This window comes from Butyricimonas sp. DFI.6.44, assembly GCF_022132345.1.
GTDB classification, from domain to species: Bacteria; Bacteroidota; Bacteroidia; order Bacteroidales; family Marinifilaceae; genus Butyricimonas; species Butyricimonas muris.
In genome coordinates this window covers 173,015-288,357 of the sequence record NZ_JAKNJD010000005.1, presented here as the reverse complement: position 1 = coordinate 288,357, position 115,343 = coordinate 173,015, and the positions used below count along the sequence as shown (strand labels likewise).

Annotated in this window: 91 protein-coding genes (1 of these 91 cut by a window edge); 23 read left to right on the top strand and 68 right to left on the bottom strand. The window is 45.5% G+C overall.

Translation table 11 applies throughout. The features are described 5' to 3' along the window. Positions 1-40 precede the first annotated feature (40 nt). On the top strand, positions 41-808 hold the full coding sequence (locus tag L0M98_RS09145; RefSeq protein WP_227215626.1) for an exodeoxyribonuclease III: 768 nt from the start codon (positions 41-43) through the stop codon (positions 806-808). A 187-nt stretch (positions 809-995) separates the two neighbouring features. Here L0M98_RS09145 and L0M98_RS09140 read toward each other — a convergent pair whose 3' ends face one another. From L0M98_RS09140 to L0M98_RS09040, 21 genes are all read right to left on the bottom strand, one after another. After that, positions 996-1,658 carry an HD domain-containing protein gene (locus L0M98_RS09140; RefSeq protein ID WP_099292887.1) on the bottom strand — a complete coding sequence of 221 codons (663 nt, stop codon included), beginning with the start codon at positions 1,656-1,658 and terminating at the stop codon, positions 996-998. Positions 1,659-1,665: 7 nt separating this feature from the next. Continuing rightward, the gene (pncB, locus tag L0M98_RS09135) at positions 1,666-2,826 is read right to left on the bottom strand and encodes a nicotinate phosphoribosyltransferase (protein WP_227215625.1); all 1,161 of its coding nucleotides are present in this window, start codon (positions 2,824-2,826) and stop codon (positions 1,666-1,668) included. A gap of 1 nt (position 2,827) precedes the next feature. Then, entirely contained in the window at positions 2,828-3,616 is a 789-nt protein-coding gene (locus L0M98_RS09130) for an isochorismatase family protein (protein WP_227215624.1), read from the bottom strand. A 4-nt stretch (positions 3,617-3,620) separates the two neighbouring features. Further along, positions 3,621-4,202, bottom strand: coding sequence for a uracil-DNA glycosylase family protein (locus tag L0M98_RS09125; RefSeq protein WP_227215623.1), 582 nt, complete (start codon positions 4,200-4,202; stop codon positions 3,621-3,623). Positions 4,203-4,240: 38 nt separating this feature from the next. Continuing rightward, a complete protein-coding gene (locus tag L0M98_RS09120) occupies positions 4,241-4,816 on the bottom strand; it encodes a flavin reductase family protein (protein ID WP_186975726.1) in 576 nt (191 codons plus the stop codon). A 422-nt stretch (positions 4,817-5,238) separates the two neighbouring features. Next, positions 5,239-6,471, bottom strand: a complete 1,233-nt coding sequence (locus L0M98_RS09115; protein WP_227215622.1) for an IPT/TIG domain-containing protein — start codon at positions 6,469-6,471, stop codon at positions 5,239-5,241. Between the two features lie 93 nt (positions 6,472-6,564). Next, a complete protein-coding gene (locus L0M98_RS09110; RefSeq protein WP_099292900.1) occupies positions 6,565-7,839 on the bottom strand; it encodes a thioredoxin family protein in 1,275 nt (424 codons plus the stop codon). A gap of 14 nt (positions 7,840-7,853) precedes the next feature. Beyond that, positions 7,854-8,279, bottom strand: a complete 426-nt coding sequence (locus L0M98_RS09105; RefSeq protein ID WP_227215621.1) for a hypothetical protein — start codon at positions 8,277-8,279, stop codon at positions 7,854-7,856. 4 nt (positions 8,280-8,283) lie between these two features. Then, the gene (locus L0M98_RS09100) at positions 8,284-8,976 is read right to left on the bottom strand and encodes a hypothetical protein (RefSeq protein ID WP_099292904.1); all 693 of its coding nucleotides are present in this window, start codon (positions 8,974-8,976) and stop codon (positions 8,284-8,286) included. A gap of 3 nt (positions 8,977-8,979) precedes the next feature. Further along, positions 8,980-10,497, bottom strand: coding sequence for a RagB/SusD family nutrient uptake outer membrane protein (locus tag L0M98_RS09095; protein ID WP_227215620.1), 1,518 nt, complete (start codon positions 10,495-10,497; stop codon positions 8,980-8,982). Positions 10,498-10,509: 12 nt separating this feature from the next. After that, positions 10,510-13,995: a SusC/RagA family TonB-linked outer membrane protein gene (locus L0M98_RS09090; RefSeq protein WP_227215619.1), complete on the bottom strand. Its 3,486-nt coding sequence runs from the start codon at positions 13,993-13,995 to the stop codon at positions 10,510-10,512. A 95-nt stretch (positions 13,996-14,090) separates the two neighbouring features. Next, on the bottom strand, positions 14,091-15,260 hold the full coding sequence (locus L0M98_RS09085) for a FecR family protein (protein ID WP_227215618.1): 1,170 nt from the start codon (positions 15,258-15,260) through the stop codon (positions 14,091-14,093). Between the two features lie 69 nt (positions 15,261-15,329). Next, positions 15,330-15,884, bottom strand: coding sequence for an RNA polymerase sigma-70 factor (locus tag L0M98_RS09080; protein ID WP_099292912.1), 555 nt, complete (start codon positions 15,882-15,884; stop codon positions 15,330-15,332). A 243-nt stretch (positions 15,885-16,127) separates the two neighbouring features. Next, positions 16,128-17,780 carry a metallopeptidase TldD-related protein gene (locus L0M98_RS09075; RefSeq protein WP_227215617.1) on the bottom strand — a complete coding sequence of 551 codons (1,653 nt, stop codon included), beginning with the start codon at positions 17,778-17,780 and terminating at the stop codon, positions 16,128-16,130. A 23-nt stretch (positions 17,781-17,803) separates the two neighbouring features. Then, positions 17,804-19,510, bottom strand: a complete 1,707-nt coding sequence (locus L0M98_RS09070) for a metallopeptidase TldD-related protein (protein ID WP_186975732.1) — start codon at positions 19,508-19,510, stop codon at positions 17,804-17,806. 7 nt (positions 19,511-19,517) lie between these two features. After that, entirely contained in the window at positions 19,518-19,943 is a 426-nt protein-coding gene (locus L0M98_RS09065; protein WP_186975733.1) for a hypothetical protein, read from the bottom strand. A gap of 17 nt (positions 19,944-19,960) precedes the next feature. Continuing rightward, positions 19,961-20,644: a hypothetical protein gene (locus L0M98_RS09060; RefSeq protein ID WP_186975734.1), complete on the bottom strand. Its 684-nt coding sequence runs from the start codon at positions 20,642-20,644 to the stop codon at positions 19,961-19,963. A gap of 4 nt (positions 20,645-20,648) precedes the next feature. Next, positions 20,649-22,229, bottom strand: a complete 1,581-nt coding sequence (locus L0M98_RS09055) for a RagB/SusD family nutrient uptake outer membrane protein (RefSeq protein ID WP_227215616.1) — start codon at positions 22,227-22,229, stop codon at positions 20,649-20,651. 5 nt (positions 22,230-22,234) lie between these two features. Continuing rightward, complete coding sequence (locus L0M98_RS09050; RefSeq protein WP_227215615.1) at positions 22,235-25,714, bottom strand: SusC/RagA family TonB-linked outer membrane protein; 3,480 nt, start codon at positions 25,712-25,714, stop codon at positions 22,235-22,237. Positions 25,715-25,828: 114 nt separating this feature from the next. Further along, positions 25,829-26,992: a FecR family protein gene (locus L0M98_RS09045; protein ID WP_227215614.1), complete on the bottom strand. Its 1,164-nt coding sequence runs from the start codon at positions 26,990-26,992 to the stop codon at positions 25,829-25,831. Positions 26,993-27,066: 74 nt separating this feature from the next. After that, a complete protein-coding gene (locus L0M98_RS09040) occupies positions 27,067-27,603 on the bottom strand; it encodes an RNA polymerase sigma-70 factor (RefSeq protein ID WP_099292924.1) in 537 nt (178 codons plus the stop codon). A 661-nt stretch (positions 27,604-28,264) separates the two neighbouring features. Here L0M98_RS09040 and L0M98_RS09035 point away from each other — a divergent pair. Beyond that, entirely contained in the window at positions 28,265-28,855 is a 591-nt protein-coding gene (locus L0M98_RS09035) for a DUF4251 domain-containing protein (protein ID WP_227215613.1), read from the top strand. A 365-nt stretch (positions 28,856-29,220) separates the two neighbouring features. Here L0M98_RS09035 and coaD read toward each other — a convergent pair whose 3' ends face one another. After that, positions 29,221-29,694, bottom strand: a complete 474-nt coding sequence (gene coaD, locus L0M98_RS09030; protein ID WP_099292930.1) for a pantetheine-phosphate adenylyltransferase — start codon at positions 29,692-29,694, stop codon at positions 29,221-29,223. A 205-nt stretch (positions 29,695-29,899) separates the two neighbouring features. Between coaD and L0M98_RS09025 the strand changes: the two genes are divergently transcribed. The 3 genes from L0M98_RS09025 to L0M98_RS09015 all read left to right on the top strand — a co-directional run bounded on the left by L0M98_RS09025 (position 29,900) and on the right by L0M98_RS09015 (position 32,807). Beyond that, entirely contained in the window at positions 29,900-31,744 is a 1,845-nt protein-coding gene (locus L0M98_RS09025) for a biotin/lipoyl-containing protein (protein WP_099292932.1), read from the top strand. 185 nt (positions 31,745-31,929) lie between these two features. After that, entirely contained in the window at positions 31,930-32,208 is a 279-nt protein-coding gene (locus L0M98_RS09020) for a DUF2089 family protein (protein WP_227215612.1), read from the top strand. A gap of 2 nt (positions 32,209-32,210) precedes the next feature. Continuing rightward, a complete protein-coding gene (locus L0M98_RS09015) occupies positions 32,211-32,807 on the top strand; it encodes a YIP1 family protein (protein ID WP_227215611.1) in 597 nt (198 codons plus the stop codon). A gap of 276 nt (positions 32,808-33,083) precedes the next feature. Here the strand turns inward: L0M98_RS09015 and L0M98_RS09010 are convergent, their stop codons facing one another. The 3 genes from L0M98_RS09010 to L0M98_RS09000 all read right to left on the bottom strand — a co-directional run bounded on the left by L0M98_RS09010 (position 33,084) and on the right by L0M98_RS09000 (position 38,301). Next, positions 33,084-33,497, bottom strand: coding sequence for a hypothetical protein (locus L0M98_RS09010; RefSeq protein WP_227215610.1), 414 nt, complete (start codon positions 33,495-33,497; stop codon positions 33,084-33,086). Between the two features lie 103 nt (positions 33,498-33,600). Further along, complete coding sequence (locus L0M98_RS09005; RefSeq protein WP_227215609.1) at positions 33,601-35,085, bottom strand: RagB/SusD family nutrient uptake outer membrane protein; 1,485 nt, start codon at positions 35,083-35,085, stop codon at positions 33,601-33,603. Positions 35,086-35,097: 12 nt separating this feature from the next. Further along, on the bottom strand, positions 35,098-38,301 hold the full coding sequence (locus tag L0M98_RS09000) for a SusC/RagA family TonB-linked outer membrane protein (protein WP_227215608.1): 3,204 nt from the start codon (positions 38,299-38,301) through the stop codon (positions 35,098-35,100). Between the two features lie 806 nt (positions 38,302-39,107). On the opposite strand from L0M98_RS09000, the gene L0M98_RS08995 reads away from it, so the two are divergent. Further along, positions 39,108-40,268 (top strand): DUF4468 domain-containing protein, encoded by a 1,161-nt coding sequence (locus L0M98_RS08995; RefSeq protein WP_227215607.1) that lies wholly within the window; start codon positions 39,108-39,110, stop codon positions 40,266-40,268. A 192-nt stretch (positions 40,269-40,460) separates the two neighbouring features. Here the strand turns inward: L0M98_RS08995 and L0M98_RS08990 are convergent, their stop codons facing one another. The 4 genes from L0M98_RS08990 to L0M98_RS08975 form a co-directional block, all read right to left on the bottom strand. Continuing rightward, positions 40,461-41,387 carry a hypothetical protein gene (locus tag L0M98_RS08990; protein WP_227215606.1) on the bottom strand — a complete coding sequence of 309 codons (927 nt, stop codon included), beginning with the start codon at positions 41,385-41,387 and terminating at the stop codon, positions 40,461-40,463. A 3-nt stretch (positions 41,388-41,390) separates the two neighbouring features. Next, on the bottom strand, positions 41,391-41,558 hold the full coding sequence (locus L0M98_RS08985; RefSeq protein ID WP_176555097.1) for a hypothetical protein: 168 nt from the start codon (positions 41,556-41,558) through the stop codon (positions 41,391-41,393). A 697-nt stretch (positions 41,559-42,255) separates the two neighbouring features. After that, positions 42,256-43,311: an AraC family transcriptional regulator gene (locus L0M98_RS08980; protein ID WP_227215605.1), complete on the bottom strand. Its 1,056-nt coding sequence runs from the start codon at positions 43,309-43,311 to the stop codon at positions 42,256-42,258. 44 nt (positions 43,312-43,355) lie between these two features. After that, positions 43,356-44,501, bottom strand: a complete 1,146-nt coding sequence (locus tag L0M98_RS08975; RefSeq protein ID WP_227215604.1) for an AraC family transcriptional regulator — start codon at positions 44,499-44,501, stop codon at positions 43,356-43,358. 248 nt (positions 44,502-44,749) lie between these two features. On the opposite strand from L0M98_RS08975, the gene L0M98_RS08970 reads away from it, so the two are divergent. The 3 genes from L0M98_RS08970 to L0M98_RS08960 all read left to right on the top strand — a co-directional run bounded on the left by L0M98_RS08970 (position 44,750) and on the right by L0M98_RS08960 (position 48,005). Continuing rightward, positions 44,750-45,868 (top strand): DUF3575 domain-containing protein, encoded by a 1,119-nt coding sequence (locus tag L0M98_RS08970; protein ID WP_227215603.1) that lies wholly within the window; start codon positions 44,750-44,752, stop codon positions 45,866-45,868. 13 nt (positions 45,869-45,881) lie between these two features. Further along, positions 45,882-47,258, top strand: a complete 1,377-nt coding sequence (locus L0M98_RS08965) for a DUF4270 domain-containing protein (protein WP_227215602.1) — start codon at positions 45,882-45,884, stop codon at positions 47,256-47,258. A gap of 81 nt (positions 47,259-47,339) precedes the next feature. Continuing rightward, on the top strand, positions 47,340-48,005 hold the full coding sequence (locus L0M98_RS08960) for a hypothetical protein (RefSeq protein ID WP_186975746.1): 666 nt from the start codon (positions 47,340-47,342) through the stop codon (positions 48,003-48,005). Between the two features lie 284 nt (positions 48,006-48,289). On the opposite strand, the gene L0M98_RS08955 is transcribed toward L0M98_RS08960, so the two are convergent. Next, the gene (locus L0M98_RS08955) at positions 48,290-48,928 is read right to left on the bottom strand and encodes a SanA/YdcF family protein (RefSeq protein WP_099294640.1); all 639 of its coding nucleotides are present in this window, start codon (positions 48,926-48,928) and stop codon (positions 48,290-48,292) included. 126 nt (positions 48,929-49,054) lie between these two features. Further along, positions 49,055-49,903 (bottom strand): LytR/AlgR family response regulator transcription factor, encoded by an 849-nt coding sequence (locus L0M98_RS08950; RefSeq protein WP_186975748.1) that lies wholly within the window; start codon positions 49,901-49,903, stop codon positions 49,055-49,057. A 181-nt stretch (positions 49,904-50,084) separates the two neighbouring features. On the opposite strand from L0M98_RS08950, the gene L0M98_RS08945 reads away from it, so the two are divergent. Next, the gene (locus L0M98_RS08945; protein ID WP_227215601.1) at positions 50,085-51,245 is read left to right on the top strand and encodes a DUF6051 family protein; all 1,161 of its coding nucleotides are present in this window, start codon (positions 50,085-50,087) and stop codon (positions 51,243-51,245) included. On the opposite strand, the gene L0M98_RS08940 is transcribed toward L0M98_RS08945, so the two are convergent. Continuing rightward, complete coding sequence (locus tag L0M98_RS08940; RefSeq protein WP_099292957.1) at positions 51,242-53,506, bottom strand: cation:proton antiporter domain-containing protein; 2,265 nt, start codon at positions 53,504-53,506, stop codon at positions 51,242-51,244. The genes L0M98_RS08945 and L0M98_RS08940 overlap by 4 nt on opposite strands. Positions 53,507-53,699: 193 nt before the next feature. Between L0M98_RS08940 and L0M98_RS08935 the strand changes: the two genes are divergently transcribed. The 3 genes from L0M98_RS08935 (at position 53,700) to L0M98_RS08925 (ending at position 56,470) form a co-directional block, all read left to right on the top strand. After that, positions 53,700-53,966 carry a GNAT family N-acetyltransferase gene (locus tag L0M98_RS08935; protein WP_099292959.1) on the top strand — a complete coding sequence of 89 codons (267 nt, stop codon included), beginning with the start codon at positions 53,700-53,702 and terminating at the stop codon, positions 53,964-53,966. 201 nt (positions 53,967-54,167) lie between these two features. Next, on the top strand, positions 54,168-55,430 hold the full coding sequence (locus L0M98_RS08930) for a sensor histidine kinase (protein WP_186975750.1): 1,263 nt from the start codon (positions 54,168-54,170) through the stop codon (positions 55,428-55,430). A 101-nt stretch (positions 55,431-55,531) separates the two neighbouring features. Then, positions 55,532-56,470, top strand: a complete 939-nt coding sequence (locus L0M98_RS08925) for a DMT family transporter (RefSeq protein ID WP_186975751.1) — start codon at positions 55,532-55,534, stop codon at positions 56,468-56,470. Positions 56,471-56,481: 11 nt separating this feature from the next. Here the strand turns inward: L0M98_RS08925 and L0M98_RS08920 are convergent, their stop codons facing one another. The 20 genes from L0M98_RS08920 to L0M98_RS08825 all read right to left on the bottom strand — a co-directional run bounded on the left by L0M98_RS08920 (position 56,482) and on the right by L0M98_RS08825 (position 74,383). Continuing rightward, a complete protein-coding gene (locus tag L0M98_RS08920) occupies positions 56,482-56,751 on the bottom strand; it encodes a hypothetical protein (protein WP_099292965.1) in 270 nt (89 codons plus the stop codon). Next, a complete protein-coding gene (locus L0M98_RS08915; RefSeq protein WP_099292967.1) occupies positions 56,723-57,202 on the bottom strand; it encodes a putative signal transducing protein in 480 nt (159 codons plus the stop codon). The genes L0M98_RS08920 and L0M98_RS08915 overlap by 29 nt, the downstream gene beginning before the upstream one ends. Before the next feature lie 85 nt (positions 57,203-57,287). Then, entirely contained in the window at positions 57,288-58,199 is a 912-nt protein-coding gene (locus tag L0M98_RS08910; protein WP_186975752.1) for a transporter, read from the bottom strand. A gap of 82 nt (positions 58,200-58,281) precedes the next feature. Continuing rightward, positions 58,282-60,147 (bottom strand): SLC13 family permease, encoded by a 1,866-nt coding sequence (locus L0M98_RS08905; RefSeq protein WP_227215600.1) that lies wholly within the window; start codon positions 60,145-60,147, stop codon positions 58,282-58,284. Positions 60,148-60,196: 49 nt separating this feature from the next. Further along, a complete protein-coding gene (gene atpG / locus L0M98_RS08900; RefSeq protein ID WP_227215599.1) occupies positions 60,197-61,069 on the bottom strand; it encodes an ATP synthase F1 subunit gamma in 873 nt (290 codons plus the stop codon). Between the two features lie 177 nt (positions 61,070-61,246). Continuing rightward, on the bottom strand, positions 61,247-62,824 hold the full coding sequence (atpA, locus tag L0M98_RS08895) for a F0F1 ATP synthase subunit alpha (RefSeq protein WP_099292975.1): 1,578 nt from the start codon (positions 62,822-62,824) through the stop codon (positions 61,247-61,249). A gap of 40 nt (positions 62,825-62,864) precedes the next feature. Beyond that, positions 62,865-63,416, bottom strand: a complete 552-nt coding sequence (atpH, locus tag L0M98_RS08890) for an ATP synthase F1 subunit delta (protein ID WP_099292977.1) — start codon at positions 63,414-63,416, stop codon at positions 62,865-62,867. Between the two features lie 11 nt (positions 63,417-63,427). Beyond that, a complete protein-coding gene (gene atpF / locus L0M98_RS08885; RefSeq protein ID WP_099292979.1) occupies positions 63,428-63,925 on the bottom strand; it encodes a F0F1 ATP synthase subunit B in 498 nt (165 codons plus the stop codon). Positions 63,926-63,934: 9 nt separating this feature from the next. Further along, complete coding sequence (gene atpE / locus L0M98_RS08880; RefSeq protein ID WP_099292981.1) at positions 63,935-64,192, bottom strand: ATP synthase F0 subunit C; 258 nt, start codon at positions 64,190-64,192, stop codon at positions 63,935-63,937. A 40-nt stretch (positions 64,193-64,232) separates the two neighbouring features. After that, the gene (atpB, locus tag L0M98_RS08875; protein ID WP_099292983.1) at positions 64,233-65,357 is read right to left on the bottom strand and encodes a F0F1 ATP synthase subunit A; all 1,125 of its coding nucleotides are present in this window, start codon (positions 65,355-65,357) and stop codon (positions 64,233-64,235) included. 7 nt (positions 65,358-65,364) lie between these two features. Continuing rightward, on the bottom strand, positions 65,365-65,598 hold the full coding sequence (atpC, locus tag L0M98_RS08870) for an ATP synthase F1 subunit epsilon (protein WP_227215598.1): 234 nt from the start codon (positions 65,596-65,598) through the stop codon (positions 65,365-65,367). A 165-nt stretch (positions 65,599-65,763) separates the two neighbouring features. After that, positions 65,764-67,272 (bottom strand): F0F1 ATP synthase subunit beta, encoded by a 1,509-nt coding sequence (gene atpD / locus L0M98_RS08865; protein WP_099292987.1) that lies wholly within the window; start codon positions 67,270-67,272, stop codon positions 65,764-65,766. A gap of 134 nt (positions 67,273-67,406) precedes the next feature. Then, the gene (locus L0M98_RS08860; protein ID WP_186975756.1) at positions 67,407-67,799 is read right to left on the bottom strand and encodes a hypothetical protein; all 393 of its coding nucleotides are present in this window, start codon (positions 67,797-67,799) and stop codon (positions 67,407-67,409) included. A 160-nt stretch (positions 67,800-67,959) separates the two neighbouring features. Continuing rightward, complete coding sequence (locus L0M98_RS08855) at positions 67,960-69,618, bottom strand: tetratricopeptide repeat protein (protein ID WP_227215597.1); 1,659 nt, start codon at positions 69,616-69,618, stop codon at positions 67,960-67,962. A 17-nt stretch (positions 69,619-69,635) separates the two neighbouring features. After that, positions 69,636-70,574 carry a PstS family phosphate ABC transporter substrate-binding protein gene (locus tag L0M98_RS08850; RefSeq protein WP_227215596.1) on the bottom strand — a complete coding sequence of 313 codons (939 nt, stop codon included), beginning with the start codon at positions 70,572-70,574 and terminating at the stop codon, positions 69,636-69,638. Positions 70,575-70,669: 95 nt separating this feature from the next. Next, positions 70,670-71,494 carry an energy transducer TonB gene (locus tag L0M98_RS08845; RefSeq protein WP_227215595.1) on the bottom strand — a complete coding sequence of 275 codons (825 nt, stop codon included), beginning with the start codon at positions 71,492-71,494 and terminating at the stop codon, positions 70,670-70,672. 3 nt (positions 71,495-71,497) lie between these two features. After that, positions 71,498-72,169 (bottom strand): ExbD/TolR family protein, encoded by a 672-nt coding sequence (locus L0M98_RS08840; protein ID WP_099292995.1) that lies wholly within the window; start codon positions 72,167-72,169, stop codon positions 71,498-71,500. Between the two features lie 35 nt (positions 72,170-72,204). Next, positions 72,205-72,807 carry an ExbD/TolR family protein gene (locus tag L0M98_RS08835; protein WP_099292997.1) on the bottom strand — a complete coding sequence of 201 codons (603 nt, stop codon included), beginning with the start codon at positions 72,805-72,807 and terminating at the stop codon, positions 72,205-72,207. A 24-nt stretch (positions 72,808-72,831) separates the two neighbouring features. Further along, entirely contained in the window at positions 72,832-73,650 is an 819-nt protein-coding gene (locus tag L0M98_RS08830; protein ID WP_227215594.1) for a MotA/TolQ/ExbB proton channel family protein, read from the bottom strand. A gap of 337 nt (positions 73,651-73,987) precedes the next feature. Then, positions 73,988-74,383 carry a hypothetical protein gene (locus tag L0M98_RS08825; RefSeq protein ID WP_227215593.1) on the bottom strand — a complete coding sequence of 132 codons (396 nt, stop codon included), beginning with the start codon at positions 74,381-74,383 and terminating at the stop codon, positions 73,988-73,990. A 403-nt stretch (positions 74,384-74,786) separates the two neighbouring features. On the opposite strand from L0M98_RS08825, the gene L0M98_RS08820 reads away from it, so the two are divergent. Further along, positions 74,787-76,124 carry an MATE family efflux transporter gene (locus L0M98_RS08820; protein WP_227215592.1) on the top strand — a complete coding sequence of 446 codons (1,338 nt, stop codon included), beginning with the start codon at positions 74,787-74,789 and terminating at the stop codon, positions 76,122-76,124. Between the two features lie 106 nt (positions 76,125-76,230). Then, positions 76,231-76,932, top strand: a complete 702-nt coding sequence (pgl, locus tag L0M98_RS08815; protein WP_227215591.1) for a 6-phosphogluconolactonase — start codon at positions 76,231-76,233, stop codon at positions 76,930-76,932. Positions 76,933-77,172: 240 nt separating this feature from the next. Here the strand turns inward: pgl and L0M98_RS08810 are convergent, their stop codons facing one another. The 8 genes from L0M98_RS08810 to ettA all read right to left on the bottom strand — a co-directional run bounded on the left by L0M98_RS08810 (position 77,173) and on the right by ettA (position 86,101). Continuing rightward, entirely contained in the window at positions 77,173-77,523 is a 351-nt protein-coding gene (locus tag L0M98_RS08810; RefSeq protein WP_099293007.1) for an RNA recognition motif domain-containing protein, read from the bottom strand. 293 nt (positions 77,524-77,816) lie between these two features. Then, positions 77,817-78,005 (bottom strand): hypothetical protein, encoded by a 189-nt coding sequence (locus L0M98_RS08805; RefSeq protein WP_099293009.1) that lies wholly within the window; start codon positions 78,003-78,005, stop codon positions 77,817-77,819. Positions 78,006-78,089: 84 nt separating this feature from the next. Next, complete coding sequence (locus tag L0M98_RS08800; protein ID WP_186975762.1) at positions 78,090-78,917, bottom strand: leucine-rich repeat domain-containing protein; 828 nt, start codon at positions 78,915-78,917, stop codon at positions 78,090-78,092. 408 nt (positions 78,918-79,325) lie between these two features. After that, entirely contained in the window at positions 79,326-80,009 is a 684-nt protein-coding gene (locus L0M98_RS08795; RefSeq protein ID WP_227215590.1) for a tyrosine-protein phosphatase, read from the bottom strand. Positions 80,010-80,011: 2 nt separating this feature from the next. Next, on the bottom strand, positions 80,012-82,318 hold the full coding sequence (locus L0M98_RS08790; RefSeq protein ID WP_227215589.1) for a GumC family protein: 2,307 nt from the start codon (positions 82,316-82,318) through the stop codon (positions 80,012-80,014). A gap of 56 nt (positions 82,319-82,374) precedes the next feature. Next, a complete protein-coding gene (locus L0M98_RS08785; RefSeq protein ID WP_099293017.1) occupies positions 82,375-83,142 on the bottom strand; it encodes a polysaccharide biosynthesis/export family protein in 768 nt (255 codons plus the stop codon). Positions 83,143-83,596: 454 nt separating this feature from the next. Further along, entirely contained in the window at positions 83,597-84,415 is an 819-nt protein-coding gene (locus L0M98_RS08780; protein WP_227215588.1) for a hypothetical protein, read from the bottom strand. Between the two features lie 12 nt (positions 84,416-84,427). Then, complete coding sequence (gene ettA, locus L0M98_RS08775) at positions 84,428-86,101, bottom strand: energy-dependent translational throttle protein EttA (protein WP_227215587.1); 1,674 nt, start codon at positions 86,099-86,101, stop codon at positions 84,428-84,430. Positions 86,102-86,605: 504 nt separating this feature from the next. Between ettA and L0M98_RS08770 the strand changes: the two genes are divergently transcribed. From L0M98_RS08770 to L0M98_RS08745, 6 genes are all read left to right on the top strand, one after another. Then, positions 86,606-87,196 (top strand): RNA polymerase sigma-70 factor, encoded by a 591-nt coding sequence (locus L0M98_RS08770; protein ID WP_227215586.1) that lies wholly within the window; start codon positions 86,606-86,608, stop codon positions 87,194-87,196. Positions 87,197-87,281: 85 nt separating this feature from the next. Beyond that, positions 87,282-88,343, top strand: a complete 1,062-nt coding sequence (locus tag L0M98_RS08765) for a FecR family protein (RefSeq protein WP_227215585.1) — start codon at positions 87,282-87,284, stop codon at positions 88,341-88,343. Between the two features lie 112 nt (positions 88,344-88,455). Next, entirely contained in the window at positions 88,456-92,073 is a 3,618-nt protein-coding gene (locus tag L0M98_RS08760; RefSeq protein WP_227215584.1) for a SusC/RagA family TonB-linked outer membrane protein, read from the top strand. 11 nt (positions 92,074-92,084) lie between these two features. Then, entirely contained in the window at positions 92,085-93,542 is a 1,458-nt protein-coding gene (locus tag L0M98_RS08755) for a RagB/SusD family nutrient uptake outer membrane protein (RefSeq protein WP_227215583.1), read from the top strand. Positions 93,543-93,557: 15 nt separating this feature from the next. Beyond that, on the top strand, positions 93,558-94,442 hold the full coding sequence (locus L0M98_RS08750) for a hypothetical protein (RefSeq protein ID WP_099293031.1): 885 nt from the start codon (positions 93,558-93,560) through the stop codon (positions 94,440-94,442). A 40-nt stretch (positions 94,443-94,482) separates the two neighbouring features. Beyond that, entirely contained in the window at positions 94,483-97,146 is a 2,664-nt protein-coding gene (locus L0M98_RS08745) for a zinc-dependent metalloprotease (RefSeq protein WP_227215582.1), read from the top strand. 60 nt (positions 97,147-97,206) lie between these two features. Here L0M98_RS08745 and L0M98_RS08740 read toward each other — a convergent pair whose 3' ends face one another. From L0M98_RS08740 to L0M98_RS08705, 8 genes are all read right to left on the bottom strand, one after another. Then, on the bottom strand, positions 97,207-99,762 hold the full coding sequence (locus tag L0M98_RS08740) for a zinc-dependent metalloprotease (protein ID WP_227215581.1): 2,556 nt from the start codon (positions 99,760-99,762) through the stop codon (positions 97,207-97,209). 16 nt (positions 99,763-99,778) lie between these two features. Beyond that, a complete protein-coding gene (locus tag L0M98_RS08735; protein WP_227215580.1) occupies positions 99,779-101,371 on the bottom strand; it encodes a hypothetical protein in 1,593 nt (530 codons plus the stop codon). A 117-nt stretch (positions 101,372-101,488) separates the two neighbouring features. Beyond that, on the bottom strand, positions 101,489-102,394 hold the full coding sequence (locus tag L0M98_RS08730; RefSeq protein ID WP_227215579.1) for a hypothetical protein: 906 nt from the start codon (positions 102,392-102,394) through the stop codon (positions 101,489-101,491). Between the two features lie 10 nt (positions 102,395-102,404). Then, positions 102,405-103,844 (bottom strand): RagB/SusD family nutrient uptake outer membrane protein, encoded by a 1,440-nt coding sequence (locus L0M98_RS08725; protein ID WP_227215578.1) that lies wholly within the window; start codon positions 103,842-103,844, stop codon positions 102,405-102,407. Between the two features lie 11 nt (positions 103,845-103,855). Then, positions 103,856-107,461, bottom strand: a complete 3,606-nt coding sequence (locus tag L0M98_RS08720) for a SusC/RagA family TonB-linked outer membrane protein (RefSeq protein ID WP_227215577.1) — start codon at positions 107,459-107,461, stop codon at positions 103,856-103,858. An 80-nt stretch (positions 107,462-107,541) separates the two neighbouring features. Beyond that, positions 107,542-108,648 carry a FecR family protein gene (locus L0M98_RS08715; protein ID WP_227215576.1) on the bottom strand — a complete coding sequence of 369 codons (1,107 nt, stop codon included), beginning with the start codon at positions 108,646-108,648 and terminating at the stop codon, positions 107,542-107,544. A 231-nt stretch (positions 108,649-108,879) separates the two neighbouring features. Further along, a complete protein-coding gene (locus L0M98_RS22675) occupies positions 108,880-111,666 on the bottom strand; it encodes a sensor histidine kinase (RefSeq protein ID WP_227215575.1) in 2,787 nt (928 codons plus the stop codon). Positions 111,667-111,759: 93 nt separating this feature from the next. Beyond that, positions 111,760-112,230 carry an RNA polymerase sigma factor gene (locus L0M98_RS08705; RefSeq protein ID WP_186975778.1) on the bottom strand — a complete coding sequence of 157 codons (471 nt, stop codon included), beginning with the start codon at positions 112,228-112,230 and terminating at the stop codon, positions 111,760-111,762. Positions 112,231-112,509: 279 nt separating this feature from the next. Here L0M98_RS08705 and L0M98_RS08700 point away from each other — a divergent pair, with 279 nt between their 5' ends. Then, entirely contained in the window at positions 112,510-114,366 is a 1,857-nt protein-coding gene (locus tag L0M98_RS08700; protein ID WP_186975779.1) for a hypothetical protein, read from the top strand. A 10-nt stretch (positions 114,367-114,376) separates the two neighbouring features. Beyond that, positions 114,377-115,343, top strand: partial view of a tRNA lysidine(34) synthetase TilS gene (gene tilS / locus L0M98_RS08695; RefSeq protein ID WP_227215574.1) — the 5' portion only. 446 nt of this gene lie beyond the right edge of the window; the window shows 967 of its 1,413 coding nt (coding positions 1-967); its start codon is at positions 114,377-114,379; its stop codon lies beyond the right edge, outside the window.

The following is a 115,343-nucleotide window of genomic DNA, read 5'->3' as shown; positions in this document are numbered from 1 at the left end:
TTTTTTTGTAAGTTTGAGGCATAATGCAAAAAAACGAACCATGAAAATAGTTACTTATAATGTCAATGGCCTACGGGCTGCCTTATCGAAAGATTTCACGAAATGGTTGGAAGACGAACAGCCTGATGTCGTGTGCCTGCAAGAAACAAAAGCGCAACCGGACCAGATACCGACACTGGAATTCGAGGCTTTAGGCTACCGTTCTTACTTCTTTTCAGCCAAGAAAAAAGGATATAGCGGGGTAGCGATACTCTCGAAAACGGAGCCGGATCACGTGGAATACGGGATGGGACTCCCCGCGTACGACGACGAGGGACGTTTCATTCGTGCCGACTACGGCGACTTGTCTATCGTAAGTGTATATCATCCTTCCGGAACGACAGGAGATGAACGGCAGGCATTCAAGATGAAATGGTTGGAAGACTTCCAGAATTACGTGGAAGAACTGAAGAAAACCCGCCCGAACCTGCTCCTTTGCGGGGACTATAATATTTGTCACCGCCCGATAGATATTCATGATCCGGTACGCAATGCCAAGAACAGCGGTTTCCTGCCCGAGGAACGGGAATGGATTGGTGGGTTTATCGACTCCGGCTTTATAGATACCTTCCGTTACTTCCACCCGGAAGAGGCAGAAAAATACACGTGGTGGAGCTATCGCTTCAACGCCAGAGCCAACAACAAAGGCTGGCGCATCGACTACTGCATGGCAACCGAAAACTTGAAACCCCGCCTGAAAGACGCGTATATCGAACCGGAAGTCTATCATTCAGACCATTGCCCGAACGTTTTAATAATTGAAAATTGAAAGTTGAAAATTGAAAATGAACTCCTCCGTCTGCTTCGCAGCCACCTCCTCTATAAACAGAGGAGGAGCTGGTGAATCTTACCGAAGATGGTGAGTAATTTAGCTCTCCCTCTGTTTATAAAGGGAGTACCCCGAAGGGGGAGGGAGTTCTTTTCATTTTCAATTTTCAATTTTCAACTTTCAATTGTTACAGCAGTCTTTGTCCGTTGACGATCAGTTCGAAATGAATATCCAAGTACTCGGCAGCTTTGCGGCTCAGAAGCATACGACCGAGGAAAATTTCAAAGTAATCCATGACAGCGGAGATTGACGTGTCGATTTTCAAGTCAAGAATAATAGCCGTGTTGTCCTCGTTGAAGTATATACGGGATTCTTCGACAGCATAGTTTACACGGTCATGTATGTCAAAGTTAGAGAAATCTTGATTGCGTACGCGGGAACGACGTACATCGGTTTTATCCGCAAGAATCAAGGCAGCGGCGATCGGGTTGACTGCCGCAGCTGTCCCCTCGTCATGGTTGCCGATGGCACTGATGACTTGGGCTATCTCATCCGGGTCCATTCCCATGCGGTCGAGCAGGCGGAACGCCATGACTGCCCCGCTTTGAGCGTGGTCGATACGGTTGACGATATTCCCGATATCGTGCATGTATCCCGCGATCTTGGCCAACTCCGCCGTGCGTTTCGGGTAATTCAACGTCAACAGAATCATTTCTGCCATTTTCGCCGTTTTTACCACGTGGGGGAACGAGTGTTCCGTGTACCCCAAGGCAAGCAGCACCTTATCCGCCTCGTTAATATACGTTTTTATACTCTCGTCGTTTCGGATATCCTCGTATGTAACTAACATCTTTTCTTTATTTTATTCTCAACATTCTCAAACATAAATCAATTTCTTCGGGATCCCCCGTGTGCTTGCCCGCCACGTCAGACAATTTGACGGTAGGGAGAAATATATCACTTCCCTTGGGACGGCACTCGAAAAGTTTAATCACGATGTTCAGCGGTGTCACGCCGACGTCGTTCGTGATATACGTGCCAATACCGTAAACATCGTGCAGGCGCCCGGCAACGTACTCTTTGATTCTCTTTACCCCGTCGAGGTCAAGAGCATCGCTGTACACGATCGTCTTGCTCGCCGGGTCAACCCGATGCCGACGGTAATGACGCAAGGCTTTCTCCGTGAACTCGAAAGGATCGCCGCTATCCCACCGCAAGCCGTCAAAGAGCTTGGCATACTTCGTGTCAAAACTATTGAAGAAATTATCCGAAGTATAGGTATCCGACAAGGCTATCCCCAGATAACCGTCATAGACGTCCACCCAGTTTGCCAGCGCCATGGCATTTGCCGAGCGATAGCCGAAATGCGCACCGTGATACATGAACCACTCGTGAGGATGCGTCCCCATGGGCGTGAGATTATATTTCATGGCAAAGTAAACGTTACTCGTGCCGTTGAGCAATCCCTTCATGTTTTCCCGCAATATGCCGATCACCCGATCCTGCACCTCGAACGAGAAGCGGCGACGAGTGCCGAACTCGGAAATCTCCGCGTGCATTTCCGCGAAAGCCTTCGCCTTGGCCATAGCCCTTTCTTCCGTGTCGCGTGCCTCCTGCCCCGTCATCCGGAAATACAATTCCGAAATAATTGCCAGCAAAGGCACTTCCCACAATACCGTCCGGTACCATAATCCCCGCACCTCGACATCCAACCGGCCTCCCGCTTGACTCACCTTGACCTCGTCGGGATTGAAACGGAATCCCTTTAACAAGTCAAAGAAAACAGAGTCGAAGTAATAACACCGAGCACGCAAAAAGCGTTCATTCTCGGGCGATAGCACCAAGGCTGCCATCTCGTCCACTTCCTTCCTTACCGCCTCGGCAAAACCGGGGGGAAAGAGAGTGTTTCCCCTGTTCACGAAGCGATAGACAACCTCGGCATCCGGAAACTTTTTCTGGATAGCGTTCATCGTCGTGAACTTGTAGAGATCGTTATCTAAAAAATCATGTATTATCATCTTAATCTTTATCCAACAATATTGAATCGGATTTGACGAAACGCGCCCCGAGGCGTGCCGCCTTGCCGTAGATAGGTACGGACAATCTCTCGCATCCCGGTATATCGCTCATGCAATCCTCGATGATCACGAGCTTGCGGACAATCTCCGGGAAGTCGAATAACTGTTTTAACGTGTTTGCCACGCAATGGGTTTTAGCCTCTCCCGCCAACCATATCGTATCGTATTGTTCAAACTCTTCTTTCAACTTCACGTTAAAGGCTGTTTCGGGAGCCGAAGCGATAGGCACGTTTGCCCGGAAAGCCCCGAAAAACTCCGTGCCGGGATGTAGTCCTTTCTCGACAATCCCGCAATAACGCCCCTGACGTGCCCAGCGGATGACGGCATCGAACAAAACCGGAATCACGGCAGCCCCCTCGCTTCCCTTGATACAGTGCTCCGGCCAGATCACGTGCTGGTACTCCCCCGTCTCCTTGAGTTGACGCAGGTACTCGACGACTTCCGCCTTGTCGCCGAACGGTATCCACTCCCCGGACACGACTTCCCACCAAGATATGGCGGTGAATGGTTTCGGGTTTTCGCCCTTGGCATTCCGCCAATAGAAAGGATGCGCAATGTCCATCACGTGATGTTGATCGAGCGTAAGGATAATTTTGTCTATCTCTTCCTTCTTCCGATCTATCAATCTCCCCAACCGCTCGGCGTCTTTTTCCGCTCCCGGTACATATAGAGAACCGCGGGGCGAACAAAAGTCGTTCTGCATATCCACGATAAACAACAGTGTCTTCATATCCCTACAACATATCTAAATCATGAAACATTACGCGGTAATCAGCCGCTTTTTCCTCCAACGGTTTCGGATAAGCCCTTGATGACGACGGCATACGGTAAAGCCGCATCGGGCGTCCCTCGTGCACGAACTCGCTATACCCGCCTACCCGGGGGGACGCGGCATCGATCTGTTCCAACAGGGTATCGGTTGCCTTCTGTCCCGTGGTCACGATAGCGCGACACGCGGGAATCCGCACCAATACCCGTTTCAAATCGACCGGGGTAATCACTTCCAGAAACTGGTCGGACGCATTTCCCTTGTGCCGGATGATCTCCATGGCGGTATCGAATAACGCTATTCCCTTCTCGTTGAGGAAGGCGATAATCCGATCCTTGTCAAAGCTTTTCTTTCCCTTCTCTAAAAAATAGTCCTTATCCCCGAAGAATAATACCCCGTAAAGCCGCCACATATCGTTCTGCAAATTGGGGTAATAAAAATCCATCGACCAACGTGCCCGCGGCGGGGGAAAACTCCCCAGCATGAGCAACCGGGCATTACCCGGCAGGAATGGTTGCAACGGATGCTTTTCTATCAGATCATTCATATTCCTATTATATCGTTTACTTCAAATCTTTAGTTATACTATCGTCTTCTCTTTTTCTTCTCCACAGACCAACCAAATTTACCGATTTTCTTGCCCAATTCAAAATATCCGCCGTGTAAATACACCAGAGGTTCGGCGTCCGCCAACTCGAATTTGCCCGTTTCCCCGCTCAAGTAACGGTCATCCGCTTGCACGTTCACGACATCGGCGATAAACATATGATGTGACCCCAGCGGCACAATTTCTTTCACCCGACACTCGATAGACACGGGCGATTCCTCTATGATAGGAGCCTTCACGACCTCTCCCGGCACGGGCGTGAGTTTCATCTCCTCGAATTTATTGTACTCCCTGCCGGAACGCACCCCGCACCAATCGGTAGCATACGCCATATCTTTCGTCGTGAGGTTAATCACGAACTCCATGTTTTTTTTGATGATCGGGTAAGAATTTCGTTCCGGTCGCACGGAGATATAGCACATCGGCGGGTTGGTACATATCGTTCCCGTCCATGCCACGGTCAAGACTGCGTATTCCTCCGGTTCGCTCCCGCAAGTCACCAGCACCGCCGGCAAGGGATAAATCATGTTTCCCGGTTTCCAATTGTGTTTCATTCCAGTTATTTTATCGCCAAAGATAAGCTAAAACACGAAACGGTCAAACTGCTCAACATCCATTTATCTCCCCGGCAGGAAGAAGTGAAACAGAAATAAGGCAGAGAAGAGGTAGAGGACAAGACATAGTTCCATTTTATTCTCAAATCACTTTCAATTCAAAAACGTCCGTGAACGTCTTTGAAACGTCTTTGTATCGAAGGTGAAACGTCTTTGTTCCCTTATTACTCCCTTATCTCTCCGTTATTTCATGGGGTTTCTTCATCAACACTCCGACAAAAATAGGACTACCGGATTCTATCGGCATCACGGGAAATACATGGATATTGTATGAAAAAAGACCGGGTTCTATTCAAACCCGATCTTTAACAACACGACTTAGTCATGAACGATGTCACAACTCCAATACACGTTTTTTGTTATCACTCGACATCTTTGATATATACTAATGCCACGCAACCACTTCCTATCCAAGGATCAAGAGCCTTATTCGTTTTCGGATCGAAAGGCAGAATACCATCGCTCTCATCCCCAAACATTCCGTATATCAGCCCGGTCGTCGGGTCGTACACCTGATCGACAAAATAATTATCAATGGTTGCAATAACCGGATTGTTATAGTCATCGCCATACCACTCGTCTTCCCCAGCAAACTCATGTACGGTTGTTTTGGCTGTAGCGTCCTCTCCTTCATTGTTCTTGAATACATAATGATTATCACCTGTTTTCACAAAACGGAAAGATTTCATCATATCCTCTGCTGCAAGATAATCATAATAATCATCAGTCAAATCCGCAACGATGGATATATGATACGCAACATCCCCCATATCAAGACGCAAACCGGCAAATATATAGCTTTCTCCATATAAGAATGTACCACCCGTGGAATAAAGACGTCTGTAAGGCGCTTCCAATTGATCGGTGTAAGTTTGTAAAGGAGTGACATTTCCATCGCGTTCAACAGAATACAAGCAAATATCATAGCTATCAGTATCATAAGTCAAAGCGTATAATTTTTCACCATCCGTGCTGATAGAGAAACAACGACCGGCATCTGCCCAATCGATCTTTCCGCCTTTACCCGCTTTTATATCGTAATAACGCAATTCATAAGTACTCTTGTTATCCACGAATGTGATGGCTTTATAATACACCATGCCATGATTGTCTGCAACAATACCCTCGATGTCACTATCCAGTGTAAACAACGCCTTACCTCTCCTTTGGGTGGCAACGTCGATCGGGCACACGGAATTTGTCGTTTCATCGGCAAACACGCCATACAAAGTAGCTTCAATATCCGGAGCCTCTTCAAAAGTCAGATCACCCAACTCGTATGATTTCCCGCCTTGTAGCAAAATCACTTTACATTTACCGGTCACTTCTGCCGGAGCCTTAAAGGTTATTCCGGCATCGGTAACTTCGACAATCGCGGCATCGATAGCCTCGGCAACCCCTTCCGGTTTTACCTGTATCTTGCAATCCTGTGCGAATCCCTTACCCGCGATCGTTACATTGTCCCCGACAACGGGATTTACCGTCGGCAGTTGCAAATCAGTAATAGGCATCTTGGGTTCCTCCGGATTATCTTTATCATCGGAACAGGCAATAAAACTCGCCAACAAGCAAAATAATAACATTAATCTTTTCATGGTCTTTCATTTTTTTTCACCTTGTACCCCAAAAGGTTCTGTTAGTGTTAATATGGACGAAGAGGTAGGGTATGAATAAACCTCTTCCTGTAATTATTCTTCTAATTTCTTTACATATTCCTGTACCGCCGCCGACAAACCGGGATTATTGAATTGCAGGGAAATCACGTAAGCCTGATCATAACACTTCTTCGCATCCTCCTTGCTTCCCGAAGCCTTGTAACAATCGCCCAGCATCAGCAAACAACGCATCTGCATCTCCGGCTGCAACTTGCTTTTCAGAGCTTCGTTCAACCAACTGATTCCCTGACGTGCCACTTCCGGCGTGATCTTTTCCCCCAGTACTTCATACAGCGACTCCAACGCCCCGATATAATCCTGAGGACGAATACCTTTACCCAAGCCCGCGAAATATTTCTCCATGTACGAACGGTACTTTTCGACATCCTTCTTGTTGTACAGGTAATACTCCGCATCAAACAGTAGCTTTAAACCGGAATACGTGTCCATCCCCCCGAAATTCATGATAGAATCATACACGACCTTCAAATCTCCCCGCACGCGCTCCAACTCCTCCCGGTAGCTCATATCACCTTTTTTCGCCAACTCTTCCATCCAAGGATAACTCAACATGAACAGGAAATTGGAAACCTCGTTCCGATCAATCACTCGCGCGTAATCATCAAAGTGCAACAACACAAATTCAAACACCTCGTCTTTCTTCCCCATCCCCGTGTGGTATATAGAGAAAATCTTCAAGTCATTCGCCGTGATACAATCTTCCAACGGTCTTTGCTTCCGGTAATCGGCGTATAACTTCTCGATCCGGTATTCCCATTTGTCATGATCCTGACCGGACAAGCGGGCGATATACCCCGGGGCTTCCAACAGAATCTCCTGCATCAGTGTTTGATTCTTCCTGTCCTTCTTCAGTTTCTCGTAAAGCTGGTCCACGGGCAACACTTCCTTCAATGCCAACCGGGCAAAACGGAGAAAACCGTTCTTGTCGGTAGCCCCCAGTTGCCGCCCCAGCACGTTGCCCTCCGTGTCCAGAATCAACATATTCGGGTACGCCGTGACGCCGTATCGCTTCACTTCCGGCAGGTACGCCTTGTCCTCGGCATTAATCTGATAATTGATAAAATGTTCGTTGAAATACTCCCCGACCTCGTCGTCCGGGAATACATTTTTGGACATCAGTTGACAAGGTCCGCACCACGTGGTGTAGAAATCGACAAACACCTTCTTGTTCTCTGCTTTCGCCTGCTTCAAGGCATCTTGGAAGGAACCCTTGAAAAAACGGATACCTTCCCCTCTTGCCCCGGCAGCGAAAATACATATCATTAATAATAACACGCTCTTTCTCATAGTCATTTATTTTACTATTCCACGATAAAAGTGAACACGTCAGGGATTACCTTGGAATATCCCTCGTTCGACACCCTGACGGAAACCACGTAATGCCCCACGGGTACACTTACTTTCAAGGGAAACTCCATTCTTCCGCCTCCCCGGATATTCAGGAAACTCTTGAACATGGCGGCATCGCCGTCCTCGGAAGTCACGTCCACGATCTCGAACAGAACGGGAGCCGTACCGTCAACCCCCTGACATTTCGGGGATACCCAAGGAGCATTGTTCATCTTCCGGTAAGCATCTTTCAGCGGATCCAACTCCTTGCGAATAATCATCGTGTCGGGCACGTATTGCGCGTTACCCGTTTCAAGATACCCCGGCGTGGGGTTGTGACATCCCCACCAAACCAATATCACCCCTATCAAAACCAAATATTTTTTCATCTCTCCCATGCTATTAATGATTAACTATTGCCCAATATCTATCCGTGTACATCTCTCCCAAATTATAACTGTACGGCAACGAATGTACCATCCCGTTCGTCGGTTTCACGCCGATTGTAGCCATACCGATGTCCTTGATTTTCTTGCCCTCGCCGTCAACCGATGCCATTTCCACGATAACCGGTCCCATCTCGGGAATATTCATGTAAGGTTCCTGTATCGTCCACAACCACACCCGGTTACCCCAACGAGTGGTAAAAATATTGCCCCCGCCGTCCATTTTTTGTTCCTCGTTATAGGTAGCCCTCGCGATATCATCGCGGGCGATAATTCCCTCTACCACGTGGCTCAACACGATTTTCCGGCATATTTCGACAGGTACCCGTTGGATACTCTTGTAACCGTGAATCACGTATTCCTTGTCCGTGTTTCCCACGCCACCTATCTTATCCCAGAAAAACCACTTGCGAATGGTGATATTCGTGGGTCCCAGAAAAGTGAAATCCTCCTTTTCGAACATCTCTCGTAATCCTGCGCGATCAATAATCTTCACGATAGAATCCCAATCGTAGTGATTACTCTGCAAGTATTCATACATATTACCCCGGAATTCCTCCTCGCAAACTCCCGTATCGATATAGTCGTATTTTGTACCGCAAGCCGTAAATACACCCGCCACGACCAGTATAAACAGTATCTTTTTCATAGCTTATTTCATTTTTGACGCCCAAAACGTGTTCTGGATCATTAAATCATTTTGTGAAAATGCAGTTTGGGGAACAGGCAGGTAAAGAGCCCCGTCTTTCACGTCCTCAACCGACAAATCGTTAAAACCTCCCTGCAACTCCGTTTTCCAATACCCGTTACGAACCACGTCGTAATAACGGTGTCCCTCGTACAACAACTCCTTCTCCCGCTCCTTGAAAATATCGTATTGCAAATCCCCGCTATCGTTCTCCGCCGGCCACATCTCGGCATTTGCCCTTTGACGGATCACTTTCAGATCGGCTTCCGCTCCCGCCCGGTCATTCATCTTTACCCGACACTCCGCACGCAACAGGTACATATCCGCCAACCGGAAAATAACCCGGTTCACATCCATCCCTTTAAGCCAGACTTCCCCGGCAACCGATGCCCCGTAACGGGCATACCGCCATTTATAGAGATAAGCCAATCCCGCTTCTTGCCATTCCGGATCATCCAGATGGTAGAAATAAGCCTCCCGACGTGCATCTCCTGCCGGGAACAAGGAATTTACTCCCGCTATCGTTATTCCAAAATCCTTATCTTTAATATCCATCTTTTCCTCGGTCTTCACGATCGGGGCGCCAATCATGGAATAAGCGGGTAAAAAAGCGGAGTAAGTACTGGCATCCTGATAATTAATTTCCAACTCAAAAATACTCTCTGCGCTTTTCCTGTGCATCACCTCGGCACAAACCTCTTCCGGGTTCTCCGCGAGAGTATAGACACCTACTTCGTCGCGATACTTTTCCTCTATCAACTTACTCGCCCATTTCTCCGCCTCCTTCAAATCCTCCTGACCACCGACCACGTGAGCCTTCCACGCGTAGAGGTGCGCCAACAAGGCGGCGGCACTTCCCTTACACCCGTATTGCTTCGAGGTCAACGCTTTGTTATTCGAGTTTTTCAGACCACTGAACTTGGGCAACATGTCATACGCCCGTAAAGCGGCATGAATAGCCGTGTCTAAAACGACGGATGCCGGGCTTTTGGCGTATTTATCAATGTAATTGCTTCCTTTCGTGATAACAGCATCACCCCACATCCGTACCAAGTAAAAATAGCACATGGCCTTCACGAATTCTCCCTGACCGCAATAAAAACGTACTCGTTCGGGAGCCACATTCTTGGCTTTTTGGTAATTATCGAAAAACAAATCCACGATAGCAAGCGTGTTGTAATAAGTTTTCCATTGCTGTTGATTAGTAACATTCAACAGATAGTCGGTATTCAACCCGCGTATTTTATTCATATCAGATCCCTGCCTCACGACATCCACTCGAAGCCCCATAAATTCATGTTGAGTCACCCCGGTCAAAGCTGTTCTCAAATTCCCGTGCATTTGTATTACTACCGCTTCCAAATCCTGTTCCGTCGTGAAATAGTGTTCAAACGTCACCCCGTTTTTCGGTTCCAGATCAAGAAGCGAATCACAAGAAGCACACAGCAACACGACCAGTACACTATATAAAAATCTTTTCATAATCTACCTCTTTTAAAAATTTACAGTCAAACCAAAAGTCCATTTCCGCGCCAAGGGATAAGTACGACCGTCATCGAACCCAGTAGCGATATTCGCCACTTCCGGGTCAAGCCCCGAATAATTTGACAACAGGAACAAGTCTTCTCCCGTCACGAAAATCCGAATACCGTCCAACCACAACTTTTTCATGATATGCTTCGGAAGATTGTACCCTATCGTCAATTGTTTCAACCTGCAATAATGCACGTTTTCCAGTGAAGCTGTCGTTTGTCCGGTTATATTGATCAACGTGGAATTGCCATACAAACCGAGAGTCTGGTACTTACTCCCGTCACCGGCATACTGCCAAAAATCGGACAATGACACATCCGCGAAAACGGGATAAACTCCCAATCTTCCCTGAAGGGTACTATACTTGAACTGATTCACCATTTTACGCCCGAGCGTGTAAGTCAACAAAATATTCACGTCAAAATTCTTCCATTTAATCTCGTTCACAAGCCCGCCGTAAGCCTGTGGCAAAGTGGTCCCGGAATAAACCAAATCATCTTCCGTGATCTGCCCGTCGCCGTCAATATCCGCAATACGGCGCATTCCCTTCGTGAAAAAATATTCCTCGTCCCCTTCCGGTGACAACATCTGTTTTTTACCGGATTGATCGAATATATACGGGACATCGGCATCACTCTCGATCATACCCAAATCCTTGAAAAGATAAATCCCGCTCAACGGTTTGCCAATCACCTTGTCATAGAAATCTCTCCCCGAGTAACTCTTCCGGAAACGATTCCAGTTCCGGGATATATTGAAACGCGTACGCCATTTCACTTCCGTGTCTCTCAGGATATCGATTTTGGCGTCCAACTCCAACCCCTCGTTGGAAATAGCCATCGTGTTCCGCCATTGTACCCCGTTGAACCCGTACATATCGCCGGGCAGCGACTCTTTGTTTATCAAGGCACGTGTGTATTTATAGTAATAATCTATGGTCAGGTTCAAGCGATAATTAAAAAAGTCCATATCCAACCCGAAATCATATTGATCCGACTCTTCCCATTTCAGTTTCCGGTTTATCACCCCCTCGGGCTGCATTCCCTGTACCCCGTCAAAGATCGTTCCCGGGGACATCAAGCCCTGTGCCAGATACGGGATCGCGAACTGGCTACCGGAGCGTCCCCAGCTAGCCCGGATCTTCCCGTAATTCAACCACCACGCCCACTTCATGAAACGCTCGGTAGAAAAAGCCCACCCGACCGCTACGGACGGGAACGTAGCCCAACGCACATCCGCACCGAACACGGAAGACCCGTCCCGCCTCACCGTGGCTTCCAACAAGTATTTTTTGTCATAATTGTAAGCCAGACGCCCGAAATAACTCACCATCGCTGTTTCCGAAAAATCGGAACCATAATCTTTTAAAGCACGGTAATCATCCACCCTCGGATCGTATACCAAATCCTGAAAACCACTTCCGACATACTCGATCCGGTCACTCGGTCCCCGCAACCCGTGACCGCTGTTACTCCATTTCTTGCTACCGTCATACGCCAACCCGAACAACAAATCAAAATTGTGCACCTCGTCGAGCGTGAACACGTAACTCAACAAATTCTCGTTCGACAACAACATATCCCGGGCAATCTCTCCCGAAGATTTACTTTCATTATAACCGTTAGGATCCAGATAACTGGGAGTAAACTGGTTCTGGTTCGCTTGGGTATAATCCAACGCCAAAGAAGTCGAAACAGACAATCCCTTCAATATCTCGTACCTCAACTGCAAGTTAGCCCTTAAACGGTAAGAAGTGTTATTTTCCACTTGCCCGTTCAGCATCTGCAACATTTTTTCTTCTACCGCCCCACCCTTCAAAAGCAACGAAGAGGTATAATTGGGATCGACCGTGAAGCTCTCGTACTTGAAAGCATCCCCCGATGTCGCACCCCGGCTTCTGTCCGTGTACGCCAGATAAAAACGGCTGTCCACAGTCAACTTCTTCACGGGATTGAAGGAAAGATTCGTCAACAAATTCACACGGGAAAAGTCACTTCCCGGCATAATCCCCGTTTCCTTGTAATACCCCGCACCAACCATGTAAGTCATCTTTTCCGTACCGCCGCTTGTCTGGATATTAGCATTCAGTATCTTTCCCGTCCGAAAGATATACTTGTACCAGTTCGTGGAATTGTTGAAAAAAGGGTTCAAGGAATCCTGAACCATTCTAATACTCTTTGTTCCCACCCCTAAACCACTATTCCAAAAAGCATCATATATAGCCTCGTTATTAGCAGCCTCCTCGTATGAAGTCGGGTACTTGTAATATCCCTTCCCCTTCACCTCGTAGGCATTTCTTTGCGCCCGCATGACCGCCATATGGTACAGGCGTTCCTCCCGTCCGCCCAACTGTGTCGGGGCTTTCGGCAACACGGAAGCCGAATAGGACAGGTTCACGGAGAACTTCCCCTCGCCCGCACGTCCCTTTTTCGTGGTAATCAATATCACCCCGTTCGCGGCACGTGAACCGTAAATAGCGGCAGAGGCGGCATCCTTCAACACCTCCACCGACTCTATCGTCGAGGGATCAATCTCCGCTATCGTGTTCGTTCCCGTCACCGGGGAAGTAAACGAATGCACGGGCACCCCGTCGATCACGTACAGCGGCGAACCGTCGCCCCCTCCCGCTTCATCCAGCCACAAGGAATTGTACCCGCGTACCGCCACGTTCGTTCCCCCGCCACCGGGAGAACCCGACTGGATATTCACCCCAACACCCGCCATACGCCCCTGCAACAAGGTTTCCAGACTGGCAGCGGGAATCTCTTTTATATCATCCGCCTTGATCGATGCTACGGAAGTGATCAACTCCCGTTTCTTTCTCGACCCGTAGGCGATCACCGTCACCTGATCCAAGTCGGAAACTTCCTCTTCCATCTTCACGACCACCTCCTTGCCGGAAGTCACCGCCACCTTCTTCGCACTAAAACCGATAAAAGAGAATATCAGATTCCCCACCGGCTTATCGATCGCCAACGTGAACGTCCCGTCCGCGGCACTTGCCGTCCCGACCGTCGTGCTATCCAGACGCACGGTGACACCCACCATCGGTTCCCCTTTCGTGTCCACGACCTTACCTTTAAGTATATGCTTTTTGGCAGACACGTCGGCAACCTTCGGTCTTATAATCACCATCACCCCGTCCGTCCGGTACGTGAACGGCAAATCCTTCAACACAAGATCCAATATCTCCAACACCTTCTTGTCTTTCACCTCCAACGTGACCTTTTTCCCCTTCACGTCGTCATAATTGAACATGAATTTATACACGTCCGCCTTTTCCAGCTCCTTCAACACGGAGGATAATTCCTGATCTACAAATTTAAAAGAAACCTTATTTTCCTGAGAGAAACCAAGGAACCCCCATAGCATAAAAAACATCCACAATGTCATTTTCCTCCATCCTTGTCCCCGCCTTAAATAAACCGATCTTCGCTTTTTTTCCATAATTCATTTATTTAACATTCTAAAATTCAAGACACAACAATCCCCTTTTCGAGAGGCTCACGCCTTTCAAATACTTGATTTCCAATACATCATTTCTACTTCTTAAAAACTATAATACAATTATCCCGAACCTCTATTTTTAATTTTCCCATTTCATTCAAATATTCCACGACCTTGCTGAAAGTCGCCTTCCGATCTGCCCAAATCTTAAAACGCAACTCCTTCAATTCCGGTTCCTCGTATACCACGCTGAAATTATACCAACGTCCCAGTTCCGTCAATATATCTTCCAACCGTTCGTCGTCATAATAGAAATACCCTTCTTTCCACGAGGTATACTTCAGTATATCCACCTTCGTCACTTTCAGTTTTCCCTCGCTATACAGGACATTCTCGTGAGGTTTCAACACCACTTCTTTCCTCCTCCCGGTAGCCTTGACCGCTACACTTCCATTCACGAGCGTGATATTTTCTTTCTCCCTTGAATACGCCTGAACGTTAAATTCCGTTCCCAACACACGGGTACGAACCCCTGCCGTCTTCACTATAAAAGGTCGCGTCTCGTCCCGCCGCACTTGAAAATAAGCCTCTCCCGACAACTCCACCATGCGTTCCTTTTCCCCGAACACGACCGGATAACGAAATTCCGTCTCCGCATTCAACCACACTTTCGTCCCGTCATCCAAAATCACGAAATACTCTCCACCCCGGGGCACCTTTAACGTGTGATTCCCTTCCAATTCGGGGAGCGGTTGCCCGGGAGAATAAACCAACCCCTTTAAAGAATCCGCCGTGATAGACCGGATCACTTGGGGCAAACGCTGCACCAAAACCTTCCGGTTCTCCCGGTTCAAATCGATCTCCTCCCCGTTATTCAATACAAGTGTAACCCCTTGGGGGGTAAAATCGTCATTCTCAGGCATCACCATCACGAAAGGCGTTCGCTCCGCGGGCATCGGACTCCTCCACAACCAACCGATTGAAATCACGATACCGATGCAAGCGACAGCCGACGCTACCCTGTAAGTCCAAAGCATCCTTTTCCGCAAAATCTTCCGGTTCAACTTCTTCCATTCCCCATCGACATCCGGCTTCTTTTTATCGACAGCCGCCAAACTCCCTTCCCGGATACGGCGCAATTCTTCCAGCAATTGCCCGTGCTCCTCGTCCCGCAACCATTCTCGCACCAATTCATCGTCCTTCACCAGATGATTGAGCACGTCCATGCCAAATTCTATATCCCGATAATTATACTTTTTATCCATTTTGTCATATTCATCTACCCCATACACGTAGACCCCTGCAAAATGGGTAATGCCAAAAACGACTTTTTTTTATTTTTTTTCGGTAGACTTCCCGAAACACAAGAAAAGCAGTATAAACTCTTCCCCGGAGAATTGTTCCCGCAGTATCCGTAACGCTTTCATAACATGGGCTTTTACCGTGTTCACCGTGATACCGAACTCCGCCCCCGCGTCCTGATATTTTTTCCCTTCCAGAAAACATCTTTTGAACACGTTCCTCGTTTGAGTCGGCAACTGCTCCACGGCACGGTGTATCCGGTCGATCAACAACTCGTATTCCAAATGCTTGCTTTCGTCCACCGCCTCGGGTTCTTCCCGCATATACGCGGCAAAACGTTGCGCTGTCTTTTCATGCCGCAATTCATCCAGACAGGCATTACGGACAAGTTTATATAAAAAAGGAACTAATGAAGTTGAAAATTCAAGGCGGTCCCGCCCCTTCCACACGATCTCGAAAACATCACTCACCACATCTTTCGCCCGCTCGTCATCATTCAAAAAACTTAAAGCGTAGTAATATAGCCGGGAATAACTCTCCCGGAACAATTGTTCAAAATAGCGTTTTTTTTCCAATAATGTAAACATACGCTCCCCATTAGTGCCACAAATATAGAGTTAAAAAACAAAAATGACAAACGGGATGTGTTTTTAGTCGCCTACGGCGAGTTACAAGTTGCAGGTTACATTTGCCTTCGGCAAGTTATTTTACTCGCATTTCGGACTGTATTTCAACTCCTCCTCTGTTTATCGAGAGAGAGCTGAAAATGCCTGTCATTCCTCAATCATTCCGGGGATAACAGACATTTTTCAATTTAAAATCACTAAATTCTATCTCTCCTGCAAAGGATTCTTCAATGCCGGCAGTTTTCTCTTCGGTACATCCATAACAGATATATCCATGTTATTCAACAAAATAGATGAAGGATAAATCATGGATACCAAAGCACCCTTATCCAGTAGAAGATTGTGTACCTTTTCCTGATTACAGATTTCCCGTATATTCTTCAACTTGGACATATTCACGGGGGCAACTTTTCCAAAACGGACTTGCGTTTCTTCGCCCGTCTTCACGTCTACCTTGTACAGGAGTGAAGCGTTGCCCGCCAAGCGGCGAACGATATAAGCGTAACCAGACTTCGCTTCTTTTGCCGCTTTCAACAAGGCTTTTTTCATCGCCTCCGGCTTTAACCCGCCGTCAGCCTTGATATGAAGCGTGCCGGGAGCCGTCACGTAAATCACGTCATTACGGGTGGGAATAAAACGGGAACTCCCGGTCGAGTAACGCACCTTACTCGTGGGAATCTGCCCGTTCAACACCTTTTTCAAAACCCCTTTCTCCACCAGCATCATCTCTTTTTCCGGAACCACGCCTTCGGCATCCACCTCGTAACTTCCCAACAAGGGGATATTCATGTATTCCGTCATGGAACTATAATTCACCACGGACAGGCGGGGATCAAGTAATTTCTTCCCGATCTTATCTTCAAAGGAAGTGGTCGTTTCCTTCACGCCGAGCGGCATCCGGTAAGTACACAGTCCGCCGTTATTCCCCAACAAATTATCCGTGAGGATCTGACGCACCGCCTCGTTCTCGAAAAGAACCGGTCCGTTATACTCCTCGGAAAACACTTCCGCATTTTTCAGGTCGATCAACCGCCGGGCGAAGCCCGCCACCACTTGTTTCAAATGTTCCTGTGAAGGCAATGCCTCCAGTGAAGGAGCTAACAACACGTACGAATCCCGAATATATTCCCCGTTTTTCGTGACAACCGTACCTTCCACGTATAATTCCACGAAATTCAATGGCTGTTTCAACGCCACCTGTTCCGTGGTCAATTTGTAAAACGTCATCTCACTTCCCTGCAATGATACTTTGGAAGCGACGATCTCCTTGTAATCTTTAAACACGGCGGACAATTCCCGTGCCTTCGCCTCTACCCCGGAAATAACGGAAATATAAGGTTGTTTTCCCTGTATCAGTTTCTCCACGGAAGGGGTCGGTAACAAATCCGGAAGATTATCGGGAAGTTCATACGGGTTTGCCTCCAAGTATGCCTTTTTTGCAGAGTATTCCTGCAAAGCCACCTTGTATCCCTGATCTGAAGCCAGCCAGAAGCCTAGGCGAATAGCGTTATAATCAATCTCGCCTCCTACATCCACCCGAAGGAATTGCCCCACGTGACGCAGATCGCTCGTGCGATTATAATCCCCAATCAAGACTTGAGAGGTTCCCATCAAATGAAGGGGCAGATTAACCGAATTCAACACAGACCCCAAGGTTGCCTCCACGGAAAACTGCTGGGAAAGTAGAAGAGCGTAAGAGACATAAAAAGGCTTACTCATCATAGGAAGAGTCAACTGCTCTTTCGTTCTCGCCTGCTCGTCCCCCATCGCCGTGAAAATAGTCACGTCCTCTTGCGTCTGAGCACGCGACAGGCTGACCAGAAATATTAAAAATAACAATATCGTGTATCTCATCATTTTCCTATTTAATATTCATAACTTCATTTTTGCGGTACATACACTCTCGGGAGAACAGGCGGCAACACGCTGGACTTCGCCGTACGCTGGGTTTCCACCTTGTTCACCAAAATCGTCGGCGAAATGGCAGTAACCTGCACACCCCCGGATTCCGCCCCGCAAATACCGACGAAGACACTCGGGTCGTCCCCCGCGCACACGATGTTCGAGAACATGGACAACGGAGTCCCGATCAGGATAACACCCCGAACCAATTCATCCGGTCTGCCGTCCGTGTAGACCCGGTAAACCACCAACGGGGTCACGTTGAACGAATTCGTGCTGCTTGTCCCCGTGTACGTTAAGCCGCTTGTCACTTCTTTGAAGAAATAACCGTATTCCTTGTTTTGCTTTTTCGCCTCCTCGATCAACATCGCCCGCAACTTCTGTTGTGTTTTGGGAGCTTTCGTTTCGATACACAGGTTGGATTGTCGGGACACGGGATCGAACCCGTCACTTGCCCGGGCGTGACCGTTTGTCTTCGGAAAGCCGTCTATCGGCACGCGGCTCATCAGGAAATCCCGTAACTTACCGTCCACCACGACGTTTACCCGTTCGGCACGAATACCCTGATCGTCAAACTTGTAATGCCCGTTCAACTCCTTTCCCGCGTAACTCGTCAACGTCGGATCGTCGGAAACTTGAAAATCAGGAGCCAATACATTTTCTCCCACCATCTGTTTGAAAGTCTGTCCGTCCTCGTCCGTCTTCATCCTCTGCCCTTCCAGACGATGCCCGAATATCTCGTGAAAAAACACACCGCTCGCTGCACCCGACAACAAGGCGGGACCGGTATACGGGTCAGCCACGGGAGCCTCCCGCAAAGCCGCCAATGTCTTGATCATCTCCCGCGTATCCGCCATCATCTGCTCGTCTGAGGGCAAATCAGCCGGATCATGCGCGAAATAGGACAGGTACAAGGGAAGCCGCATCCCGTCCAAAGCCATCACGTTTCCTTGGATCATGACGCGGGCATAAGGCAGGTTCTGCACGACACTCCGTCCCTCCGTGTCCACGAAATAACGACGTTCGACATCATACGTCAAGGTGGCATCGCCCTGCATGATATTCATATTTTCGTTAAAAAGAGCGGAAATCTTCTTCAACCGGGCAATCCATGCCTCCGCATCCACTTTCAACCGATCGGCTGGAAAAGGAGCCTCGTAATAGGACTCCACCGGCGCAGCAGAAAAATAAGGAGCTTTATCTTCATTCTTGACATTCACCTTGGTTTGCGCCTTTGTACGCTCGTAAATATCCACGGCAAAAGCGTAACGGGAAGAAGCCTCCATCCAGATTTCCTGACGGATAGCATCCTCATTGTTCCCGTCATCAATCGGCAGGACGGCGGATGAAATACCAAACTCGGTCACTTCCGATCCCATCGGGTAATATTTGTAATTATCCAACGTCGTGTCACCCAATCGAATATGGGGAATCATGATGCGGGTATGCCGGCTCTGGTTATCCCTCAACGCCCCGAACGAAGTGATGATCGTCGTGCTCCACGTGTCGATAATCCTGTAATTCATGTAATAGGGGGGAAGTTTCTCCCCCTGTAATTCCCGGTAATGTTTATTCAACTCCCCGGAAAGGATATTCAACAAATTGTCTTCCGATTGCGCAGACACACCATGAATACCCGTCATTCCAAGAATACAACAAATACAAATTAACTTTATTCCTTTCATCTGTCTTTCATTTTAAGATAAATGTAAAAGCATTCTTCACCACCTGACTATACCCGGGTCCCGTCAACCGAACCGACACGGTATACCGTCCCGCGGGCGACTTTCCCTTATATGGATAGCGCATAACACCCCCGCCTGCCAATATGGTCAGTTCCTGCATGAAAGTAGCAGCAGCTTCTTCTCCAACAGTTGAAGAGACAGATTCCACGGAAAAATCAATTCGTTCGGTTCCCTCGTAGCCTTGCATTTTCAAAGATTGCCACGGAGATTCATACTCTATCCGTACCGCATCCAATTCCGGGTCCGGCGTAAGACGCACGATCATCGTATCCGGGTCGTAAACAGCATTCTCCGTTATCAAATAACCCTCTTTCTCGTCACATGACACAAGCCCACAGTATATAACACTCAATATAAATAATATCCGTTTCATAACTTTCTCTTTTATTATTACTCAAAATCTTCCCAATCGTCCGGATCTTCCCAATCGTCCATTTCCCCGAAATCCCCTAACGTGAAGTTGTATGACAAAGAATGCACCACACAATGATCCGGTTCTATATTGGAAGAAGCGATAGAAAAATCACGGAACGCGCTTTGTGAATACACGCCCAAGGAAACAGCTCCCACGTCCGGGATTCCCTGTAACGTCTGCTGGTGCGTGTACAACCAAACGGTACTTCCACTCAATGTAGGATAATACTTACCGCCCTCTCCCGGCATAGCTTCATCTTCATCATATTTTCCTCTCGGAACATCATCCCGGTATATTTTGCCATCGATGATGCATTGTAATAACAAATCCTTGCAAACATCCGGATCCATATCCGAGATTCGCTCGATGTCATTTTCCAACATATACCTGCGAATAGAGTGATTCGTCGGTCCAAGAAAAGTAATCTCCGGATGTTCCGTGTCTTTTCCCTCGAACAGACGAACCACATCGGGACCAGCTTGTTCCACCAATCTAGCCGTGGAATCCCAGTCGTAAGAATGCCCCGGGGCTTTTAAATACTCCAACAAGCTACCGTCAAAACGACCGTTATGCAACCCGGATTTAATAAAATTATCCTGTACACAGCCTCCCATGCCTAAAACCAGACATACAAAGCCTAATATCAATATATGTTTCATAGCCCTATTGTACTTTTGTATTCCAATATACATTTTGCAAAATCAAATCATTATTATTCATGGCAGACGAGCCCACCGGATAATATAATGCCCCATTCTGGATATCCTTGTCGGACAAACGGCTGAAGGTTTCAGAAAGCTCCCGCCGCACGTATTCCACGCCATTGCGTATCACGTCGTAATACCGGGTATCCTCGAACAATAACTCCCGCTCCCGTTCCCTGAATATCGCCAACTGTACATCCCCGCCAAAATCATCCGTCAAATCCGCTCCCGTCAACCCGGCACGCTCCCGAATAGCTATCACGTCCTCCATCGCGTCAGGCAACCCGGCACGACAACGACATTCAGCCCTCAACAACATAATATCCGCCAGACGCCAGACTATTTTATACATCTCCATTCCCAAGAAAATTTTCTCTTTATCATTACCCGTGTACGTGTAACTAGGGAAACGAAAAACATTTATATACGCCTTCTCTATTTTCGTGTTATCGAAAACTTTTATCACGTCTTCCATTTCCCACGTTTCAGGATTAAATACCTTAACCTTCACATGGAATTCAGTGGAATCTAGCCCGTAGAAATAACTTTTCCTTCTCAAATCATCACCGGAATAAAGTTCGTTAATCGTGGTTTTGTTAAATTCCAATACATCGGGGTACGAGAAACTCACTTCCATGTCTGTCCTTACCGGCCAACCTGCAAATTGCTCCCCGACATAAGCCAATTCAGTGAATTCCCCGACAGCAGTGAAAGTCCGGTATATTTCCAAAATACTCTCCTCGCTTCCACCTTTGAATACCCGGTTGCACACGTCCTCCGGGTCGGCTCCCAAACCATATGCGCCGACCTTGTTTTCAATAATCATCGTGCAATATTTCTCGGCTTCTTCCCAATACTCTTTTCTGTTCTCAAGACCTGCCCGCCAAGCATAAATATTAGCCAACAAGGCAGCGGCAGCTCCTTTACTCCCGTATTGTTTCGTGGTTCTCTTGTTGCCTGCATAATCTTTCAAGTCTTCATACTTTGGCAAATCCATAGCTTTCAACGCCCATTTTGTCGCTTCTTCCAACACCTCAGTCACACTACTTTTTGCTAATTTAATCTCTATAGACTCGCTATCGGGAACAATAGGCACCTCTCCCCACGCCCGGGCAAGCCAGAAATAACATAACCCTTTCACGAAATAAGCCTGTAAACGATAAATATTAACAATCTCCTCCGACATGGGAAAACGGTAAGCATTATCCAACATCACGTCCGCATCATTAATGGCAGCGTAATAATTTCTCCAATTTGATCTGAAATAACTTACCGGTGCTAATTGACGTGCCCGATAGATTGGCGTTCCCCGGTAATCACTTACTACATTATCCACCTTCAAACCGGCAGCAATATGCAACATATCCGAATTTTCGGCAACACGCACGTTATTCATCATCGAATTGAGCAGAGCTTCAGCATCTTGCCCGGAACGGAAATAATTATTAAAAGTCGTTGAATTTTCCGGTCTTACGTCCAGATAGCCACTACATGACATGGCTAGAAGTCCCACAACAATATATATAAAATACTGTTTCATAATTATTAAAAATTAAGAGTTAACCCAAACGTCCATTTTTCCGGTAAAGGATACGCTTTTCCACCATCTATCCCGTAATCCATATCCACAACCTCGGGATCTGTGCCGGAATAATTTGACCAAGTCCAAATATTTTCACCCGTAACAAACAAGCGGATACCACTAAAGTAGAATCTCTTAGCCCATTTCTCCGGTAAATTATACCCTAAAGTAAGTTGCTTCAATCGAAGCATATTCACTCGTTCCACGTTGGAACGCAACTCCGGGTAAGTCATCGTGGCTCCCAAACGCGGCAAATCCGTCATGTCACCTTCTTTTTCCCAAAACGTAGTCTTGGGCAAATCACGAAATATCGGACCGTCAATACTAAAAGGTGACGAATAACTTACCGCATTGATCATCTTCCGTCCCAAAGAATAATTGAAAAGAATATTCAAATCAAAATTCTTCCACGAAATTTCATTTGCCCATCCGCCATATGCTTTAGGTAAGGCACTACCAATGTAAAACATGTCATCATCATCTATCACGCCGTCACCATTCACATCTTGAATCTTTCTTTCACCTACCATACCACTGATTTCACCTTGAACCCGATTCAAATAAATAGGATAACCTTCGTTATTATAGTAAACCGGGACTTCTTTTTCATTCTGGAAATACCCGTTATCATTGAAAACATATACCCCAAACAACCCTCGTTTCAATACGTTATCAACCATATCCTTGCCGTTGTACGTGTCGACCAATTTGTTCCAGTTCCGGGAAATATTCAATCGGCTTCTCCACCTCACTTCACTTTGCCGGAAAATATCCGCCTTCAATTCCAATTCTACGCCTTGATTGGAAATCTCCCCGGAATTTCTCTTGAAACTATCCAGCACATTCATATCCCCAAAGGTGGGTACATCTGAAATCAACGAGTAGGTCAATTTATTGTAGTAATCAAATTTAACATTCAACCGATACTCGAACAATTCCAGATCCAAACCAGCATTATATTGTTTCGTTTTCTCCCAAGTCAGATCGGGAGCAACCCCCTGCATTGATGTCATTCCCGGTTTACCTTGAAATAATCCGTTTTTATACATCAATCCGTACGCCATGTAGGCTTCTTTAAATATTTGACCGGACTTTCCCCAACTCAAACGCAATTTTCCGCTATTCAGCCATGATACATCCTTTAAAAAAGCCTCATCCGCGAAATTCCAACCGAAGGCTATTGAAGGGAAGTTTGCCCAACGTACATTTGCCCCGAACGTAGACGATCCGTCCCGACGGAAAGCGAACTCCGCGATATACAACTTCTTGAAATTATAACTCAAACGACCGAAATAACTCAACATCGTCTTTTCTTGAAAATCGGAAGAATAATCCGTTCTGGATTCCCAGCGCGGTTCGTAGCCCTCAGGCTGATAATTCGCAACACCTCCGGGTCCGGAATACCAATAGACATTATCATTCGGCCCCTCGTAGCCGATGCCTTTGTTATCAAAGCTCTGCTCTTTAGAAATATTAAAACCTAACAAAGCCTCCACCGTGTGTTTCTGTACGATCTCTACCCTATATTTCAACAATTCTTCATTCATTAATGAAATACTCCGGGAAATTTGTCCCGCCGAAGAATTACGATGAAGCGCTCCATCCAAAGTACTCGGTCTAAATTCATTTACATTGAACTGCGCATAATCTATCGCACCGACACCCGAGAGTGTTAACCCTTTCCACAGTTGAAATTCCAAGTTCAAACTACTGATTAAACGATAATTATCATTACGGGACACCGTATGGTTGATCTTTGCCAGAAATTCGTCGTTGATCTTACCGTGCCCGGGAAATAAAGTAGTCTGTGAAGCGGGATCTACTGTCATTCCTTCTATATTGCGCGAAGTCGTTCCCGTATTATTCAAATTCCGGCTTTTATCCATATATGCCATGTAAACTTGTGCCGCAGCCGTCATAATCGGTGCGGGCTTGGCACTTAAATTCACCATCAAATTCGCCCGGGAATAATCGCTGCTCAACATGATTCCTTTTTCATTATAATACCCTGCTCCTATCATGTATTGTATCTTATCGGATCCTCCGGAAGCCTGAATATTGGCATTAAGAACCTTACCCGTCTGGAAACTATACTTGTACCAATTCGTCTGGTTATTATAAAACGGATTCAAACTATCTTGAAGAACAGGATGATCCATTGCCGAGCCGGAATAACCGTTTCCCCACCATGCATCATATCCGCCATCTCCCTGTCTGTAAGCATCTTCATAAGAGGTGGGATATCTGTTCAACTGCGTGTAATCATCATATATCGCATCCAAACTATGCCGTAAATTATAGATCTTGGTCATTCTCTCCAAACGTCCACCTGTCTGCTCGGGCGTAACCGGCAAAAAAGAGGCGGTATAAGAAAAGTTAACCGAAAACTTTGCCTTTCCGGCTTGTCCTTTTTTCGTCGTAATCAAAATCACCCCGTTCCCGGCACGCGAACCGTAAATTGCCGCCGCAGCCGCATCTTTCAACACTTCCACGGAAGCAATCATCGAGGGATCCAAATCCGATAATGTATTTGTACCTGTAGTCGGGGAATTAAACGAAAACATCGGAACCCCGTCCACCACGTACAAGGGTTGCCCGTCCGTGGCACCTTCTTGCATCAGGGAATTATATCCCCGCACGGCTACCCGGTTACCTCCCGCACCCGGAGCACCCGACTGGTTTACGATATCCACACCTGCCATACGCCCTTGCAACATACTCAATATACTATGCGAGGGAAGTTCCTTCATCTCGTCCGCCTTGATAGAAGTAATCGAACTCACCACCTCTTTCTTGTTCTGAGTTCCGTAAGCACGGATCACCACCTCATCCAGATCCGTCACCTCTTCTTCCATTTTCACGACAACAGGTTTTCCCGCCTCGTAAGCCACTTTCTGGTTTTTGTACCCGATGAATGACAACGACAGCGTCCCCTTCTCTTTTGTCAGGAGAATTTTAAACTTCCCGTCCGAATCGGTAGCCGTACCTATTGTTGTTCCTTCCTGCAACACGGTAACCCCGGGTAACGGATTCGCTTTCCTGTCAATCACTCTCCCTTCCACGATAAATCGTTTACCCTCCGATTCCTTGTACCGGATCATAATATAGATACCTTCCGTCTTGTAAGAAAAAGGTTTCTCCTTTAACACCGAATCCAGTATCTCCAACACGTTCTTCCCTTCCACGTCCAGAGTCACCTTGTAAAGTTTTGTGTCCTCGTAGTTAAACACGAACTTGTAGACATCCGCCTTTTCCAGCGCATTGAATACATCTGACAAAGGCACGTCTTTCCATTTAAAACTCAATTTCTTTTGCTGACCGAACACGACTGACGTCATGCAAAACAAACTTAAAAAAAGAACCAAGTGGACATACATCATGTGTTTCACCCGATTACTCGTTTTTCGCCCTCTGGTATGAGGTGAAATCGATTTTTTTTCCATACATTTGTAGTTAAAATTAAACATGTTCATCTTTCCGATGAACTGAATTATTACAAAGGGGATAGGTTACGACTATCCCTTTTATATTAGAATCAGTCCTCGTCTATTTATCTATTACAAGGAAACGGTTACCGTTTTCCCTCTTACTTCAATTTGCAATTTCCCCGTTTCATTCAGACGCTCCAGTACCTGTTCCACCGTATCTTTCCGATTAGCCCAAAATTTAAACCGGTAATCCTTCACTTCGGGATTCTGATAGAAAACGGTAAAATCAAACCACCGTCCCAACTCACTCAAAATATCTTCCAACCGCACATTATTATAATAGAAAAAACCTTCTTTCCACGACACGTATTTCAACACATCAACGCTTTCCACGTAAAGGCTGTCCCCGTTATATGAAGCGTTTTCACCCGGTTTCAAGATCACCCCCGCACCGTTCCCGTTTTTATTCACCGCGACACGACCTTCAACTAAAGTAATATTCACATTCCCCCTCTCGTAAGACTGCACGTTAAACTCCGTTCCCAACACACGGGTACACAACTCGCTTGTTTCTACCACGAAAGGATGTTTTTCATCGCATTTCACCTCGAAATAAGCCTCTCCCTTCAAATAAACTTTCCTTACTGAATCACGAAACGCCACCGGGTACCGTAATTCCGATTCGGAATTGATCCACACCCGGGTACCGTCATCCAGTACCAATATATACTCTCCGCCGCGGGGAACCTGTATCGTGTGAAACTCCTCCGGACGGATAGTATCGTGTAATATCCTCATGTATTTCAATCCTCCCACGGAATCAATAACAATACCTTGGGACCCCAAAGTATCGCTATCGTTCAGCGTCGAAGAAGCCAAAATATATTCTTCCCCTTTGCCGGTAATCAGTTTCACCACATCTGTTCCTGCGTTTAGAACCAATTGAGGCATTTCCCCGGAAGTATTTTCCTTTTGTTGATAATAAATGATTACACTCGCAACTATCAATATAGTTATTGCGGCAGCAACTCCCGTTACTACATGCCGGATATGATTCTTTCTTTTCCGTGCCACCATTCTCCGCTCCAACAACCGCCATTGGTAATTCTCGTCCACGTTCAGACTTTCCGCTTCCCGCATACCCGCTTCCCGAAAACGTCGTAATTCTTCTAATAGCTCACGGTGATCTTTCTCCTCCAACCAAGCTTTTACCTCCCTATCATCATGACATTCTACATGCTGTAACACGTGCAACGCAAATTCTATATCTTTATCTTTAAAGCCGTCCTGCATACTTCTAGTGTATTATTTTATACTAACACGCTCAACGACTAAAAACGGGTGATGTCAATGACTACTTTTTTTATTTATTTTTTGGAAGAAAGTATAACCAGCAGCAAAGAATAATCGGAATACTCTTCTCGAAGAATCCGTAAAGCTTTGTTTATATGTGTTTTGACCGTATTAATAGAAATCGCTAACGCATCTGCTGTCTCCTGATACTTTTTCCCGTCAAGGAAACACATTCTGAACACGACCTTCGTTTGACCGGGTAGTTTCTCCACAGACTGCCGCAAACGCTCGATCAGAAGTTCATATTCCATATATCCCTCATCCGTCGCTTCATCCTTCAATCGCAACTCTTGATTAAAACGCTCCCTCACTTTCTTATGCCGGAGCAAACTCACGCAATGATTACGTACCAATGTATATAGTAACGGAAGAACAGATTGGGTACGTTCTATCTTCTCGAAATTAACCCACACTTTTTCAAACACATCATTAACAGCATCTTTTGCAGCTTCTTCATCATTCAAAAAACTATAGGCATGATAACACAGGCGAATATAATTCTCCCGAAATAACTGTTCGAAAATCCCTTTATAGTCAACCGATCTTATCATGCATTCTCACATATACGACACAAATATATAAATATAAAATAAACTGAAAAAACTTTTTTCTTTATCACTGTCAAATTGACATCATAAATTCACAAACTTGACACCACTCCCCTGTTTGGCATATCTTTTGTCTGTCTTTGCCCGTGAATAGAACAGCTATTTTCAAATAACCGATTTCTACTCATTATAAATTTATTGTTTTAATTATTAAATTATCAGGAGGATTTATTATGGGTGCCGCAGGTAACAAAAAACCGAAAAAAAGCAAAGACAAAAAACATGTACCATCTTACGTGGCAGAAGAAGCCACGCACGAAACACCGCTGAAAAACAAAAAAAACAAATAGATGCGTGAATCATAAAAAAAAAAAGGTGTGGCGAATAGATTTTTGCCACACCTTTTTTTACTATCTTACGATATCTATATCCCCCGTCCACACGTGAAATATCGTTCACGGACAACCATAAAATCACAGAATCCATAAATTATTAAACTTTTTTTAAAGCGAGAAATTGAACCCTCTCGCTCTTATTGCCGTATATGCCATAGAATTTTGATACTCTATCACTCATTCTTTCATCAGACTAGCGGAAAAGAGGGGGTTGGGATTACGAGAAATTCACAAACTAAACTAATTAAACAAAATAAAAAAGAGACGCTATGAAAAAAGTTATTTTTTTATTGGCAATGACTACATTCCTTTTCAGTGACTTTGCCATGCAGGCACAAACCAAAAAAGAGATAAGGGAAAAGAGAAAAGCACACAGGGCATGTATGCGTATGCACCGGAAAATGGTACGCGAACAACAAAATATGATCGCTTATCAGGACGCAGTAAAAGCCCTCAAGAACAACAGTTGGGTATTACAAGCCAATACCCTATTCAACAACTTCGGGGGAGCCATACCTGTTACCAACAACACGAACTTCGTGGCCATGGACAACAATCAGGTCTCCGTACAGTTGGCATTCAACGGGTTTAATCCCGGACCGAACGGATTGGGGGGAATCACGCTGACCGGCTGGCCTTCCAGTATCAACCAGAGAGTGGACAAAAACGGCAACATCACCTACACGTTCAACGTCATGGGAGCCGCTTTATTCGCACAAGTAACCGTACGCATGAGTTATGGAAGTAACTACGCTACCGCAACCGTAACCTCAAACACGAACGGTCGTGAATTGACCTTCTCCGGTAACTTGGTTCCGTACAGCCAATCGAATATATTCCAGAGCGGATTTAGTTTCTAAACAACTATATAAAATACTCTCGTTTAATATTCAATTACTCAATTTCACACGTGAAGAGGGCGTTTTTCGAACGCCCTCTTTGGTTTATAAAGTTTGTAAGGTTCATAAAGTTTATATGGTAATACTACCCCTCCGCCAGAGCGCAAACAGAACACAAACATAACAACCATACAGGGGAATATAGTTGCTACGTTTGAGCTCTGACAAAGCCACGAAGAAGATAGAGCATTACCCTATAATCAGGTTAGCAATATGTATAATTTAAAACATATGTAACCGACAACAGCCAAACACACCCCGGATCGAGTTCTCCCCGAAACTCAATCTAAAATCCAAAATCATTAAATCCAAAATCCGCAACCTCCTTATTGCCGTAAATCTTCGGTGGTAATATTTGAAGGCAGGAATTTAGTCGCGTCTCCGCCATTCATGAATATATCCCGAACGATCGTGGAACTGATAAAAGTATGTTCGGGCGACGTCAGCAAGAATACGGTCTCCACATTGGAATCCATCGCCTTGTTAATCTGTCCCACGGCACGCTCGTACTCGAAGTCGGCAGCCGTGCGCAGTCCCCGGATGATAAAACCGGCATTCTGCTGCTCGCAAAAATCAACAGTCAACCCGGAATAACTCATCACGCTTACTTCTTTCACGTCTTTGAAGACTTTCTCAATAATAGCGATACGCGTATCGACATCCAAGAACTCCTGCTTTACAGCGTTAATACCGACAGCAACAATGATTTTATCGAAAATTTTCAACCCTCTTCTCACGATCTCCTCGTGACCAACCGTAAACGGATCAAAGGATCCCGGAAACACAGCAATTTTTTCCATGACGTATTATTTATAATTCTTCCGATGTTTAGAAGTAAAACATCCGATCTCAAGTTACAAATTAAAATCATCTTTGTCAATTATCCAAAAATTTGTTAGTTTTTCTTTGATTTTTCATGAGTATTATTAGGAAAACTCTTTTTTTTTGAATAGATTTGAAGCATTAAAATAGAATAAACACATAACAATTAAATTCTTATAAAACATGGCACGAAAATTACTCATTAGAGATTTGACATTGAGAGACGGTCAACAATCTTCATTCGCGACTAGAATGAATCAAAACCAAGTAGACCGCGTGTTACCTTTCTACAAAGACGCAAAATTCTACGCGATGGAAGTATGGGGTGGTGCAGTACCCGACTCCGTGATGCGTTACTTGAACGAGAACCCGTGGGATCGTCTGGAAAAAATCAAAGCCGTTGTAGGTGATGTTTCCAAACTGACCGCGTTGTCAAGAGGTCGTAACCTGTTCGGTTACGCTCCCTATACCGACGAAATTATCGAAGGCTTCTGTAAAAACGCCATCGAGTCCGGTTTAGGAATCATGCGTATTTTCGATGCTTTGAACGACGTGAACAACGTGAAATCGACCATCAAATACGTGAAGAAATACGGTGGTATGGCTGATTGTGCGGTTTGTTACACGATTGACCCGAAATACCCGAAACTTAGCCTGATGGATAAGTTGAAAGGTAAAAAGAACCCGGAACCCGTGTTCACGGACGAGTACTTCTTGAATAAAGCAAAAGAAATGGAAGCTCTCGGGGCTGACATGATCACGATCAAGGATATGAGTGGTCTGATTAACCCGGCACGTATCGCCGAATTACTTCCGCTTTTCAAGAAAAACCTGAAAATCCCGGTAGACTTCCATACCCACTGTACTCCCGGCTACGGACTTGGAGCCGTACTTTCCGCTATCGTGCACGGGGTGGATATCGTGGATACCAATATCTGGAACTTTGCGGGTGGTCCTGCCGCTCCGGCTATCGAATTGATTTATATCTTCTGCCAGAAATTAGGCATAGAAATGGATGTAAACATGGAGGCCGTTGCCAAAATCAATAAAGAGTTGTACAACATCCGGAAAGAGTTGGAAGCATTCGACGCCGTTAAACAATTCCCGAATCCGTTCAACCCGCTCACGGACACGCTTCCTGCTAACATAGACAAGCTATTCGACGACGCTATCGCTGCTGCCAAGAACAACAACGAAGAAGCATTGTTACAAGCTTGCCACGCTATCGAGGCATACTTCAACTTCCCGAAACCGAACGAGCTCGTGAAAAAAGCCGAGGTTCCCGGTGGTATGTACACCAACATGGTAGCCCAATTGAAACAATTGAATTCTATGGATATCCTCGAGGATGCCATGAAGTTGATACCGACTGTTCGTTTAGCAGCAGGTCTTCCTCCTCTAGTAACCCCGACCAGCCAAATCGTGGGCGCTCAAGCCGTGAACTGTGCTTTGGACGTGAAGAATGGAAAACCGATGTATTCCAACACGTCTAATCAATTCGTTGCGTTAGTGAAAGGGGAATACGGAAAAACTCCCGTTCCGGTAGATCCGGAATTCCGTCTAAAAATTGCCGGAACTCGCGAGGAAATCCCGTATGACACTTCCAAATATCAAATGCAGGAAAATCCCGTGTTGACAGAATTTGGTGGCGTAAAACTTGCCGAGAACGAGAAAGAAGTTCTTTTATTGGAACTTTTCCCCGCTGTAGCTAAAACCTTCTTGACGAAACAGAAAGAAGCCCGCTACCAAGCAACCCATAAAGAAGGACAAGCACAACAAAAAGAAGATGTTCAAAAAGACGAGCCTATTACCGGAAAAGTAGTAGAAGCACCGATGCCGGGAAATATCTTCAAGATTCTGGTAAAACCCGGAGATACCGTATCCAAAGGTCAGAACGTACTTGTACTCGAAGCCATGAAGATGGAAAACAACATTACATCCGATTATAACGGCAGAGTAAAACGTATTCTTACCCAAGAAGGTAAATCGGTTAGCGCCGGAGCTAAATTGATCGAAATCGAAATTTGATTAAAGATTCAAATACTGGAAAAGGAGCTGCAATAGCTCCTTTTTTTGTTTAACACCCTCCCCCTCTTGAAGAATGTTTATCTCACTTCAGACAAATAAAATAAAATAAGATATTAATTTTATTCATTTATACATTCATAATATTGATTATTTAATTACCTTTGTTGCAAATAATAATCCGTATTATGAATACATCAAAGAAACGATTACCCCTAAGATGTCCGGCATGCGACTCCACGCTAAAGGTCGGACGACTCTTTTGTGAAGAATGTGACACGGAAGTGTGCGGTTCATTCGAGCTACCGGTATTAACCAGACTGACAGAAAACGAACAACAATTTGCCATTGCTTTCATAAAGTCCAGCGGCAGCTTGAAAGATATGGCAAAAAACATGGGAGTCAGTTACCCCACGGTGCGCAACGTACTGGATGATTTGATTGACAAACTTAATAAAATGGAATAGCTATGAAAAAACAACGACTCAATTTATTGTTCAATCCTTTCGCACGAATAGCCGGCTACTCGGCATTAGGATGGGGTTTCCTCGGTATTGTGCTTGCCACCTTACTCTCCTATTCCACCGGATTACATTATCACGGACTATTACACTTTGGTTGGGCACCCAATCCGGCATGGTGGTGCTTCGCCGCCGAACATCTGGTGATATGGCTTATTCCTGCCATTCTGTTTTACCTCGGGGGATTATTACTTTCTCGCTCCCGCATCCGTATTGTCGATGTCTTGGGAACTGTGGCATTCGCTCAATTGCCTTTCATTATCATGAACCTTTTCTACTTTATACCTTCGCTCCGGTTTATGACACAACTCAACCCGAACGCTCTATCCATACAGGAATTACTTGCACAACCGGAATTTATAAAAGGCGTATGGTTCTCTTTATTTTCCCTGATTTTCTTTGTTTGGGTACTGATATGGATGTTTCACGCGCTACGGGTGTCGTGCAACTTGAAAGGCTATCGTCTGGGAATACTATACGCTATCGCTATTATAGGGGGTGATTTGATCTGCCGGGTGTTAATCAACTTATGCTATAATTCGTAATCACACCTTAGTTTATCTTATTATTACGGTTTCGATGAGGGAGGCAAAAGTCATTTTTTCTAAAAACTCCTCCGTCAGCTTCGCTGCCTCCTCCTCTATAAACAGAGGAGGAGCTGGTGACTCATCCCGAAGACGGTGAGTAATTCAGCTCTCCCTCTGTTTATAGAGGGAAACTGGCGAGTAAGAGAGAACAGACAGAGAGCTTGCTCGTTGTCTGTCGAACGAGAGCCAGTTCGAGTCCGTTTCGGACTCAATACCCCGGAGGGGGGAGGGAGTTTAATACCGGGGAAAACCTATTTCCTCTCCGTCCTCGGCAATATACTCATCCAAGTCTTGACAATCGGTATCCTCGTCTTCCTCGAATTGTATAGAAAGATTGTTTACACGAGCGAATTGGCGACAACTTTTGAAATCGGCATAGCGTTCGTCAATCTCCTCCTCGAATAATTTCCCACGATCTTCCACGGATAAATTTTCCAATTCTTCCTCGTGTTCCTGCAATATATCCAGTATAAATTCAGCTGCCCAACTACCCAATTCCCGTTCCAGAGTCCAATCGGAATTTTGTCGATCCAGAATTTGAAATATCTCTTGTAAATAGGGCGTTTCGCCCCATTCCTCGTACAATTGGATCACGTCGTCCTCTTCCCCGTATTCGGTCTTTAATCTTTCAAGCAACTCATTATTCATGATTACATCTTTTTTCTTTTATTTCAATGCGCTAAAGTATGAAAATAGGTCGAAAGTTCAAAAGAACTTCCGACCTATTCGTTAAAGGCAGAACCTTTTTCTATTACATCGGCCAACCCGGATTAGGTTCAACAAGCGGTTCAAGACTCAACACACTGTTGGGAATAGGGAAATAAAGCAAATCCGGATTGTCACGTCCCACGAGAGAGGGTACCAATTCGAATGCTTTATCGAAACGTACCAAATCCCACCAACGCTTACATTCAAAAGCAAATTCCAACAACCGTTCCTGCAAAATGGCAGCATCGTTTTCCGCGGGAGTACCGTTCACGAACGCGTGGTCGGCGTACTTCTCGCCGTAGGCACGTTCCCGGACTTCTTTCATCTCGTCGGTCGGGTCTTCGCCCAACCCGTTCTTCGCCTCCGCTTTCATCAGTAACACATCGGCATAACGGTAAAGGATAATATCGTCCACGAAATAGCGGACTCCCGAAACCACCGTCCCTCGTCCTTTCATAGCCATGGTCCCGTAATACTTCCGCTCACCCTCTACCGTCTTGTATATTTCAAGAAAAGTAGCGTCTTTCCGGCTATCGTCCGGTGCATACTGTTCCCGCAAATGTTTGGACGGTGATTGTTCCATCAATCCGCCCCCGGCACCGATAATTTCCAGTATCTCCGGTTCAATATCAGGAGAAATAGTAGCCGGAGAAATATGCATCATGTCAAAATAATTATTATCCGCCTCGTTCAACTTGTAATTGACAGCCATCAAGATTTCGTCATTCCCTTTATTCTCGTAAGCGAACACGTCTTTAAACTCCGGCAGAAGACGGATTCCGGCGATTTTCTGCACTTCCTCGCAGGCTCCCAAGGCCGTGCGGTAATCGGTTTCGCCACCGTTCTTACGGCGTGCCGTCCAAAGATAAACATCCGCTTTCAACGCGTAAGTTGCCGCTTTAGACCAATGGTTTCTGCCTGTTTCGAAAGCCGTCGAGGGAAATAATCCCAAAGCATCTTCAATATCATCCTTGATAAAAGTAAACAACTCCTCCTCGGTTGCCCTTGCTTTCTGCACTTTCGCGGGATCGTACCCCTCCATTGCTTCCGTCCGCAGGGGCACTCCGCCCCATATCTTCACCATGGTGAAATACACGAATGCCCGCATGGCATGCGCTTGCGCCAGTATCAGGTTACGTTTGGACTCGTCAGTGAAAGGAATTTCCGGTACCTTTGTCAGAAGCAAATTTGCCGCGTTCACCGTGGCATAGAATTTTTCCCACGTGGGTCCGAAACTTGCACTCAAGTCATTATCCCTGTATTTCTTGTAATTATCCCCCACGATAGCCTCCGATTCCAGCGTTTCGCTTCGCATCTCTCCCCAGATAAACATATTATCCGTCGTATTATCCCGCAGGAACACGTACATTCCCGCCAACCCGCCTTCCGCGTCCGATTCGGTTTTCCAGAAAGAGTCAGCCGTGATAACACTCGTGGGATCAACATCCAGTATGTCACACGCCCCCATGGCAAGTCCCATACTCACTCCCATGGCTATATGAATTATTTGTCTTTTCAATTTACACATGGCTCGATTCATTTAAAATGTGATAGATACTCCTGTAATAATGTTTTTCGGAATAGGATAACGCCCGTTATCTTGTCCGCCCTCTTCCGGGTTCAATCCCGAATAATTCGTGAAATAGTGAAGGTTATTCCCCGTCACGTGCATACGTACTCCGGCAAGTCCCACTTTCCGCAGCCACCTTCTCGGGAACTCGTAACTCAAAGATATCTCGCGCAAACAAAGGAAATCCCCCTTCTCCACGTAAATATTAGCTCTCTCCGGGTGATTATAAGCACTATTCCAGATATAACAAGGCATTGAAGCATCATCCCCTTGTTCTTTCCATGAATTTACCGCCATGTTTTTCGTGAGATTTCCGTCGCCTTGCGAGTTATTGTTCATAAAGCGGGCTGCATAATTATATATCTTGTGCCCCAGCGTGTAGTCGAAACGGAACGAGAAGGTAAATCTACGGAACGAGAGTTTGCTAGAGAATCCTCCCGTCCACTTGGGATAGTAGTTTCCCAAATATACTTTATCCTTGGAATCAATCTGTCCGTCACCGTCCACATCCCGGAATATGGAGTAACCGCCGTATTTAGTCTTGTCATTACCCGGAATCATGGTATTCACGGTCGGGTCTGCCTGAGCCTCCGCGTCAGTAGCGTACACACCTTCAATCACGTGACCGTAAATATCACCGACACGTCCGCCTTCCTGCAAACCGCCTACCCAAGCGTATTCACCCCGGGAAGGTACCCACACGTATTCCCCGCCGATACGGTTATTCTCGGCCCCATTCTCCGGCAACTTCAATATCTTGTGTTTCGTGTTCGTGACCGTGGCTGCCATAGTCCATTGCACGGCACTCCATCCCGGAAGGATATTAGCGTTCACTTCCAACTCGAATCCCTTGTTTTCCAAGCGTCCCAAGTTCGTGTAAATATTGGCAAACCCGGTAGAAGGCGGCAATGAAAGTTGAGTGATCAAGTTATCCGTCACCCGGCGATAGTAATCAAACAGTATCCCCACCCGTTGGTTGAACAACCCGATATCGGCACCGACGTCAAAAGTCTTGGACTGTTCCCATTTCAGTTCCGAGTTCGGGATGACCGTGTTCTGGATGGCAGAAGTTCCATCGTAGATTTTTCCCACGGCATACGTACCCCGTGCCTGAAAATCATCCAGTCCGCTGATATTTCCCGTCACCCCGTAACTACCTCTTAATTTCAACTGGATAAAACTCAACGGCTCCCAGAATTTCTCGTTATGCACGTTCCAACCGACGGATACACCGGGGAAAAATCCCCACTTGTGGTCGTCACCCAAGTTGGACGCTCCATCGAAACGGGCACTCAGCGAAATCAGGTACCTGTCCTTGTAATCGTAATTCACGCGGGCAAAGAATCCGGCTATCGCCTGCGTGCTTTCATCCCCTTTCACGCTTTTTGCCGAAGCGGAAGCGTTCAACGTGGGAATCAAATCGGTCGCCGCTCCCTCTCCCGTGGCGTTCAACGTCGATTTCTCCCTCCCGAAATAAGAGAATCCGGCTTTCACGTCCACGTTATGCGCGTCGGCAAACAGCTTATTATACCCTAACACCAAATCCATTTGTCCCTGCAACGTTTTCGTGTAATATCCTTTCGCTTCCCGTGAATCGTTAAATGTCATGGAACCGTTCCAATAAGACGGGATGAAGGAATAACCGTCCGTGGTGTACTTGTACATGGACAACTGGGGGGTAAACCTGAAACCGGGGAGAAATTCCCAGTCCGCGGCAAGAGAAAGAGAGAGGTTATCCTTACTGTTCTTTCGCTTGTCATTGTTCAAATGGTAAACGGGATTACCGATACTGCGATTTTGTCCCGGTGCCAGCGTTCCGTCCTCGTACGTGTATTTCGCGGTATGGGGCAAAGATGCCGCCCGGTAAAAAATCTGAGCGAGGTCATATACCTCGTTATTACTTGAAGTGGTGTACATCATCCGCCCCGACACGTTCAGATTGTCCCGCAATTTAAGACTGCCGTTCAAGCTGAAAGAAAGACGGCGGTACTTGGTCGTGATCACCGTTCCCTCGCTATCCATGTACCCTAACCCGGCATAAAACGTAGCTTTATCGCTTCCACCCGAAACGGTCAGGTTATGCGAGTACGTGTAAGCCGTACGGTAAATCAAATCCTGAAAATCCGTATCCTTGAATATAATCGTCTTCGAGGGATCAATCGGGTCCGGCATACTCTCCCACCCCTCGTTCAACTTGTGTTTATTGGCTTCCGTCAAGTATTGCGTCGTGTAAGCCGTGTTATTCGTCAAATCGTTTCCCGTACCGAAACCGAGAGCCGAATTAAGACGGTCCAAAGCACTGGCGTTGTAGCGGGAAGCGTACTGCATACTTTTCCGGTTCATCTCGATATACTCCCGCCCGGAAGCCAGATCATATTTTTCCCCGGGTTCGGAAACTGTCAACCCGAACGAATAATTAGCCTGTATCTTGCCCGGCTTTCCGCTTTTCGTGGTGACGATCACCACACCGTTGGAAGCTCTTGCCCCATAGATAGCGGTGGAAGCGGCATCCTTCAATACTTGAAGCGACTCGATATCATTACTGTTCAAGTCGGCAAGATCGGTACGAATGATCCCGTCCACGATATAAATAGGTGCCGCCCCGTTCATGTTATTGATCGAAGTACCACCCCGGACAATCACCCTCGGCGCCGCGCCGGGTTGCCCGGACGTACTCTGCACCTGTACCCCGGAAACGTTGCCTTGCAATGCCGAAGCGAGATTGGTATAAGGCACGTTCTCCAAAGCCGAAGGGGGCAGTTTAGTGATAGCGGAGGTTACTTTTTCCCGTGCCTGTGTCCCGAACCCGACGACCACGATTTCGTCCATCCGTATCCGGGTAGGACGCAACGTCACGTTCACCGTCTTCTGGGAAGAGGACAATTTTATTGTCCTTGTTTCATATCCCAAGAAACTGAATTCAAGCAAACTATCCTGTTGCATCAGATTCAAGGTGTACTGCCCTTCGTCATCCGTGGCGGAACCTCTTGTAGTTCCTTTAATCAAAACGAGCACTCCTGCCATGGGTTCCCTGTTCTCGTCAAGAACCCGTCCTTTTATGGTACGTTGCGATTCCTTGGCCTTATCGTCTTGGGCACATAAGGTCAAAGGCAAAGCCGAGAAAAGAAAGATCCATAAAAACGAATTGGCTAATGTAAATTTAACTTTTTCCATACGATCTTCAATATTCTATTTATCAATTATTCCATAAATTCATTGTTCCTCCTTTTCCGTCAATCCAACTACTTCTCCCGACTTTATTAACCTTCATGCACACGGAAAACAGTAACCATACCTGAATATTTTTCAAAGAATATACCGAAAACAACAAAAAGCAACAATCGACTTTACCTCAACAACATACCCGAACGGACAAACGTGGAAAATGAGGAATCCCCGTCCGCACTTTGTGGAAAAATACCACACTTCGGTTTTCGCCTTCGGCGAGTTGCAGGTTGCAGGTTGCATTTGCCGCAAGCGGCAAGTTACAAGTTGCTTTTCTAGCGTTAAAGACTGTATTCCAGCTCCTCCTCTGTTTATAGAGGGAAACTGGCGAGTAAGAGAGAACAGACAGAGAGCTTGCTCGTTGTCTGTCGAACGAGAGCCAGTTCGAGACCGGTTTCCGGGCTCAATACCCCGAAGAGGGGAGGGAGTTTATTAATTGTAGATTTAGCGATTTTACATTGAATGATTCCGGTCGCACGAGCGACGCTTCGTTAATCATTGAATCGACAATCATTGAATCACTTAATCAATAAACTCCTCCGGCACTCCGTGCCACCTCCTCTATAAACAGAGGAGGAGCTCGAATACCGCCTTGCTTCGGGAATCTTTTCAATCTTCAATCTAAAATCTTAAATATTCCCTTTCTCCTGCCGGAATACAAAATATTTCTTTAACTTTGAGAGCGGCTTCTATTGTTTTCCCCCGATTTGACGGGGCAATACCCGTACTGAAATATTTATTAAATCTGACATACTATGATGAAGCGTCTTTTACTTATTTTTTGCCTCTTACCCGCGTTCGCTTTCGCGCAGGAAGAAGTTGACAGCAAATACATGACCGGCGCCGTTCCCGTGGTGGACGGTAAAGTGATGTTCAAGAAAGAAATCAAAGCCCCTAATTTGTCCAAAGATCAAATCTTCGATGCCGTGTCGGCATGGGCAAATTCCCGGTTTAAAACGGATAAAGGTAACTGGGGACAAGTCGCGTACTCGAACAAGGAAGAAGGGCAAATCGCTTGCTACGGCAGCGAATATCTCGTGTTCGCCGACAAAACGTTCTCTCTCGACCGGGCAAAAACCAACTATCGGGTGAACTTCGTTTGCTCTCCCGGCAAATGCGTCATGGAAATCACGAACATCCATTATCTCTACCCGGAAGACAGCAAAGACCGTCTGGCGGCGGAAGATTGGATCACCGATGAGCAAGCCATGAACAAGGACCGGACAAAACTGATCAAACGAATTGCCAAATTCCGTATCAAAACTGTCGATCTCGCGGAAAACTTGTTCGAGGGCGCGGAAAAGAGCCTCGGCGTACAACCCGCGGCAGCACAAAACGTACCCACGCCCCCGGCAGTAGCCCCTCCCGCCCAAGCGGTGGAGAACATCGCTCCCGTGTCGGGTGAAGCCCTGCAAGGTTACAAGCGGATCGCTCCCGACAAGATTCCCGGAAACATCATCAAAATGCTTTCCGAAGACTGGATGCTGATCACGGGCGGGAATAACGAGAAATTCAACCCCATGACGGCAAGCTGGGGCGGACTGGGATACTTGTACAACAAACCCGTGGCTTTCTGTTTCATCTCCCCGGCACGCTACACGTATGACCTGATGGATAACGGCGACACCTACACGCTCACGTTCTACACCGAAACGTACCGCGAAGCGCTGAACTATTGCGGGCACAACTCCGGCAAGGATGCCGATAAAGTAAAGGGAGCCGGACTAACCCCTGTCACCACCCCTTCCGGCAGCAAAGCGTTCTCGGAAGCATGGATGATTATCGAGTGTCGCAAAATGATTTCCCAAACCATCAACATCGACGGCATCTCCGATCCCGAACTCAAAAAACAATGGTCGGGTAAAGCCATGCACAAGATGTTTATCGGCGAGATCTTGAATGTATGGGTGAAATGAAACTTGCCAAAGGCAAGTTTCAGGTTGTATTTGCCGCGAGCGGCAAGTTAATTGAAAATTGAAAATGAAAGTGCCACTGAAGCGGGAAAGCCGGGATACCGCCACCTTCGGCAGTATCCCGGCTTCTTTTCCGGTTTGTTTTAGATTCAACAACTTGCAACTCGCCGAAGGCGAACAAATCATTTTCAATTTTCAACTTTCAATTTTCAATTGTCTAGTTGCCGCCTCCAATCCCGCCAGTTTTATCTCGAAAGCTGACTTTTTCGCTTTCACCGCTTCCTTCTCGGCGGCGGCGGTTGCTTTCTTCACGCCCGCTTTCGCCCGCGTGATAGCCTCGCGCTCCTCGGGCGTGGCGGTCACCTCGCGGACGGCGAGCCGCAACTGTGCCGCCTCGTACGCCTCCACCGCCTCGGCAAGCGTGAGCTCCTCCGCCGTGGGGGGCGGGTACAGCCGCGTCGAGGGCGACGAGTACTTGCCATCGGCGGACACGGCGTAAGCGTAGATGAACAGCGCCGCCTTGTTCCAGCCCGCCGGGATCAGTGCCGATGTCGAGCCCGCCTCGCCGCGGTCACGCAAATCCACTCGCAGGCTGCGCATCGACTTGTGATCCTCCGCGCCCGCCGTGAACATGCAGGCGTACACCCGGTCGTTCTCCCGCGCCAACCCGCCGGGGATCACCTCGTCCACCTGCACGAAAGCCACCTTGTTCGTGTCCATGTCCACCGTCGCCGTCACGTTCGCCGTGTCCAGAGAGCCGTCACTCACCTGCATCCCGCCGAAATCGTACTCCAGCACGATTTTCTTCGTCAACGCGTCGCGGGACGCCGTGCAGAGCGTCTTTACGTTCGCCTGCATGAAAGCGTTCATCGGCGATTCCCGCTTCTTGCGCTCGCGAAAGCTCACCCGCAACGTTTCCAGCAACGGACGGGTAAGTTTCCCGCAACCGCCGTAACCCGCTATACGCAAGTCACGTGCCTCCTGCTTCTCCTTGCTCGAGTAAACAGGGTTCTTTTTACCTTTCATCGCCGAGATTATCTCGCCGTCCCAACTCGTGGTGAAACGGTGTTGACCGATACTCTGGCGCAATTCCCAAAACAGGGTTGATTTACCTTTTGCCATAATTCAATTCTTTTTAGTTCGTAATTCTTTTTTCGCCTTCGGCGAGTTGCAGGTCGCGTTTGCCTTCGACAGGTTCCACTTCCCGATACTGCCGTCCGGGAGCCTGATCCACACGCCGTTGCCGGAACAAGGGATGTTCTTCAAGCAAGGAAACAATTTCTTCATGTACATACTTTCTCTTTTTTATAATGAAACGTCGTGTTAGTTCTACCGGTCACACCCGATCCCCGGGGTGCCTCGTTGGGGTCTTCCTTCTTTTTTCAAACGATATCGTAATGCAATATTAAAACAATTAGATTACAAAACAAAGAAAATATTCATTTGTTTTTAAATTATTTTTATAATACTTATTTAATTTTAATCCAATATTACCTAAAATAAATACAAATCACACCATTCTGTTTTATAATCACTTACACCTTTTTTCCCGTTTTACCCTCCCGAAACCCGCGCCACCAAAGGGCTAGGAACCTTCATAACCTGCCCATCACCTGCTCAAAACCTGCTCATAACCTGCTATAGGCAGGTTATAATAACGATATAACGACAATATATTTAGTTAATCCGATAGCTCGGCAGTTAAATGTTTGCCGGAGGGATATAGTCTAATATTAGATTATTCGCCTTCGGCGAGTTGCAGGTTGCAAGTTGCATTTGCCTTCGGCAAGTTACAAGTTATTTTTCTAGCGTTCATGACTGTATTCCAGTTCCTCCTCTGTTTATAGAGGAAACCCGCGAGTAAGCGAGGGCAATAGGGAAGCTTGCTTCCTGATTGCCGAGCGTGAGCTGGTTCGAGACCGGCTTCCGGGCTCACTTGGACGCAAAGCGGACGGAGGAGTTCAATCTAAAATCTAAAATCATAAATCACCTAATTAACAAGCCTTTCCTCCTCCTTCACCCGCAGATAACTCCTGTAATTACTGAACCCCGCCATAATCACCAGTTCCATTTTACTCTTGCCCGCGTTGTCGGGGGAAAGGCGGAGGCGTTCAAGATGCGCGAGGCGATAGCGGTTGATCAAACGGCAAAAGTTCATGCCGAACTCCTTGTTTATAAACGCCGAGAGATAACTGCGGTTCGTGTGCATTCCGGCGGCGAGGTCGGTAATACGCAGCTTGGGATTAAGATAAGGCTTTTTCTCCCGCATGTAACGCGTGAAACGCGCACGGCCGGGAGGTATCGATTTGTCGGGCGGGTACTCCTCTTCCCCGGCATCCTGCCTGATAATAACGTAATTATCATCGAGCAGGTTATAGCACAATATCAAGTAAAACACGAAGGTCGGCAGCGCACCCAGCCACACGAAATAATTGGTGGCGAAAACCGGAACGCGAAATAACAATCCCGCCAACGGCACCGGAACGCAAACCAGTATCAACGCCTGCATCAGCGCCAGCCAACCGAGCGACGACCGACGCGCGTCTGACGAGTAATTCACGACACATCGCTTGTAACGGCGTATATTCCTCAAGCTCAACGCGGGATAAACGGTATTGTAAACGACGAACACGAGCGTTGTCATGGCATACATCACCCGGAACCACGTCCCCGACGCGTCGTCGCCGTAGACCACCGCCGCCTGCAGGCTAACGGGTACGGCGAAGTCAAAAATCACCGAAACCGCCACAATGCCGAGCGGTATCGCCAGATGCAGGCGGCCGAACCGCCGGTACTCTCCCGTGCCCGTGAGAATGGCGACGAAACGGTAGAACAGCACTTGGTCCAGCATCAGCGTCAGCAGGAACACCGAGTGATAATAGATGAAGACACGGGGATAAATCGTGTAAAACACCAACCCCATCCACCCCAGCGAGGTAACGAAATACGCCAGCGCCAGAAACAGGCGCAATTGGCGGTCTTCCCGGCTTCGCCCCCGTGTCCGCGCGTCCAGCAGCACCATCACCATACACACCAGCGCGCACACGACGGGCGCCGTGAAGGCGAACGCCTCGACAAGCTCCCGCCCGATCATGGCTCCCCTCCTTCCCGCCCGGCGGCAAGGGCGCGGGTGTACTGCCTGTACTCGCCGAATCCCGCTTGTTTGACCAACGCGCTCTCGCTCTTGCCCTCGTTGCCGGGCAGCGAGCGGAGCCGTTCCACCTCCCGCAACCGCCAGTGGTTCAGGTAGCGGTTGAAATTCATCCCGTACTCGCGGTTGATAAACGCCGATATTACCGTCCGGTTCACGTCCAGCGCCTCCACCAGATCCGTTATCTTGTAACCCGGGTTCAGGTAAGGTTTCTCCTTCACGAAATACGTTTCCAGCCTCAACCGCGACATACTGCCGGAATGTTGCCTGCGCGGCGTCTTTTCAGCCGCGTCCCCCGGCACTTTTCCCTCCGGTTCGGGCACGGCGTAAAGCACGTACTCGCGCCGTATCACGTGGTAGGTCAGCAACACGTGTTGCGCGGCGATGCTCAACGTCACCACGCTCGTCCAGATGGAATAAAGTATTTTACCGCGCGGCATAAAGGTAGGCAACAGCGACGAGAGCAACGACGCCACGGAGATCGCCACGAGGAAAATCACCCACCGTGCCGGCGCACGCGCCAGCGTGTCCCGCTCGCTCATCTTTTTATAATAACGTACCAGTACCCCGATCGTCAACGCGTAATACACCAACCCGAAAATCACCCGCGCCAAGGGCTTTATCGTGAAAAAGCGGGTGTACGCCCCGTATCCCGGCGGCGTCACCAGCGCCTTGCCCGTGACGATTTCCAGCTGCACCTCGCCGGGCACGAACAGCGACCACCCCAGCATCACCCCCGCCAACACCCCGGGCGCAAGGTAATGCCACGGCGGGAAACGCTCCGGCAACCCCAGTCGCGTAAGGTAACGGATCACGCGGTAAAAGAATATCGACGGGAGCACGAAGCCCAAAAGGCAAACCGTGTTCAGCAGGACAAACAGTCCCGGCTGGAACTCGTAACAAAAAAACGTGTACCAACCGAGTGCCGACAGGGAAAGATAGACCAGAAGCACCCGTTTCAACTTTTTCTCCCCCGGCGTCAAACTGTCCGGCAGGGAAAAAAGAGCGAGTATCCCGCAGGACACCGCCGAGAAAACGGGCACGAGCACCGTCATGGCTATCGGGTAGGCAGCAGACACATCCATGCTTCAAATATATCGCGTTTTTGTCAAAAAACGACTATCATAGCCCGAAATAGTACGTTTTTTACCTTTTTGCACGGAATTACGATTTGGCAAGTGAAAAAAATACCCCTATTACGATTTGGCAAGCAATATTTTGTTGAATTGTCTCCCGGCGGATTTCATTTTTACCTAGTTTTACATTCACAAACCACCGCACGCGGTGACATTCCGGTAAATCGACAAAATACTTATATATAAATAACAGCTTTATGAAACTTTCTCGACTAACTAAGATCCTACTCTTTTTGATAGCGGGCATGCCGGTTTCCGGTACACCGCCCGCCCGGGGGGCGGACAGAGTGGCGGCAGATTCCGTCGTCACTTTCCGCTTCCTGCCGGGCAACGATATGTTTTTCCTCCGGGGCAACGAGGCGGAACTCCGCCGCCTGCTCTCGCTCGTGGACGAATACCGCGCGCAGATAGCCGACGGCAGCATGCCTCTCGCCGTGGACAGCTACTGTGCCTCCCTCCCCTCCGAACGGGAAAACCTCGACATGGCACGCGTCCGCGCCAACCGCGTGAAGTCGGAACTCATCACGCGCCGGGGACTCAAGGAAGAGAACTTCATAACCACTAACCGCGCCGTCGCCCGCGACGGCAACCGGGACGCGGTAATCATGACCCTCCGCGTCCCGGCAAAAGCGGCACCCCTGCCCGTGGCGGAGAAGCCGAAGGAAGAGGCTCCACCCGCCGCCGCGGAGAAAAAAACGACAGAAAAGAAAACGGTGACGGTCGAAGAAACGATAACAGAAAACGCACCCGCGAAGGCAGTTGCACCCGCGCCACCAGCGGAACCGGAATCCCCGGCACGCCTGTACCGCTTCGCCATACGGACGAACCTGCTGCACGACGCCTTGCTGCTTCCCGCACTGGGAGCGGAGTGGCGCGTGAACCGCCATGTCGGCATACGGCTCGACGGCAGCCTCGCGCGGTGGAACGGCGACCGCGGCAAGGTGCAGAAGGTATGGCTGCTCAACCCCGAAGCAAGGTGGTACCTGCTCGACGGCAAACGCTTCTACGCGGGAGTATCGGGCAGCTACGGCGAGTACAATATATACAAGTACCCGATAGGCAGCTTCCTGTCGAAAGACACCGGCTACCAAGGCACGACGTGGAGCGCGGGCGTGACAACGGGCTACCAGCTCTATCTCTCGCGCTGCTTCTCCATCGACTTCAATCTCGGACTGGGCTACACGCGCTTCGACCACGACACGTTCGACGCGGTTGAAGGAACACGACGGTACAAGGAAAGAGGGAAAACAAAGAATTTCTGGGGACCGACACAAGCAGGAATCAGCCTCGTGTGGACTACCGGAAGGAACAAGTAGAACAAATACACGAATGAAAGATATGAAAATTACGATTACATCACTTCTCGTCCCGGCGGCAATCTTGTTGCTCGCCGCTTGCGACGTGAAAGACCCGATTCACGACCCGGAGCCTCCCGTGAAGGTCACCGTCTTGACGGAGGAACTTCCGGCACTGACCGTAAAGTGCGACTCCTTCGTGACCTCTTCCCCCCGGATGCTGCTGTTGGGACAGACGGACGATATCACGGGGGTGACGAGAGCGACGCCCTATTTCACCCTCTCGCCTCCTTCCGGCGCGGAGGTGCGGGCAGACCACGTGTACGATTCGCTCACCTTTTTCGCCCGCGGCGGCGGGACGGTGTGGGGAGATACAACCGTGTTGCAGCAAATCCACCTCTACCGCCTGCGGGAAATTCCCCCGTCCGCCCCGGTCTTCAATAACGCCATTGTCCCGCACGAGGCTGAACCTTTGGGTTCGTTAACACTTTGGCCCGGAGCGGGGAGAGTGCCGCCCGTTCTGCGTTTCCGGCTCAACAACGCCGACGCCCTCGGGCAGGAGATGCTCGCCATGCTCGCTGCCGGGAGCAGCGTAATGGGGGATACCGCCAAGTTCCGGGAATATTTGAAAGGGCTGGTCGTGATGGCCGACCCGTCGAACACCTGTATCTCCACCCTCGACCCGTCGGCAGGCGGCATGGGCATCACCCTCCACTGGCACGATGGCGGCGGCACTGCCCGGAGCTGCTCCTTTGTCACGAGCGCGGCGGAGGATGCCCCGTATATGTTTATGAGCACGGTCAACGACCCGGCGGGGACGCTTTATAGCGTACTCCAACAGCAGACGGACGCCCTGCCGTTTGCCGATGCCGCCCGGCAGGGATACCCCGACGGGCAGGCAGTGGTGTGCGGCACGGGCGGGTACATGGTGCGGATGGAATTGCCGGACGCGCTTCCGGGACAAACGGAGGGACGCACACCGGCGAAGGTGGAAATCCGGTGGCATGTCCGGCAGCCGGGATGGTACACGACACCGCCCGTGGAAGGGGAAGAGGAAGAGGAAGAGGAAGTCAAAGAGGAGATGACCAATACGCCTTACCCGCTGCCTGCCGCCGTGCGCCTCTACGAAACGGACGGCGACAACCGCGTGAAGGCCGCGGTGACCGACGCGGAGGGGAAACCGGTGGACGCCATCCTGACGGATGCCTCCCCGACGTATGCCAAGGACGGAATATACACCGCCGACATCACGCACTACTACCTCTCGCGGCTGAGCCGCGCCGCCGGGCAAGGCATGGTGGCACTGCTGGCGGGGGTTCCGGTGGATGAGCTGACCGCCTCGGCGGGGCTGATGGTGATGGACTCCCTCCCCGAAATCCGGGTGCATTGGCACGAACCCGCGGGGGAATAAAGCAACAAGGTACACGACTACCGGACAAATCCGGCACAGGCTGAAACCAATCTCGAGTTAGTAACAAATAAACCACACACCATGAAAACGATCTTTGACTTTTTCTCCATCCGGCGGGTAAACTTACGCAACATCATCGGTTTCAAACGACTGGGCAACTGGGTACTCCGACCGAAGCACAACCGGAAGCATACCGGACCCAAGCATCCCGAGCAGGAACGCACGAACGAGGTATTCGGCAAGGCAAGGAAGTTCGGCGCTGCTTTCGCCCGGACGATGGCGGACTACCCGGCATGGGCAACCGCCGCCACCCTCTACTGGGCAGGACGCACGGGCGACAACCTCATGTTCCACATGAACCACGACAAGTTGATAGGACGCGTCGTGGCGTGTTTCCACCTCTTCCGTTTCAGCTTCGGGCCGAGAAGCCTGCCGTGGAACCTCGAGGCTCGCGCCGACGGCAACACCATCACCATCACGTGGCAGGACAACCGCCGCTCCCCCCATTGCTCTCCCCACGACCCGCTACTCGTCGGCGTCCTCTTCGACAACAAACCCGGCAAACCCATGCTCGTCGCCGACAGCGGCGTCACCCGCGCCAGTTGCGGCATCTCCATCGTCCTCAACGACAAGCAACCCCGGAAAATCCACCTCTACCCCTTCTTCTGCAACCCCGAGAGAACGGAATTTTCGGAAAGCCAACATTTGGAAGTAACGACCGATTCGATGAGCCTGACGATTCGGTGATTTATGATTTATGATTTTAGATTAAACTCCTCCGTTCGCTTCGCGTCCAAGTGAGCCCGGAAGCCGGTCTCGAACCAGCTCACGCTCGGCAATCAGGAAGCAAGCTTCCCTATTGCCCTCGCTTACTCGCCGGTTTCCTCTATAAACAGAGGAAGAGTTGGAATACAGCCTTAACGCAAGAAAAGTAACTTGTAACTTGCCGCTTGTGGCAAATGCAACTTGCAACCTGTAACTCGCCGAAGGCGAATAGAACCTGTCGCTTCGGGTTTATGAACTTTATAAACTTATTCCGGAATCTCGATCTTCTCTCCTAAATGGCGGGGTTGCTTGTTCGTGAAGAAATCGACATACACCTTTACCCGGGCAAACAATTCGCGTACTTGTGTCTTGAAACCTTCTTGGGTTCCGACATCTTCGGCATTGTACCCGATCGCTTCCATTTCATAATGATGAGCCAGAAATATAGCCCGTTCGTTATGAAATTGCTGGGAAATCACGGTGATACTATCCTGCCCGAATATCTCCTTGGAACGCACCACGGAATCGAGCGTACGCAGTCCCGCGAAATCCAACACAAGCACCTCTTTCGGAACACCTCTTCTCAACAGCGAATCTTTCATGGCTTGAGGTTCATTGTAGTTGTGCCGGCGGTTATCCCCACTGATCAGTATATATTTTACCTTTCCTGCGTTATATAACGCCACTGCCGCGTTGATGCGGTTGTCGAAATACGGGTTACTCCGCCCACCCTTTAACCGGGGGGAAGTCCCAAGCAATAATCCCACCTTGTTACAAGGGATTGATGCCGTGTCCGTGAATACCCGACCTTTGGCATAACACGTTATCCGGTAATTACAAAAGAGTATCCCCATACAACAAAGCGAAAGGGGCAAAACGATACCATACACGAAAACCCGTTTCACGATTTTTCTCCATTTCCGTGACCCCAATTTCCGCTTCACGCTTCCGTCCGAAACTGTTAAATCTTTTCTCCCCTTAGGTGTCATAATCTTAACTTCTCCTCTACAAAGATACGACTTTCCAACGAATTATGATGAATAACACATGAACCAATGTGTCACTTTCTCGCTATACGTTTTAGAAATCGGGATATCGGGTACTTTCTCGACGCCAAATTCCAGATAAATACCGTCTTTCTCCCTGCGAATCACTTTCACCTGCTCGAAATTGACCATGTAAGAACGATGGCAACGCAGGATATTCGTTCCCTCGAAGGTTTCTTCCATGGCTTTCAACGTGTTCCGTAGCATGAAACTCGTGACAACACCCTTGTTCAAATACCAGACACGCACGTAATTATCCGCAGACTCGATATACAATAAATTTCCGCGTTTCACGGACAAACGCAACTCTCCGTTCGCATCAAGAAACGAGATCACCGCGGAAGTTCCTCCCATGTCGTTTTTATCATTCTCTATCATCCGCAACTTTTGTACCTTGTCCCGCCACGAGAAATAAAGCATCAACATGGCGTAAGGCAAAAGCAAAACAAGAAAAGTGTTCTCGGTCGATTCCGCGAATATTTCCATCACCTCGCGCTCCGGTCGCAGATACATGGAATAGGTAGTATAAAAAAGCGACATGAAAAAGACCTCGGCTGCAATCCAACCGGCATATTGCAGGTAATTGAGCGCATGACGTTTCGTGTAATAATACATGATAAGACGACTCACCGCGACCACCAGTACCCCCGTGAGAATGACAAGACTGGAGAAAAGGAAAAACTTGAACTCCGACACGGGATACCACGTCAGGGAACTAAACGGCTTATAGAGATTGATAAAAATCAAGTCAAATACAGCCGTGAATAACACTAAACGTAGCAAGTTCGATTTCTCGTAATGAAACGTGGGTATTTTACGTGTCAACGCATTCATCTCTCTCTTTTTTTGTAAATTTCAAACAAAGATACACTTTTCCCGTCATAAAATTTACCCCTCATACCTGAATTTTATCCCTGAATATCGTTTTTCGTCCCTTTCCCCCGGGGTACATACCTTTGATTTTGAAAACCCGGAATTGTGTCGTTTTTTTGCATTAAGCTATAAACACAACACCATGGAAATCATCACCAGAACCAAACAATTAAAAGCTATTTTCTCTTACGATAAAAAGGTAGAAATAGACGACAGACCGTTGGAAATACGCCCGTATCATTTCATCCAGAACACCGGGATGAAGGAGATCGAGCAATTCCAGCAATTGATACCCCCCTGTGAATTTTGTCCCGTTCCGGACAATAACATCCAAGAGAATAAAAGTTTCTCGTACACAGTCTTCACCCCTCGCGGGACAAAGAAAATTGACAAAGCCATCCTGCTGCTGCACGGGCTGAACGAACGGAACTGGGACAAGTACCTGACGTGGGCGGAATACCTTGCACTCGCCACGGGTAAAGCCGTCATTCTTTTCCCTATCGCTTTTCACATGAACCGCACGCCGGGCACATGGTATAACCCGCGGGCACTGATGTCGTGGGTAACACGACGGAAGCAAGAAGTGGAACATCTCGACAACTCTACGTTCGTGAACGTCGCACTGAGTTACCGCCTGTCGGATGCCCCGCTCCGTTTCTTTATCTCGGGTAAGGAATCCATGTTCAACCTATGGCAATTGCTCACGGAGATCAAGACGGGACAGCACCCCCTGTTCAAGCGGGATACCCCGGTAAACATTTTTGCTTACTCGATCGGTGCTTTCCTCTCGCAAATACTGATGTTAGCCAATCCCGACCGACTGCTGGACGACTGCCGCCTGTTCCTGTTTTGCGGCGGTTCGATATTCAGCCGAATGGACGGAAGCGCACGGGATATCATGGATCGGGAAGCATACAGAAAGGTGAAAGATTATTTTATGAATGATTTTCTCGTACCGGGCGAAGCACACCGTATGTTACCCGTGCTTTACGAGGAAGATTTCATGGAAAAAGCGTTCAAAGCCATGATTCGCCCCGAAATCATGCAGGATTACCGGGAATCATTCTTTGAACAGGCTCAAAACCGTATCCGGATTATCAGCCTCGCGAAAGATACCGTTATGCCTACGCGGGGTGTAGTGGAAGCCCTCGGTGCGAAAAACGCCGGAAAGATTCTGGAACAACTGGATTTCCCCTACGAGTACTCGCACCAGAACCCCTTCCCGACAAACACGGGAGCCACGCCGGAAATGTTGCACCAAGCCTTTGAAGGAGTTTTCAGTCGAGCGGCGAACTTCCTTTAACTCTCTTTCCCCGCTATCATATCCCGGATATTGTCGCGTTCGCCGACAACCCACACGAGATCACCTTCCTTGAAGATCGTGTGACCGTTCGGGTTCATGATGGCATTATCGTCCCGTTCGACTCCCACGATCACGCAGTTGTAGCGATTGCCGACGTGTGATTCCGCCAGAGTCTGCTCAAGAAAAGGAAAATCGGGTTCCACGGTGAAGGATTGCAAGGTGACCTCTTCCTCGTGAATACCGTCACGGTTTTCCTCCTGCATTCGTTCCACCTCCGCGGAAAAACGTTGGATTTGCTCGTCGCTTCCCACGACAACGAGGCGATCTTGCGGGTAAACACGTTCCGTGTTATCGGGGATATTGATCTTGTGGTCGCCCCGAATAATTTCCACCACGCTGACACCGAAAGTCTTTCGGAAAGAGATTTCCCCGAGGGAAAGTCCGGCATAGGGGGAATTGGGCGACACGGTAATAGCAGTGAGGTGAATATCTTTGTCACTCAATTTCCGCTTGAAACTTGCACGTAGGGGATTACGACGGCGAGCCGCTTCCTCCCGCTGGTTCAGATTCAACAGAAAACGTTTCTCCAATCTGGCATACTGATTCAAGTCACGCCGAAAAACAAGGAATAACGCCAGTATCCCAAGGGCAATGATAATCACGATACCGTACTGGATATGGAAATACCTGATCAACACGAGTGACACGAAAAACGTCGCCACGAATACCCGGAAAAGCACCATCGACACCAGCCGTCCCCGGTTGTATTTACTATCATTCCAAAGACTCATGAATAATTCGCGCGAATTGTACTTGTTTGACACGAGCGCGATAAGAAACGGCGCCATCAGTACCAGTGTCAACACGACGGTAACCACGTTGTCGAGCACGGGCGAGTCGGGGAATTGATCTGTCATCAACGGGTATATCCCGTGTGTAGAGAGCAAGAAGACAGCGGTCAGTAATATACTGAATATCGAGAGGCGCCCAAGAAAGCTTTTCAACAGTTTTTTCCAATCGCTCTCGTGATTGATTGTCTTCGCGCCGGAAGAATAGCGATCGAGGAAGTTGCAGGTACGATCGGGCAACACCCGGTACAACCAGTCAGCAAAAGGATCCGCGAGCCGGATAAAATAAGGCGTCGTGAAAGTCGTGATCACGGAAACGGCAACAATGATCGGGTAAACGTAATCATCGAGAACTTTCAGCGACACGCCCAACGAGGCGATGATAAAGGCAAATTCCCCGATCTGCGCAAGGCTGAACCCGGATTTAACGGAAGTCTTCAGCGTTTGTCCCGACAAGAGGACGCCGAACGTCGAGAAGCAAGCTTTACCGACAATGGTCACCAGCGTGATGATCGCTACCGGCCACGCGTATTCCACGAGTATCGCCGGATCGACCAACATTCCCACGGAAACGAAAAAGATAGCCCCGAACAAGTCTTTCACCGGTTTGATAATATGCTCGATACGCTCCGCCTCCACCGTTTCCGCCAGTATGGAACCCATGATAAAAGCCCCGAGAGCGGCAGAGAATCCCGTTTCCGTTGCCAGCACCACCATACCGAGGCACAGACCGAGAGCGACGACCAATAATGTCTCGTCGTTCATCAACTTCTTGACTTTTTTCAATATCAAAGGAATGATAAATATCCCGATCAGGAACCAGAGGACAAGGAAGAAGATTACTTTAAAGACGCTCATGATGAGTTCCTCTCCCGCGAATTGCTGGCTGACCGCCATGGTGGAAAGCAACACCATCATCAATATTGCCACCAGATCTTCGACGACGAGCGTCCCGAACACAATCCCCGTGAATCGCTGGCTACGTAAACCCAGATCGTCAAATGCCTTGATGATAATCGTCGTGGAAGACATAGATAACATCCCCCCGAGGAAAATGCTGTTCATCGTTGACCACCCCAGCATATAGCCCACGAGATAACCGATAATCAGCATCGTGACCACCTCCGTGATCGCCGTGATAAACGCTGTCGAACCCACGTTCACCAACTTCTTGAAACTAAACTCCAGTCCTAGCGCGAAAAGCAGGAATACTACCCCGATTTCCGCCCAGATATTAATATTCTCGATATCCCCCACCGTGGGAAAAACATGCACGTAAGGGCCCGCGAGAAGTCCCGCCACGATATACCCCAACACAAGGGGTTGTTTGAGCCATTTAAACAAAAGGGTAATAATCCCCGCCGATACAAGAATGAGCGCGAGGTCGGTTATCAAAGTCGGTAAATGAGACATTATTTACTATTTAATGGTTAAATTGATGAAGAATACAAATATATTCATAAAATTAATACGATGAAAGAGGAAAAGACGTTTCAAAATAATGGAGAATTGAAAATGAAGGTATTCGTTATTTTTTAATAAAACTGAAACTGTGTTGGAAAGTATATCGTATACTCCAATAGATATAAACTCAAAACACTCGGATATGGAAATCAAGCACAATGAACAGATGCATCTGTTCGAAATTCAAGATAACGGCAAAACGGCCGTTGTGGAATACAAACCCTTTGACGGGGGAATCAACATAGTACATACATTCGTCCCGAAGCCCTTGCAAAGCAAAGGTTACGGCTCGGCGCTGGTAAAGCAGGCGCTGGATTATGCCAGAGAAAAGAAGTTGAAAGTAATTATCACGTGTCCTTTCGCTCGCGCTTACGTGGCACGACACAAGGAATACGAGGATTTGCTCTAAAATTCGTCTAGTAACAATACTTATCCCGGCTTGGTTTCTATACAGGATCAAGGTGATTATCAATATGCCAATTCGAAAATCAAGCTACCAAGGGACTGTTTCGCGGAAACGATTTTCTTAAAAAGATAGAAATTTTAAATCTATACTTTGGAACATCGGTAAATTATAACAAACTTTGTGGTGAATTTAGAAGCGTGTAGTATGAATAGTTGTATTATCATTACAATATTAAGCGGCGTTATTTTATTACTCTTCTGCTTGTACATGAGAGCAAGGACGATGAGCAGTAAAAGAGGGCAAGAGATCGAGGCATCGGGAGCGTTATTTGATTTTATCCTGCAACATATTAAAGCGTATATCCTAGTTATCGACAAGGATTTTATCGTGGAGAAAACAAATTATTACACCGTGACTGATACACGGGACGATAACCGGAAAAAAAGAGTAGGTGAATTACTCCAGTGTGTCAACTCTTTCGAGAAAGGATGCGGGAACGGGGAACTTTGTCAGACCTGCCCCATCCGGCAAGCGATCACGGAAGCATTCCGCATGAGGAAGGACTTCTCGAATTTAGAAGCCGTTGTCAGCCTGCGCGTATCGGAGAAGAAGTCAATAAAGTGCAATGTCTCCGTGTCAGGATCGTACATGGATATGAACTGTCGCCCGGAAATGTTGATCACCATTCATGATATCACGGAACTGAAACAAGCCCAGATCAGATTGCAGGACGCACTGGACAAGACGGGACGTATAGAGAAATCGAAATTCTCGTTTCTGGAAAAACTGGGTAACGATATCAACGATCAGTTGAATTGTATATTGGGTTGGGCAAATCTGGTCAGCACCGACAAGACGCTGACCGAGAACCAGCGCAACGAGTACATGAATCTTATCTATGAACATTCCGACCAGTTGTCGCATATGGCAAACGACGTGTTGCGACTGGCAAGAATCGACGCGCACAAGATAGAGCTTCAAATGACCACGTTCTGCCTGCACGAGTTTTGTCAAGATATTCTATTAATGCGCATGAACAACACGCACCCGAACGTGGAGTTATATTTGGAAGGCGACACCCCGGACCTGCTCGTCTACACTGACCAGCAGAAGTTGTACCAAGTGATCGTAAACCTTTTATCGAATGCCCAGAAGTTCACGAACAAGGGACACATCCGCCTGAGTTATTCCCTGAACAAGGAGCAAAACACGATCAACTTCGTGGTAGAGGATACCGGAAAAGGGATGCCCTCGAAGATTCATGCCAATCTTTTCGAGAGGTTCTACAAGGCGAACACCTTCACGGAAGGTACGGGACTTGGATTATCAATCTGCAAAGCATACATCGAGGCTATGGGCGGAACGATACAGTTCACCTCATCCGAGGGACGGGGAACACGTTTCCACTTTTCTATCAAACGGGACCCGATTCCCGCCGGAGACGCAGCTCTTGACTTGTGCAAGTAGTCCGTAAAGTCCATAAAGTCCGCAGGGCTCCATGGACTTTATGGACCTTACTCTGTAACTTTCTTCTTCCGGTTTCCGTTTATCACGGAAAATAGAAAAGAATGGAAACAACCGGTAAGCCCAAAGAGATCATAGGGCATCTTATGGTCTTGTCTACAATCATCATATACAGTTTCAACACGAACTTCATGAAGATCCTTATGCCCTCGTGGATAGGACCCCACGGGCTCGTGTTACTCCGCTGTACCATGATGGCCGCGGGATTCTGGCTGATCTCGTTGTTTCTTCCGACAAAAGGACAAGCGAAACCGACAAAAAAAGACATTCTAATGATGATGCTCGGGGGTGTACTCGGCATCGGTGGGAATTTATTACTTTATATCAACGGATTGAACATGACCGGTCCAGTGGATGCTTTCGTGATCCGTACCACCCAGCCGATCATCGTGATCGGTCTTGCCGTGCTTCTGTTACATGCCTCTTTTAACTGGTATAAGGCAATCGGTATCATACTCGGCCTTGCCGGGACGGTGTATGTATCCATAACTCCCCATGCCGGAGCGGTCAAGGATTCGGTCACGGGTGACGTTCTTATCTTCGTATCTTCCGTGTTTAACGCCTTGTACCTGATTTTAATAAAACCTTATACACAAAAGTTCAATTCCGTCATCGTTATGCGGTGGATGAGTCTGGCCGCCATGATTATCACGTTTCCGTTCGGTATTCATCAAGTCTTGAACGCACCGATATTCACGTCCGTCGCACCGACACACATCTGGTTGGAACTGGGATTCACGCTCGTGTTCTCCACGATGCTCGCTTACTTCCTGAGCCTGAAAGCCTTGGTATACATTACCCCATTCGTGGAAAGCGCGTATATATATTTACTCCCTATCACGGGGGCTATCGTTTCTATCGCCATCGGCTTACAGAAATTCTCTTGGCACGACCCGATCGCCCTCGTACTGATCGTCATTGGATTTATTCTTATTAACAAGAAAACGAAGAAGCAAGTAAAAGAGCTTAGAGTTCAAAGTTAAAACTCTAAATGTCACAATTTCTTCACCTTCTTTTCAAGTTCGCCCATTTTCTCGCGATGCGCCTCAAGCGCCTCGTGCATTTTCCGTCGGGAGTCAGCGTTAGTCACGATCTCCGGGTACTCTACCATCAAGGACACAAGATTAGTTAATGCCTTGGCTTCCTCCACACTCTTCACCAAGATATCCACGTACAATTTTCTTTTTTCCTCGTTCGGGAATATAGCCTTTGCTTCTTCTTCCAAACCTTCTCTGTCAATTTCCGGGATTTCCACTTCTTCCATGATTTCTTTTCTTTTTAAATTTCCACACCTTATCACAATCAAAGCATTTATTCACCGACTTGAATATCGGGAACAACGCCGACAACAAGAAGTATATCACAATCATGATCACGTCGGGAGATTTCTTTACACCAATATTAGAAGAGCCACAAAAGGGACAACACGTCCTATCCGTAGTTTTATCCGCTTCAACAATCCATACCTCATCTTCTTGCACCAAATCGACCGAAGTAATATATCCCCCCTCTTGCAACAACTTCACCCCTTCCGACAAATGTTCGTCCCGCACCCACAACTTCACACCACCAATCGCGTTAGAATAGAAATTATTTACTTGAGCTGTCAGCTCGTCCTGCAATAATGTATCTACTCCTGCCGACTCTAGGTATGCCTTTGCCATATAAGCATCTTGTGGATAAACGAAAGTCTTTATTATAGTCCAATTATTCATGATATCATGTATTTATCGCTGATTCGCGATATTATGATTGCAATTTATTATAATTTTAGGAGAATTCCAAACCTTTCACGAATTATCATCGTTCGTCTTTCACGCCACCCGCTGTATTTCTCTTACGATATAACTGAAAAGCATTAATACTATTTTGCCACAGAACATACGCCGCCGGACCTATGGAAGAGAGAGGCGACAGGTACACCTGTGCCATCCAGATAGCGAGAATCGTGTTTTTTTGCCCGAGTCCTTGTCCCCCCGCGATCGTTTCACCATATTTTTTCCCGATCCGACGCCCGAGAGCGAATTGTGCGATGCAAAGCACCAGAGCAGCGATAGCCATCAGAATCTCCGCCCCGTAGTCCTTACTATCCTGCTGCATGATAAAAAACACCGTTCTCCCCGTCACGATCGTCAGACTCAAACTCCACAGGTAAAACGAAATACTCTGGCGGGCACGCAATATTTTGTGCACGGAAGGAACAAAATACTCCAACACCCAAGCCCCGGCAAGAGGTAAAAGCAACAAAGGTCCCACCTGAGTGCAAATATACCAAACCGACTGACCGAACGACACCCCGTCCCGCACCCCAACCAACGAGAACATGACCGGAGCCACGATTGCCACGCAAAGATTGCTTGCCAGCGTGTAGGTTGCCAGACAAGGCACGCTTCCACCAAGCATCCCCGTGATCACCGCCGCCGCAACCGCCGTGGGAGCCAACACGCATATCATCATCGCCTCCGCCAACACCCGATCGAAATAGCATAGGACACCATACACGATCACGCTGCCGAAAACTTGTACCATCAACATCCATGCATGCAAGCGAGTAAACCGCATCTCCCGTATCGACAAGCGACAACAGGTGATCAGCAACATCACGGAAATCAAATAAGGTGTCAGAAAAGCAAACAAATTAAAGAAGGAGTAAAATATACCCCCACCCAACATAGCCAACGGCAACATCCATGATCTTAATCGTTCCAGCACGTCTATCGGTTTTTACCCTGCAAAGGAACAATGAATTTAGCAATTATCAATCAAAAAATCATAAATTTCTACCCCTTTCACACTAAAATGGAAATAACAAAGGCAATATGAATATCATGACGATTCCCATGATAATCTGAAGCGGTAATCCCACTTTCACGTAATCCATAAACGTGTATTTCCCGGCAGACATCACCAAAGCATTAGGCGGCGTGGAGAACGGGGAAGCAAAACACATGCTCGCGGCAACCGTGACGGCAAAGAGGAACGGATAAGGGCTCACCCCCGTGTTTATGGCTGCCTGCATGGCAATAGGGGCTAAAAGCACTGCCGTTGCCGTGTTACTGATAAACATGGTCAACAATGATGTGGTGAAATAAATACCCGCCAAAAGGATAACAGGACCGAAACCACCTAAAGAATTCACTAATCCGGAAGAAATCACGGACGAAGCCCCCGTCTTCTCCAAGGCAAGCGACATGGGCAACATAGCTGCTATCAACACGATACTTTCCCAGTTTATCGTTTTATAGGCATCCTCCACGTTACGAAGACATCCGGTCAATACCATTAACAAGGCTGCCACGATTACCGCCGCCACGGGTGGAATCGGGATAGAATCGAAAACCATAGCCACAATCATCAGAAGCATGATTGCCGCCGCCACAGGTGCTTTGTGATCCAGCGTAACCTTGGCAGCTTCTGCCAGCGGCTGACCGACCACCACCCACTCGGACTGCATCTCGTTCAAACGAGCGATATCCTGCCACGTACCTTGAACCAGCAAGGCATCACCGGAGTGCATTTTCTCGTCTTTCAAATCCTGTAATATGTATTTCCCGCCCCGTTGGATACCCAAGACATTAACACGGTATTTCTCCCGGAAACCGGAATCTTTGACAGCCCGGTTTATCAACTGCGAATTCGGCATCAATAACACCTCGGCAATCCCCATCTCCCCGAAGTTCACATCTTGTTTGACATGTTTATCGGAAACTTCGGCGGTATGCGTATCCAACAAATCCAAATAATTCTCCCCGACCAATACTTCCACTTGCGCGAATTGTCCCAGCACATAGAGGACATCCCCCTCCTGCAACGCCGTATCCGGACCCGCCAATCTCTGGTCTATGGTTTTCATGAAAGGATTTTGCGTGTTGGATTCTCGCCGTATTTCCAGAATAGTCAAGTTATATTTTCCCGTGATATTCAATTCGACCAACGTCTTGCCACAAAACAAAGAGTTTTTCTTCACCCCTACCCGAAACAGGTTTTGCGCGATCTGATACTCGTAAGCTAAATCTTTAACCGATTTATTTCTCGCTTTTTTCTCTATCTTTTTCTCATCTTTCTTTACAAGAAATATCTTACTTAACGGAATCAACACGATAATACCCACGAATACGCAAATAATACCCACGGGGGTAAAAGAGAAAAAGGATAACCCCTCGTATCCGGCTCCTAATAAGGCGTTTTGAATCACCAAGTTCGACGGTGTACCAATCAAGGTTGCCATACCTCCCATGCTACTGGCAAACGCCAACGGCATCAAATAACGACTGGGACTCACTTTGGCACTTACCGCCATACTCACGACGATAGGAAGCATGAGCGCCACGGTTCCGGTATTACTCACGAAAGCACCGATAGCGGCAGTCACCAGCATAATGAGGATAAAAAGTTTTAACTCGCTATCCCCCGCGAGTTTCAATATCTTACTACTGATCATCTTAGCCAATCCGGTCTGAAATATCGCACCCCCGACGACAAATAACCCGATCATCATGATCACGATTGAATTGGAGAAACCGGAAAGAGCCTCTTCCGGTGTCAATATATTGAACAGAATCAAAAGAACTAAAGCACAAAGCGCAACGACATCAGATCTTATCTTACCATTTACAAAAAAGAACGCGGATAAAGCTAAAATAATCAGGGTTACAGTCATGTTTTATCAAGTTTGTATCATTATGTTTCTTTAATATTAATATTTAAAATTACTCTAGCGAGCCTCCCACTATGTCCATTAATTCTGCCGTGATGTTCTGTTGCCGGAGTTTATTATATTCCAGTTGTAGACCTTTCAACAGCTTGATAGCGTTATCATTTGCCATTTGCATGGAGAGTATCCGGGATGCCTGTTCCGAAGTTTGGTTTTCCAACAAATAGCGATACATGATGGAATGAATTACCAAAGGGTACACCGTTTCCAGAATCTCTTCACAATTAGGCTCGTAGATATAAACTGTGTTCTGTTCCTTTCCGGAGAGAACATTTGTTTCCCGCGGCACCCACGGGAGTAACTGCACGCGGGTGACGATCTGCGTGCCCATACTCTTGTAATGAGAGTATATCACGTCTACCCTATCAATTTCTTTTGCCATAAAACGTCGGATCAACTCGTCCGCCAAGGCCGTACACCCGTCAGCATACTGTTTCGCCTCGAAGAACTCGGGTATTTCCATCGTTTCCACCCCTGCCGTCCGCTTCACCTCGTTCACGATCTTTCTACCTATGGGATACACCTGTATCGGCGATTTCACTTGAGTACTATACTCGTTCAGGGTTTCCAACAACTTCTTGTACTGTGTCAGGTTAAAAGCCCCGCATAATCCCTCGTTAGCGGCAAAAATGACAACAGCCACCCGTTGCACCGTTCTCTCTTGGCTTAACGGGGACTGATAGTAACATGTCTGCGCCGCAATATGATCCAATATATTCTGTAACTGTTCCATGTAAGGTCGGGCGTTATTCAACGCATTTTCGGACTTTCTCAACCTTGCCGATGAAATCATCTTCATCGCCCCGGTAATCTTCTGAGAAGAGTGTACCGAACTAATCCTTCCTTTCAATTCACGTGTAGATGCCATAGTCAGTTTATAAAGTTTATAAGGTTTATAAAGTTCATAAGGTTTGTAAGGTTGTAAAGTTCATAAGATTTTGGAACCCGCGGGCTTTGTTTACGACAGTTCACGCTGCCATTAAACCTTGTCCGAAGGACACCCGTTACTTTATAAACTTTATGAACTTTACAAACTTTATGAACTCTAATCATTAAACGTTTGTGCCACATCCCCGGCAACTTCTTCCAGTAGCTTGGAAATATTTTCATCCAGCATACCCTTACTCAACGGTTCAAGAATCTCCTTTTGGTATCTGGAACGCAAGATTTCTAAAAACATTTTTTCAAATTCGGCAATATGTTTTATTGCCACGTTCCGTAACAATCCTTGGGTACCGCAATATATGACAGCAATTTCTTCCTCCACGGGCATCGGGGAATGTTGGGGTTGTATCAACAATTGTGCGTTCTTACGCCCTTTGTCTATCACCATTTCCGTCACGGAATCCATATCACCGCCGAATTTGGAGAACGATTCCAGTTCCCGGTATTGTGCCTGATCGATCTTCAGCGTTCCGGCAATCTTTTTCATGGCCTTTAACTGGGCGTTACCACCTACACGGGATACCGAAATACCCACGTTAATTGCCGGACGCATACCCTCGTTAAACAAACTGGCTTCAAGAAATATCTGACCGTCCGTGATAGAGATCACGTTCGTGGGAATATATGCCGATACGTCGCCTGCCTGTGTCTCGATAATCGGTAAGGCTGTCAACGAACCGCCCCCTTTCACCATCGGTTTCAAGTTTTCCGGCAGATCATTCATCGTCAGTGCCATCTCATCGCTGGAAATAATACGCGCGGCTCTTTCCAACAAACGGGAATGCAGGTAGAAAATATCACCCGGGTAAGCCTCACGACCTGACGGACGACGCAAAATCAAAGATATCTCCCGGTAAGCTACCGCCTGCTTGGAAAGGTCGTCATATATCACAAGTGCATTACGTCCGCTATCCCGGAAATACTCGCCAATGGTTGCTCCGGCAAACGGCGCGTAATACCGCATGGCTGCCGAATCAGAGGCGTTTGCCGCCACCACGACCGTGTATTCCATGGCACCCCGCTCCTGCAATGTGTTCACGAGCATAGCCACAGAGGATGCTTTCTGCCCGATAGCCACGTAAATACAATAAACCGGATCACCTTTGTCAAAATACCTTTTTTGGTTCAATATCGTATCCACCGCGATAGAGGTCTTCCCCGTCTGTCGATCACCGATAATCAGCTCCCGCTGCCCGCGTCCGATAGGCACCATAGAGTCGATAGCCTTGATACCTGTCTGCAAAGGTTCTTTCACCGGTTGACGATAGATTACACCCGGAGCCTTACGTTCCAACGGCAACTGCATTAAATCACCCTGAATCGCACCAACCCCGTCGATCGGATCACCCAAAGTATTAATCACCCGCCCGAGCAAACCTTCTCCCACCTTGATGGAAGCGATGTTCCCGGTACGCTTCACCGTGTAATTCTCTTTCACGCGGTCGCCGGCATTCATCAGAATCACACCCACGTTGTCCTCCTCCAAGTTCATAGCGACTCCCCGAACCCCGTTCTCAAATTCGAGCAACTCGTTTGCCCGAACATTATCCAACCCGAAGACATGGGCAACCCCGTCACCTACTTCCATCACTCTACCCACTTCTTCAAAAACCATTCGAGTATCCACCTCCTTGAGCTGCATCTCTAATATATCCGATATTTCATTCGCTTTCAACATACTTCATTTCTTTTTAATCACTGAATCATCAATCATTGAATCAATAATTCTCTTCCAGTCCTAACCCTACTCCTATCTCCTTCAGTTCCTTCATCAACGAGGCATCTAATTGCTCCGTACCGATCTGTAACACGAAACCACCGATAATCGTCGAATCAACTTTATGGACAAATTCTATCTTTTTCGAGGCATAGCGACGTTTCACGTAATCCTCTATTTGTTCCAGAGCCTCCTTCGACAATTCCACCGCGGTGGTAATCTTCACCCGGATGATACCGTAAGCCTCCCGGTAGAGTTTTTGGAACATCAGACAGATTTGTCTTACATACATCTCCCGGTGATTCTTTATCAACAAACGAATCCCCTTGATATACGCTTCTCCCGGCTCGATTCCGATAGCCGTGGAAAGAAGCATCTCCTTATCCCCGGGTGACAACAACGGATTCAACAAAGCCTTTTGCAAATCGGGGTGAGCGATATAGTTTATCTCGAATAATTTCATCTTCTCGTAAACCAAATCGGCAGCACCCAGTTCTTGCGAGTATCGAAGCAGAGCCTTCGCGTATCTACGAGCAATCAATCCTTCGTCCATACCTTCCTCCTTTACTCTTTATTTTCAAGCTCGTCCAACAGCTTACCGATAATCTCCATTTGAGCCTTATCGGAAGACAGATCTTTCCGCATCACCTTCTCTGCTATCTGCAAAGACAAAGATGCCACTTGTACCCGTAATTGCCGTTCCGCTTCTCTTTTCGCCTGCTCTATTGATAAGTTGGCAGCTTCTCTCACCCGTTGCGCCTCGTTCTCCGCTGCCTTGCGTGCATCCGCTATCATCTCCCGTTTCAGTCGTTCCGTCTGCTGCAGCACGTCCAATTGTTGCTTGTGCGCTTCCGCCAGCAACGTCTTGACATCTGCCTGTGCCTTCTCCCGGTCTTCCTTCGCTTCTTGAGCATAAACCACGCCTTTATCGATAAAGTCCGCCCGCTCGTCCAACATACGGACAATGGCAGGCCAAGCGTATTTTGCCAAGATGCCGAAAAGAATCAAGAAGACAACCAGCATCCAAAACACTAATCCGAATTCCGGTGTAAACAATGACATAGCTTCTTTTTATACAAACAATGCTAATAAACAAACGATAATCGCGAAAAGGGCAACACCCTCTATCAACGCGGCAATCACAATCATATTCGTTCTGATGTTATTCGTTTCTTCCGGCTGACGGGCAATAGCGTCCATAGCAGAAGAACCAATCTTACCAATACCGATACCGGCACCAATAGCGGCTATACCCGCACCAACACAAGCACCTATCTTTGCCAGACTCATTCCGGCTACCGCGGCTTCCAATAAAATTAAACTTTCCATAACCTTATTTATTTTAGATTTATTGATTCAAATTATTCTATTATAAATCACTCAATCGCTTCACTCTCGCTAACCCGATAAATATCGTCGACAGTAACATAAACACGTACGCTTGGATAAATCCGATCAGCACGTGTATCAAGTTCATAAACACCGCAAACAGTACCGAGAATATCGTTGTCACCCCGACAACCACCTGCCCCATCACGCCGAACATGAATATCAACGAAATCAATACCAGCACAATCAAGTGTCCTCCCAGCATATTCGCGAAAAGACGAATCATAAGAGCGATTGGTTTCGTGAATACCCCGAAAATCTCGATTATCGGCAACAAGGGCACCGGACATTTCAACGCGAACGGTACATCCGGCCAGAAAATCTCTTTCCAGTATTCCTTCGTTCCCGACACGTTCACCACGACAAAGGTACAAACTGCCAGTACAAGCGTGATAGACATATTTCCCATTACATTTGCTCCCCCGGGGAAGAACGCGACCAATCCCATCAAGTTAGAGATGAATATAAAGAAAAACAATGTCAGTAGATAAGGCGCGTATTTTCTCGCCTCTTTTCCCAACACGCTCACGATAACCTCTTTGTACAACATCTCCACGACCATCTCGATTGAACCGACACCCTTTCTAGGGGCTTTGTATTTGTTTTTCCGGTAATAACGCACCAACGAAAAGGCGATTAACATGGTAATCAAAGCGCTTATCATGATAGAAAACGCGTTTTTCGTGATAGAGAAATCATACGGACGATACACGTTTCCCGTCGCGTCCGTGGCGACAATCTTCCCCTCGTGAGTTCCCTCGCGGGCGATATAAAATCCCTCGTATTCCTTCCCGTTCTCCAGACGCGTGGAACTGAACACGTGCCAACTTCCGTCTATTCCCCTAACAATCACTGGCAATGGAAGAGTCACACGCCCCACGATATTCCAACCGTATTCATCACCAAGGTGCTCGAAAATGGTTTCTTTCGGGTTAAACGCTTTCGCTTCTTCCTCGACTTCCTGCCCCAGCGAATCCACCCGAGCAACAATTTCATCTTCCGTTGTCAGTGTATCATTCACGGCAACAACCTCCCGCGCGGACACGTTCAAAGCCACCGTCAGCGAAAAGAATACCGTCAATATATGTCTTGCATAACCTTTCATTCGTTTATCAATTTATACATACCACCACGTTGTTATCCCGCACCTCCACGACTCCTCCTTTTATATCAATTTCCTTCTCCCCGCTCGCCCCCCGGTAAACCAGCTTTCCCGCTGTCAACGTGGACACTAACGGGGCGTGATGCTCCAATACCGTGAACTGTCCCACCGTACCGGGTAGTTTCACCATTTGCACTTCACCTTTATAAAGCACTTTTTCCGGAGATACTATTCTTAAAACCATCCTGATTAATTTTAGATTTATGATTTATGATTTTAGATTACAGCCGCACGAGCGAACGCTTTTGATTTTAGATTTTAGATTTTAAATTGAACTCCTCCGCCCTTCGGGCACCTCCCCTATCATCGTTCATTTCATTTTCAATTTTCAACTTTCAATTTTCAATTTTCAATTGCTTTTCGCTTTCTCCATCATCTCTTTTCCTTTCTTGATCACGTCGTCAATCGTTCCGGCGTTCATAAAGGCTTGTTCAGGGTACTCGTCCATATCGCCATCCAAAATCATCTTGAACCCGCGAATAGTTTCCTCCAGTGGAACCATCACACCCGGAATACCCGTGAATTGCTCCGCCACATGGAATGGTTGTGACAAGAAACGTTGCGCCCGTCTGGCACGAGCCACGACAATCTTATCCGAATCCGACAACTCATCCACTCCCAATATGGCAATAATATCCTGTAACTCGTTATAATGCTGCAACAATTCGATAACCCTCTGCGCCGTGTGATAATGTTCTTCACCCACGATAGCCGGGTCAAGAATACGTGAATTCGATTCCAAGGGGTCCACTGCCGGATAAATACCTAATTCCGTGATCTTACGGCTCAATACCGTGGTCGCATCCAAGAAACTGAATGTCGTCGCCGGAGCGGGGTCAGTCAAGTCGTCCGCCGGCACGTAAATAGCTTGAATAGATGTAATCGAACCGTTTTTCGTCGAAGTGATGCGCTCCTGCAATTTACCCATCTCCGATGCCAACGTGGGTTGATAGCCCACCGCCGACGGCATACGTCCCAGCAACGCCGAAACTTCCGAACCCGCTTGCGTGAAACGGAATATATTATCAATAAAGAACAATATCTCCTTACCGCCTTCATTCGAATCCCGGAACATCTCCGCCACGGTCAATCCCGACAAAGCCACCCGCAAACGTGCCCCGGGGGGCTCGTTCATCTGCCCGAACACGAGCGTGGCCTGTGATTCCCGCACTTTATCCATGTCCACGCTTTCCAAATCCCATTTGCCTTGAGCCATTTCCTCCTTGAACTTGTCACCGTAATTAATTACACCCGACTCGATCATCTCCCGCAAAAGGTCATTCCCCTCACGCGTACGTTCACCGACTCCGGCAAACACGGAATACCCGTTATGTCCCTTGGCTATATTATTGATCATTTCCATGATTAACACGGTTTTACCGACACCGGCACCACCGAACAAACCGATTTTCCCCCCTTTGGAATAAGGTTCCAGTAAATCGATCACCTTGATACCCGTCAATAACAATTCTTCCTGTATGGACAGATCCTCGAATTTCGGGGCTTCCCGGTGAATGGAAAGCGTATCTTTGTATTCCAGCGGGGACAGATAATCAATAGCATCACCCGTCACGTTCAACAGACGTCCCTTAATCTGATCGCCCGTGGGCATCGTCAACGTCCGCCCCAAGTCAACCACTTTCATCCCGCGATACAACCCGTCCGTCGTATCCATTGCCACGCAGCGCACCGTGTCTTCACCCACGTGCTGTTCAACCTCGACAATCAACTTGGCTCCATTGTCCCGCTCGATTTCAAGCGCCTCGTAAATAGGTGGCAAATCTCCCCCGTCATTCTCGAAAATCACGTCCACGACAGGACCAATCACTTGCGTCACGTACCCGACATTCTGTCTCATAATATATAATTTAAACGTTCTTTAAATGCTTACTTTTAACTTTAACGTATATTCACCGGGAAAGTTTCTTTCCAACAAACTTTCTACACGCTTTTTTTCTCCCCTGCACGAGAGAATATATCCCGGCAATACCGCTAAATAACTAAACGACCTATCCGATAGATATAAAATCCATGGACATGCTTTGTGAATAAATATTCTCGGAATTTTTCCTGACAAATAATGTGATGTGACTTCAAGACCGAATCATGGCACGAGAGCAGTTTAGACAAACCACCTCTTTTTTCTTTTTCAATACCCGTATCGCCCGGTAAATCAATTGATGCGGATAGGATAAACGCACCACCAACGAAATCGTAGGTTCTTGCCAAATCGCTCAAAGTAAATTCCCCGTCCAACCGGGTAGAAGCGAAATACTCCGTCCTGTTTTCCGTACGTCCTTCAAACGTGTTCTCCCCGGACAAAACATTTATCCCGAAACAAAACGTTATAATAACGACAGACAATATTTTCAACCAAAACTTCATATTTCCTTTTTATTGTTCTGTGGGATATAGTGCAATTTCCATACCAAAACACCCCAACGGTGGAAAAAAAAAGACTTACCCGCATCCACTCCTCGGGGAAAGCTATGTGCAACTTGCACGAGTCGTTTTACTCAATCTAAAATCACTAAATCTAAAATTATTAAAGTTTTATACTTTCCAGTGCCTTCAAAGCAATCTCGTCCTTGGCATCCAACGCCAGCACCTTAGAGAAAAACTCCTTTGCTTCCTCGTATTCACCTTTTGCCGAATCGGGATTTCCATTATTTTTCGTCGTGATAGCATCGGCAACAACGTAATGGTAATACCCCAGATACTTGTAACTCTCTATCAGTTCCCGTTTATAACGTTCCGTGTTCGACAGTCCTATTTCTACCACTTTCTCGTAATAAGGTTTTGCCAACCCTTCCAAGGTTTCCGGATCGAGCATCGAATTAACGCGTGCCCGCCAGAAATATCCCACGTAACTACTCGGCACCTTGTCACTCAACGCGGCAAACAAACTATCGGCTTTCACGAGTTCCGCTTTCTGTTCGTTGACAACGGAATCCCGGCAAGCCATGTTATAATAGCATTTGCCCAATTTCAATAAATCTTCCGCCGATGCCTCTCCGGCAGAATCAATATAACGATTGTAATATACCACAGCCGAATCCAATTGATTGGTCTTCGCGAAAATATCCGCGATTTCCTTGTTCAGCTCTTGATGTTTGGCATCCGTTTGCAAAGCCTTCTCGTAAAACACCACGGCATCATTGTAATTCTTGTTTGCCTCCAATTGCTCGGCATAACACAGGAAATCCTGATAAATCTGATGTTCTTCCGGGGTTGACTCTATAAAATGCCGGATAGCCTGCAAACACTTCTCCCCGTCTTCCCGCTTCGCCAGACAGTACGCGTACAACCGTTTCGCCACTAAATTATCCGGTCGTTCATTCAACACCTGTTCCAGCACGGGCAACATCCCGGCATATTGCTTGTCGAAATACAATATCCCCGCATAACGAAGCAAATTCTCCGTGTCGTAATACCCCGAACGGATAAACTTAGTATAATTCTCTGCCGCCGCCTTACTATTTCCGGACATCTCGTGCAATTCTCCCAAGGAACAGTAAGCCCCGCAAAAATCGGGCGATATCTCGCGCACTTTATTCAACTTCTCGAGAGAAAGCGAACGATTGGTGGACATGTATATCTGTGCCTGCTTCAAATAAGCCCCCAGACAATCCGGAGAAAAATAAGTAGCCGACTCGTACTTGGCACAAGCATCCCCGGTGTGTCCCTGCATCACCAGAATGTCGCCTTCCACGAGATAGGGCAAACCGCTCTTGTCATCCAACTCTTTCGCCTTATTCACGTGCTCCATAGCCTTCGCGGCATCACCGGCGTGCAAGTAAGCCCTCGCGATAGCGATTTGCAGGGTAGCGTCTTTTTTATACCCTTTCATTCCGAGGGCATCCTTCAATAAAGCCTCCGCGCCGGAAGGATCGTCATTCAACTTCAGACTTGCCTGTCCCACCCGATTGTACGGGTAATCCGGTTGCAATCCCACACCTTTATCGTAATAAAAACCGGCAGAATCCCTCTGCCCTAGCGTCAGATAACATTCCCCGAGGTAATAACACGCCTCAGCCTGCCGTACATTATCCGTCAGCGTCGGCAGATTATCCAGAAAAAACACTTTTGCCGCACCGGTCATTCCCGACTCGTAGAGATCTATCCCTACCCTGTTATCTGCCGCCTTCACGCTCACGGAAAGGAGCGAAAAGAACAGTCCGTATAATATCCATTTTGTATTCATCGTCTTCAAATTTATGGTTAGATTTGTTCTCTCACGTTCACGATATTCACGGGCATTGTTGCCGGTAGCAAACCGGCCTTCAACACGATACGCTGTCCCCGCGAACCGGAGAAAAAAGAAGTCAATCCCGTGGGCAAAACACCACGGGGATCATTCAGTAAAATATAAATATCCCGTCGCAAGGGATACTGTCCGGTATAGAGATAATACTGGTAAGGCTGGTAACTATTCCCGTACGTCGGTCGGTCGGCACGACTCACGCGTGCCACCTGTATCTCGTCGAGAAAATCGCGACAAAGCGAATCCCTGTCATCACTGATCCAGTTCACACCTATTACCCCCAAAGCACCACGGGTACGTGCCACGTAATCAATCACCTTCCGGTTCGTCCCCGCCGCGTGACAACGCTCGGACAACTGCCCCTCCCCGCAAATCGAATCAATCGCGTACCTCACGGTGCTTGAATTCGGGTGATCGAAAACCACCTGTATCTCTCCCGCGCAGGACCCCGGGGCAATCTCCTCCCAACGGGTAATCTCCCCGGTAAATATCTTTTGCAACAGAGCCAAATTGAATATCGAATCGGCATTTTGCCTGTTCACGATCAAGGCTATCCCATCAGTGGCTACCTTCACCGACTCCGGAAAAAACTTCTTGCTGTGGAATGACTCTAATTCGTTTTCCGTCAGTGGTCGTGTAGCCAAAACCCACCGCACACTATCACGTAACAGCAAATTGATCGCTTCCACTTCACTCGTGTAAAGTGGTATTACACCCGCCTGATTATATTGCGCCTCAAAAACGTTAATAGCTTCCTCGGCCAAGGGAGATAACGTTTCATCGACAGCAACCCGGATCACCCCGCTGAACAAGGTTTCCTGTACACTTGATGTCTTTCCTTTACAAGCCCCAAGGGACACCAGTAACAAGAGCCAAAAGCCGATTCGAATATTCATAACTTAATTAATTTATCTCCCCACTCCATTTTAAATCGAGCCCAAAACCAAGCAAGGAGTTCATTTTCAATTCTCCATTTTCAATTTTCAATTGCTTATTGTTGCAATTTAAATGATATCGGCAACGTGAATCTTACGGATACAGCTTCTCCCCGCTGTCTACCGGGAATCCATTTCTTCATCGCTTTCACGACCCGGATAGCTTCTTGATCCAACGAAGGATCAACGGAACGAATGACCTGCACATCGCGCACCGAACCATCACGCCCGATAACAAACTGCACGATAACCTTTCCCGCGATGTTCATTTCTTGGGCAATAGACGGGTAACGGATCTCTTTACCGATCCATTTCATCAAGGCGGCCATACCTCCCGGGTATTCCGGGGCTTGTTCCACGACTTGAAATACCTCGTCATCACTCACCACGATCAATTTGTGATCTTCCAAATCAGCAATATCCTGACCGTTCTCGTCATCATTTCCCTTCACGTCCGCCACGGAAATAGCCGCTTTCGCTTGATTCACCTCCTCCTGTGTCTTCATCTCGTCCGCCTCGTTCACCTCCTCGTCTTTTTTGATCACGGGAGCGGTAAACTTGATTGTCGTCTTCAATGTAGGCGGAGGCGGCACGTTCACCGCCACGATCTTATTCTCTTCCTTCACCTCCGGTAACTCCATCTTTAAATTAGAAAGCTCGGTCACCGCTACCATCTTTTCCTCCGCCTTCACCGGGGTAAGAAAACGAATGAAGGCAGGAAGTACCATTGCCAGTACGACACAGCCTATAATCACTATATAAGCTGTCAGATGCCGCCGGGACGACTGCTTACGCAGTTCGTAAGCGCCGTAATCTTTATTCTTCCCGGCAAACACGAGGTCGCACCATTCAACCGAATTTATATGAATATCTTTTGCCATACCTTACTGTTTTAACTCCCGGTACTCGATAACCTCCTTCAAATCATCGGCGTACCCGTCGTGTGTTTTATCCTGTAACAAACGTAAATCGCCCTGTGTAACATCCATGATCGCGTAACGACCGATATTGCATATCTGCATCTCGTCAAGCACATCAATCAAGTTCTTATAGTTAGCGAAATCCGTCGCCTTAATCAATATTACAGGCGAATCTTTCTCTTTCCGAATCTCGGCGGACTCTTTCAAGTACTCCTCGTTCGTGATTTCCAGATTCTCCTTTTTCTGTTTCAACTCCCGGATCTTTTGCATCACGATCTGGTTGCGTCCCAGCAAAATCGCTCTCAACCCGTTCGGGGAAAAGTCTGTTTCCTGCACCATATCGGGATTCTCGTAATCCGGTTCTCCCATATAATAGTACACCTTTCCCTCCTTTCCCAACAAAATGGTCATCGCCTTCGAAGCCTTCACCTTATTCTGCTCCTGCTCGTTCAACAAATCCTTCCGGGGCATACTGATTTCCATTGTCTGGGGCTTACTCATGGAAGTACAGAGCATAAAGAAAGTTATCAACAGCATATTCATATCCACCATGGGAGTAAAATCCACGCGGATACTAAACTTCTTCTGTTTACCTTTCTTGCGTTCTCCGCCTCCGTTATCTTGTATCTCTGCCATAATCTTATCGTTTCAAATTAACACGTCCAACCCGGTCATACATTAGGCATATTTCGCAAAGAGGTTATCAGGTTGTACCTGTTCTCCCGCAAATCCTGCAACGTCGCCATAATATCCTTTATCAGCGGATAAGGTGTACTTTGGTCTGCCTTGATCGCGATCACCAAATCCTTGTTCACCTCGCGGGCAAACTGCATCCACGATTTAAACTGGTTATTCGTGCTATCGCAAGGAATACCGTAATTCATCAACACTTTATCCTGATCTTCGGGCGATAACGCGAGAAATTGCTTCATTCCTTGAATCGGAACCCCGAAAGAGTTACACAAACTAAACTTCTTCAACTCATCATTAGTAAACTCGATCTGGTAACTTTCGCCCATTTTCTTCAAAACTTCCATTCTGTCTTGCGGCTTATCCAACCCCATAAACACCTTTCCCGAAGGTTCCACCAGTATAGAAACAATATTTGCATCGGGAATCTTGATCTCCGAAACCGACTGCGGCGGATTCACCTTCACCGGTTCCTTTTGGATAAACGTCGAGGTCAGCATGAAAAACGTTAGCAACAGCACCGTCACGTCACTCATGGCGGTCATGTCGATAAACGTCGATTTCTTCTTTATCTTCTGACTCATAACTCGTGTGTTTAAAGGTTCAAACTATCTGTTCTTCACCGTGAATGTTTGCACGATATAAGCACCGATTTCATCAATACTATGCGTGATACCGTCTATCTTACTTGTAAAGAAATTGTAAGCGATAACAGCGCAAGCCCCCGTGGCAATACCGAACGCGGTATTTACCAACGCTTCCGAAATACCTGTCGACAAAGCGATAGAATCCGTACCCCCGGCAGAGGACAAGGCGGCAAACGACTTGATCATACCGATAACCGTACCGAGCAGCCCCATCAAAGTTCCCAGCGTGGTAATCGTGGCGATAACCCCCAGATTCTGCTCCATGGTAGGCAACTCCAGCATGGTAGCCTCTTCCAAGTCTTTCCGCACCGCAAGTTGCTTCTCTTCTTTCATCAAAGTATCACAACCGTCGACCTGCGTGTAAGTAGAAAGCGATGACTTAATAACATTCGCCACCGTTCCTTTCTGTTCATCACACGCTTTACGGGCTCCTTCGATATCCCCGCTTTCCAGTTGACCTTTCACTTTGGTCACGAATTGCTGAAGATTCTTTTTCCCTTTCGCCTTGCGTAAAGCGATCATACGTTCAACGCTCAACGTCAAGACCGTGAATAATAAAGTCTGTATAATCGGCACGATTACCCCTCCCTTGTATATCGTACCCAAAAGATTTCCGGGTAACGGGTGATTGTTCGGGTCATTGTTAATAAAATTAGCCGGATTTCCATAAACGAAATGATAAATAATCATTGCAAGAATAAAACACAGAATGATTATCGGGAAAGCAGAAATACCTAAATTTCTCTTTGCCCCCTTTGTAGATGTTGCAGTCTTTTTCATGTCTAATGTATTTTAATATTTATAACGCGCAATATAAAGCAAGGAATACCAACCCGAAAACGATAAGCATAACCACGATCGGGTATAACGTTTGGAATAATGCAGACTTTGTAATCTTATCACTCATTTTTGTACTTGTAGTTTCCATAAGTCAATCTCTGTAAAATAATTGAAAATAATAGGGTGTAAAGGACCTGTCCGTATCCTTACATGAATACCGATTTCACGCTAAACATCTGTACAACAGAGCATAGCATCCTCTTTCATCATTTTATACAGGCATACGAAACACCTGTACCACAATGATATGGCACGGACATACTTGACTTACGTGTGGCTAAATGACGATTTTACATAAGTCGAACAGGTAGAATCCCTGTATATAACGAATACCCAACAATTCGGAAAAACTTTCAATGGAACGTTCTACCCGAATACCATACTCTGACTTGTGATACGCTAATTGGATTTTGCGATAAATAGAGAACGAGATTTGTTGCTCCCGACTACTTCCGTTCACGATCTGCTGACTGGAAAAAACCAACGTGCGTTCGAAAGCACCATGTCGGTCCGCGGAAGAAGTGGCAACCTCGGAATCGTCCCGCGACTGCTCCGTACCCGGAACTGTCGGCACGGGCTTCTCCCCTTTGGAATCAGTTTCTCCAAAGGCGTTTACCCCGATTGCCAAAAGCAAAAGTAACAGTGAAAAATATTGAAATACTGTCTTCTTCATTTCTCTCGTTTAATATATCCAAAGATAGATACTTATTTCATCTTCGCAAATTATTTAGCTTAATATTAAGGTTAAATTACTTAAAATTTAGTCTTACACCTTTTTATACGGCAAGGGTGGTTACATTTGTTTCACTTTTCTCAACTATTTTTCTCCCGATTTCCCCTTCCATAAGCGATGCCCATCCCTCGTGTAGACCTGCACTCTATCCTAGAGTTAAACAATAGATAAGTTAGAGTTCTTTTAACCTCGTCAAAAGAACTCTAAAAGAACTTCAAAAGAACTTCAAAAGAACTCCACCGTTTCCCCGCCGACCGCCCCCGGTTTTCGGACGGGTTATTCTCCCGTAACCTTATGAACTTTACAAACTAAATCGTACCTTTGCCCCCGTTTACAAAAAGGCATGAAAATCAGTTCATCATATTACAAAGACAACGTCCGTATCGCCTTCCCCATCATGCTCTCGCTGGCGGGACAAGCGGTGGTGCAAATGGCGGACAACATCATGGTCGGACGCCTCGGCGCTCCCGAACTGGCGGCAGTATCCCTTGCCGGTATCATTATCATGAACACGATGGTCGTCGGGATGGGTATCGCCACGGGACTCACTCCCCTCGTCGGACAGGCACATGCCCAGAACGACAGCGAACGGGTAGCGGGATTCTTCCAGAACTCACTTCTGGTGAACACTGCGGTATCACTCTTGCTCACCGCCTTTCTCTTCGCTCTTATGCCTTTTTTATCCATGATGGGACAACCCGAGGAAGTGATCGTGCTAAGTAAAGGCTATTACATACTGACCTCCCTGTCGGTCATTCCCTTCATCCTCTTCATGACATTCAAACAATACATGGAAGGCATCGGTAACACGAAAGTGGCCATGGTCATCACGATATCATGCAACGTCATGAATATCATTCTCAACTACATGTTCATATACGGTAAACTCGGTGCCCCGAATCTGGGGGTAGCGGGAGCCGGACTGGCAACCTTGATATCAAGAACCATGATGCCCGCGGTATTTCTCTTTTATACACGCCGCTCCGCCATACACGCCACCGTCTTTCAGTTCTTCCGCCGGACAAATGTCAGCGGGCGCAAAATAAAACAACTTCTGCAAGTGGGTTACCCCATCGCCGGACAAATGGTAGTCGAATTTCTCTCCCTCAGCCTCATCACGGTCATGATGGGTTGGCTTGGCACGGTGCCTCTTGCCGCCAACCAGATAGCGTTATCCATGATTAACCTCACCTTCATGATATCCAGCGGGATTGCCGGGGCTTCCACGATACTTATCAGCCACGAATTCGGGCGTCATAATTTCGCCAAGATGCGCCGTCACGCTCACGCGGCTTTTCGTCTTTCCGTGGTCTTTATGACGGGAGCGGCCATTATCTACGCTCTTTTCGGAGCTCAAATCGCTGCCGTCTTCACGCCCGACCGGGAAGTGATTGAAGTGGCACGCCGCCTTTTCTACGTCGTCGCGGTTTTCGAAATATTCGACGGGCTACAGGTCACCGCTCTCGGCGCGTTAAGAGGTATCACCGACGTGAAACGCCCCATGATATACGCTTTCATTTCCTATGTCTTTGTTGCCGTCCCGCTCGCCTACGTCACGGGTATTTTACTCGACTTCGGGGCTCCCGGACTACTCTCCGGATTCTGCGGTGGTCTTATGTTCGCGGCGGCTCTCTTTATCCGCCGTTTCAACAAAAGCTGCCGACAAATGATGTCACGTTAAGATTTTTTCAAGCTTTCAAGGCAAAATTATTGCTTTAATCACGAATAAAATGTAACTTGCATCGTATAAAATGCATAAATTATACTAAGACATATAACCATATATCATGAAAATAGAAACTTATAAAACACCGGAAGAAGCGTTGCGTGCAACCAGCGAAGCGCTTGTCACGGTGATAAAAAAAAGTAAGTCAAAGCCTTTCCACTTGGCTCTGTCCGGGGGTAGCACGGCACAAGCGCTGTTCAAGTTATGGGTAAAAGAATACAAAGAAATTATCCCGTGGAACAACATTCGTTTCTACTGGGTGGATGAACGTTGCGTGGCGCCGGACGAGGACGAAAGCAACTACAAGCATGCCGATCAGTTGCTATTTATCCCGCTGGAGATACCCGCGAACCATATTCACCGTATCTGGGGAGAACAAGAACCCAAGGTTGAAGCGGAACGCTACTCGGAAATGGTAAAATGGGAACTTCCGGGTTATTCCACCGCACCCCGTTTCGATTGTGTTATCCTCGGTGTAGGCACGGACGGACACGTGGCTTCCATATTCCCCAATGACATGAACTTGCTCACGGATCGTCGCGTATATGCCGTATCCCAACACCCTATCACGGGACAACAACGCATCACCATGACCGGAACCGTTATCTTGAAAAGTTCCGCTATACTGGTTCCCGTTATCGGTAAAGAAAAACAGGAAATCATGGAACAAATCATCCGCAAGGCAAAAGAATACCCCGCGTCATATATCCTCGCCCATTCACCCGCGGTAATGGTTTTCACGGATAGAGAAGTAAGTATATAGGAAGAGAATAGGGGGTAATAAGGGAACAAAGACGTTTCACCTTCGATACAAAGACGTTTCAAAGACGTTCACGAGCGTCTTTGAAACGTTTTTGATTTGATACTATACCCGCATTGAGTTCTTTCTTGAATAGTTCCTCAACAGAATATCAACGGGAACAGGGGGAACACCACTATTTCCACAAAAAATAAACGGTAACTTCCGCTACCGTTTATTAATATATCTTGTCCCAATGACAAATTAGTATCTTCTCTCGAAGCTACGTCCGCCGCCACCGTTTCCGCTGCGACGATCACGTCCGCCACCACCGCCACGGTTAAAACCACCGCGATTTCCGGCAGGTCTGTCCGTTCTCGGTTTAGCCACGTTCACACTGATTACCTTGCCGTCATATTCAGCTTGGTTCAACTCGTCGATAGCTTTTTGTCCTTGTACATCGTCAGACATTTCCACGAAACCAAAACCTCTTGAACGTCCGGTCTCTCTGTCCATGATTACTTTTGCTGAAGAAACTTCACCGTATTCCTCGAATAATTCTTTTAAGTCACTGTCACTCACTTCGTAACTTAGATTTGAAATGTAAATGTTCATTAATACAAACTTTAAAATAATTAATAAATGCTTTTGAGGTTGAATAATTGCCTAAGGAAAGTCTGCTTAACGATACATTTAAAATACGATGAAAGGCAAACACTCTGTAATCAAATCAAAACTCAAATATCACTGCAAATTTACAATAATTATTCAAACAAACAATACTACAAGAAAAAAAAGTCTATAAAGTCAATCAAGTACAAATATTTTCGGATAAAACACCGTAATTCAAGCCTTTATCGACTTTACAGACCTATTTTAGCCCAACCTGATAAAGAAGATAAAACGATTTATTTTTTGCATTTTCTCTTTAAACCGTCGCCTTTCTCTCTCTCTAATTCGGTCTTGTCAAATTGTCGTTGTGGCATCTGGTTTTCTCCTACCCAACTCTTGTCCTGCTTGGAAGGGATATTCTTCTCCGCGTGCCGATTCACTTTCTTCCCTTCATTCTCCCGATCATTTTTCTCTTTCTCCTTCATAATACCTCCGTTTTAAGTTGATAAATCTCACGAGTTACCCCATGGATAACCTACCTTATAAACGAAAAAAAGAGAAAACATGTTTCATCTCACGGCAACGTTCACCCGAACATTACTCCCGTTGGATATCATGTAGTCATCCCAACGTTCTTTTTGCTTGGGAGTCAATGTCAATTCCAAAGATTGTCCGGTCACACCGTCCGAGGTCTGATTACCGCAGAAAAGCCGGAACCCCTTCCCCTCAGGCATAACAGTCGCATCCAAACGAGTAATAAAATTGCCATAACAATACAAAGTCCTCAACGAAGTGCACCCGGACAAGTCCAACCCCGAGAGGTGATCGTTATGGCAATATAGTTCTTTCAACGCCGCACATCCCTTCACGTACAACGTCACGAGGGAAGTATTATCGTGGCACCTTAGGCAAACCAAAGACTTACATCCCGACACATTCAGCTCCACGAGCGGAGTATTGTAACAATACAACTTCTCCAATGACGTACACCCGTTCACGTTCAAGGAAACAAGCGAGGCATTATGATTACAGTACAATTCTTTTAGCGAGCTACATCCCGATACATCCAGCGAAGCAAGAGGAGTGTAATAACAAGTCAACTTTTCCAGTGAAGTGAAATACTTGATGCCTTCCAGCGACACGATATTCTTTCTACCTACACTAAGCCACGTGACTTTCGCGGCCTCTGCCGGAATAATGTACCCTTTTTCATCGGCACATCCCAGTTCAATACAAAATTTCCGGAATACCGTGTCCGGAATCAAAAAACTTTCCTCACCCGTGTACAACACCGCGGCATCCGTAGAAATAACATCCGCTGTACTTTCGTTCGCGTTCACGCGTAATATCATCAACAATACCAGAATCCCTGTTATTAATGTACACTTCCTTATCATTATTTTATCGTTTTCATTTTCAATATCTTAACAACACTCACTGGACATTGAGAAATAAATGCAACCAGCTCCCGAACCGACCGTGAGCGAATAAATAAACCAGCGTTTATTACGATTGTCAACAAACATGTGTTGTGAGAATGGATAATTTTATAACTTATTATTTACTAGGAGTAAAAAATAACCAATTAACATTGTCGATTATCGGAATTATTAATATTTTTGCGAATAAATAAACGCTCGTTTATTTATAGTCAGATTTTCCAAGAATTACAAAATTTCATTCCTAACCGAGAATATTTTATTATCTGATAATCAAGCATCAACAGACAATCAAAATTCCTCGAACGATACACGAGAAGTAGGAGGAGCCCAAACATTCAAAAAAGTAATATTCGAAAAAAGAAATTAAAAAAAGGCTCCCCCTATTAGTTTTTCCAACAACATCTCCTGTCGCAAATTGTGAATATCCCCGGCGTAATAATCCACCAACCCCGTACCGTATAATTTCCGGGCACCCGTTAGTGCTTCTTTCCCGTAATATCCGGCAAACGAGAGTAAGTTTACTTGAATCTTACACCCTAGTAACTTCAAGTATTCACAATGCTTTACTATGTTACCCGCGTAAAAAGAATAACGCTCCGGATGTGCCATCACAGGCATGTACCCACTACCCCGCAGTCTGAAAATAATCTCCTCCGCATGTACCGATGGAGCCACGAAACTATGCTCGACCAGCACCTCCCCCGCGGCAGAAGCAATAATCTCGTTTTGTTCCAATAACCCCAACATAAACTCACCCATACGATATTCAGCTCCCATATCCACGGCTATATCTATTCCCTCTTGTACAAGACGCGACTTCAATAACACGAACATACTCCCTATATCCCCGCGGCTATTCATCAACGCGGGAAACGCCACGTGCGGAGTACAAGTCAAACAACACAAACCCGCCGCCACCATTCGACGAATAATCAAAATTGCTTCATCCATGGTACGTACACCGTCATCCAAGGCAGGCAAAACGTGCGAGTGTACATCCCGCTTGTAGTCAAAAACAAATTTCCGGTGACGCTTGAAGAACAACATATCTATTCGTTTACATTTTTTTTGTTATACCCGTAACCATACCCGTAACCGTATCCTCCCGCGTCCGCGCGTAAATCATTCAGCACTATTCCCATATCGGGCAGACGTCCTTCACCGTTTATCGCAGCGACCAACCTTAACGCCTCCTTTTTTAACATATTCGCCCGCACCACGTACACGCAGGCATCCGCCCACTTGCCCAAGGCAAACCCTTCGGCAAGCATCCCTACCGGGGGAGTATCCAGTATGATACAATCATACCGCTGCTTCATATTTTCCAACAATTCACCCATCCGTTCCCCGGCAAGCAATTGAACCGGATTAGGCGGTACCGCACCACCGAACAAAACATCCAGATGTTCTTCCACCGGACAAATCAAGCTTGCCAAGTCGCCCTCTATCCCTGCCAAGTAAGCGGATAAACCTTTCGTGCTATTCTCTCCCAGAAACTTATGCAAACTGGGATTACGCAAATCACACCCCATCAACAACACCTTTTTACCCGTCTTCGCGTAAGCGTTTGACAAATGTGCCGCGATCAAAGACTTTCCTTCACCGGGAATGGTCGAAGTAACCATAACCACCGGACAAACCTTTTGCCGCAACATATAATTCAGCTTTTCCCGAATCAGATGCATGGATTCCGATTGCACGAAATCTTCCCGGGCGATTAATTTCTCCCCGGTCACCTCCGGGAATGAACCCAACAAAGGAACCTTGACATTTCTCTCGATATCTTCAATACTCCTCACCTTATTATCCAACATATCCCTCACCAACACGATTCCCGCAGGAAGCCCAATCCCCAGCATCAAACCGACCAGCAACAACATGGCCTTACGGGGAAATACCGGTCCTTCTCCCGCGTCGGGGTCTTCAATAATCTTCGCCGTCGGAACATACACCAGTTTAGCGATCTCCGCCTCCTCCCGTTTTTGCATCAAGAAAAGAAAAAGATTCTCTTTCAACTCTTGCTGCCGGGCTATCGCCCGATACTGTTTTTCCTGCGCGGGCACGGAAGTCAATCGCTTGTCAACGGAAAGGTTCTCCCGCTCTAACGTGTTTATCTTTATTTCCAAACCGTTCTCCACGTTACCCACCGCCTCGCGAATACTCTCCTTCATCTCTCGTAATTGCATATCCAATCCCGTCACGATAGGATTATCTTTCCGGGCACTAAGCAAAAGTTTATTTCTTCGCAACACCATTTCGTTGTAACGGGATATGCCGCTATTCATCCCCTCGTCCGAGATACCCAGATTCTCGGGGAGCAAACCGAACTCGTTCCCTTCCCTTTTTTCCAATAACTCCCGGATGCTACGCGCTACATCGAACTCGGTCTGCAACTTCAACAATTCCGTCCCCGTCAATTTCTTACGCTCCATCACGAACTCGGCATCAGAAGCAAGATTGGTCAACTTATTCGTTCGCTTGAAACGCTCGGCATCATCCTCTATCGTGCCCAATTCCCGGTTAATCACTTCAAGTCGGGCATTGATAAACTCCACCGTCTTGGCGGAAACAACCTGTTTGTCCGCCACCCCGTTTTCGTTGTAACGATCTATCAGTGCCCGGATCAGCTCCTTTCCCCGTTGCGGCACGACATCTTTAACCGACAAAAGAAGCGCGTTCGTGTTCTTGTCCAAAGGTGATACCTCCAGTTTCTTGTAAAAATTCTTCGTTGCCGAATCGTAGGAATACAAATCCACCCGCACCCGTTCCACCTTCTCCGCGGAGTACACCTCACTCCTCTCCACGGATATAGCGTAATCACCAACCGGAATCCGTTCCGAAAAACGCCCCTCATGCACAACTTTCCCGTCCGGGGCTGTCACAGAAATCGTCGTATCACTCGTCAATGTCACGAAAAAACAAGTGTCTTTTATCAACTCGGGACGATCGACCAACACGTTTACAGGAGAATCTTTATACAATTCTGTCCCCCTCAAGACACTTTCACGACTGTAACAAATATTCAACTCCAAATCACCTACCGTCTCCCGCATTAAATTCTTGGACTGCAACTCAATCAATTCATTCTCCACGTACTTATCCCCTTGGAAAAATCCCATTTCCTTCATCATCATGCTAGTGCCTAACTCCCCTTTCTTCGTGTCGCTGATCATCACTTTACTCGTCACGTTATACACGGGTTCCTGCATCATGCAATAAATCAATACCACCCCCACGCACAAAGGCACAGACACGAGAAACCACCGCCACCGCGCGATAATCTTGTAAAACAACATCCTTAAATCAATCGTTTCTTCCTGTTCAGGCACATAGACCTCACTACCATTCACGTTCATACACTCTCGTTTCATTAAAACTAAAAAATACAACCAACCCGGAGAAAACCTTTCACCTATCTAAGTATCAACGCGAGTACCGTCACTAAGGTCGACACACTGGACAAAACGTAAGGCAAAAAAGTTCCCGCGTTACCTCCCGCGATACGCCCCCTGCTAGGCTCCACGTAAACCACATCATTCTGCTGCAAATAAAAAAACGGGGAATAAACAAGATTCGCCGAAGTCAAATCCAAACGGGCAAAAGTCTTCTCTTTCCCGTTCTCGCGCATAATCAGCACGTTTTTTCTCTTGGCATTAATCTGTAAATCCCCCGCCATGCCCAGCGCATCGAATATAGATACTCGCTCACTGGTCACTCTGTAACTACCCGGACTCCGGACTTCGCCCAAAACAGTCACCTTGAAATTCTGGAAATGTATCGTCACTATCGGATTTTTCAAGTACATCGCTAATTTCGTCTTCAGCATTTCCGACAATTCGACACGGGAAATACCGTCCACACGCAATTTCCCCAGCACGGGAAAATCAATATACCCCTCTTTATCCACGAGATAACCGGGAGCAACCTGTTGGTTGGTCGATGTCACGTCCCGCCCCAAGCCAATCATAGGAGTATTGAAAGGCAATGCCGCCTCCGTGTCATCACAAGAAACCACGATTGACAATAAATCATCAACGTGAATGACAGTCTTGTACTCGAAGTCCGATTCAAGTCGCTCATTTTCCTTCACATCCTGCAAATAGACAATCTCCTTGCTGGAACTGCATGAAAAACAAACGACCATACTCGCTACCACTACAAACCACTTATTCACAAACATATAACTCCTTCTTTTATGTAACATTCCACTATCATTAAACCAACGTTTTTTGAATGTTAAACAAATGAGGATTTGTGCGGCAAATAAAACAAGAGTTATTATTTACAATTCAATGATTACTAGAACACTAATAGTTAAGTAAGGATATATAACGAATAGTGATTTTAGACAGTTAATAATCGTTCAATTATTGAGCTACAAATATATATTTTTTTAAATACACTACGAACTATATTCCATATTTTATATATTCATTTTCATCAACCAAAAGTGTACATCTTTTAACAAAACAAGCTATGACGGTACATTTACAAACGAACATCACAACAAAAAACGCTCTTTATTTCAAGAAATTCAACACACATATTTGAAAATATTCACAAAAATAATACCGTTCCCACTCAACTCTAATATCCGATTTGAATGGAAACGGCACACGTAACTATATTTTCTCTCAAACTACATCACAAGTATCAAATCCCGGCCTCTTGAAAGTACGGGCATTAGGGAAAAAAGCCTCTATATCATTTTCTAACTGTTCCAACAATACAATCATACGGGATGCCTCCCTCTCAAAGTCAGATATGTTATCCCGTATCACCGTCCATGCTGTACAAGATATCTCAACGGCTAATAACGTCACTTTCGCCGAACCGTTGTAATCCTCCTCTTCCTGCGTGGCGTTTATTTTATCCGCGTAAAGGAAGTACCCGCAAAGGGCCCGTTTCATCTTGGAACGAATCAAATCCATGTACCAGTTCACCTCCAATAAAGCATCCTCCACCTCACGCATCCGCGGAAACTCACCCTCTTTCTTTTTTTCCGTTTCAAAATACTGGTAAATCTCCTCTTGACACTTATCTGCCAAAGAATGATAGATTTGCTCACATTTCATCATATCCTCACTCTCCACCTGCCTTGCCACTTCCTCATCCTGATCCTCCAAATCCTCGTAATCTTCTCCCCAGAATCCACGGTCTACCTTCTCCGCCGAATAAATATCCTCTATTCCCACTCCTCGCTCGTCCGCCAATTCCCGTAACACGTCAAATGTCGAATCAAAAATATTCTTTAGACGGGCTAACGCGGATTCGTCGTCGTCAGGCATCTCCTCCCCTAAATTTACCCTCGTCTTTTCCTTCAACTTCTTTCCCATCGTGTAACTCATGCATCGAAGCTGAAATTTACATCGTTCACACCATCTGTCGCAATAATTGTAGATACCCGGCACAAAGCCGTTATCTACAATCTTTTTTTCTTTTTTCTTTGGCACGGTCTTGTTATCTTATCCGATTAATTTTTTATATCGTATACGCTTCGGGGTCACATCCCCCAACCGCTTCTTCTTACTTTCCTCGTATTCAGAGTAACTTCCCTCGAAATAAACTACCTTCGAATCGCCCTCGAACGCCAGAATATGCGTGGCAATGCGATCCAAGAACCAACGATCATGCGAAACGACCACGGCACACCCCGCGAAGTTTTCCAGACCTTCCTCCAATGCCCTCAACGTGTTCACGTCAATATCATTCGTTGGCTCATCAAGCAACAACACGTTGGCATCCTCTTTCAACGCCAACGCCAAATGCAAGCGATTCCGTTCACCACCGGACAAAACCCCGCACTTCTTTTCCTGATCTGTCCCGGAGAAATTAAACTTGGACACATAAGCCCGGGCATTTACCTCCCGTCCACCAAGATTAATCATATCGCTTCCCCCGGAAATCACCTGATAAACGCTTTTATCGGGATCAATAGCCTTATGCTGCTGGTCCACGTAAGCGATTTTCACCGTCGGTCCCACCTCAAAATCCCCTTTATCCGGAGTCTCTACACCCATTATCAGGCGGAACAAAGTAGTCTTTCCCGCACCGTTAGGCCCGATCACCCCGACAATACCGGCAGGCGGCAACTGGAATTCCAGATCATCAAACAGCACTTTATCACCGTAAGCCTTAGCCACGTGTGCCGCCTCGATCACCTTGTTGCCCAAGCGGGGACCGTTCGGTATAAATATTTCAAGTTTATCTTCTTTCTCTTTCACATCCTCGTCCATCATCCGGTCGTAAGCCTTCAAACGGGCTTTACTCTTTGCCTGACGGGCTTTCGGCGCCATACGCACCCATTCCAACTCCCTTTCCAGAGTCTTTCTCCGTCTGCTTGCCTGCTTCTCCTCCTGCTCCAAACGTTTCGTTTTCTGTTCCAACCAAGAGGAATAGTTACCTTCCCATGGAATTCCCTCTCCCCGGTCTAACTCCAGAATCCAACCCGCCACGTTATCCAAGAAATAACGGTCGTGCGTGACACAAATCACCGTACCGGCATACTGGTGCAGATGCTGCTCCAACCATTCTACCGACTCCGCATCCAAGTGGTTCGTCGGCTCGTCAAGCAACAAAATATCAGGCTCCTGCAATAACAAACGGCACAATGCCACCCGTCGTCTTTCTCCACCCGACAGGTTTTTCACCAAGGCATCCGGCTCCGGACAACGCAAAGCGTCCATAGCCCGCTCCAACTTCTGGTCGATCTCCCAACCGCCGTGGTGTTCAATCAACTCGGTCAGTTCCCCTTGACGAGCCATCAACTTATCCATCTCGTCGTCACTCATCGGCTCGGCAAACTTCATGTTGACGTCCTCGTATTCCTTCAACAAATCCATCACTTGCTGCACCCCCTCCTGCACAACCTCCTTCACGGTCTTCGTGTCGTCAAGCTGAGGTTCTTGGGGTAAATAACCAATAGAATGTTCCTTCGACCAAATCACCTTACCCTCGTAATTCGGGTCTAACCCGGCGATAATCTTCAACAAAGTTGACTTACCCGAACCGTTCAAACCGATTACGCCAATCTTCGCCCCGTAAAAAAAGGATAAATAAATATCCTTTATAATCTTTCTTTGTGGCGGTATAGTCTTACTTACGCCCATCATGGAAAAAATAATCTTCTCGTCTGCCATATCAATAAACTACGCTATATTATGTTTCACATCTAACACACAACTAATTATCTTTAAAATGGATACAAAGGTATATTATATATTCAAATTAAAAAAATATACTTAACACCTTATACGAGATCAAAATAAAAATTGTTGCATTATTATCCGGAAATTTCCAAAAACAACACTTGAAAAAGTAAAAAAACGCCTCACCAAATAGCTGTCCAACACACAAGAAACAACTAATTTTCAACAAGATACACCACATTCATTATTTGTTTCAAAAAAAAGCATCAACATCCCCTATCATAATTTATAATATATATAATTAACAATAATTTAGACAAAAACAAACCGCAACATTTCAAAATATGGCTGTTTAGCCACATGATGGATTATTTGTGGTTAAAACTAAAAAAACAAGAGAATGTTTACCCAAAATATTAAAATCATTATATATTTGTAAATTCACATCCCGAATAGTAATATTTTCGGGTGAACAATATGAAGAAATCGGCGTTTATGGATGATTATACAGATTGGGATGATATAAACAGCGAAGATGTCCTCGAAGGAAACACGGCTGCCTTTGAAGAATTATTCAAAAGGAATTATCAAGCTTTATGCAATTATTGCCAAGGCATTGTTGCCGAACACGACAAAGCGGAAGATATCGTTCAAGACGTATTCGTGTACTTGTGGAACAATCGCTCGTGTATAGACATAAAGGTTTCATTAAAACATTACTTGTATTCATCCGTTCGTCATGGCGCTCTAAAAGTTTTAAAACGCCAGTTAATGGAACAACGGCATTCCCCCCTATTGGCCGAATTCATTGCAAATCTCCAACAAACAGAATACACGGAAGAAGAAGTCATTGAAATAGAAAAGATGAAAAAAGCACTTGCCTCGCTTCCGCAACAATGTCGCAATATCTTTCTAATGAGTTGTGTCGACGAAAAAAGCTACAAACAAATCGCAGAAGAACTGAATATCTCCGTCAATACCGTGAAAACACATATCACGAAAGCCTATCGCATCATCCGATGTTATTTCAAGAATACCAGCCAGTTGCTAGTATTTATTGCATACTGTCGAAAGATTCAAAAATAAAAAACGCATTTTTTTCAAAAAAAGTCATTTTCAGAATCACCCATTTCCGACTCTTGATGCCCTTTATGGTAAATCAATAGCCAAAATGGATAAAAATAAGAAATTCATCATACACAGGGCTGCCAACTCCATGAAAGACGACCACTACAACATGGGAAAAGCATGGAAACAAGTAAAAGGCAGAAGCATAAACAAATCGAACCGCTTCATAGCACTTCGCGTTATAAAATACGCAGCATGTGCCCTGCTTATGCTCGGTATTACCATATACCTAATGCATAACAACACGACGGAAAACAAAATAACAAAAACTGCCTCCCTGCAAACGGGAAAAAACGAATGTTCACAAGTTCGATTAGTATTGGCAAACGGGGAAGAAATCAGACTAAGCAAAAAAACAATCAAGGTCGAAAAACTGGGCATGTCTTTTACCCGCGACAGCGTGAACGGACAATTGCAATACCGGAACAGTATCGACTCCCTAAACGGAGAAATTGAACTCCGTTACAACGAACTGCACGTACCGAAAGGTGCCGATTTCTACTTGAAACTCCCCGATGGTTCAATCGTGAATATCAACTCGGAATCCAAGCTCCGCTTTCCCGTGCAGTTCTCGTCCCACAGCCGGGAAGTATATCTGGAAGGAGAAGCCTTTTTCCAAGTGGCAAAGGATTCAACCGCACCTTTCACGGTTCACGCCGGGGGCAAGGATATTACCGTTCTGGGAACAAAATTCAACGTCAGTGCCTATAACGACGACTCGAAGTGGATCACGACACTCGTGGAAGGCAAAGTCATGGTCACTCAACAAGACCGGAACGACATCCTGCACCCGTCTGAACAACTGACCGTCCATAAAGAAACGAACATCGTGGAAACGAGAACCGTGGACACGGAACTATACACCTCATGGATTGACGGCAAATTCTATTTTAAAGGCTACCGGTTCGAGGACATCGTGAAAAAACTCGAACGGTGGTATGACTTCAAAATGATTTACCGGAACGAGGAGATCAAGGACATGACCTTCCGGGGAACTATCGACAAACATCAACCCTTGGAGCAATTGTTACGTTATCTGGAAGAAACAACTAATATTCACTTTAATATTCAAGACAAGACAATTACAGTAAGTAGAACAGACTAAAAAAAGGAGTGCTATCGGCAAAAAAGCACCCCCTTTATTGTAAAAACCAAAACCTGTGAAAGCTACAGCAAATAGCTATACAGGATTAATTATCACTTTAACGAACAAATTTATGAAAAAAAAAGCGTATGATCACACCTTTAACCTACAAGAAAGGTTAAAAAAAGGAGCTTTGCTCTGTGCATGTACCATTTTCTGGTTACTGGCAGGCATCTCCAACTCGAATGCCGCCACAACCCCGGAACAGGACAGCGTCAAATTCTCGAAACAGCAAATGATGATTGAACAAGTCTTCGACGCCATCACGAAACAATTGAAGTACGACGTCTTTTATAGCGAGAATGAACTCGAGGTAAAGAAAATGGTACAACTTCCCCGCTTGAAAATGGGATTGATTGAAGTACTAAATCTCGTTCTTCAAAAGGAATTCACGTACAGGTTCAACGGGAAAACCATCATCATCAGCCCCGCGAAAACCACCCCTGACCAACAAAACCCAATCCGGGGTATCGTGAAAGACGAGAACGGGGAACCCCTGCCGGGAGTAACCGTCCTCATCAAAGGCACAACTACCGGTGTCTCTACCAACACCAAAGGTGAATTCACCATCGTCTCCCCCGAGAAACCGGAAGCCACCCTCCTAATCTTCTCGTTCGTCGGCATGGAAACCCAACAAGTCACCCCAAAAAGCGACTTCGTAACCGTTATCATGAAAACCACCCTCAATGAACTCGACGAAGTTATCGTCCGCACGGGTTACGAGAACATCGACAAACGGAAGCTGACATCATCCGTCTATACGGTAAAAATGGAGGATATCATGGAGCCTCTTACAACAACATTAGATAAAATGTTACAAGGTAAAATTCCCGGCATGGCAGTTTTACAGATGAGTTCAACCGTGGGTGCCGCCCCGAAAATCCGCATACGTGGATCTTCCACTATCGTGGGAAGCCGCGAACCTCTTTGGGTACTGGATGGTATTGTGCTGGAAGACCCGGTTCCCCTTAAGCCGGAAGAACTGAATAGCATGGATCAAGTAAATTTGATAGGTAATGCCATCTCGGGTATAAACCCGGAAGATATTGAACAAATCGACGTATTAAAAGATGCTTCCGCTACCGCCTTGTACGGAAGTAAAGCTGCCAATGGCGTAATCATGATTACCACCAAGAGGGGTAAGTTTGGAAAACCTGCCATCCAGTATAGTATGTCTATGGGGTTCACGCATCGTCCGACAGTAAACCAAATGCACTTGATGAATTCTAAAGAAAGAATCGAAGTTTCCGAAGAGATGGTTGAGAAGGGATTACAGTTTGTTGATGACGGAATAACTGGTTCCGTGGGATACGAGGGACTTTTAGTTCAATTGTACGGGAATAAAATTAGCTATAGCCAATTTCAGAAAGAAGTAAAGAAAATGAAAGAACAAAATACTGATTGGTTTAAATATCTATTCCGAAATGCATTTAGCCATAATCACACGTTATCCGTTTCCGGGGCAAATGAAGCAATCAACTACTACTTCTCCGTGGGATATTCTAACGAAAGAGGATCATCTTTGAAAGAAAACGCTGAACGGTTTAATTTTAACACAAATCTCGACATCAAGATAAATGATAAAATGAATGCCGGTTTTGGTCTTAGTGCCTCTCATGGAGAAACCAATCGCCCCGCAGTAGACCTCTTTCAATATGCTTACACGACTTCCAGAGCTATTGCTCCCTATGACGAGGATGGATACTATAATTTCTATGAAATTGATACAGGATACGAGAATACTCCCTACAAGACTCCTAATTTGATTTACAATATCTTCAACGAACTGAATTCCACGAGCGGAACAAACAAATTATTGAGCTTGAATACAAGATTCAATTTCAGCTACAAAGTAGCTTCATGGTTAAGTTTAAGTGCTTTATGTTCTTATAATGTCAGTTCAAATTCAAGCGAGGATGTGGCAACCGAAGAGAGTTACGCCATATCATCTTTGAGAAGACTTGTCTACGGTTATCCGGTAATCGACCCTGCAAAAGAACCCAATTTTGCGACGAGTTGTGAATTGCCTTTCGGGGGAAAATTGGATAACTCTGATAACAAGAATACCAATTATTCCACACGTTTTACCGCATCATTCCAAAAGACTTTCAATGACGTTCACGATTTTAGCCTTATGGGAGGATTAGATATGCGCAGCGCACATAGCGAAGGACATACCTCCACCTTATTAGGTTATTTGCCGGAACGCGGCAAAAAAAGCGTCGAAATCAATCCTCGCATATGGCTTGCTTACGGAACTCTATTGGAAAATAGCCGCCCCACAATTTCAGATAGCAAAAAGAATGAAATGTCCTATTTTGCATCCTTCTCTTATTGTTATGACGACCGGTATATTTTTAACGCAAATATAAGAGGAGATGCCAGCAATAAATTAGGACAAGATAAATCTGCCCGTTTTTTACCTATTTGGTCAGTTTCCGGTAGATGGAATATTGCCGACGAGGATTTCATGCAAAATGTCACATGGATGGAAGGACTAAATATTCATGCCTCTTATGGACTGCAGGGGAATGTAACCGAAGCTCATAACCCGAATATGGTAGCTAATGTCGGAAGTATGGACCCCGTATCCCAATACTACGAAAGTACCATAAATTCTCTTCCCAACAGAGGGCTCCGGTGGGAAAAAACAAGATCCTACAACATTGGTACAGATTTCTCTTTCTTCAATAAAAAATTAAATGCAACTTTTGAATACTATAACAAGAAAGGAAAAGACCAATTGCTCTCCACTACGATAGAATCAACCAACGGGGGTACCAGCGTCACCATCAATGACGGAAATATAATCAATTCCGGTTGGGATTTCTCCATATCCGCCACTCCGATTCGCTTGGAAAAGTTTAGCTGGAATTTAAGTTTGAATACAAGTAGAAGTTATAACAAAGTGACCAACTCGGGAGAAATGGATAAATATATTGTTAGCCAATACCTAGATGGTTCTCTTGTCAAAAACGGACGTTCATTAAATAGTTTTTATTCTTATCGTTACGGCGGACTGAACGAAAGAGGGGAAGCAACTTTCTTGGGAATATATGCCAAAGACGAAGAAGGCAATGTCATCATTTCATCCCAAGAAGAAGCCTTAAATAGTGCTTTGGTTTATAGTGGTAGACGGGAACCGCTATTTTCAGGCGGTTTGAGTACAAGTATCATGCTTTACAATTTTACATTAAATGCCTCCTTTGCTATGCAATTCGGTTCAAAAGTCCGTTTAAATGACCTATACGTGGATAATAGTCGTCTTCCCGGTCCCAGTGAAAATATGTCTGATGAATTTGTAACTCGTTGGAGAAAGCCGGGAGATGAAAAACATACTGATATTCCGAGGTTGACCGACGAAAGACTAACTCCCCCCGGATTATATTACCACAATGGGGGAGCTGCAACGATTGGAGATAACGTGTATGATTTTTACAATAACAGTGACTTACGTGTCGTATCCGGAAATTTTGTACGTTGTCGCTCACTCTCGTTATCTTATTATGTCCCTGCCTCCACTTTAAAACATTTATTTTTGAGAGGAGCATCATTAAGTTTCTCTGTCTCCAATCCATTTGTCATCAAAGCTAAAGGATTAAAAGGACGGGATCCCGAACAAGTAACCTTAGGTAGTGGCTCGATACCACCGCAAAAGAATTTCAGTTTTAGTTTGAATGTAACCTTCTAAATAAAAGTAACATGAATAAACTATATTACATATTATCGCTGTGTTTCCTTTGGATGGGATGTAGTGATTTCCTTGAATACAAGGATCAAGATAAAATAATACCCCGCGAGTTAAAACACTTTGACGAACTGGTATATGGAGAAATAATAAAGAAAACAAGCGGAAGCGAGATGAAGGCGTTGGATTTTATGACGGATGACATCATGAGTGTTGTCTTACCCATAGAAGGATCATCCAGTAGAAGGGATAGCCGAAGCGAATTTTTCGGTTATTTCACATGGGCAAAAAACAACCAGTTAGATATGGAACAACGAGAAAGAAATGATAATAACTGGGCGTTTTTCTATAATAAAATCCTGAGATGCAACATTCTGGAAAATGATGTCAGCCAATTCGAGGAAGATCACGACCGGGTAAAAACACGTCTATTAGGAGAACTGACATTCATGCGAGCATTGGCATATTATTACCTAGTAAATATATACGGTGAGCCCTACGAAAATAAAGAACAAGCCAAGAAAGCGTTGGGAGTTCCTATTAACACGGCAATCAGTATCGAGAAAAAAGTATATACAAGGGCAAAATTGCAGGAGGTATACGACTTAATTGAAAAAGATCTGCTACAAGCAATCGATTTATTGAAAGCAGGCGATCAAGAAAATTCCATATTCCGACCTAACGTGAACGCAGCTTACCTTTTTCTGTCCAGAATTTATTTGCAGCAGAAAAGGTGGGAGGATGCCAAGAAGATGTCTTCAACCCTAATAACAGAAAGCGGTGCAACGATTGAAACCTTGGAAAACATGTCAAAATATATCGCCAATGGAATAACTTTGTACAATAATTCCAACAAAAGTATTTTATTTTCATGGGGAAGACGTGATAATAGTCCTCTTTCAACATCAACTTCTGAAGCAGGTCATTGGGAAGTCAGCCAAGATTTACGCAATTTATACGTAAAAAAAGATAATGCTGAAGATATTCGGGCTACAGCATTTTTTGATAAATACAAACCCTATTATCCCAAGAAATATTATACTTTCACGAGAAGTTGCAATGATTGGTGTTATCGAATAGAAGAAGCTTATCTAAACCGGGCTGAAGCCTGCATTGAATTAGGTGGAACGGAGAATATCGAACAAGCGATGAGGGATATAAATAGTATTCGCCGTTCACGTATAAAAGGTGACTATGAAAAAAACACGAATGATCCGGAAGAAGCTAGAAAAATTATGCGGGAGGAAAAGAGAATGGAATTTTGTTTCGAGGATTGCAGGTGGTTCGATATTCGCCGTTGGAAAATAGAGATAACTCATAAATTCCAAGACCTAAATGCCCCCTTGGCCGCGGACACCTATATCCTTACAGCCGGAAATCCGAATTACATTTTAAGTCTTCCACTGGACGTTCAAGACAAGAATTTTGAAATTGAGAACTTTGAACGGGTTGAAACCTTAGTTAGCAAATAATTAAAACAGAATACGATGAAATATTATCAATTCTTATTAATCATCATACTTGGTATCAGTTTCTATAATTGTTACGAAGAAGCTCCTATTGTTGCCGAAGAAATTCCTTACAAAAGGGTACAGATGTATGATACAAATTCTACTGACAAGGTATTGAATTTCGTGTCACGATATTACTACAAATACAACCGTTTTTTTATAACAGATCCGGATTCATCTGATTACTTGTACAATTTCAGTTCAAAAAATGAATCCCTTGAATTCAATTACCCGAAGCAGGAGCAAGAGCATTTATGGAAAGGGATTGAAATGATGCAGAAATTAGTACTAGACGCGTATCCCGAAGAATTTATTCGTAAACATTTCCCGTATAGTATTATTCTTGCCGATGATGCCATCGCCGATCCGGCTCTTCTTGAAACAGAAGTTTTATCTTGTATAGGGCGTTACTTCTGCATTTTTTCCATTCAAGATTTGGGACAAATGAGTTTTAATGAAAAAGCCGTAGCCAGTTCAAAGTCACACGAAACATTATGGAGATATATCGGGATGTATGATAAGGGAATCAATATCCCCGATGAATTTTATCAATACGGAGAGTCCTTACTTCTGTACGGTCAACTTATACAGGATGAAAAACTGGAATATTTATATGAAGAGGAAGCTCGTTATGAATTAGGATTTCCCCGCATGTTTTTATTCTATGATATTATTCCCGTGTTTCCGTACAAAGGAGAAGATATCGGCTACTGGATAAGTTTCTTGATCGACACGCCCGATGACGAACTCCAAGTCCTATTAAAAAAATATGAAGTCATGCAAATTAAATACGATCTCTTGACCAAAGCACTGAAAGAGATGGGTATCGATTACAAGAAATTAAGATACACGGAAAAATAAAAGTAGAACACACAATTATATTTTAAATAAATCTTTAATAATGAGAAAACTGTATGTTGTGCTACTAATAGTAGCCCTAGGAACGTCTTGCCTTTTCGCGAACGGGGCAGAACGGAAAAAGAAAAAATCGAAATCCACGGAACAAGTGGAGAAAAAAGAGGAGAAACCGCAGAGTAAGTATGACAAATTCATGAAGAAATCCGGCTTACAAACAGTAAGAGGAGAATTTCTTACTTTTCACCGGGAGGGAGAAAAAATTTACATGGAATATCCTGTAAAGAACATGGGGAAAGAAGTTCTTTTGGGTAGTACTCTTTCCAAGGTCGGTAACCCGCAATTCGCAAACGTCGGATACAAAACGAATAACCCTTTACACTTACGTGTGGATTTACAGGATTCAACCGTCGTGTTCAGTTTCCCGAACATGCTTGCCGTTTGTACATCGAATGACAAGAATATGCTTCAGGCTCTGGAAAAAAATTACATGGACATGGAATACAAGCGTTTTCCCATGGAAGCGTATAATGCCGATAGTACGGCGGTCATATTTAACGCAACCGATTTATTCAAGAATGATGACGTATCTCCATTTTCAAGGGCTGAAGGTATTAGCATTTCGAAAGGCAAGACCGGAAAACCTTACTTCGGCAAGATGAAAGTATTTGATGACAACGCTTCAATTGAATTATATCAAAATCTCGATCTTTCCATCAATTTCATGATGATGAGTTTCTCGCTCGGTGACATAGCAAGCTGTTCTACCATCTCCATGATCTTGTTACCGGAAGGAAAAATGAAGCCCAGAATCCAAGATTCCCGCGTCGGGGTATTCCCTACATACGGGCATAATTTATTAGGATTCTTTAAAATTGATCTGGCTCAGAAGGAGGATGGTTTGCGGGGATACGCATTAGCTAACCGCTGGCGTCTGGAACCTTCCGATATAGAAGCGTGGAAAAGAGGAGAACTGGTTGAACCGGTGAAGCCGATTGTCTGGTACGTGGATAATACATTCCCCGAAGAATGGAAACCTGCCATTCGTAAAGCTGTTTTAAGGTGGAACCCCGCATTCGAGAAGATCGGGTTCAAAAATGTAATGCAAGTGCATGATTTCCCTGTTAATGATACCACCTTTGACCCGGATAATCTGAAATACTCGTGTATCCGTTATTCTCCTTGCCCTACACCCAACGCGATGGGGCCGAGCTGGGTAGACCCCACCACCGGAGAGATTTTAAACGCTTCCGTGATCGTGTATAATGATATCGTGAAATTGAACAACCAGTGGCGTTTTATCCAAACGGCACAAATCGACCCGCGGGTAAGGGCAAAGAAGATGCCGAAGGAAATCATGGACGAATCCATTGAATACGTGATCGCTCACGAGATAGGACATACATTAGGATTAATGCATAACATGGCTGCCTCAAGTGCCTATCCGGTAGATTCTTTACGTTCCGCTTCATTCACTCAAAAATACGGAACGACTCCCTCCATTATGGACTACGCCCGATACAATTACGTGGCGCAGCCGGGGGATAAAGGGGTGAAATTAACCCCTCCGGCTTTGGGCGTTTATGACGAATACGTGATCAAGTGGTTGTACACGCCTATTCCGGAGGCCACGAATATGTGGGAAGAAGTAGAGATTGCCGGACGGTGGATTGACGAGAAAGCAAATGATCCCCGTTTCCGTTATGGACGTCAGCAAATCGACGGACGTTACGATCCTAGCAGCCTCGAGGAAGATTTGGGCGACGATCCGGTTAAAGCCGGGACTTACGGAATAAAAAATCTGAAACATATCCTTTCTCACATGAACGAATGGATTGACGAGAAGGGGGATACCCGTCACCGAAGCGGAATGTACGAAGAAATTCTTAACCAGTATTTCCGTTATTTGGGTAACGTAATGTACCAGATTGGCGGGATTCGTTTATCACAGGTAAAAGAAGGCACCGGTACAATGAAACCGGCACAGCCTTTGCCTCGTGCCGTGCAAAAAAATTCCTTGAATTGGGTTTTGCGTGAACTTCGGAATTGTACATGGATTAATGCCCCGGAATTGACTGAAAACTTCGACTTGCACACGAATAGCTCGTCGAAAATAGCTTTTGCTATATCCAAAAGTCTGTTGACAACCATTCCGCAAAATGTTACACTGGCTTCCCATATTGCCAAAGAAAAAGACGCATACACAATCAGAGAATATTACGATGATTTGTATGCAGGAGTATTTGCCTCGACGATTCAAGGGCGCAAATTGACATTGGAAGACAAAATACTTCAGCGTGCTATTATTGATGCCGCTCTTAAAGAGGTGGAGAAAAGTAAAAAAGGAAATTCCTTTTTCACAGACAAAACGGCGAACGTGTCTTCTTTACCATCCATGGAAGAGATAGAAGCGTATGGGTTAGCTCCCGAACTCAATTTCCCTTTCACCCGTGCACGGTTGATGGACATAGAGGAACAATACGGCAAGGGAAGTGTTGCCGCCATTTGTCTTAAAAAATTCGGGGAAATGGATCCCATGTTTCAAGATGAAGTAAAAATAAACGTGATTAGTGAAATTCCGGCTTATCAAACCAAGATCCTAAAAAAGGCTCAAACTTTAGTGAAAAGTAAACTTGCTTTCGCTCACAGGGATGATAAAGCACATTATGAACTCTTATTACTTCGTGTCGAGAATATGTTGAAAAATTAATCTCAAAGGGCAAACGCATTTTCACGCGTTTGCCCTTTCTATCACACATATTCACACGGATCAATCAAACAGATAATTCAACTTCAAGACCAATAAACGATAATGTTCACGGGTCTTATCATTTCCCGTATTCGATCTCGCTTTAGCCGTCTGGTAAGCTTTGCGTAAATACTTCATCACCACTGGACGCTTGTTTGTTTTGTCAATTCTCGGGCTCAAAACAATCTCACTCAAAGGATCCACCGGATTAAAACTATGGGATTCGCAATACGCGTGGCAACTACAAGTCGTTTCCATAGCGTAATCAGTCAAAGCCTTGCCACTACCCGCGCTTTTAAACTCTCCTTTATCCATAAACTCTTTCAAATTATCCACGAAAGAATTTTGAAAAGCCATGTCACACAACCGTAAACTTCCCCCCTTGCGAGAGAACATGTAGTCATAGATAATATTCAAATAATCATCTATCGTGAACACGTTCTTCTCGTCGATCTCGTTCAACTGAAGGCGTCCAAGGAACTCGCGAGTCAACATTTCACTGAAGAATTGCGTTTGTTGCACGTAGGGCTTTGCCGTAGGGCCCACTATAGCCGTAACTTTATCATTCACGATCCAGTTAGGCAAATCGTTCAAATTCTTCAACACGAACGTCAAAGCCTCCAACTGTTTATTTTTAGGCACGTATTGATACAATTGCACGTTATTATCATCAAACCCTTTAGGATTAACGTACATCCCTCCCACGTTTACCATAGCATGGTTCATAAAGCGGAAAAATTGCTCTATAATTTCCTTGTAGGTACCCTCAACAGCCGCGTATCCCTCGTCATTCACGGCCATCCAATCCACGAAATTAGCCGTAACATACTTCAGATTCTTCAACCCGTAGGTATTCGCCTTGATCACATCATCACTCAAATCCTCGGCTTGAGAACGCGGGTCAAAATTAAACTGGAAAACCTGTTGCCCGTAGAAACACATTTTGTTCCCGATTTGCTCTTTAATCCATGTCCGCAAAGTCGCTTTCTCGTCATCCGGGTTCTTCACGTTCGGCAATACCTGATACCCGTACTTAATAGCAAATTTATCATACTCCCCAACCAACGGCGGCGTTAATTTCACCCCTTTCTCCATGTCACCGGGCTGTGCCACGTAATTGAAGCGGGCGTAGTCCATGATGGAGGGAGTCGTACCGTATTTTTGAGTAAATTCGGGATCTCTTAGCTTCTCCACCGGATAGGCAGCCGATGCCCCGAAATTATGCATCAACCCAAGCGTGTGCCCGATCTCGTGTGCCGCCACGTAACGCATTGCTTCCCCCATGTTCTCGTCGGTCATCACCGGACAACGCACGGAAGGATCTACCGCCGCGGTCTGAATCATCCGCCACTTGTTCAACAAAGTCACCACCCCATACCACGAAATCACATCTCCACACAAAATCTCTCCCGAACGGGGATCTATCCAAGAGGGTCCCATGGAATTTTCTCTCGCGGAAGCCACGAAACGATAGCAATTATAATGAATATCATCCGGATCAAAATTAGGATCATCCGTCGGGTAATCTTTCACCACGATCGCGTTCTTGAACCCGATAGCCTCGAAAGCGATATTCCAATCCGCGATACCCAACTTCACGTATTTTCTCCACTTCTCCGGGATAGCCGGATCCACGTACCACACGATCGGTTTTACCGGCTCAACCAACTCTCCCGCCAAATATTTTTCCATATCCTTAGGTTGCAAATCCCAACGATTGATAATCCCGTAACGTTGCAACTGATCCTGATTCTCGTCAAACAAAAAACGGGTTTCCTCAAAAAATCCGACACGCTCATCCGAATAACGGGGAGTCATCGGCTTCTCCGGCAAAATAACAATATTACGAGCCTCGATTGTGGTCAAGGGACCTTCCTTGTCTGTCGTGTAAGTCATCATACTTTTCACGATAACATTATCCTCGAATGCCTTAAACTCCTCGATTCGGGAACGATCACTCTGGAACGTACCCCCGAACGGCACAAACGCACGCACCTCTGCCGGAAGATCCGGAAACGGGGAAAATTCTGCGATAGAAGACAAGAACAACGAAGTTGCATCAATCACGCAGCTACTGGAATCCTTGGATAATACCTCTATTTTAAAGGCCTTCCAAATCGGCGGGTTACTATGTCTTTTGTATGCCTCGTACATCTCCGAATCCTCCTTGCACTCGTACCTCAAATGCGGGAAATGAATATACACCTTATTCCCATCACACGAAAAAGTAATCAATAGCGGATCCCTATTAATGGTTCCCGGATCAATCTGCCACGTGCGACTCGTCGAGGAAACACGAGAACTGATCAAGAAATCCCGGTTCATGATAGCCTTCGGAATCTCCAGATAAATCTTATCCTTCTTCTTGATCACGTTAAACATCCCCTCTTTCACCTCGGCATCCTTCATGAATTTTTCATACTCACTCGTTGACGTGGCTTTCGAAGTGGAGTCTTTCGACTCCACCTGCTCCTTTGCCGCCTTCTTTTTCTTCTTCTTTCCCCACTCTCCACCGGCAGCATTCACACTAGCAACACTAAAACACAGTAAAATAACAATATACAATACTTTATTCATAACATCTATTTAAAAATTACTTTATTATATCTTCTTCATTCGAGATTCTATCACTATACCAACCTTTTACAAATTGATCCCCCATTATAGGATAACCTCCCCTTTTCAACTTAAATATCTCTATATCACAATTCATCATTTGAAACAACTTCATAACTTGATATATTTTTTTTTCATAATCATTCTCAAATGCATAATGATATTCTTTTCCTTTATAAGTAATAGTTTTATCTACTACAATATCATAAATATTAAATTCAAGATTGTCTAATCTATAAGGATATTCAGTATCACTTAACGCTTCTCCCAGTACTCCAAGTCTTCCCATTGATACCAAAGCATAAACATCATGTTCTAACACAAAATATGCAAAAAGAGGTCCTATAAAATTTTCAGGATATCCTTTTGCCTGTTCTCTTCTTAATACATTATTTACATTTTTTGCAAAGCTATAAATATCAACAAGATCAAAAGTATATTTCATATTTGTATGTAACACATAGACACCCGTGAAATCAGAAACATCATAAGGTTCTGTGTATGGTCTATCTATATCTTTTCCTAAAGGTCCCCCAGGCCTATTCCAATTATAAAGAATACAATAATTTACGTCATGACTTAAATTTTCAAGATACGATTCTATTTTTTGTTCATTCCAACAACACATAATATAATCTTGATATTCAAATATTCCCCATGCTGGCGTTAATTCTTTATAGCATATACATGGATATCGTCCACACTTTTTACAACAAATACAACTTATATTTGTTTTCCCACATTGTGGACATATATGATAACAAATACATGGATTTTCACCACAAGAAGGACAAGCATTAGGATTTTTCTTCAATTCTCCAATTTCTTTCCACCTATTACTAGTATAATACCAATAAAATCCATCATTTAAGCATCTATTTATATTATGCACATCACGCTCGGCAGCAGAAACATCACTTCCATCAAATATGGGTGATATATTAATATTTTCAGCAAGTAAAAGATTTATTAATCCATGTTTTTGCAATTTCAACCATTCACCACTTGGTCTTGCTTTCTTATCTTGAAATACAACAAAAACCCTTTGAACACCAAAAACACCATAAGTCCCTGATAAAAATGAAGCAATATCATTCCTTATATCATCAGGATTTTTCATCAACTCATAAATTTTATTCACAAAAGTCTTATCATAGAAATCCCACGCTCTTTTCCAACAATCTTCGATCTTTTCATTTAGTAAACATCTCGATTGTATCACAAGTTCTGTATCCACGTACTTAGCAATATACAATGAAAGATCTGAACAAGAAAGTTTCTTGGAATAATAACTAATCAAAGAGCGGATTGTATCAGCTTTTAAATATTGTTCTGATAATTCTTTATCCTCACAAGAGTAAATAGCATTCCGATTTTCTTTATACAAAGCTGCGAGATATTGAAAATCATTGCGTTTTATAAGCGAATCATAAACTTCAATATCAATGTTATCAAACATTCTATTATCGAAATTCTCTAATTCGTTTTCTCTCTCTAGAGCGTTCATATTTTCTCTATGGCAAGCATAAAAGAAAAATAGAAAAACAATTAATAATACAAACTTAACCATAGAACTGTTATTAAGATTCTAAATCAAATAAAAGTAATACACCATAAACAATATAAATGTATCATTTTGAAGAGAGCAAATTTCAGGTGGAATTTAGATTCCACCTGAACTATATAATTAATTCTTAGCTTTATACCCCATATTCTTATAATCAATACCAATTTTTTGCAATTCTGCATCAATAATATCCAACCGGGCTTTTACCCTTGGATACTTTGTTGCAATTTCTTGCAATTCTTCGCTAGGTATAGTAAGCATTCCCGTGAAAAAATATTTAAAATCAGTATCATCATAAGTAGGAAAATCAGTATAATCATATCCATCATTAGGATCAGTACTCCACCAAGGCTGATAGTGATCAACTACAATACCTGTAAGAAATCCTCGTTCATACCATTCTTCCTTGGGCAATTGAGCACCTTGATAACGCCCACGAAATTCTTTACTCACGGCATAAAAATCCTCCGGAATTACAAACCCACTTCCATATGCAGCACAAAAATCCAATAAAAAACCTAAATTCCATTTAGCAGAAAGTTCTTCTTTTTCTACTTCCGTCATCTTCAAAACATCCTCATTTACTTTTAAAGATACATGATATTTCGTACAATAAATATCTTTATCCATTGGAGTCAATCCTCCCGTATACACAATAGATTTAGCCAAAATAATACTATACGGGAAATATGTTTTTTTAAAATCATCCGAGAATCCGTCCAATAGCATTTCGTTGACAAACTGAATACATTTCAATAAATGTTCCGTATTTTGCGTTGTCTGTTCAACTTTTAAACCAAATTTATATTGGAAATTAAATAAATAATCAGAACTATCCGGATCTGTTATAAATAATTTCCCATATTTATAATAGTATTGCGATACATATTTCCACACAGGATCTGTCGACGTGGTATCATAAGCTCTTTTATAAGTTCCTAAATCCGCATGAATTTTGTCTTCATCAAAACAAGCGGATAAGAGGGCACCACCCAATAATATAGATAATAACAAATATTTTTTCATAACAGCAAACTTATTTTTTTACAATAGTTTCAACTCTCACCACTTGCTCTATCTTCTCGTTACGCCGTTGAATATCCAACGGCAGAGGCAAAATATAATTTGGACTTTCGGCTTCCAATACAAAAGTTTGATATTCATTTTCATCATTAATATCTTGGTATTGATGTTCTACAGGTAATCCCCAACGTCTAATATCAAACCAACGTATGTCTTCAAAACAAAACTCTTTTCGTTTCTCATTCCTCAAAATTTCAATAGCCGCTTCATCTACACTTGCTTCTAATTTTGGCTCCTCCCCTTTCACTCGCTGTTTGTAAACTTGAGTCAAATCCTGCATAGCCAAATCACGCTGATCAGTATAAATATATGCCTCTGCTCTATTAAAATACGCTTCTTCTATGCGATAACACATTCTGTAACATTTCGAATTTGATTCACTAAACTTATATAATACAGCCCCATCATAATCCCAATAAACATAAGAATTTCCTCGAACATCATCAGGATTTTGTTTAATCATATTTTTCAAATCAGGAGAGACACAATATTTTCCAATGCTATAAGAATTACTATTAAAACCAGAAACAGCATCACGATTCCACCAAGAAAACAATAAATTTCCACCATCTCTTGATATCACAGGATGTTCATTACTATAATTATTCCCGGTCATTTTCTCAAGAGGTAATATAGATTTGTTTGTTTCCTCCAATAAATCATTGCAAACCGTTATCACATCTCCATAACGCTTTTGTTCCAAGTAAATCCTAGACAAAAAGAGACGGACAATATCTTTATTCGGACGGAATATCGTATTCTTCTGCTCACCTTTCCCTAAATTAACTAGTGCGGATTTCAAATTTTCTTCAATTAACTCGTATATAGTCGACAAAGATTCCCGTTCATATATCTTATCCAGAATACTAATTTCTTTATTTACTGGGACTCCCATGGCTGTTTTCGCCTGTTCCGCACTTCGATATGGTTCACCGTACATATTCACTAAATACCAGTAAGACATCGCTCGAATAGCTTGTACTTCTCCCAATAAACGATATTTCACGCCCTCTAGATCATCTTCTATTACACTAACATCATTTTCAATCACGTTACACATTAGTATTTTGTGATATAAAAATTCCCATGCAGGATCTATCATCTCATCCCCATCTGGCGTGATTTGGGTTTCTTTCGCCCAACTATACCAATTCTTATATCGAATCCGCTCATCTGATGAGTTTCCTTTTACCCAACTCCCCACGTCATCGCTCATGATTAAAAGGTTGTAACAAGTAGAACTAGAACTTTTATCGATCAATTCTCCATATATTAATTCATTATACTCGATCAATTCTGAAGGGATAATTTTATCATTATCCTTGTAATCCAGAAAATCACTACATGCCACGAACAAACACACGAGAGGCAATATATATATACCTATTTTCATATTTTATCAATTTAGAAAGTCACATTTAGCATTAAAGAATAATTGTGTTGGGGAGGAATAGTTCCAGATCCCAATGTAACCTGTTCAGGATCTCGCCCCTGTAATCCTTTAGGCTTAATAACAAACGGATTCGTTACCCCCAAGCTCACCGACAAAGATTTCAAATATAACTTCCGCACAATATCGGTTGGTAATGAATAAGACATGGATATGGAACGGCAACGTAGAAAATTACCCGATACCACTCGTAAGTCACTATTATTATACATTTGCCAATAATTAGCACCGACTTCCGAATAATGATTTACCATAAAATCCCCCTTATTATCTGGATTTTGGCTATAAATCGTGATTAACTCATCTGATAAAACAGGAATATTAGTACGTTCTTCATCCCCCGGATTTTTCCAACGATTCACGAAATCAGATCCCATGTTCTGTGCGGGATAAGGTAATTTAAAATTATCACCTGCATACAAATCATTCAAACGAATTTTATTACCCAACGATATATTAAACATCGTGTTAAGAGATAAATTTTTATAACGGAAAGACATTGACAAACCTCCAGACACATCCGGTTCTCGTTTTCCGCTGTATTTAAGTGCTGAAGCTAAAGCTTGTTCACGGGTCTGAATTACTACATTTCCATTTTCATCATAATCTTTCACTCCTTTAAATTTCGGTAATCCATTTCCATCCAATCCATCAAACATATAAGAATAAAAAGAATTCAAAGCGTAGCCATTTTTTACAATTGAACCACTTAAATAATCTCCATAGGTACTAGAACGTTCCACGGCATTAGCAACTTCATTATATACTTTAGCCGTGTTAAAAGTCAAACGCCATTCAAAATTTTTCGTTTTGATAGGAGTCGCCACTAAAGAAAGATCCCATCCTTTATTGGTTAAATCACCACCATTAATAGTCACAATCTTTCCCCCGTTAGTTGAAGTGATCTCGACCGACATCAACTGATCTTTACTTGTTCTTTTATAAACATCAAAAGCTCCGGAAAGCGCACCTTTAAACAAACTAAAATCAAGACCTAGATTAAAAGAATAAGTTTTCTCCCATTTCAAATCCCGGTTAGGCAACTGTAACACAGTAGAGGCATATTCTTCTGAATTGGAATTCAACGTTCCCAAACTAGCTATCAAATTCGGATTATGATCATCCGTTACATTAGCTTGAATACCATAAGAAGAACGAATATTAAAACTCGAAATAACATTCAACAATGGATCCATAAAAGGTTCATCCGTCACATTCCAACGACCGGAAAAAGACCATATCGGCAAAAAACGAGCATTTTCTCCTAATTTATTCGAACCTTCTCCCCGTACATTGGCACTCACAACATATTTTCCCCGATAACTATAGGATGCAGTTCCGTAATAAGAAAAATTATTCGTTGTTTTATCAGTAATTACTGGCTTCATTTTTTGCATTGCCAAAGAAGCAGCTTTCCAATCATCTAAATTTTCCAAAGTGACAAATTGCTTTCCTCGTTCTGGTAAATATCCCCATTCTTCTCGTTTATAACCTTCATATTTTACACTTGTCATATCAATTCCTGCTGTAAAGGATATACTATGGACATCCCTAAACAACTTATTCATACTCACGGAAAAACGTCCTGTAAATGAATCATTCACATCATTACTCGACTGCAAAATACCACCATAGGGTATTTTACAATGAATATTTCTCAAATCCAACAACCAATCATCTCGCATAAGACTTTTATCATACCCGTATGGCAACATTCGATATGTCGATACTTGGTAAGTCTGCTCATCATAATAAACCTCGGATTTTGCAGAACTGGTATTATAAGACAATACAGCATTTGCCGATAACCAAGTTGAAAATTTATAATCTAAACTAACATTTGTTGTAATACCACGAACAGATTGTGTATTTCCAGAATGCTGCAATTCATTAAACACATTATAATCCAAAACAATTTGCCCATCTCCAAAAACAGAAACGCCATAATTTCCGTAAAAATAAAGACTTCCATCTTCGTGATATGCAGGCAATGCACGAGATGTTGTGTAAGCATAATTAAATAAATCCTGTGTGGGGCGATCCGTAGTATTAGTATTGGCACTTAAACCTACAGACACATTAAAACGGTCAGATATTTTAAAATCGATATTTGACATGAAGCTAAAACGTTCTCCTTGTTCTTGCAATTGAGCTCCCCGTTGATTGGAATAACCTGCAGAAAAATAATAGCTAGCTCGTTCGCTTCCTCCAGAAACAGACAATGTATGAGATTGACTAAAAGAATTACGGAATAAAAGATCAAACCAATCCGTATTCAATTCTTTCATCGATTTCACCTCTTTATTGAATTGATTCATATCAATTTGATCATTCCATAAACGATACAAAGCACCCTCATATCCTACATCAGTAGGTGAAAATCCGACAAATTGTAAGCCTCGTTTATGTATTTCTTCCGACACTTCAATCCTATCTTTTGAATTCATCATAAACAACCCATCATAACTCGGACGTTCTACAAAATTCATAGATGTACTGTAACGTATAGCCGGAGCACCCGGTTTTCCCCGTTTAGTCGTAATCACAATCACACCGTTAGATGCCTTTGTCCCGTAAAGTGCCGTTGCAGAAGCATCTTTCAAGACATCAATACGCTCAATATCTTCAGGATTTAACCCAGAAATAGCATTACCAATTAAATTCACTTGATCCATACTATTCAAATCCGTTGCATCCAGCGGAACAGGATCTGTCAAGACAACTCCATCCAATACCCAAACCGGTTCACGATTACCTATCACGGTAGACGAACCACGAATACGAATTTTAGGAGCAGCACCTACTGTTGATGTCATTTGCATTACAGACATTCCCGGAACTTTACCCTGTAACATTTGATCAAGTGAAGAACCTACAGGCTCTATAAAATCTTCTGCTTTCAACGTGACAATAGATGAAGTCGATTCTCTTTTCTTCAACACTTGATAACCGGTAATAACCACCTCATCCATTTCATTCACAACCTCCTTCATCACCACCGTTATCGGGGCATCTGACTCGACTAGCACAGATTTTGCCTCCATCCCGACGAAAGAGAAAAGCAACACGCTATTCTCGGAAACTTTAATCTGAAAATTACCATTTGCATCAGTAGCGGTACCCGTCACGGTTCCCTTGATAATCACGGAAACTCCGGGAACAGGTTGCCCCTGCTCGTCCTTCACGACACCTTTCGCCACGATTGACTTATCTTTCTGCACCTCTTTGATCGTGATCAGATTTCCTTCCACCTTGTAAGACAGCTCCGTATCCTTGAAAGCCTCGTCAAGCACTTGTGAAACGGTGGCTTTTTTCAAGTTCATCGTCACCTTCTTCTTGCAAGCATCAATCACTGCCGTGGAATACACCAAACGATAATCATGCTTCTTGATAATTTCCAAGATTTCTTTCACGGTTGCATCTTTCACGTTAATGTCTATCGCTTTTCCCGTTTGCTGTGCAAAAAGCGGAAAGCTAAAACACAAGACTAAAAGACATAACAAACCTTGGAGGGGAATTTTTTTGACATGACTTCCCCAGAAATCAGACATTTTTTTCATACATTTGTAAATTAGAATTTAACATTAATGCCTCTCCGGGCATTAGGACAGAGCGGGTGTTGGTAGCACTCGCTTTTCCTTTATTTATACACAATCACTGTTTTCTCGTTTATTTTAAATTTCACGTTACCCACTTCTTCAATCACATCCAAAATCTTATCGACTTGGGCGTATTTGTCAATGCTCACGAAATATTTCTCCCGCTTGGCGTCCGGATTCTCGTAAAACACGTTGAAACCGTACCAATTCGCCAACTTATCCAATATCTGCTCCAACTCCACGTCCCGGAAATAAAACATATTGTCTTTCCACGAGATAATGGCATCCATATCCGTAACATCCACCACGTTTATCACGTCCCCGGCTACCGCTTGCTGGAAAGGTTTCAATATAACGCTCGTCCCGTCACGGCTCACTTCCACCCGTCCTTCCACCAGCGTTGTTTCAATCACCCGACCGGATGAAGCCTTCACGTTAAAATGTGTACCCAACACCCGGATATCGCCGTTTCCCGTGTGAACGATAAAAGGATGCCGGTCGTCCTTCTCCACCTCCAAGTAAATCTCGCCTCTCTCCAAATAAATATCACGGGTTGCCCCGGCGAAGGTTACCGGGAACCTTAACCGTGTTTCCTCGTTAAACCACACTCTTGTACCGTCAGCCAAAGAAACATGATATTCACCGCCTTTAGGTACTTCCACGGTATTGTAAACGAGCGTTTCCTCTTCTTCCACTACTTGATTCTTCTCGTATGCCAATTCGTTTCCCCGGTTCACGGCATGAAGCGTGATTTGTTCCTCCTTGACCTCACGACCCAGATTCACCACTTTCCCGTCATCCAGAATCAACCGGGGTTGCTTGCGCTCCGGTGCCGGTAAAGTTTTTTCAACTTGTGCCACAACTACCGCGGGAGATTGTTTCTCTTTATCTAACAGGAAATACACGGCTATCGCTAACGGCAATATCAGAATCGCCGCATAACGTGCCACTACCATGAACCGACGGGGACGTTTCCTCGCGTTCACGATTCGCTCGTGTAATTCCCGGCTTGTTGCTCTCGCTTTCATCTGCCGGTAGTCCTCGTCGCTGATATTCAATCTTGCCCGTATCTCCTCCAACCGCCGGGCATCTTCCCCAGACAGGCAATCAAAAATATCTTTTGTTATTAATTTCTTCAGTTCTTCCATTATCTATTTCGTCTTTCTAAACATGATACACATCAGAAAGAAAAATGTATGAACAAAAACGCCACTTTTAACACACATTAACTAATAACACGAGAAAACGAAAAGATTAAACGGGAAGCGTTCCCCTTGGCATATAACAGGTAAACACGGGCAAGTCAGTATCATAGCAGACATAGCTACTTGCTCCCGGCTTTCCGCGGGGATACTAGATTTTCTAAAAAGTACGCATTTTTATTGACTTACCGCATGAGTAAACCAGAAACGGGAACCTTTGCCCGGTTCCGATTCCACCCCAATGCGACCGCCCAATTGCTCGACAATACTCTTGCAAATAGAAAGTCCCAATCCCGTGCCGTGAACAAAGGTGTTCAACTTCACGAAACGATCGAATATGTTTTTCTGTTTTTCCGGTTCAATACCAATTCCCGTATCCCGTACCGAAAATTCAATCTCTTTGCCTATCCTCCGGCAACTGACCACGATCTCGCCCGAAGAGGTGAACTTAAAAGCATTATTCACGAAATTGGATATAATCTGGTGAATACGATTCTTATCACTATATATATGACAATTCTCCGGACAAGGCTCAAAACGGAGTACAACACCCGCCGGAACCTTGACTTGCAGGGAAGCCACCACGTCCTCGCACAAGGGATTTATCTCGATATCACCGCACACCATCTCGAAAGTACCCGCTTCTATCTTGGACAAATCCAATATATCGGAAATCAATTGCAGGAGCAGTTCATTGTTCTCCTCCACGATACTGATATACTGTTGCTTTTCCGACTCATCCTGCGCGTAAGCCAACAAATTGGAGAACCCGACGATTGCATTCAACGGGGTACGAATCTCGTGACTCATATTCGCGAGGAAAGCAGATTTCAACCGATCAGACTCTTCCGCCCGATCCCTTGCCTTAATCAATTTCATCTCGGTTTCCTTCAAATCCGTGATATCGTAATTGATGCATATCATCTCGATCATACCGTCTTGTGGACGATAATCCCGCACAAGCACGTTCACGCAAGTCCACGTGTAACTGCCGTCTTCCCTTAATATCCTGACATCTTTACGGATGTACGACATTTCGCCCCGTATCACCTTATCCCAGAAATCAAGTACCACGGCACGATCTTCCGGGTGGAAATGACCGTGTACCCGAATAATCTGCTGTAACGGGGTTCCTCGTTCCTCTCCCACGTTCCGGTACCAGCTATCCAACGCATACCCCTCTCTTGTCAACACGTTGAAATGAGCGTATCCCACTTTGGCATAATCACCGACCAACGTGAAGAAATCTTTAAATTCTTTAATCTGGTTATACGCTTTTGTCGCTTCTGTCCGATCCACGCTAATCAAAAGATAATTTGTCAAGTTACCTGCGGCATCGTAAAGCGTGGTTATCCGTGTCAATAAATTGAGGATACCAGTCTTGGAAGTTTGATACATTTCACCAATTTTGGAAAAGTCGTAATCTATCGAAAAATCGGCACTTTCCCTTCTCCTCAATTTATCTTTTACCTCCTCGGGAATCATCGGATTTTTAAACAGGTTAATGCCTAGAACAGCTTCTTTCGAGTCCAAACCGAATATTTCCAAGTCTTTGTCATTCACGTCCTCGAGAATCCCGTTTCTATTGTACAATTCGATAGCCACGGGAATATTCTTGTATATGTTCCGTAATAACCGTTCACTCCGGTCCAACGCCTCGTGAGCCTTGAAAGTATCTGTCATGTCGGAGAACATCAGCACCACTTCATCCTTGCAAGGAGAATACATCACGGAATGAAAATATTTATCGACTCCCGACCGGTAGTAATTTATCTCTCTCGGACCTTCTCCTTTCACCACGCTTTCCAAGTCAGTTATATGCTCTTGTATATCTTCTTCGTCCACTTCACTTGCCAGTCTGCCGATCCATCGCTCGTCCTTGAGATTGTACAAGTAACGGGCCATATTATTAGAGTCTATAAAGCGATAATCTTTCACCCGCCCTTGTTCATCGTACACCATTCGCATCCGCACGTATCCCACCGGCATATGGCGATATAGATTATCCAAGTATTCTTTCTCCACCTGAGCTTTAATCTCGGACTTCCGGAACTCCATGCAAATACCCACGATATTTACCAAAGAGGCAAACCACTGGTAATCCTCGTTTCTCCACACGTGGGGTTTATCCAATATATCCACACCCGCGTACCCGGACACCCCGTTTCTGGATATCATCGGGACAACCATGCAAGATTTCACCCCTTGTTCCATGAGACGCGTTTTCTCAGCTGTAGCTTCTTCCGGCAATTCGTCCAAGTTTGTCAAAATAATAGGGGATGCTTTTTGTGCCAGTTGCTCCGTCCACCAAGGTATTTCACACATGGGGAAATCCTCCATGTAATCTTTTTTCTTGAAAGACTTGTAACTTCCCGCCTCGTAACTGCAAGTCTGTGTTTTCTTTTCCCAATCGTACTCTATGATATAGGTACATCCCTCCGGGTAATATTGCATGATATCTCCCAGAATCTTGTTCACGACACCGCTCTGGTCGTCCGAACGCAACAAGGATAATAAAGAACGGGATATGCTGTTTTGCTGCACAAACAGGTTATTCACCCGTTGCAAGGCAGTGGTACTCGTGTCCATACTTTCCGGTACATCCAGACATTCCATGAAGCCAAAAGTTCTCATGAATCCCTCTTCATCCACCTCCTTGGAACACAGTTTAACCCGAAGCCAGATAATTTCACCATGAACTTCCACCGGGTACACTTGATCATACACGTTCTGAGTTTTACCGAAAACAAATTCATTTACCGTGCGCAAACGGTAATCCTCCCGAATGAAACCCCGAAAATCCTCGAAACTGATAACGCCGTCTTCTCCCAAGCCAAACAAATCACGAATGAACTCGGAACACACGTAGCACTGTCTTTTAAAATCCGCCTCCCACCAACCCATCCGGGCTTTCTTCATCAACTCGGGGACACGAGCATCACTAAACCGATCCTTGCTATCCACTTTATATCATTTTTAATTCTTAGTAAACAAACACCTAACGTCACAAAAATAGCAAAATATCAAGCAGCAATCTCTTTTCGGACAAAAATAAAATCAAATTTCATTTTTCAATGCCTGACGAATTTTAGCGTAGGCTTCCTTTTTATAATGCCGTACCGTGTTGTACTCCATATCAATCTGTTCTGCAATCTCTTTCGTGGAATATCCCTGTAAGGCCAATTCAAGAATCCGCCGTTCTTTCTTGGGTAAACGGGCGATCAACTCGTACATATAGTCATGCGTATCGATAACTGCGAACTCGGTCATCAACTCCGGTGGTGTTTCCGTGTAAACGGGACGAACGTTACGCAGGAAATTAAGGCACAGGTTCTTCACCGTGGAATAAAGATACGAACGCTGTTCCGCCTCATTCCGTTCGGCCATAATACGGTCATACCCGTTCACGAATGCCTGATGAACGATATCCTCCGCCTCTTCCGGACAATATCGGGCAGCGTAAACACGCAATTCTGGTTTCAATTTGCAATATAACCGTGCAATTATCTTATCTCTATCCTCTGTCATATGTACCGATCCCACGTGAATTTCAAGCCTTCCGCCATCTAGCAGCGGAATGGAAATAAACCTTCGTTTATTGACGCTCAAAAATAGTAATAATCACACACAAATACCAAAATTAGTGTTTTTTTATTTCTTGCTTATTATCATGGTAATACGGGAATAATTACAACGATACGGATAATCTTGGATTCTCTCGAAACAGACTATTAATAAACGAACCTTTAATGATATTCCTCAAATTATACCTACTTTTGCCTCATAATTAAGAAAACCGTTTTGATAATGAAATATATCTGCTTGATTACAACTCTTTCTTGTATCATATTTTGTTCTTGCCGGGATACATCCCCGCGTTTGGAGTATGCTTTGCAAGCCAGTGAAGCCAACCGGGCGGAACTGGAAAAAGTACTGAAACACTATTCCCAAAATCCCGAAGACAGTCTAAAACTGCAAGCAGCCCTATTTCTTATAGAAAACATGCCGGAACATTTCTCTTATAGCGGGCAATTTCTTCAGGATTTCAAGCAAATAGTCGACACTACGATACAAGATTACCTGTTGAAAAAAGTGATTCTCATGCAACCCGCCCGTTACTCACGTTCACGGCAGCAACTACAAATAGAAGCGGACATCAAGCACGTGCAAGCGGATTACCTTATATATAATATAGACAAAGCATTCGAACAATGGACTACCCGCCCGTGGCTGGAAGGAATATCTTTCGAGGACTTTCTGGAATACCTTCTTCCCTATCGTATCGGCAACGAAACGTTGGATTACTGGCGGGATTCACTTGCCCCGGAACAGGAAAAATACATACGGGAAGCTATACAATACTTCGACGACCGCAAATTCTCCGTCTACAACATCAGCAAACAAGTCAGCGACCATACCTTGTCCTACAAAACCAACACGGGTTCCGTGGCAAACATTCCATTCACTATCTCGGAATGTGTATTTACCAGCCGACTGGAATTACTGGCATTCCGCATGGCGGGTATTCCCGCTGCCATTGACCACGTGCCTTGCTGGGCGGACATGAACGGTTTTCACGAGTGGACGGTAGTCATCGATCCCAAGAAACTGGATATATTGCACGGGCAACTGGAAACCAAAAACGCCCCGAAAGTATTCCGTCGCACTTACGCCGTGAATGAAATTCCGAAACCCGAAGGGGATGAATACATTCCACCTTTTTTCCGCGACCCGTTTAACCGGGATGTTACCCGTAAATATCAAGCGACATCCGACGTGACCGTGAAAGCGGATATTCCCGGTCGCTGCCATTCGATACACCACGCCTATCTCGCCATTTTCAACAATCGCCAACTGCGTATCGTCGATTGGAGTAAAGTAAAACGAAATAAGGCGGTCTTCCGTGACCTCGGGCGAAACATCATTTATTTCCCCGTCTATTTTGAAAACGAGCGCCAGAAGAACTTTTCTTATCCTTTCATTCTCCGCGCAAATGGCACAACCACCTCTTTACAACCGGACAAAGCACACTTGCAGACCGTAAAACTCACCCGAAAATACCCGTTACACAGTAATAAGGTATATCATGGGAACGCGCTCGTCGGGGCTAATTTCAGATGTTCCAACGATGCCTCGTTCAAAACTTCCCGACTCGTGTATCGCGTAGACCGAAACCCTAACATGTACCCGGTAATCGTTCCCGTGGACACGACACAAAAATACCGTTACTGGCTGTTCGACCACACGAAAATGGCAGAACTCTCCGAGTGGACCTTCAAGGATAACAAGGGGAATGTCATCCGGGGAAAAGGCATCGATCCGATCGGCGAAAGTTCAAGGACAGACAACATCTTTGACGGTAACGCCCTCAGTTACGGGCGTCTTTCCCGACAATTCATGATTGATTTCGGCGAACCCGTCAGTATCTCGGAAATGCATTACTTGCCCCGGAACGACGCGAACGGCATCTATCCCGGCAACGAATACGAACTTTTTTACTTTGACCGGGACGGTTGGCAATCGCTTGGCAGCAAAATAGCCGAGGGATATGAAATCGAGTTTGACGCGGTTCCTTCCAATGCGGTCTATTGGCTTCAAAACCACACAACTGGCAAAGAAGAACGCGTTTTCACCATACAGGACGGCAAACAACGTTTCTGGTAAAAAACTTGCCATGCAAGAAAAAAATCCGCCCTCGTTATTTGAATGTCGGGAAAAATGGCTAATTTTAGGGGAATCATTAAATGGAAAGGTTATGTTGGACACGATAAAAAAATTCCTGAAGGAACATGATATTGATGAAAAAGCGGGATTCATCATCACCGTCAGCGGTGGTGCCGATTCCATCACACTGCTTCACGCGTTCAAGTACTTGAATTTAAGAATACACGCCTTGCACTGCAATTTCAATCTCCGGGGCAAGGAGTCCAATATGGACGAGCAATTCGTGAAACGCTTTTGTGAAACTTACGGGATTCCCATGAGCGTGAAACGTTTTGAAACGCGGGAATACGCCCAGAAAAAAGGCATCAGCATAGAAATGGCGGCACGCGAATTACGCTACGCGTGGTTCGAGGAAATGCGGCTGAAGAAAAAAATGGATTACATCGTCGTGGGACACCATGCCGACGATTTGGCAGAAACACTCTTCATTAATATATGCCGCGGAACCGGAATAAAAGGATTAACGGGTATTCGTCCCGTCAAGGATAAAATACTGCGTCCTCTCCTGTCCCGCTCGCGGGAAGAGATTATTGCGTACATAGAGCAAAACCAGCTCGGTTACCGTACCGACTCGACGAACAATTCCCTCGATTACGTGCGGAATAAAATCCGCCACCTGATTATTCCCGTCTGCAAGGAAATCAATCCTTCCTTCCTCAACACCGTGCAGGAAAATTGCAACACGCTGAAAGAGGTGGAACAAATCTACAAGTACGGCATCGACTGCCTGAAAGCAAACATCGTCAGTGAAGAAAACGGCGAAATACTTATTGACATCCAAAAGACAATGGCATCGCCCGCCCCCTACACGTTCCTGTTCGAATTTCTAAGACCTTACGGGTTCAACGCCACCCAAATAGAAGATATACTCCATAGCAACGAAGCCATCCCCGGCAAGCAATTCGAAGCGGGAGAAT

Bases quoted from the DNA above. Each gene is read 5' to 3' on its own strand.
- L0M98_RS09145 (WP_227215626.1), top strand. From the start codon at position 41: ATGAAAATAGTTACTTATAATGTCAATGGCCTACGGGCTGCCTTATCG.
- L0M98_RS09140 (WP_099292887.1), bottom strand. From the start codon at position 1,658: ATGTTAGTTACATACGAGGATATCCGAAACGACGAGAGTATAAAAACG.
- pncB (WP_227215625.1), bottom strand. From the start codon at position 2,826: ATGATAATACATGATTTTTTAGATAACGATCTCTACAAGTTCACGACG.
- L0M98_RS09130 (WP_227215624.1), bottom strand. From the start codon at position 3,616: ATGAAGACACTGTTGTTTATCGTGGATATGCAGAACGACTTTTGTTCG.
- L0M98_RS09125 (WP_227215623.1), bottom strand. From the start codon at position 4,202: ATGAATGATCTGATAGAAAAGCATCCGTTGCAACCATTCCTGCCGGGT.
- L0M98_RS09120 (WP_186975726.1), bottom strand. From the start codon at position 4,816: ATGAAACACAATTGGAAACCGGGAAACATGATTTATCCCTTGCCGGCG.
- L0M98_RS09115 (WP_227215622.1), bottom strand. From the start codon at position 6,471: ATGAAAAGATTAATGTTATTATTTTGCTTGTTGGCGAGTTTTATTGCC.
- L0M98_RS09110 (WP_099292900.1), bottom strand. From the start codon at position 7,839: ATGAGAAAGAGCGTGTTATTATTAATGATATGTATTTTCGCTGCCGGG.
- L0M98_RS09105 (WP_227215621.1), bottom strand. From the start codon at position 8,279: ATGGGAGAGATGAAAAAATATTTGGTTTTGATAGGGGTGATATTGGTT.
- L0M98_RS09100 (WP_099292904.1), bottom strand. From the start codon at position 8,976: ATGAAAAAGATACTGTTTATACTGGTCGTGGCGGGTGTATTTACGGCT.
- L0M98_RS09095 (WP_227215620.1), bottom strand. From the start codon at position 10,497: ATGAAAAGATTTTTATATAGTGTACTGGTCGTGTTGCTGTGTGCTTCT.
- L0M98_RS09090 (WP_227215619.1), bottom strand. From the start codon at position 13,995: ATGGAAAAAAAGCGAAGATCGGTTTATTTAAGGCGGGGACAAGGATGG.
- L0M98_RS09085 (WP_227215618.1), bottom strand. From the start codon at position 15,260: ATGGATAAAAAGTATAATTATCGGGATATAGAATTTGGCATGGACGTG.
- L0M98_RS09080 (WP_099292912.1), bottom strand. From the start codon at position 15,884: ATGTTTACATTATTGGAAAAAAAACGCTATTTTGAACAATTGTTCCGG.
- L0M98_RS09075 (WP_227215617.1), bottom strand. From the start codon at position 17,780: ATGATGAGATACACGATATTGTTATTTTTAATATTTCTGGTCAGCCTG.
- L0M98_RS09070 (WP_186975732.1), bottom strand. From the start codon at position 19,510: ATGAAAGGAATAAAGTTAATTTGTATTTGTTGTATTCTTGGAATGACG.
- L0M98_RS09065 (WP_186975733.1), bottom strand. From the start codon at position 19,943: ATGAAACGGATATTATTTATATTGAGTGTTATATACTGTGGGCTTGTG.
- L0M98_RS09060 (WP_186975734.1), bottom strand. From the start codon at position 20,644: ATGAAACATATATTGATATTAGGCTTTGTATGTCTGGTTTTAGGCATG.
- L0M98_RS09055 (WP_227215616.1), bottom strand. From the start codon at position 22,229: ATGAAACAGTATTTTATATATATTGTTGTGGGACTTCTAGCCATGTCA.
- L0M98_RS09050 (WP_227215615.1), bottom strand. From the start codon at position 25,714: ATGGAAAAAAAATCGATTTCACCTCATACCAGAGGGCGAAAAACGAGT.
- L0M98_RS09045 (WP_227215614.1), bottom strand. From the start codon at position 26,992: ATGCAGGACGGCTTTAAAGATAAAGATATAGAATTTGCGTTGCACGTG.
- L0M98_RS09040 (WP_099292924.1), bottom strand. From the start codon at position 27,603: ATGATAAGATCGGTTGACTATAAAGGGATTTTCGAACAGTTATTTCGG.
- L0M98_RS09035 (WP_227215613.1), top strand. From the start codon at position 28,265: ATGAAAAAAGTTATTTTTTTATTGGCAATGACTACATTCCTTTTCAGT.
- coaD (WP_099292930.1), bottom strand. From the start codon at position 29,694: ATGGAAAAAATTGCTGTGTTTCCGGGATCCTTTGATCCGTTTACGGTT.
- L0M98_RS09025 (WP_099292932.1), top strand. From the start codon at position 29,900: ATGGCACGAAAATTACTCATTAGAGATTTGACATTGAGAGACGGTCAA.
- L0M98_RS09020 (WP_227215612.1), top strand. From the start codon at position 31,930: ATGAATACATCAAAGAAACGATTACCCCTAAGATGTCCGGCATGCGAC.
- L0M98_RS09015 (WP_227215611.1), top strand. From the start codon at position 32,211: ATGAAAAAACAACGACTCAATTTATTGTTCAATCCTTTCGCACGAATA.
- L0M98_RS09010 (WP_227215610.1), bottom strand. From the start codon at position 33,497: ATGAATAATGAGTTGCTTGAAAGATTAAAGACCGAATACGGGGAAGAG.
- L0M98_RS09005 (WP_227215609.1), bottom strand. From the start codon at position 35,085: ATGTGTAAATTGAAAAGACAAATAATTCATATAGCCATGGGAGTGAGT.
- L0M98_RS09000 (WP_227215608.1), bottom strand. From the start codon at position 38,301: ATGGAAAAAGTTAAATTTACATTAGCCAATTCGTTTTTATGGATCTTT.
- L0M98_RS08995 (WP_227215607.1), top strand. From the start codon at position 39,108: ATGATGAAGCGTCTTTTACTTATTTTTTGCCTCTTACCCGCGTTCGCT.
- L0M98_RS08990 (WP_227215606.1), bottom strand. From the start codon at position 41,387: ATGGCAAAAGGTAAATCAACCCTGTTTTGGGAATTGCGCCAGAGTATC.
- L0M98_RS08985 (WP_176555097.1), bottom strand. From the start codon at position 41,558: ATGTACATGAAGAAATTGTTTCCTTGCTTGAAGAACATCCCTTGTTCC.
- L0M98_RS08975 (WP_227215604.1), bottom strand. From the start codon at position 44,501: ATGGATGTGTCTGCTGCCTACCCGATAGCCATGACGGTGCTCGTGCCC.
- L0M98_RS08970 (WP_227215603.1), top strand. From the start codon at position 44,750: ATGAAACTTTCTCGACTAACTAAGATCCTACTCTTTTTGATAGCGGGC.
- L0M98_RS08965 (WP_227215602.1), top strand. From the start codon at position 45,882: ATGAAAGATATGAAAATTACGATTACATCACTTCTCGTCCCGGCGGCA.
- L0M98_RS08960 (WP_186975746.1), top strand. From the start codon at position 47,340: ATGAAAACGATCTTTGACTTTTTCTCCATCCGGCGGGTAAACTTACGC.
- L0M98_RS08950 (WP_186975748.1), bottom strand. From the start codon at position 49,903: ATGAATGCGTTGACACGTAAAATACCCACGTTTCATTACGAGAAATCG.
- L0M98_RS08945 (WP_227215601.1), top strand. From the start codon at position 50,085: ATGGAAATCATCACCAGAACCAAACAATTAAAAGCTATTTTCTCTTAC.
- L0M98_RS08940 (WP_099292957.1), bottom strand. From the start codon at position 53,506: ATGTCTCATTTACCGACTTTGATAACCGACCTCGCGCTCATTCTTGTA.
- L0M98_RS08935 (WP_099292959.1), top strand. From the start codon at position 53,700: ATGGAAATCAAGCACAATGAACAGATGCATCTGTTCGAAATTCAAGAT.
- L0M98_RS08930 (WP_186975750.1), top strand. From the start codon at position 54,168: ATGAATAGTTGTATTATCATTACAATATTAAGCGGCGTTATTTTATTA.
- L0M98_RS08925 (WP_186975751.1), top strand. From the start codon at position 55,532: ATGGAAACAACCGGTAAGCCCAAAGAGATCATAGGGCATCTTATGGTC.
- L0M98_RS08920 (WP_099292965.1), bottom strand. From the start codon at position 56,751: ATGGAAGAAGTGGAAATCCCGGAAATTGACAGAGAAGGTTTGGAAGAA.
- L0M98_RS08915 (WP_099292967.1), bottom strand. From the start codon at position 57,202: ATGAATAATTGGACTATAATAAAGACTTTCGTTTATCCACAAGATGCT.
- L0M98_RS08905 (WP_227215600.1), bottom strand. From the start codon at position 60,147: ATGACTGTAACCCTGATTATTTTAGCTTTATCCGCGTTCTTTTTTGTA.
- atpG (WP_227215599.1), bottom strand. From the start codon at position 61,069: ATGGCATCTACACGTGAATTGAAAGGAAGGATTAGTTCGGTACACTCT.
- atpA (WP_099292975.1), bottom strand. From the start codon at position 62,824: ATGTTGAAAGCGAATGAAATATCGGATATATTAGAGATGCAGCTCAAG.
- atpH (WP_099292977.1), bottom strand. From the start codon at position 63,416: ATGGACGAAGGATTGATTGCTCGTAGATACGCGAAGGCTCTGCTTCGA.
- atpF (WP_099292979.1), bottom strand. From the start codon at position 63,925: ATGTCATTGTTTACACCGGAATTCGGATTAGTGTTTTGGATGCTGGTT.
- atpE (WP_099292981.1), bottom strand. From the start codon at position 64,192: ATGGAAAGTTTAATTTTATTGGAAGCCGCGGTAGCCGGAATGAGTCTG.
- atpB (WP_099292983.1), bottom strand. From the start codon at position 65,357: ATGAAAGGTTATGCAAGACATATATTGACGGTATTCTTTTCGCTGACG.
- atpC (WP_227215598.1), bottom strand. From the start codon at position 65,598: ATGGTTTTAAGAATAGTATCTCCGGAAAAAGTGCTTTATAAAGGTGAA.
- atpD (WP_099292987.1), bottom strand. From the start codon at position 67,272: ATGAGACAGAATGTCGGGTACGTGACGCAAGTGATTGGTCCTGTCGTG.
- L0M98_RS08860 (WP_186975756.1), bottom strand. From the start codon at position 67,799: ATGAAGTTTTGGTTGAAAATATTGTCTGTCGTTATTATAACGTTTTGT.
- L0M98_RS08855 (WP_227215597.1), bottom strand. From the start codon at position 69,618: ATGAATACAAAATGGATATTATACGGACTGTTCTTTTCGCTCCTTTCC.
- L0M98_RS08850 (WP_227215596.1), bottom strand. From the start codon at position 70,574: ATGAATATTCGAATCGGCTTTTGGCTCTTGTTACTGGTGTCCCTTGGG.
- L0M98_RS08845 (WP_227215595.1), bottom strand. From the start codon at position 71,494: ATGGCAAAAGATATTCATATAAATTCGGTTGAATGGTGCGACCTCGTG.
- L0M98_RS08840 (WP_099292995.1), bottom strand. From the start codon at position 72,169: ATGGCAGAGATACAAGATAACGGAGGCGGAGAACGCAAGAAAGGTAAA.
- L0M98_RS08835 (WP_099292997.1), bottom strand. From the start codon at position 72,807: ATGAGTCAGAAGATAAAGAAGAAATCGACGTTTATCGACATGACCGCC.
- L0M98_RS08830 (WP_227215594.1), bottom strand. From the start codon at position 73,650: ATGAAAAAGACTGCAACATCTACAAAGGGGGCAAAGAGAAATTTAGGT.
- L0M98_RS08825 (WP_227215593.1), bottom strand. From the start codon at position 74,383: ATGAAGAAGACAGTATTTCAATATTTTTCACTGTTACTTTTGCTTTTG.
- L0M98_RS08820 (WP_227215592.1), top strand. From the start codon at position 74,787: ATGAAAATCAGTTCATCATATTACAAAGACAACGTCCGTATCGCCTTC.
- pgl (WP_227215591.1), top strand. From the start codon at position 76,231: ATGAAAATAGAAACTTATAAAACACCGGAAGAAGCGTTGCGTGCAACC.
- L0M98_RS08810 (WP_099293007.1), bottom strand. From the start codon at position 77,523: ATGAACATTTACATTTCAAATCTAAGTTACGAAGTGAGTGACAGTGAC.
- L0M98_RS08805 (WP_099293009.1), bottom strand. From the start codon at position 78,005: ATGAAGGAGAAAGAGAAAAATGATCGGGAGAATGAAGGGAAGAAAGTG.
- L0M98_RS08800 (WP_186975762.1), bottom strand. From the start codon at position 78,917: ATGATAAGGAAGTGTACATTAATAACAGGGATTCTGGTATTGTTGATG.
- L0M98_RS08795 (WP_227215590.1), bottom strand. From the start codon at position 80,009: ATGTTGTTCTTCAAGCGTCACCGGAAATTTGTTTTTGACTACAAGCGG.
- L0M98_RS08790 (WP_227215589.1), bottom strand. From the start codon at position 82,318: ATGAACGTGAATGGTAGTGAGGTCTATGTGCCTGAACAGGAAGAAACG.
- L0M98_RS08785 (WP_099293017.1), bottom strand. From the start codon at position 83,142: ATGTTTGTGAATAAGTGGTTTGTAGTGGTAGCGAGTATGGTCGTTTGT.
- ettA (WP_227215587.1), bottom strand. From the start codon at position 86,101: ATGGCAGACGAGAAGATTATTTTTTCCATGATGGGCGTAAGTAAGACT.
- L0M98_RS08770 (WP_227215586.1), top strand. From the start codon at position 86,606: ATGGATGATTATACAGATTGGGATGATATAAACAGCGAAGATGTCCTC.
- L0M98_RS08765 (WP_227215585.1), top strand. From the start codon at position 87,282: ATGGATAAAAATAAGAAATTCATCATACACAGGGCTGCCAACTCCATG.
- L0M98_RS08760 (WP_227215584.1), top strand. From the start codon at position 88,456: ATGAAAAAAAAAGCGTATGATCACACCTTTAACCTACAAGAAAGGTTA.
- L0M98_RS08755 (WP_227215583.1), top strand. From the start codon at position 92,085: ATGAATAAACTATATTACATATTATCGCTGTGTTTCCTTTGGATGGGA.
- L0M98_RS08750 (WP_099293031.1), top strand. From the start codon at position 93,558: ATGAAATATTATCAATTCTTATTAATCATCATACTTGGTATCAGTTTC.
- L0M98_RS08745 (WP_227215582.1), top strand. From the start codon at position 94,483: ATGAGAAAACTGTATGTTGTGCTACTAATAGTAGCCCTAGGAACGTCT.
- L0M98_RS08740 (WP_227215581.1), bottom strand. From the start codon at position 99,762: ATGAATAAAGTATTGTATATTGTTATTTTACTGTGTTTTAGTGTTGCT.
- L0M98_RS08735 (WP_227215580.1), bottom strand. From the start codon at position 101,371: ATGGTTAAGTTTGTATTATTAATTGTTTTTCTATTTTTCTTTTATGCT.
- L0M98_RS08730 (WP_227215579.1), bottom strand. From the start codon at position 102,394: ATGAAAAAATATTTGTTATTATCTATATTATTGGGTGGTGCCCTCTTA.
- L0M98_RS08725 (WP_227215578.1), bottom strand. From the start codon at position 103,844: ATGAAAATAGGTATATATATATTGCCTCTCGTGTGTTTGTTCGTGGCA.
- L0M98_RS08720 (WP_227215577.1), bottom strand. From the start codon at position 107,461: ATGAAAAAAATGTCTGATTTCTGGGGAAGTCATGTCAAAAAAATTCCC.
- L0M98_RS08715 (WP_227215576.1), bottom strand. From the start codon at position 108,648: ATGGAAGAACTGAAGAAATTAATAACAAAAGATATTTTTGATTGCCTG.
- L0M98_RS08705 (WP_186975778.1), bottom strand. From the start codon at position 112,230: ATGACAGAGGATAGAGATAAGATAATTGCACGGTTATATTGCAAATTG.
- L0M98_RS08700 (WP_186975779.1), top strand. From the start codon at position 112,510: ATGAAATATATCTGCTTGATTACAACTCTTTCTTGTATCATATTTTGT.